The organism is Pontibacter indicus, from assembly GCF_900156345.1.
GTDB lineage: Bacteria > Bacteroidota > Bacteroidia > Cytophagales > Hymenobacteraceae > Pontibacter > Pontibacter indicus.
Genome location: NZ_FTPP01000004.1, coordinates 173014 through 288356, shown reverse-complemented (window position 1 = coordinate 288356; position 115343 = coordinate 173014). Strand labels below are relative to the sequence as shown.

Annotated in this window: 93 protein-coding genes and 1 pseudogene (2 of these 94 only partly in view); 29 read left to right on the top strand and 65 right to left on the bottom strand. The window is 52.7% G+C overall.

The window, feature by feature from the left end; all coding sequences use genetic code 11:
- From B0B12_RS18150 to B0B12_RS18125, 6 genes are all read left to right on the top strand, one after another.
- Window positions 1-772, top strand: partial view of a BamA/TamA family outer membrane protein gene (locus B0B12_RS18150; RefSeq protein WP_244554763.1) — the end only. 1118 nt of this gene lie to the left of the window's left edge; 772 of the gene's 1890 nt are visible here — the last part of the coding sequence; its start codon lies off the left edge, out of view; the stop codon is at window positions 770-772.
- A 63-nt stretch (window positions 773-835) separates the two neighbouring features.
- Window positions 836-1450 (top strand): Dps family protein, encoded by a 615-nt coding sequence (locus tag B0B12_RS18145; RefSeq protein WP_076671850.1) that lies wholly within the window; start codon window positions 836-838, stop codon window positions 1448-1450.
- Window positions 1451-1678: 228 nt separating this feature from the next.
- Window positions 1679-2530, top strand: a complete 852-nt coding sequence (locus tag B0B12_RS18140; RefSeq protein WP_076671848.1) for a CvfB family protein — start codon at window positions 1679-1681, stop codon at window positions 2528-2530.
- A gap of 143 nt (window positions 2531-2673) precedes the next feature.
- The gene (locus B0B12_RS18135) at window positions 2674-3339 is read left to right on the top strand and encodes an oxidoreductase (protein WP_076672154.1); all 666 of its coding nucleotides are present in this window, start codon (window positions 2674-2676) and stop codon (window positions 3337-3339) included.
- 53 nt (window positions 3340-3392) lie between these two features.
- Window positions 3393-4172, top strand: a complete 780-nt coding sequence (locus B0B12_RS18130) for an SAM-dependent methyltransferase (RefSeq protein WP_076671846.1) — start codon at window positions 3393-3395, stop codon at window positions 4170-4172.
- Between the two features lie 113 nt (window positions 4173-4285).
- Window positions 4286-4786: a hypothetical protein gene (locus B0B12_RS18125; RefSeq protein ID WP_076671844.1), complete on the top strand. Its 501-nt coding sequence runs from the start codon at window positions 4286-4288 to the stop codon at window positions 4784-4786.
- A gap of 70 nt (window positions 4787-4856) precedes the next feature.
- Here B0B12_RS18125 and B0B12_RS18120 read toward each other — a convergent pair whose 3' ends face one another.
- The 8 genes from B0B12_RS18120 to B0B12_RS20445 form a co-directional block, all read right to left on the bottom strand.
- Window positions 4857-5798 carry a succinylglutamate desuccinylase/aspartoacylase family protein gene (locus B0B12_RS18120; RefSeq protein WP_076671842.1) on the bottom strand — a complete coding sequence of 314 codons (942 nt, stop codon included), beginning with the start codon at window positions 5796-5798 and terminating at the stop codon, window positions 4857-4859.
- A gap of 1 nt (window position 5799) precedes the next feature.
- On the bottom strand, window positions 5800-6702 hold the full coding sequence (gene rimK, locus B0B12_RS18115; protein WP_076671840.1) for a 30S ribosomal protein S6--L-glutamate ligase: 903 nt from the start codon (window positions 6700-6702) through the stop codon (window positions 5800-5802).
- A gap of 5 nt (window positions 6703-6707) precedes the next feature.
- Window positions 6708-7193 (bottom strand): ATP-dependent zinc protease family protein, encoded by a 486-nt coding sequence (locus tag B0B12_RS18110; protein ID WP_076671838.1) that lies wholly within the window; start codon window positions 7191-7193, stop codon window positions 6708-6710.
- Window positions 7194-8023: 830 nt separating this feature from the next.
- Window positions 8024-8848 carry an alpha/beta fold hydrolase gene (locus B0B12_RS18100; RefSeq protein WP_076671835.1) on the bottom strand — a complete coding sequence of 275 codons (825 nt, stop codon included), beginning with the start codon at window positions 8846-8848 and terminating at the stop codon, window positions 8024-8026.
- A 129-nt stretch (window positions 8849-8977) separates the two neighbouring features.
- Window positions 8978-9520, bottom strand: a complete 543-nt coding sequence (locus B0B12_RS18095) for a DUF502 domain-containing protein (protein WP_076671833.1) — start codon at window positions 9518-9520, stop codon at window positions 8978-8980.
- A gap of 86 nt (window positions 9521-9606) precedes the next feature.
- The gene (locus B0B12_RS18090) at window positions 9607-10491 is read right to left on the bottom strand and encodes a 4-hydroxy-3-methylbut-2-enyl diphosphate reductase (protein WP_076671831.1); all 885 of its coding nucleotides are present in this window, start codon (window positions 10489-10491) and stop codon (window positions 9607-9609) included.
- Between the two features lie 12 nt (window positions 10492-10503).
- Entirely contained in the window at window positions 10504-11205 is a 702-nt protein-coding gene (gene cmk, locus B0B12_RS18085) for a (d)CMP kinase (protein ID WP_076671829.1), read from the bottom strand.
- Between the two features lie 16 nt (window positions 11206-11221).
- Window positions 11222-11377: a hypothetical protein gene (locus B0B12_RS20445; protein ID WP_170871909.1), complete on the bottom strand. Its 156-nt coding sequence runs from the start codon at window positions 11375-11377 to the stop codon at window positions 11222-11224.
- A gap of 87 nt (window positions 11378-11464) precedes the next feature.
- On the opposite strand from B0B12_RS20445, the gene ade reads away from it, so the two are divergent.
- Together ade and B0B12_RS18075 are read left to right on the top strand one after the other, a co-directional pair.
- Window positions 11465-13099 carry an adenine deaminase gene (gene ade / locus B0B12_RS18080; protein WP_076671827.1) on the top strand — a complete coding sequence of 545 codons (1635 nt, stop codon included), beginning with the start codon at window positions 11465-11467 and terminating at the stop codon, window positions 13097-13099.
- Window positions 13100-13149: 50 nt separating this feature from the next.
- Entirely contained in the window at window positions 13150-13995 is an 846-nt protein-coding gene (locus B0B12_RS18075) for a sulfite exporter TauE/SafE family protein (protein ID WP_076671825.1), read from the top strand.
- Between the two features lie 180 nt (window positions 13996-14175).
- Here the strand turns inward: B0B12_RS18075 and B0B12_RS18070 are convergent, their stop codons facing one another.
- Together B0B12_RS18070 and B0B12_RS18065 are read right to left on the bottom strand one after the other, a co-directional pair.
- Window positions 14176-14613, bottom strand: a complete 438-nt coding sequence (locus B0B12_RS18070; protein ID WP_076671823.1) for a response regulator — start codon at window positions 14611-14613, stop codon at window positions 14176-14178.
- A 169-nt stretch (window positions 14614-14782) separates the two neighbouring features.
- Window positions 14783-15766: pseudogene (locus tag B0B12_RS18065) on the bottom strand (PLP-dependent cysteine synthase family protein); the annotation flags it as partial.
- A 225-nt stretch (window positions 15767-15991) separates the two neighbouring features.
- Here B0B12_RS18065 and sucD point away from each other — a divergent pair.
- Entirely contained in the window at window positions 15992-16885 is an 894-nt protein-coding gene (gene sucD, locus B0B12_RS18060) for a succinate--CoA ligase subunit alpha (protein WP_076671821.1), read from the top strand.
- Window positions 16886-17704: 819 nt separating this feature from the next.
- Here the strand turns inward: sucD and B0B12_RS18055 are convergent.
- Complete coding sequence (locus tag B0B12_RS18055) at window positions 17705-18649, bottom strand: hydrogen peroxide-inducible genes activator (protein WP_076671819.1); 945 nt, start codon at window positions 18647-18649, stop codon at window positions 17705-17707.
- A 198-nt stretch (window positions 18650-18847) separates the two neighbouring features.
- Between B0B12_RS18055 and B0B12_RS18050 the strand changes: the two genes are divergently transcribed.
- Window positions 18848-19321 (top strand): Dps family protein, encoded by a 474-nt coding sequence (locus tag B0B12_RS18050; RefSeq protein WP_076671817.1) that lies wholly within the window; start codon window positions 18848-18850, stop codon window positions 19319-19321.
- 97 nt (window positions 19322-19418) lie between these two features.
- Here B0B12_RS18050 and rny read toward each other — a convergent pair whose 3' ends face one another.
- From rny to B0B12_RS18020, 6 genes are all read right to left on the bottom strand, one after another.
- Window positions 19419-20984, bottom strand: a complete 1566-nt coding sequence (gene rny / locus B0B12_RS18045; RefSeq protein WP_076671815.1) for a ribonuclease Y — start codon at window positions 20982-20984, stop codon at window positions 19419-19421.
- A gap of 115 nt (window positions 20985-21099) precedes the next feature.
- Window positions 21100-21384, bottom strand: a complete 285-nt coding sequence (locus B0B12_RS18040; protein WP_076671813.1) for a cell division protein ZapA — start codon at window positions 21382-21384, stop codon at window positions 21100-21102.
- A gap of 90 nt (window positions 21385-21474) precedes the next feature.
- Window positions 21475-21771 (bottom strand): hypothetical protein, encoded by a 297-nt coding sequence (locus B0B12_RS18035; protein WP_076671811.1) that lies wholly within the window; start codon window positions 21769-21771, stop codon window positions 21475-21477.
- 2 nt (window positions 21772-21773) lie between these two features.
- On the bottom strand, window positions 21774-24191 hold the full coding sequence (gene pheT, locus B0B12_RS18030; protein ID WP_076671809.1) for a phenylalanine--tRNA ligase subunit beta: 2418 nt from the start codon (window positions 24189-24191) through the stop codon (window positions 21774-21776).
- Between the two features lie 242 nt (window positions 24192-24433).
- Window positions 24434-25066: a DUF1684 domain-containing protein gene (locus tag B0B12_RS18025; protein ID WP_076671807.1), complete on the bottom strand. Its 633-nt coding sequence runs from the start codon at window positions 25064-25066 to the stop codon at window positions 24434-24436.
- Window positions 25067-25105: 39 nt separating this feature from the next.
- Window positions 25106-26728, bottom strand: coding sequence for a glycerol-3-phosphate dehydrogenase/oxidase (locus B0B12_RS18020; protein ID WP_083704294.1), 1623 nt, complete (start codon window positions 26726-26728; stop codon window positions 25106-25108).
- A gap of 347 nt (window positions 26729-27075) precedes the next feature.
- On the opposite strand from B0B12_RS18020, the gene B0B12_RS18015 reads away from it, so the two are divergent.
- The 7 genes from B0B12_RS18015 (at window position 27076) to B0B12_RS17990 (ending at window position 33359) form a co-directional block, all read left to right on the top strand.
- Window positions 27076-28020: a polysaccharide deacetylase family protein gene (locus tag B0B12_RS18015; RefSeq protein ID WP_076671805.1), complete on the top strand. Its 945-nt coding sequence runs from the start codon at window positions 27076-27078 to the stop codon at window positions 28018-28020.
- Window positions 28021-28114: 94 nt separating this feature from the next.
- Complete coding sequence (locus tag B0B12_RS18010) at window positions 28115-29992, top strand: pyruvate kinase (protein WP_076671803.1); 1878 nt, start codon at window positions 28115-28117, stop codon at window positions 29990-29992.
- Between the two features lie 45 nt (window positions 29993-30037).
- Entirely contained in the window at window positions 30038-31711 is a 1674-nt protein-coding gene (locus B0B12_RS18005) for a right-handed parallel beta-helix repeat-containing protein (protein WP_076671801.1), read from the top strand.
- A 166-nt stretch (window positions 31712-31877) separates the two neighbouring features.
- Window positions 31878-32051 (top strand): hypothetical protein, encoded by a 174-nt coding sequence (locus B0B12_RS20440; RefSeq protein WP_170871908.1) that lies wholly within the window; start codon window positions 31878-31880, stop codon window positions 32049-32051.
- Between the two features lie 90 nt (window positions 32052-32141).
- Window positions 32142-32588 (top strand): hypothetical protein, encoded by a 447-nt coding sequence (locus B0B12_RS18000; protein ID WP_076671799.1) that lies wholly within the window; start codon window positions 32142-32144, stop codon window positions 32586-32588.
- Window positions 32589-32634: 46 nt separating this feature from the next.
- Window positions 32635-33153 (top strand): TonB-dependent receptor plug domain-containing protein, encoded by a 519-nt coding sequence (locus tag B0B12_RS17995; RefSeq protein WP_076672148.1) that lies wholly within the window; start codon window positions 32635-32637, stop codon window positions 33151-33153.
- 5 nt (window positions 33154-33158) lie between these two features.
- Window positions 33159-33359, top strand: a complete 201-nt coding sequence (locus B0B12_RS17990; RefSeq protein WP_076671797.1) for a YwbE family protein — start codon at window positions 33159-33161, stop codon at window positions 33357-33359.
- 111 nt (window positions 33360-33470) lie between these two features.
- Here the strand turns inward: B0B12_RS17990 and radC are convergent, their stop codons facing one another.
- The gene (gene radC / locus B0B12_RS17985) at window positions 33471-34196 is read right to left on the bottom strand and encodes a RadC family protein (RefSeq protein WP_083704293.1); all 726 of its coding nucleotides are present in this window, start codon (window positions 34194-34196) and stop codon (window positions 33471-33473) included.
- Between the two features lie 162 nt (window positions 34197-34358).
- Here radC and B0B12_RS17980 point away from each other — a divergent pair, with 162 nt between their 5' ends.
- The 4 genes from B0B12_RS17980 to uvsE all read left to right on the top strand — a co-directional run bounded on the left by B0B12_RS17980 (window position 34359) and on the right by uvsE (window position 38562).
- Entirely contained in the window at window positions 34359-35594 is a 1236-nt protein-coding gene (locus tag B0B12_RS17980) for a metallophosphoesterase (RefSeq protein ID WP_076672144.1), read from the top strand.
- 367 nt (window positions 35595-35961) lie between these two features.
- Window positions 35962-36735, top strand: a complete 774-nt coding sequence (locus B0B12_RS17975; protein WP_076671795.1) for a hypothetical protein — start codon at window positions 35962-35964, stop codon at window positions 36733-36735.
- A 207-nt stretch (window positions 36736-36942) separates the two neighbouring features.
- Window positions 36943-37590: a carboxypeptidase-like regulatory domain-containing protein gene (locus B0B12_RS17970; protein WP_076671793.1), complete on the top strand. Its 648-nt coding sequence runs from the start codon at window positions 36943-36945 to the stop codon at window positions 37588-37590.
- Window positions 37591-37668: 78 nt separating this feature from the next.
- Window positions 37669-38562 carry a UV DNA damage repair endonuclease UvsE gene (uvsE, locus tag B0B12_RS17965; protein ID WP_076671791.1) on the top strand — a complete coding sequence of 298 codons (894 nt, stop codon included), beginning with the start codon at window positions 37669-37671 and terminating at the stop codon, window positions 38560-38562.
- Window positions 38563-38568: 6 nt separating this feature from the next.
- Here the strand turns inward: uvsE and B0B12_RS17960 are convergent, their stop codons facing one another.
- The 3 genes from B0B12_RS17960 to B0B12_RS17950 form a co-directional block, all read right to left on the bottom strand.
- Window positions 38569-39066 carry a DUF4112 domain-containing protein gene (locus B0B12_RS17960; RefSeq protein WP_076671789.1) on the bottom strand — a complete coding sequence of 166 codons (498 nt, stop codon included), beginning with the start codon at window positions 39064-39066 and terminating at the stop codon, window positions 38569-38571.
- 61 nt (window positions 39067-39127) lie between these two features.
- On the bottom strand, window positions 39128-39355 hold the full coding sequence (locus B0B12_RS17955; RefSeq protein WP_076671787.1) for a hypothetical protein: 228 nt from the start codon (window positions 39353-39355) through the stop codon (window positions 39128-39130).
- A 555-nt stretch (window positions 39356-39910) separates the two neighbouring features.
- The gene (locus tag B0B12_RS17950; RefSeq protein ID WP_076671784.1) at window positions 39911-40315 is read right to left on the bottom strand and encodes a hypothetical protein; all 405 of its coding nucleotides are present in this window, start codon (window positions 40313-40315) and stop codon (window positions 39911-39913) included.
- 242 nt (window positions 40316-40557) lie between these two features.
- On the opposite strand from B0B12_RS17950, the gene B0B12_RS20435 reads away from it, so the two are divergent.
- On the top strand, window positions 40558-40710 hold the full coding sequence (locus B0B12_RS20435; RefSeq protein WP_170871907.1) for a hypothetical protein: 153 nt from the start codon (window positions 40558-40560) through the stop codon (window positions 40708-40710).
- A gap of 122 nt (window positions 40711-40832) precedes the next feature.
- Here the strand turns inward: B0B12_RS20435 and B0B12_RS17945 are convergent, their stop codons facing one another.
- The 11 genes from B0B12_RS17945 to B0B12_RS17895 all read right to left on the bottom strand — a co-directional run bounded on the left by B0B12_RS17945 (window position 40833) and on the right by B0B12_RS17895 (window position 55931).
- Window positions 40833-42128, bottom strand: a complete 1296-nt coding sequence (locus tag B0B12_RS17945; protein WP_076671781.1) for a sugar MFS transporter — start codon at window positions 42126-42128, stop codon at window positions 40833-40835.
- 125 nt (window positions 42129-42253) lie between these two features.
- Window positions 42254-44599, bottom strand: a complete 2346-nt coding sequence (locus B0B12_RS17940; RefSeq protein WP_076671778.1) for a family 20 glycosylhydrolase — start codon at window positions 44597-44599, stop codon at window positions 42254-42256.
- A 176-nt stretch (window positions 44600-44775) separates the two neighbouring features.
- Window positions 44776-45069, bottom strand: a complete 294-nt coding sequence (locus tag B0B12_RS17935) for a hypothetical protein (RefSeq protein WP_076671775.1) — start codon at window positions 45067-45069, stop codon at window positions 44776-44778.
- 172 nt (window positions 45070-45241) lie between these two features.
- On the bottom strand, window positions 45242-47206 hold the full coding sequence (gene nagB / locus B0B12_RS17930; protein WP_280173759.1) for a glucosamine-6-phosphate deaminase: 1965 nt from the start codon (window positions 47204-47206) through the stop codon (window positions 45242-45244).
- Window positions 47203-48456: an ROK family protein gene (locus B0B12_RS17925; protein ID WP_076671771.1), complete on the bottom strand. Its 1254-nt coding sequence runs from the start codon at window positions 48454-48456 to the stop codon at window positions 47203-47205. The genes nagB and B0B12_RS17925 overlap by 4 nt, the downstream gene beginning before the upstream one ends.
- 233 nt (window positions 48457-48689) lie before the next feature.
- Window positions 48690-49898: a C40 family peptidase gene (locus B0B12_RS17920; protein WP_076672142.1), complete on the bottom strand. Its 1209-nt coding sequence runs from the start codon at window positions 49896-49898 to the stop codon at window positions 48690-48692.
- 83 nt (window positions 49899-49981) lie between these two features.
- Window positions 49982-51247, bottom strand: coding sequence for a DUF819 family protein (locus B0B12_RS17915; protein ID WP_076671769.1), 1266 nt, complete (start codon window positions 51245-51247; stop codon window positions 49982-49984).
- Between the two features lie 106 nt (window positions 51248-51353).
- A complete protein-coding gene (locus B0B12_RS17910; RefSeq protein WP_076671767.1) occupies window positions 51354-52421 on the bottom strand; it encodes an aminotransferase class I/II-fold pyridoxal phosphate-dependent enzyme in 1068 nt (355 codons plus the stop codon).
- The gene (locus B0B12_RS17905; RefSeq protein WP_076671765.1) at window positions 52421-53437 is read right to left on the bottom strand and encodes a dipeptide epimerase; all 1017 of its coding nucleotides are present in this window, start codon (window positions 53435-53437) and stop codon (window positions 52421-52423) included. Before B0B12_RS17905 ends, B0B12_RS17910 begins: the two co-directional genes overlap by 1 nt.
- A 200-nt stretch (window positions 53438-53637) precedes the next feature.
- Window positions 53638-54987, bottom strand: a complete 1350-nt coding sequence (locus B0B12_RS17900) for a D-alanyl-D-alanine carboxypeptidase/D-alanyl-D-alanine-endopeptidase (RefSeq protein WP_076671763.1) — start codon at window positions 54985-54987, stop codon at window positions 53638-53640.
- Window positions 54988-55016: 29 nt separating this feature from the next.
- The gene (locus tag B0B12_RS17895) at window positions 55017-55931 is read right to left on the bottom strand and encodes an N-acetylmuramoyl-L-alanine amidase (RefSeq protein ID WP_076671761.1); all 915 of its coding nucleotides are present in this window, start codon (window positions 55929-55931) and stop codon (window positions 55017-55019) included.
- Window positions 55932-56696: 765 nt separating this feature from the next.
- Here B0B12_RS17895 and B0B12_RS17890 point away from each other — a divergent pair.
- The 4 genes from B0B12_RS17890 (at window position 56697) to B0B12_RS17875 (ending at window position 62531) form a co-directional block, all read left to right on the top strand.
- Window positions 56697-59747: a serine hydrolase domain-containing protein gene (locus tag B0B12_RS17890; RefSeq protein ID WP_076671759.1), complete on the top strand. Its 3051-nt coding sequence runs from the start codon at window positions 56697-56699 to the stop codon at window positions 59745-59747.
- 89 nt (window positions 59748-59836) lie between these two features.
- Complete coding sequence (locus B0B12_RS17885; RefSeq protein WP_076671757.1) at window positions 59837-61009, top strand: acyltransferase family protein; 1173 nt, start codon at window positions 59837-59839, stop codon at window positions 61007-61009.
- A gap of 349 nt (window positions 61010-61358) precedes the next feature.
- Window positions 61359-62102: a DeoR/GlpR family DNA-binding transcription regulator gene (locus B0B12_RS17880; RefSeq protein WP_076671754.1), complete on the top strand. Its 744-nt coding sequence runs from the start codon at window positions 61359-61361 to the stop codon at window positions 62100-62102.
- An 18-nt stretch (window positions 62103-62120) separates the two neighbouring features.
- The gene (locus B0B12_RS17875) at window positions 62121-62531 is read left to right on the top strand and encodes a hypothetical protein (RefSeq protein ID WP_076671752.1); all 411 of its coding nucleotides are present in this window, start codon (window positions 62121-62123) and stop codon (window positions 62529-62531) included.
- A gap of 96 nt (window positions 62532-62627) precedes the next feature.
- Here B0B12_RS17875 and B0B12_RS17870 read toward each other — a convergent pair whose 3' ends face one another.
- The 6 genes from B0B12_RS17870 to B0B12_RS20630 form a co-directional block, all read right to left on the bottom strand.
- Window positions 62628-65453, bottom strand: coding sequence for an FAD-binding and (Fe-S)-binding domain-containing protein (locus B0B12_RS17870; RefSeq protein WP_076671749.1), 2826 nt, complete (start codon window positions 65451-65453; stop codon window positions 62628-62630).
- Between the two features lie 13 nt (window positions 65454-65466).
- Window positions 65467-66993 (bottom strand): sodium:solute symporter, encoded by a 1527-nt coding sequence (locus tag B0B12_RS17865; protein WP_076671746.1) that lies wholly within the window; start codon window positions 66991-66993, stop codon window positions 65467-65469.
- 795 nt (window positions 66994-67788) lie between these two features.
- Window positions 67789-68601, bottom strand: a complete 813-nt coding sequence (gene murQ / locus B0B12_RS17860; RefSeq protein WP_076671743.1) for an N-acetylmuramic acid 6-phosphate etherase — start codon at window positions 68599-68601, stop codon at window positions 67789-67791.
- A 54-nt stretch (window positions 68602-68655) separates the two neighbouring features.
- Window positions 68656-70518, bottom strand: coding sequence for an outer membrane protein assembly factor BamB family protein (locus B0B12_RS17855; protein WP_076671740.1), 1863 nt, complete (start codon window positions 70516-70518; stop codon window positions 68656-68658).
- 298 nt (window positions 70519-70816) lie between these two features.
- Window positions 70817-71434 (bottom strand): peptidoglycan recognition protein family protein, encoded by a 618-nt coding sequence (locus B0B12_RS17850; RefSeq protein ID WP_076671737.1) that lies wholly within the window; start codon window positions 71432-71434, stop codon window positions 70817-70819.
- A 44-nt stretch (window positions 71435-71478) separates the two neighbouring features.
- Entirely contained in the window at window positions 71479-72081 is a 603-nt protein-coding gene (locus B0B12_RS20630; RefSeq protein WP_244554773.1) for a polysaccharide deacetylase family protein, read from the bottom strand.
- Here B0B12_RS20630 and B0B12_RS20625 point away from each other — a divergent pair.
- Entirely contained in the window at window positions 71980-72207 is a 228-nt protein-coding gene (locus tag B0B12_RS20625; protein ID WP_244554762.1) for a hypothetical protein, read from the top strand. The two genes, B0B12_RS20630 and B0B12_RS20625, sit on opposite strands and share 102 nt — an antisense overlap.
- Here the strand turns inward: B0B12_RS20625 and B0B12_RS17840 are convergent.
- The 6 genes from B0B12_RS17840 to B0B12_RS17815 form a co-directional block, all read right to left on the bottom strand.
- On the bottom strand, window positions 72192-74048 hold the full coding sequence (locus B0B12_RS17840) for a glycoside hydrolase family 9 protein (protein ID WP_083704291.1): 1857 nt from the start codon (window positions 74046-74048) through the stop codon (window positions 72192-72194). The genes B0B12_RS20625 and B0B12_RS17840 overlap by 16 nt on opposite strands.
- A gap of 48 nt (window positions 74049-74096) precedes the next feature.
- Window positions 74097-75641: a glycoside hydrolase family 10-like protein gene (locus B0B12_RS17835; protein WP_076671731.1), complete on the bottom strand. Its 1545-nt coding sequence runs from the start codon at window positions 75639-75641 to the stop codon at window positions 74097-74099.
- A gap of 201 nt (window positions 75642-75842) precedes the next feature.
- A complete protein-coding gene (locus B0B12_RS17830; RefSeq protein ID WP_076671728.1) occupies window positions 75843-76652 on the bottom strand; it encodes a DUF4397 domain-containing protein in 810 nt (269 codons plus the stop codon).
- A gap of 12 nt (window positions 76653-76664) precedes the next feature.
- A complete protein-coding gene (locus tag B0B12_RS17825) occupies window positions 76665-78254 on the bottom strand; it encodes a SusD/RagB family nutrient-binding outer membrane lipoprotein (protein WP_076671726.1) in 1590 nt (529 codons plus the stop codon).
- Window positions 78255-78265: 11 nt separating this feature from the next.
- Window positions 78266-81373 (bottom strand): SusC/RagA family TonB-linked outer membrane protein, encoded by a 3108-nt coding sequence (locus tag B0B12_RS17820; RefSeq protein WP_076671723.1) that lies wholly within the window; start codon window positions 81371-81373, stop codon window positions 78266-78268.
- Between the two features lie 598 nt (window positions 81374-81971).
- Window positions 81972-83240, bottom strand: coding sequence for an exo-beta-N-acetylmuramidase NamZ family protein (locus B0B12_RS17815; RefSeq protein ID WP_076671720.1), 1269 nt, complete (start codon window positions 83238-83240; stop codon window positions 81972-81974).
- Between the two features lie 655 nt (window positions 83241-83895).
- On the opposite strand from B0B12_RS17815, the gene B0B12_RS17810 reads away from it, so the two are divergent.
- Window positions 83896-85479, top strand: a complete 1584-nt coding sequence (locus B0B12_RS17810) for a hypothetical protein (protein WP_076671718.1) — start codon at window positions 83896-83898, stop codon at window positions 85477-85479.
- Window positions 85480-86405: 926 nt separating this feature from the next.
- Here the strand turns inward: B0B12_RS17810 and B0B12_RS17805 are convergent.
- The 3 genes from B0B12_RS17805 to B0B12_RS17795 form a co-directional block, all read right to left on the bottom strand.
- A complete protein-coding gene (locus B0B12_RS17805) occupies window positions 86406-87029 on the bottom strand; it encodes an alpha/beta hydrolase (protein ID WP_076671715.1) in 624 nt (207 codons plus the stop codon).
- 34 nt (window positions 87030-87063) lie between these two features.
- Window positions 87064-87999, bottom strand: a complete 936-nt coding sequence (locus tag B0B12_RS17800) for a ring-cleaving dioxygenase (RefSeq protein ID WP_076671713.1) — start codon at window positions 87997-87999, stop codon at window positions 87064-87066.
- Between the two features lie 131 nt (window positions 88000-88130).
- A complete protein-coding gene (locus B0B12_RS17795) occupies window positions 88131-88667 on the bottom strand; it encodes a YceI family protein (protein WP_076671711.1) in 537 nt (178 codons plus the stop codon).
- A 483-nt stretch (window positions 88668-89150) separates the two neighbouring features.
- Between B0B12_RS17795 and B0B12_RS17785 the strand changes: the two genes are divergently transcribed.
- Entirely contained in the window at window positions 89151-90797 is a 1647-nt protein-coding gene (locus B0B12_RS17785) for a UxaA family hydrolase (RefSeq protein ID WP_076671705.1), read from the top strand.
- Window positions 90798-90907: 110 nt separating this feature from the next.
- On the opposite strand, the gene B0B12_RS17780 is transcribed toward B0B12_RS17785, so the two are convergent.
- The 18 genes from B0B12_RS17780 to B0B12_RS17695 all read right to left on the bottom strand — a co-directional run.
- Window positions 90908-91594 (bottom strand): LamG-like jellyroll fold domain-containing protein, encoded by a 687-nt coding sequence (locus B0B12_RS17780; protein ID WP_244554761.1) that lies wholly within the window; start codon window positions 91592-91594, stop codon window positions 90908-90910.
- Between the two features lie 43 nt (window positions 91595-91637).
- The gene (locus tag B0B12_RS17775) at window positions 91638-92342 is read right to left on the bottom strand and encodes a rhamnogalacturonan acetylesterase (protein ID WP_244554760.1); all 705 of its coding nucleotides are present in this window, start codon (window positions 92340-92342) and stop codon (window positions 91638-91640) included.
- Window positions 92343-92495: 153 nt separating this feature from the next.
- Window positions 92496-93920 (bottom strand): glycoside hydrolase family 28 protein, encoded by a 1425-nt coding sequence (locus B0B12_RS17770; protein WP_076671701.1) that lies wholly within the window; start codon window positions 93918-93920, stop codon window positions 92496-92498.
- Between the two features lie 51 nt (window positions 93921-93971).
- Complete coding sequence (locus tag B0B12_RS17765; RefSeq protein ID WP_076671699.1) at window positions 93972-94376, bottom strand: VOC family protein; 405 nt, start codon at window positions 94374-94376, stop codon at window positions 93972-93974.
- A gap of 19 nt (window positions 94377-94395) precedes the next feature.
- Window positions 94396-95628 (bottom strand): dienelactone hydrolase family protein, encoded by a 1233-nt coding sequence (locus B0B12_RS17760; protein WP_076671697.1) that lies wholly within the window; start codon window positions 95626-95628, stop codon window positions 94396-94398.
- Between the two features lie 48 nt (window positions 95629-95676).
- Window positions 95677-98160: a glycoside hydrolase family 95 protein gene (locus tag B0B12_RS17755; RefSeq protein ID WP_076671695.1), complete on the bottom strand. Its 2484-nt coding sequence runs from the start codon at window positions 98158-98160 to the stop codon at window positions 95677-95679.
- An 80-nt stretch (window positions 98161-98240) separates the two neighbouring features.
- Window positions 98241-99059, bottom strand: a complete 819-nt coding sequence (locus B0B12_RS17750) for a rhamnogalacturonan acetylesterase (protein WP_076671693.1) — start codon at window positions 99057-99059, stop codon at window positions 98241-98243.
- Window positions 99060-99154: 95 nt separating this feature from the next.
- A complete protein-coding gene (locus B0B12_RS17745; protein ID WP_076671691.1) occupies window positions 99155-100909 on the bottom strand; it encodes a glycoside hydrolase family 28 protein in 1755 nt (584 codons plus the stop codon).
- 10 nt (window positions 100910-100919) lie between these two features.
- Entirely contained in the window at window positions 100920-102626 is a 1707-nt protein-coding gene (locus B0B12_RS17740) for a glycoside hydrolase family 43 protein (RefSeq protein ID WP_076671689.1), read from the bottom strand.
- A gap of 28 nt (window positions 102627-102654) precedes the next feature.
- On the bottom strand, window positions 102655-103647 hold the full coding sequence (locus B0B12_RS17735) for a pectinesterase family protein (protein WP_076671686.1): 993 nt from the start codon (window positions 103645-103647) through the stop codon (window positions 102655-102657).
- Window positions 103648-103657: 10 nt separating this feature from the next.
- Window positions 103658-104896 carry a glycoside hydrolase family 88/105 protein gene (locus B0B12_RS17730; RefSeq protein WP_076671683.1) on the bottom strand — a complete coding sequence of 413 codons (1239 nt, stop codon included), beginning with the start codon at window positions 104894-104896 and terminating at the stop codon, window positions 103658-103660.
- A gap of 89 nt (window positions 104897-104985) precedes the next feature.
- Entirely contained in the window at window positions 104986-106683 is a 1698-nt protein-coding gene (locus B0B12_RS17725; protein ID WP_076671680.1) for a RagB/SusD family nutrient uptake outer membrane protein, read from the bottom strand.
- 29 nt (window positions 106684-106712) lie between these two features.
- On the bottom strand, window positions 106713-109715 hold the full coding sequence (locus tag B0B12_RS17720) for a SusC/RagA family TonB-linked outer membrane protein (protein ID WP_076671677.1): 3003 nt from the start codon (window positions 109713-109715) through the stop codon (window positions 106713-106715).
- Between the two features lie 220 nt (window positions 109716-109935).
- The gene (locus B0B12_RS17715) at window positions 109936-110877 is read right to left on the bottom strand and encodes a pectinesterase family protein (RefSeq protein WP_076671674.1); all 942 of its coding nucleotides are present in this window, start codon (window positions 110875-110877) and stop codon (window positions 109936-109938) included.
- A complete protein-coding gene (locus tag B0B12_RS17710; protein ID WP_076671671.1) occupies window positions 110877-112310 on the bottom strand; it encodes a pectate lyase family protein in 1434 nt (477 codons plus the stop codon). Before B0B12_RS17710 ends, B0B12_RS17715 begins: the two co-directional genes overlap by 1 nt.
- 64 nt (window positions 112311-112374) lie before the next feature.
- Window positions 112375-113652, bottom strand: a complete 1278-nt coding sequence (locus B0B12_RS17705; protein ID WP_076672136.1) for a DUF4861 domain-containing protein — start codon at window positions 113650-113652, stop codon at window positions 112375-112377.
- 17 nt (window positions 113653-113669) lie between these two features.
- Window positions 113670-115148 (bottom strand): pectate lyase, encoded by a 1479-nt coding sequence (locus B0B12_RS17700; protein ID WP_076671668.1) that lies wholly within the window; start codon window positions 115146-115148, stop codon window positions 113670-113672.
- Between the two features lie 64 nt (window positions 115149-115212).
- Window positions 115213-115343, bottom strand: the end of a protein-coding gene (locus B0B12_RS17695; protein WP_076671665.1) for a DUF4957 domain-containing protein. It continues 1519 nt past the right edge of the window; the window shows 131 of its 1650 coding nt (coding positions 1520-1650); its start codon lies beyond the right edge, outside the window — the gene reads right to left on this strand; the stop codon is at window positions 115213-115215.

Here is a 115343-nt window from a genome sequence, read left to right as displayed (position 1 = left end):
CATTCTGGGCATTGCCAGTGTGGGCTACAGCGTGCGCCGCTACTACAAAGACCGCTACCTCTATGGCTTCGGGCGAACGGAGGACGTACCCGCCGGCACGCTGGCTTCGATCTCGTACGGCTATGAACGCGGTGACCTTTTCTACCGCCGCTATTTCGGCCTCGACCTCTCCTTTGCCCGCTACAACAAAGAATTTGGCTACCTGTATGGCAGGGCCGGGTATGGCTCCTTTATCAGGGGTGGCACTTGGGAGCAGGGTTTGCTGGAGCTGGAGTCGCTGTACTTTACGCGGCTGTATGAAAACGGCAACTGGAAGCTGCGCCACTTTATTCTGGGTCGTGGCACCATTGGTGTTAACCGTAACCCGGAGGAGCTGCTCTCGATTAACAACGAAGAAGGCCTGCGCGGTTTTCGATCCGGTCTGCTGCGCGGTAACCGCCGCGTGGTCATCAACTACGAAGCCAACCTTTACACTCCCTTCTCGCTATTCGGCTTCCGGCTGGCCACGCTTGCCTTTGCGGATGTGGCCTGGCTCTCGTACGGCAACAAGACGTCTCCTTTTAAGAGCACACCCTACCCGGGCTTTGGGGTAGGTATACGTTTCCGCAACGAGTACCTGTCTTTCAGCACGATACAGATTCTGGTGGGCTATTACCCGAAAATTCCGGCAAACGAGAACTTCAACAACCTCCGCATTTATGAGTCGTCGCGCTCGTACTTCGAATTCGAGGACTTCCGCTTTAAGCAGCCCGGCATACCTGAATTCAGGTAAAATTCCTGTATCCTTTTAAGCTGATCGGGGTAAAAAGAAAGCATATTACTATAAACCCTGAACATGGAAAAGCTTAGAGAAAAATCAGAATATGAAGGCAACCCGGTTGGGCTGTCGAAAACCACGGCAACGGCGATGGCCAACGAGCTGGACCGCCACCTATCATCTTTCATCACGCTCTATAACCAATACCACAAGCACCACTGGATGGTGGAAGGACCGCAGTTCCGCGACCTGCACTTGTTCTTCGAGGAGCACTATACCCAGATCCACGAACAGTACGACGCCATCGCCGAGCGCCTCACCGTGATGGGCTACTGCCCTACCTGTCACCCGGCCAAACAGCTGGAAATCTCCTACATCCAGCATGAGGAAGAGGGCGTGTTCCGCATCCGCGAGATGCTCAAAAAAGACATGGAGGACGAAAAGACGATTGCCGTGGAGCTGCGCAAGTCGATCAAGAAAGCCTTTGAATTGGAGGACTTCGCGACCAAGGCCCTGCTGGAGGGCATCCTGCTCAAGACCGAGGACCGCTGCCACCACATCGAGCACTTCCTGGGTGAAGACGGCCTGTCCATCGGCCTGATCGCGAGCCCGGATGATATTATGGAGGAGGATGATCAGCCAGCCAAAGGGCAGAACGGCAAAGCCAGAACCACCAAAAAGGCAAAAGCCTAAACTCAATCCGCTATACCTGAAAGAATTCTTCAGCTATACCTTATCATACAGGCAGCCCTACAAGGCTGCCTGTATTGTTACATCCAAAGCTATACCTATACCTGCTAAATTCATTTTGTATCCTTTTGCTATACCTGACAGGTATAAGGGGAATGACTGGAACCGGAGGGCTATACCTGAAATGGTTTCACTATATTTGCAGCATTCTATACTTAGCACAACAATACCATGGTAGACCTTGGCAATTACAACGAACTGGAGATAGCGCGAGAAGTGGACTTCGGCGTATACCTGACCTCTGAGGACGGCGACATTCTGTTGCCCCGCAAATACATTCCGGAGGGGGCCAAGGTCGGCGACAAGGTGCGCGTGTTTGTGTACCGCGACTCCGAAGACCGTGTGATTGCCACCAACCTGACTCCTTACGCCACCGTGCGCGAGTTCGCCTGCCTGATGTGCAAAGACAGCACCGATTTCGGCGCCTTCCTGGACTGGGGTCTGGAGAAAGACCTGCTCATACCACTGCACAACCAGAAAGACAAAATGCGCCCCGGACGCAAGTATTGTGTCTACGTATACCTCGACGAGACTTCTGACCGCATTGTGGGCACGACCAAACTGGGCAAGTACCTGCACAACGACGAGGCACACCGGGAAATGACCGAAAACCAGGAAGTGGACCTGTTGGTAGCCGGCTTCTCGGAGATCGGCATCAAAGTGATCATCAACAACCGCTACATGGGCATGCTCTACAAAAACGAGGTGTTCCGGGACTTGGGCATGGGCGACAAACTAAAAGGCTACATCAAAACCATCCGCCCGGATGCCAAGATTGACGTGACGCTCCGCAAGCCGGGCACCACAGGCCTGAGCGAATCCAACGAGGCGGCAGACAAAGTAATGGAGGTATTGGAGGCTGCTAAAGGCTATTTACCTCTCTCTGACAAAAGCAGCCCCGACGAGGTATACCGTATGCTGGGCATGAGCAAAAAAGTGTTCAAGAAGGCGATCGGTGGTTTGTACAAAGAAGGCAAGATCGAGATCGACACGGACCACATCCGGTTGAAGAGCGACGAATAGGCTGCTGTAGATTGTACTGTAGCGCTGCAAGACAGGCCAATTTCAAAATATAAACGGCTGCAACAGGATTATTTGCAGGAAAGCAACGCATTTGTTAACCTATGTGGCGGGCATTCACGTAATTGAGCGAAACGCAAACCTCCATGCACCGAACCCGAACCGCACTGATTGCCGGCGCCAGCGGCCTGGTAGGCAGTCACTTGCTGCGAATGCTCCTGCAGAGCGACCGCTACAGCCAGGTGATTTCCGTGGGCCGCCGCGAGCTCGCCATCATCCATCCCAAGCTCGACCAGCAGATCGTCGACTTCGACAACCTCAAAAAAAGCGCCTCCGAACTGGCTGCTGACGATGTGTTCTGTTGCCTGGGCACCACTATCAAAAAGGCGGGCACCAAAGAGGCTTTCTACAAAGTAGACCATACCTACGTCACGCAGCTGGCCGAGATCACGCTGCGCCGCAATGCCTCGCAGTTTTTGGTGGTCTCGTCGATGGGGGCTGATGCCAAGTCGCGCATGTTCTACAACCGCGTGAAGGGCGAGATGGAGCGAGACGTGCGGGCATTGGGTTTTCAGTCGCTGCATATTTTCAGGCCATCGCTTTTGCTGGGTGAGCGCGACGAGCACCGCACCGGAGAGGAGATCGGCGCCAGAGTAATGAAACCGCTTTCCAAAATCATGTTCGGACCGCTGCGCAAGTACCGGCCCATTCAGGCTGAAACCGTGGCCAGCGCCATGCTGCGGGTGGCAGCGCAGGACCTGAAAACCGATAAGGTATACCTGTCTGATGAAATAGAGCGGTTGGGCCACTAACCCTCCCTATACCTGACGCGTAAGTTGCAAGGCACTCTATACCTGCTATACCTATGCCGAATAAAAGCCTGCGCCGCGCCTTCCCCAAAGCCTCTCAATACGACCCGAAGTGGGTGCGCAAGCACTCCATGGGCGAGAATGTGCTCTTCAACCTCGAAAGCCTCACCAAGTCCCTGGACCTGAAACCCGGCATGCGCGTACTCGACCTGGGATGCGGCAAAGCCATCAGCTCCATTTTTCTGGCCAAAGAGTTCGGGGTCACCGTTTGGGCGGTGGACGAGGCCGTGTCGGCCAGCGACAATTACGAGCGTGTCCTAAGCGAGGGCTGCGAAGACAAGGTGTTTCCGCTCGAGATGGAAGCCCGCTCCCTCCCCTTCCCCGAAGAGTATTTTGATGCCGTGATCGTGGTCGACTCCTATACCTATTTCGGCACTGACGAGAAATACCTCCCTTATATTGCCCGCTTCATCAAACCAGAGGGGCACATTGCCATCGTGGACGTGTGTTTCACACAGGAGATCGAAAATCACCAACAGGTACCTGAGTTTCTGCAAGAGGATTATCAGAACTATTGGTACTTTATTCATACCATCGACTGGTGGCGAAGACTTTGGGAGAAAACAGGACTTGTCGAGATAGAAGCGGCTGCTGAGTTAACGGAGGCCGGACTGGTGCGCGAGCAGTATGTAAAAGATTACCAGAACTCAGAGGAGGAAGATGCCTTTGCCAGAGCGCTGGAGCTCGATAAAGAGAAATTTATCACGTTTTTCAAGTTGATCGGGCGGCGTACTTCCAAGACGGCCTACCTGCAGTCGTACAAGCAGTCGAGTTAAAGTTTGCGAAAAAAGCAGATATTTTTTTTTCAATCGGAAGAAGTTCTATTTTTGCAGCCTGCCAGCTGGACGTACCTGTCTGGCAAGCTGGATATAACTTTTTCAATAGAACAATGAAAACAATTCTCCGCGTCGGTTTTACCCTAGCTTTGGTAATGACGCTTGCTTCTGGTGCCAATGCACAAGAGTACAAAACAGGTATAGGATTTAGAGGCGGTGTAGCTTCCGGCCTTACAATCAAGCATTTTATTAAAAGCGATGCCGCTATTGAGGGTATCCTGAGCACAGGCTTCCGCCACAGAGGTGCCGTTGTAACCGTGCTTTACGAGAAACACGCGCCTGCTTTCAACGCTAAAGGCCTGCAGTGGTACTATGGCCTGGGTGGCCACATCGGTTTCTACGAAGGTCGCTACTACTACTATTACGACAAGCACAGACGCGACCGTTACTATGATGACAACATCGTAGGTTTCGGTATTGACGGTGTGCTGGGTCTGGAGTACTACATCCGCGACATTCCGTTCACGATCGGTGCTGACATCAAGCCTTACATCAACATACCACACGGCCGCGGCTTCTGGGATTCTGCCCTGCACGTGCGCTACGTATTCTAAGAGCTGAAAACGCAACAAGAAAAAGCCCGCTACCATTCAGTAGCGGGCTTTTTCTTTGCTATACCTTACCTTAAAAGGCGATGTGCATCAGGGCATCGCCTTGGTTTACCACGGGCATGTTGTTGAGGCCTACCACATAGCCAGCGGCCGGGGCATTCAGGCGCACTTCCATTTCGCCATAGGGGTCGGTGATAGTGCCTACTACCTGGCCTTTTTTCACGTAGCCTCCCTCCTGCACCAAGCTGCGGAACAGGCCCGCGTTTTTAGCGCGTACCCAGATATCCTTCATGCAGATAGTAGTTGGCTCAGAAGCAACAGGCGCACTGGCCGCCATACCTAAGTGGTGCATCAGGCGACAGGTGCCTTCTATTCCTAGTTTGATGCCGCGCTCGTCGAAGCGCAGCGACTCCCCTGTTTCGTACACCAGGATGTGCTTGCCGAGTTTGGCAGCCTCCTTGCGCAACGAACCCTGGCGGTAAGAGGCGTTCATCGTGAACGGTGCGGCAAAGGCATCGGCCAGTTCCTGGTTCTTCGGCTCGGCCAGCACACAACGTATCTGCGGGTAGTTGCCCCGGCTCGAACCGCCTGTATGGAAGTCCACGCCGTAGTCGATGTAGGGCATCACCTCTTTCATAAAGCGGTGCGCCACGCGGCTGGCCAGCGAACCTTCCTTGTTGCCCGGAAAGCTCCGGTTTACGTCCTTGCCATCGGGCACGTCGCGCGAAAAGTTCAGGAAGCCGTAGATGTTCAGGATAGGTACCGCAATGATGGTCCCCTTCAGTGGGTACAGCATCTTTTTGGTGATCATGCGGCGGATGATCTCTGTGCCGTTCACTTCGTCGCCGTGCATGCCGGCCATGAGCAAAAGCACCGGGCCGTCGTGCACCGAGCGGAACACATAAACAGGAATGTCGATGACGGTACCGCTGGGTAGTTTGGAGATAACGAGGCGGGTGAGCACCTTTTCTCCACGGTCTATGCTGACACCGTTGATCTTAATGGTTTCGGGCATGCTATTCTTTCACTCTCTTGGCGGCCTTTTTCTGCACCAGGCCTTCCACGTACTCTATTATTTTCGCGGCGATGTCTTTGTTCGTCGCCTTCTCTATACCTTGCAAACCTGGCGAAGAGTTCACCTCCAGGATAAGTGGTCCGCGCTTGGACTGCAGCATGTCCACGCCGGCTATACCTAAACCCAACGACTTGGCAGCCAGCAAAGCGGCTGCCTTCTCCTGGCGGCTCAGTTTGATGAGGCTGGCATTGCCGCCACGGTGCAGGTTGGAGCGGAACTCGCCCTCCTTGCCCTGTCGCTTCATGGCACCTACCACTTCGCCGTTCACCACAAAGGCACGGATGTCGGCGCCTGCCGCCTCTGCTATAAATTCCTGCACAATGATACGCGCCTTCAGGTTATGAAACGCCTCAATCACCGATTCAGCCGCTTTCTTGGTTTCGGCCAGCACCACGCCCAGTCCCTGCGTTCCTTCGAGCAGCTTGATCACCAGTGGCGCACCGCCCACTTCCTTCACCAGCATGGAGGTCTCCTTTGAGTAGTTGGTAAAAGCAGTCTTGGGCATGCCTAGTCCAGCTCGGGAGAGAATCTGACTGCTGCGCAGTTTGTCGCGGGAGCGCACGATGCTTTGGGAGTCCACAGCGCTCTTTACTTTCATCATCTCGAACTGGCGCACCACGGCCGTGCCGTAGAAGGTAACCGAGGCCCCAATGCGCGGAATGACAGCGTCGATGTCGGTGAGTCGCTCTCCTTTGTAGAGGATGTGCGGGTCGCCCTGCTCAATGACAAGGTCGCAACGCAGGTGGTCGAGCACCACGGCTTCGTGGCCGCGTTGCTGTGCCGCTTCCACCAGGCGGCGGGTAGAGTATAACTTGGGGTTGCGAGAGAGGATCGCTATTTTCATACAGACTATTTATTCTTCTTTTGTTTGTTGTTGTATTTGAGGGAGACGTTTTTACGGGAAACGTCGACAATAAACCGGCCTTTGAGCAATTTTCGTCCGATCAGCACCGGGTATTTCATGTCGCTGCGGTCCGAGAGCGAGAACTCTGCCTCGATCAGTTCGTCGAACACCTTGATACGTGTTTTGATGACATAGCGCTCCTGCACATCGCCAAACGAGTTACGTATATCGCGCAAACTATAGTCGGCAAAAGTCAGTTTTTTGTGATTGTACTGCGGGTGCGATGGGTCTAATAAGTCCAGCGAAATGACTTTAGTTCCGTCGGCGAGGGTTTCCTCATGAATATCCGAGCAGTGAATGGCGGAGGTATAGGCACCGGTATCAATCTTGGCCTCGATCTCATCGATATCAAGCTCCGGAAAGGCCACCATCTCGCGCCGGCCGATGATCTTTTTCTCTGCTTTGGGCTTTTTTAGTTTCTCCTCTTTCATCAAAGGCCAATTTAAGCATTCTGCTTTAGGTATAAAGCATTGGGGAAATGATTTTCAGGATTTAAAAGTGAGCGACGCCCGTGCGGATTGGCAGATTTAATAAAGCTGTAAGTTAATCTATAAGACTCGCCGCGTCTCCCGGACTGGCGAGTGTCTGGTAAGTTACGCAGGTATAGCTTGTCTGAATCTGTATATAGGGCCCCTACCCCAAGGATTTACAGGATTTTCATGAATGATTTACACACCCCTGACCCTCTCAAGAGGGGAATCCCCTATCCTCTCCTAAAAACAGGAGGAGAGTTTGTGAACAATTAACATCCCCCTACCCCCTTCTTTATCGAGGGCCCCTACCCCCAAGGTGGATTTTCTATAGCTATTACTCTTGAGTTATCGGCTCTGTAGTTCATGTTTTGCTATATTGGGCCCAACCTCCCCTGTCCCCTCCTTGTCTAAGGCGGGGAATTTTCTGCTATTGCCATTCCAAGGTATAAGCTTTGTCGCAAAGTCCACTGACAGGTATAACAAGACTAACTTGCACGCTTGCAATGCAACAAGTAACATTGCCAGGTGCGCTTTTTGACACTCCACTGTTCGAGCGGTCAACGAGTTTGGAGGGTCTTGACTTTTTTGCTTCCTTTTTGTGTCAAGACAAAAAGGAAGTGCCCGCCGCACAGGCGAAACAGCAGCCCGCCTGGCCAAGGCAAGCTATGAAACAAGACAGTAGCTATACCTCACACTAGGCCCGAGACCCCACTATACTGTTCGCGCCATGAAACAACCCCAACGCTCGCAGGCTACGCCAGATAAAGGTATAGGTATAGGTATAAACCTCAATCCATTGCCGGAGGCGAGACGCCCATCCGCTTCCGGTGCAACAACTCCGCTACTTCCTGCAACAAGTGCGAGTGCCCGGCTTTGAGCACAACAAGCTCCCCTTTCTGCAATGCCTTAATAAACACACTTACTCGTTTAGGAGAAATAATCTGGTCGAACTCGCCAAGGAACATCGTGACCGGTACCTGCTTGTGGTTGAGGAGCCGCACGATCTCGCGGATGTCGAAATTGAGTTCGCGGAAGCCGATCCAGCTGCGGTATACCCGCAGGCGCTTCTCGGTGCTGTCCATCTGGAAACGGGCAAAGCGGATCAGACTCTTGTGGATCATGTTATACCGGTTGAGCACGTTGAGCAACCGGAAGAAGGGCTCCGGCTTGAGCACGGTGCGTTTGAAGAGCTGCTGCAGCCAGCCCGGGTAAGTGGCAATGTTGTACCAGAAGCTGGTTTTGATGCCGTCCGGTGCAATCAGGAACAACTCATCGATGCGTTCGGGGAAGCGTTCTACCAGCGTGAGCGCAAACTTACCGCCCATGCTGAAGCCCATCAATGAAAAATGTTCCACCTTCTCCTTTTCAAGAAACAGCCCGATCAGCTCCTGCAGGAAATCTTTGTCGAGCGGCATGTTCTCTTTGTGCAGACTGCTGTGCCCATGGAAGAAAAGATCGAAGGCATAGATGGTGTAGTCTCCACCCAGGGCCTGGCCCATAGGCTGGTAATACGCACTGCTCTGCCCGTAGCCATGAAAGGCCAGCAAAGGCTGTGTGCCCTGCCCCAGCACCCTGTAGTGCAGCTTTGTACCGTTATGTATGATGTAAGGCATTTGGATTTGATTGAACCCTCTTACTTATTCGGCATGCATACAAATAAGATACACGAAAGGGGCAGAAATTTAAAGTTAGTTCAGCTGCCAACACGTAGTCAGATGCTACAAGGTATAGCTGCTGCTCTCCTACAGTCTTGACACGCCTCCCGACACAACGAACTTCATTACGTCGCTGCTTGGCAGATCCAGGTATATGACGTTGCGCTTGGGCACCACAAAGAGCTCTCCGGAAAAGTTGTAGGAGTGCGGGAAGTACACGGCTACGCGGTCTTCCACATCCACAGAGCTGAAGGCATCCTGCGTCACGAAACCGAACTTAAGGTTATCCGAATCCTCCGACATCTTCACCATCACCGGCTTGTTGAATTTCTGGTTATCGCCCACGAACGCATTAAAGAGGTCTTTGATGCTCGAATAAACAATCCCAATCAGCGGGGTTTTGTGGATGAGGCGCTCTGTTATAACCAGAAGGGGTTTGACAAAGAAGGAAGAGCTGATAAAGCCCACCAGCGTAAGCAACACGAACATGATCAGAATGCCTAAGCCAGGTATACCCAGGTCGAGCATCGAGTTGAGCCAGTCAACAATGGCCACCACAATCCACACTGTGATGGAGATGGGAGCAATGATCAGAAGTCCGTTTAAGAAATAGCGTAAGATGCGTCTCATGCGGGTTGTTACATAAAAAAATAGGCTTTGCCAATGCAAAGCCTAAATTAGCTAAAAAGCCACTATTTTGTAGTATAGGGTTTTAACTATACTATTTCGAGGTCAAATTTTTTGATGCCGTCGGCCACCTGCTGCATCAGCCACATGGGCGTAGAAGTGGCACCGCATATACCTACACTCTGGGCACTGGCAAACCACTCCTTCTCCAACTCCTGCTCGTTTTCCACAAAGTAGCTGTTGGGGTTGTGCTGCTTGCACACGCTGTAAAGGGCCTTGCCATTAGAGCTTTTCTTGCCGCTCACAAAGATGATCACATCATGCTCAGTAGAGAACTTGGCTAGTTGCGGCTCGCGGTTCGACACCTGACGGCAAATGCTGTCGTTGGCGTTGAAAGCGGTACTGTCCTGGTTGGCCTGCTTGATACGCTCTTCGATCAGCGACTTGATGTGGTAGAAGCCTTTGGTGCTTTTGGTGGTCTGGCTGAAAAGCGTAACCGGACGCGAGAAGTCGATCTTATCCAAATCCTCCTCCGTGGTGATGATGATGGCTTCGTCGCCCGTCTGGCCTGCCAGCCCGATCACCTCGGCGTGGCCCACCTGACCGTAGATCACGATCTGGCCGCCCTTTGTTTTATCTGAATCGAAAGCGTGCTTCACGCGGTTCTGCAGCTTGAGCACCACCGGGCAGGAGGCATCGATCAATTCAATATTGTTTTCTAAGGCCGTCTTGTAGGTCTCCGGTGGCTCACCGTGCGCCCTGATCAGCACTTTGGTGTCGCGAAGTTCTTTGAGTTGTTCCCGGTCGATGATACGCAAGCCCTTTTTGTACAGGCGCTGCACTTCCATGCTGTTGTGCACGATATCGCCCAGGCAGTAGAGCTCTTCGCTATGCTCCATCTCGTCCTCCGCCATCTGGATGGCGAACTCCACACCGAAGCAGTAACCGGAATTCTTGTCTATCGTTACGTTCATTTCTTCTTTCCTCTATTCCTGTAAGGCATAGTCACCGTTGAAGATACGGGAAGTCACCTTGTTAAGTACAAACTCTACTTGCTCATCGATGGTCATGTGCGAGGTATCCAGCAAAAAGGCGTCGTCGGCGCGGCGCAGCGGGCTCTCGGCTCTGGTCGAGTCGATCAGGTCGCGCTTCTGCAAGTTGGCCTTGATCTCGTCGAGGTTGATCAGCTGTTTTTTGGCCAGCAACTCATCCTGACGGCGCCGGGCGCGGGTGTCCACATCGGCGGTCATGAAGATCTTCACCTCGGCATCCGGAAACACAGCTGTGCCGATATCGCGGCCGTCCATCACCACACCGCGCTTCCTGCCCATTTTCTGCTGCTGAGCCACCATCGCGCGACGCACCTCCTTCACCACGCTCACTTCGCTCACCTGGTTGGAGATGTACATTTTGCGGATCTCATCCTCCACGTTCAGCCCGTTTAAGAATACTTCGTTTCGTTTGGCCTTTGGGTTGTAATGAAACGAGATATCAATCTTATCCAGCGCGTCCTTCACTTCCTTGGGGTTGGTAAGGCTCACGTGATGTTCCAGAAAATAAAGCGTAACCGCCCGGTACATGGCACCGGTATCGATGTAAGCGTAGCCTAGTTCGGCAGCCACCAGTTTAGCTGTGGTACTTTTACCGCACGAGGAGTAGCCGTCTATGGCGATTACAATTTTTTTCATGGTAAGCTGTCAGGAATTAGTTCGAGTCGCAAGGGCAGGGCACGTTGCCTTTCTTGCTTTTTTTCATGTAGGAGGCCGTCTTTTTCTGTTGCGGGGTTTTGGTCGTGCAGCTTGCCAAAGGGCCGGCTGCCAAAAATCCTGCCAGTACGATGTATGAAATTATCTTTCTCAAAACGACTTATTTTAACGCAAATATAAGGTAATTTACGGGTTCAATCCGCATCAGCGGGCATTTTATATCAACAAGACAGTCCTATCCATGCATAGCTCCTATACCGTCAGCGGACGCATCATCGACCTGCACCAGCAAGCCATTTTTGAAGGAACGGTCCATGTGTCAAACGGCCGCATTTCTAAATTAGTTCGTGAGCGCGTCTCCTCCACCAGTTATATTTTGCCGGGCTTTGTGGATGCCCACGTGCACGTGGAGAGCTCGATGCTCGTGCCCTCCGAATTTGCCCGCCTGGCCGTGCCGCATGGTACTGTGGCCACCGTATCGGACCCACACGAGATAGGTAATGTACTAGGTATAGCGGGCGTGGAGTACATGATTGAAAACGGGAAAAAGGTGCCTTTCAAGTTCTATTTCGGAGCCCCCTCCTGCGTGCCAGCCACCCCGTTTGAGACAGCGGGCGCCGAGATTACGGCCACCGACATCGAGACCCTGTTTCAGCGCGACGAGATCAAGTACCTGGCCGAGATGATGAACTGGCCCGGCGTGCTGCACCGCGACCCGGTGGTGATGGAGAAAATCGAACTGGCCAAGAAATATGGCAAGGCCGTGGACGGGCACGCCCCCGGTCTGCGCGGCGAACAGGCGGCCCTGTATGCCTCCGCCGGCATCACCACCGACCACGAATGCTTCACGGCCGAGGAGGCGCTCGACAAGCTGGCCGTGGGCATGAAAATCCTGATCCGGGAAGGCAGCGCCGCCAAGAATTTCGAGGCGCTTATACCTTTGCTCGCCTCCCACCCGGAGAGCATCATGTTCTGCTCCGACGACAAGCACCCCGACAATCTGGTGGAAGGCCACCTGAACCTGCTCGTGAAACGAGCCCTTGCCAAAGGCCACGACCTGTTCCATGTGCTACGCGCCGCCTGCCTCAACCCAGTGGAGCACTACAAGCTAGAAGTTGGCCTACTTCGCGAAGGCGATCCGGCTGATTTTATCGTGGTGGATGACTTGGAAAACTTCGCCATCGAAGCGACCTACATCAACGGAGAGTTGGTAGCTGAGAAGGGTCAATCAAGAATCGCCTTCACGCCGAGTGAGGAGATCAATAATTTCAACACCGAACCCAAAGCGCCGGAGCAATTCCGACTCCCGGCAGACAGTGCCAGCAAGATTCGGGTGATCGAGGCGTTTGACGGACAGCTGATCACGCACCAGGTATGGGCTGAGCCGAAAATAGAGAATGGCTTCATCCAATCGGATGTGGCGCAGGATGTACTCAAGATCACTGTCGTGAACCGATATGCAAATGCCGAGCCGGCGGTGGCCTTCATCAAAAACGTAGGTATACAGCGCGGTGCCATTGCCTCCTCTGTAGGCCACGACTCGCACAACATCATTGCGGTGGGGGTGGACGACGAAAGCATTGCCCGGGCCGTGAACCTGATCATCAGCGCAAAAGGCGGTGTGGCCGCTGTAGATGGCGGGCAAGAGCAATTACTGCCTTTGCCGGTGGCGGGCATTATGTCAGCGGCTCACGGCTACGAAGTGGCCCAGGCTTATTCTGCCATCGACCGCATGAGCAAGCAGATGGGCAGCAAACTGGCCTCCCCTTTCATGACGCTCTCGTTCATGGCGCTACTCGTTATACCTTCGCTCAAGCTCAGCGACAAAGGATTGTTTAACGGTGATGACTTTAAATTCGTACCTGTAGCTGAATAGTGTACCTTGCACAAAAAGGTATAAGACCACGGCCCTGCGGGGCTTAGCAAATGGAGGAATTTATCATTTTTGTTGTGGGTGCACTCGTAAGCGGGTTTGGCACCATTATCGGTTTCGGGGGAGGCGTGTTCATGGTGCCGATCCTGATCATCTTCTTCGGATACAACATCGAGATCGCCATCGGTGCGACCATGTCGGCTTTGGTGCCGTCCTCTATCATCGCCTCCGTTTTCAACCTCCGCGACCGCAGCATCGATTACCTGGTGGGCTCGCTTATTCAGTTCCCGGCGGTGGCCGGCACGGTGCTGGGGGCCTTTCTGGTGGCTTTCCTGCCGGTCTCAGAGCTGCAGGTAATCTTTGCGCTCTTTGTGCTAACGGTGGGCTTTTTTATGGTGAAACCCCAGAAGAAAGAAAAGATGCAGCGGCATTCCGGCATGATGTACCGCATCCGGCGGGTCCCCACCTCATTTATCCGGAAAAACAGGGCAAAGCACATTGCCTATCGCTTGAACGGGGGGCTGGTGTCGGTCTTTGGTTTTGCTTCAGGTATTATTGCGGGCCTATTCGGTATAGGCGGCGGCTTTCTACAGACCCCTATGATGATCAAACTGTTCCGGATACCGCCACAGATCGCTACTTCCACCTCTCTTTTCATTTTGGTGATTACGAGCTTCACCGGGTTTATCAGCCACTACCTGCTCGGCAACGTAATCTGGAGCCGCAGCCTGCCTTTAATGGCAGCCTTTGCCATCGGGGCGATTGGCGGTAACATGCTCAAAAAACGACAGGGCAAAATGCAGGACCTCGAAACGCTGATCGGAGTCGGGCTGCTGCTGGCCGGCGCGGGCGTGATCCTCAACCTGCTGATCAAATCAAACTTTGGTTTCTCGTTCTAGGTATAGCGCAGCTTAATAATCCGGGGGATTGTTCTTATCCCACTCCAAGCATTTGCGAGACAATGCAATTGGTAAGCACAAGCGGTATTTCTTACTTCCCAACCGGATAAAATAAGAAGAGCCGACGTGCGGCTCTATATTGAGGCAGCGCGTCGGCTCTTCCACTAACCCTGAAGCGATTTAAGCTTCCTGGTCTGCGGAGCTAAAGTGCTTGTTGATCAGGCTATGTACTTTCTCAGCCGTTAGCGGTTTGGTCAGGTATTCTGCCGAGTACTTCTGCGCAGCGTCCGTATCCTGCGGATGCGTAGAAGTTGTCAGCACGGCCAGCACAATGTTTTTGCGGAACTCCGGATTGAGTCGCTCGTACAGGTCCAGCATCTCAAATCCATCCATCACAGGCATGCTGATATCGAGGAAGATCAGTTCTGGCTGAAAATAGTTTCCATCTGTCTGCTCGTAGTTGTTATTGCTCACATTGTACAAGTAGTCGAATGCCTGTTTGCCGTTCACAAACGTGCGTATGTTGTCTGTCACCTGCATCCGCTCAAGCAGACGCTGGTTCAGGAAATTTGTCGTGTCGTCGTCGTCAATAAGAAGAACGCCTGATATCTTTTTCATAGCCAAACTATCCCCGGCCTGTTTACGCAAGCCGTATATTTCAAGCTAACGTTTCCGAAATTAATGATTATGCTTTTAAACCTAGGTGTTTACCACAAAGCCAAGGTACACAAGTTAGACGCCTCAAGCAAATTACAGGCATCCAATTTAATTAGCGGCAGGCAGGCTAGTCGATGTAGCCCTGCGCGCGCATCCAGTCGTCGTTGTAGATTTTGCCCAGGTAGCGGGTGCCGTGGTCTGGCAGCAACACAACGATGACGTCGTTTTCAGTTAAGTTGTTTTCGCGGGCGTATTCCAAAGCTCCGTGCACAGCCGTTCCGCAAGACCAGCCAACAAACAGGCCTTCTTCCTTAGCCAAACGGCGCGTCATCACGGCGCCGTCCTTGTCGGTCACCTTCAAAAACAGGTCGATTGTTTCGAAGTCCACGTTCTTGGGCAGGATGTCCTCGCCTATACCTTCTGTGGCGTAGGAGTAGATTTCGTTCTCGTCGAAAATACCGGTTTCTTTATATTTCTTGAACACAGAGCCGTAGGTGTCAATGCCTACCGTCACGAGCTCTGGTTTCTGCTCTTTCAGGTAGCGCGAAATGCCCGTTACCGTGCCGCCAGTGCCCACGCCTGTCACGAAGTGCGTCACCTTACCCGCCGTCTGCTCCCAGATCTCCGGGCCGGTGCTCTCGTAGTGCGCTCTCCAGTTAGACAGGTTGTCGTACTGGTTCGGGTAGAAAGAGTTCGGAATTTCTTCGTTCAGGCGTTTGGCCACCGAGTAGTAGGAATCCGGATGATCGGGCGCCACATTGGTCGGGCATACCACCACTTCGGCGCCTACGGCACGCAGAATGTCCATTTTCTCCTTGCTTTGCTTGTCGGCCAGCGTGAAGATGCACTTGTAGCCCTTGGCGATAGCGGCCAACGCCAGGCCCATACCGGTGTTACCGGAAGTGCCTTCTATAATCGTTCCACCCGGCTTCAGAATACCCGCTTTCTCGGCGTCTTCGATCATCCGGATCGCCATGCGGTCCTTCACCGAGTTACCCGGATTCATGTATTCTACTTTGGCCAGCACCGTTGCTTTGATGCCTTTGGTTACATTGTTGAGCTTTACTAAAGGGGTGTTACCGATCGCCTCGGTTATATGATTCAGGTAGTTCATCTGCGTGCTTTTTTTGAGATACGGGTGCAAAGGTACGTAATAAAAATTATACTTAACAGGCATAGCGCCATGCCTTCGGTATAACAGAAGGTATACCTGTTCCCGTTCCGCCGGGCTGATTTAGCGCCTATATTAGCTTTAACTATTTTTTGGAAGCGCCGCAAAAAAGCCTATTTTTGCACTACCTTTTTTTAGACCATCATTCATCAACTTAATAAGATACACATGAGTGTTTTAGTAAATAAAGATTCGAAAGTGATCGTACAGGGCTTCACAGGCTCCGAAGGTTCCTTCCACGCCTCTCAGATGATCGAGTACGGCACCAACGTAGTGGGTGGTGTTACACCAGGCAAAGGTGGCAACAACCACCTCGACCTGCCGGTTTTCAACACGGTAGAAGACGCCGTGAAAAAGACGGGTGCGGATGTATCTATCATTTTCGTGCCACCGGCATTTGCTGCCGACGCGATCATGGAAGCTGCTGACGCGGGCATCAAAGTGATTGTGGCGATTACGGAAGGCATTCCTGTGAAAGACATGGTGGTGGCCAAAAACTACCTGAAAGGCAAAGACGTGACCCTTATCGGCCCGAACTGCCCGGGTGTGATCACGCCAGGCGAAGCGAAAGTTGGTATCATGCCAGGTTTTGTGTTCAAGCCAGGTCGTATCGGCATCGTGTCGAAGTCTGGTACCTTGACCTACGAAGCTGCTGACCAGATCGTGAAGGCTGGCCTGGGTATCTCTACTGCCATCGGCATCGGTGGTGACCCGATCATTGGTACGCCAACCAAAGACGCGGTACAGCTGCTGATGGAAGACCCTGAGACAGACGCGATCGTGATGATTGGTGAGATTGGTGGCAACTACGAGGCGATGGCTGCGAAATACATCAGCGAAACTGGCAACAAGAAGCCAGTAGTTGGTTTCATCGCCGGACAGACTGCTCCAGCCGGTCGCCGCATGGGCCACGCCGGTGCGATCGTGGGTGGCGCTGACGATACTGCTGCCGCTAAAATGAAGATCATGCGCGAGAACGGCATCCACGTAGTAGATTCTCCTGCTGAGATTGGCGCTACGATGGTAGACGTGCTGACAAAAGCCGGCATGATCAACGCTTAATTTGGATTGCTATACCTGATTTCAGGTATAATTATAGAAACAGGCTGCTTCGGAAGAGGCAGCCTGTTTTGTTTTCAGCTGGCGACCTCATGGTGTGCAGAGCTTCCCCGAATGCCTCAACCAACGGCTGTACCTATACCTATACCTATACCTATACCTATACCTGGCGTAGCTAAAGACTTCCTATACCTTAAGCGAAATAGTTCTATGGCTTCGCCTGTGCGGCGGGCACTCACTTTTTTCCTTGATGAAAAAAGTAAGCAAAAAAATCAAGACGCTCCAAACTCGCTGACCGCTCAAACAGTGGAGCGCCGAAAAGCGCACCGGGCCAAAGCTATTTATTTCATAGTACAAGGGACAAGGATGTCTATCGATGCGTGCTAGTGGTTTTGCGACAATGCTTATACCTCTGAATTGGTATCTCCAAGTTCCCCGCCTTAGACAAGGAGGGGTTAGGAGTGGTTGGACCCAAAATTGGGAAACAGAAGCCACAAAGCTTATACCTAAGGTATAGCAGCTACTGAAAAGTCCCCCTTCGAAGGGGGTAGGGGGATGACAGTAATTAACAGGTATACCTCTGCTACAGAACGTATACCTGAGAATTAGTAACAACCAGATTCCCCTCTCGGGAGGGGCAGGGGTGTGTCAATCGTGCATGAAAATCCTGTCAATCCTAGGGGTAGGGGCCCTCTTTAAAATCCTGTAAATCCTGATTCAGACAAAATAACTAATGCACGATTCGGACAGGTCGTGACCTGTCCCTACAATATCATCCTTTTCTAATTTCCCTAACCCCTCAACTTTCTAATTCCCAAACTCCTAAACTTCCCTCACTCCCACCACCTTTTCCTTTTTCCGGTTACGAATGTGCGCAGGTATAGCAGCAACAATCTCCTGTTGCAAGGCTTCGATCAGGCGCTTTTTTAGGTAGCTACGGTGTACGACCAGGCTCACCTCGCGCTGGGGCTGCGGCTCCCGGAAGGTATGAACAAGCGACTGCTTCTCCTCGGGCATGTCCAGCACCGACAGTTCGGGCAATAGTGTGAGTCCGCGCTGTGTTTCCACGATGCGTTTGAGGGTCTCGAGGGAGCCGCTTTTGTAGTCGAAAAGGCCAGTCGGGGTAGCGCTTCCGCCCCTGTTGCAGATGTTGAGCACCTGGCTCCGGAAGCAGTGTCCCTCGCTGAGCACCCAAAGCTCGTCGAGGTCAAGTTGCTCCGGGCCAATGGTTTCGCTGCTGGCCAGCGGGTGCTGCGGATTAATGTATGCCACGAAAGCCTCGTAAAACAAGGGCAGTTCCTTAATCGATTTATCGTCGAGGGGCGTCACCAGCAGGCCGACGTCCAGCAGTTCGTAGTTTAGTTTCTGCACGATTTCCTCGGTCAGCAACTCCTGCACCACCAGGCGCACATCCGGGTACTTCGCCATAAAGCTTGTCACAAAAAGCGGAATCAGGTAGGGTGCCAGGGTCGGAATGATGCCGATGCGAAGCTCGCCGCTCAGTTCCTGGCGTTGGCTCTGCACGATCTCTTTGATCTTTTTGGCCTCGGCCACCACGATGCGGGCTTGGGCAATCACTTCCTTTCCTACTTCGGTCGGCCGCACCGGCACTCTGCTCCTGTCAAATACCTGTACCCCCAACTCCTCTTCCAGCTTTTGCAGCTGCATGCTCAAGGTGGGTTGCGTCACAAAGCAATGTTCCGCCGCCGTGGCAAAGTGACGGTGTGTATCCACCGCCAATAAATATTCTAATTGTACCAGCGTCATAATATTAAACGTATAGTTCTAATAGGGCACTGCAGAACAGGAGCCCTGCCTTTAACAGCTTCGCCGCCCTCTGTGCGCATCGCCCTGCCAAGCTATAGAATATACCTATATAAGCATAACTATAATTGATTTGATTGATAACCAAATTTACAGTATATTTGTATATACAAACAATAAATCTAAAACATTGAAGAGACTATGAATAAGCTAACGAATATCGGATTGGAAAAACAAGACTCTGTAGAGATTGCCGACAAGCTGAACGAGCTGCTGGCCAACTACCATATTTATTACCAGAACCTCCGCGGTTTCCATTGGAACATCAAGGGTATACACTTCTTCCAGCTGCATGCCAAGTACGAGGAGCTTTACAACAGCGCCCTCACCCGCATTGACGCGCTGGCAGAGCGTATCCTGACCATCGGGCAGAAGCCGCTGCATACCTTCTCAGACTACCTGCGCGTCTCCAGCATACAGGAGGCATCGAACCTGAGCGGCGACCGCGAGACAGTAGAGGCCACGCACCAGAACCTATCGGTGATCGTAAGCCTCGAGCGAGACATCCTGGCGCTGGCAGCCGAGCGTGAAGACGAGGGTACGGTAGCCTTGGTAAGTGAGGACATCAACGAAAATGAAAAGACGCTCTGGATGCTGAAGGCCTTCCTGAGCTAACAATAGTGAGTGACGATTGGTTTTAGTTGAATGCAAAAGCCGCCTGCTACACAATGGTAACAGGCGACTTTTTGTATGTATCAGGTATAGCTATACCTTATTTAGCGTAGCTGATGGCGCGCATTTCGCGGATTACCGTGATCTTGATCTGGCCCGGGTACTGCATCTCTTTCTCGATCTTCTGAGAGATGTCGAAAGAAAGCTGTGCCGCCTTTTCGTCGCTCACGTTGTCGGCGTCTACCATGATGCGGAGCTCACGGCCGGCCTGAATGGCGTAGCACTGGTTTACCCCGTCAAATGATACGGCAGCTGCCTCCAGGTCTTTCAGACGCTTGATGTACGACTCCATGATCTCGCGGCGGGCGCCCGGTCTTGAACCGGAAATGGCGTCGCAAGCCTGGATCAGCGGAGAAATCATCGCGGTCATCTCGATTTCGTCGTGGTGGGCACCGATGGCGTTACAGATGTCCGGATGCTCCTTGTATTTCTTGGCCAGCTCCATACCTATTATCGCGTGTGGCAGTTCTGGTTCGTCCGGCGTTACTTTGCCGATGTCGTGCAACAGACCGGCGCGCTTGGCGTGCTTCACGTTCAGGCCGAGCTCTGCCGCCATGGTGGCGCACAGGTTGGCTACTTCGCGGGAGTGCTGCAGCAGGTTTTGTCCGTAAGACGAACGGAAACGCATGCGGCCCACCATCTTGATCAGCTCCGGATGCAAACCGTGTATACCTAAGTCGATGGCCGTACGCTCACCGATCTCCACGATCTCTTCTTCAATGTTTTTGCGGGTTTTGGTCACCACTTCCTCAATACGGGCCGGGTGAATACGACCGTCGGCCACCAGGCGGTGCAGCGACAGACGCGCAATCTCGCGGCGAACCGGATCAAAACCAGAAATGATTATCGCCTCTGGGGTGTCGTCTACGATGATCTCCACACCAGTAGCAGCTTCGAGGGCGCGGATGTTGCGGCCTTCACGACCGATGATCTTGCCTTTGATGTCGTCGCTTTCGATGTTGAAGACAGACACGCAGTTCTCGATGGCGTGCTCTGCGGCGGTGCGCTGGATGGTCTCCACCACAATTTTCTTGGCTTCTTTCGTAGCGGTGAGTTTGGCCTGGGCCACAATGTCCTTCACGTAAGAAGAAGCGTGCGACTGGGCTTCGCTCTTGAGCGCCTCTACCATCTGCTCGCGGGCTTCGGCGGCGGTCAGTCCGGCGATTTTCTCGAGCTGGGCTACTACTTCGCTGTGCTGCTGCTCCACGTCTTCTTTGCGTTTTTTAAGCAGTTCCAACTGGTGGTCGAGGGCTTCTTTCTCTTTGTCGAGTTCGGTTTCGCGGCGCTTGGTTTGTTCCAGTTGCTTGGCTACGTGCTGTTCGCGCTGCTTTACCTTGTTCTCGTTCTGGATGATGATGTTCTTCTTCTTGTTCGATTCTTCCTCGAACTCAGACTTCAGCTTCAGGAACTTCTCCTTGGCCTCGAGCATGCGGTCTTTCTTAATGCTCTCGGCATTGATCTCAGCTTCGCGGATGATGGATTTTGCCTTTTGGCGGGCGGCTTCTTCCTGCTGCTTGTATACCTTCTGCAGCAGTACGCGCCCAATGTACACGCCAACTCCGAGCGCGACAATGGCGGTGATTAAAATGACTAAAATATCGGACATACTATACGCTTTTATGGTTTATAAAAACAATAGCAGTACCTGCAGCAAGACAGTGAAGTGGCTTTAAAACCACACTGTAGTTAAAGAGGCCGCATAGGGAGCAGCCTCGGGTTGGTTACTTGTTTGTTGATAAGAGCTCGTCCAGCACGCTCAGTTGCGCGCCCACTTTGTCCAGGTGGTTGTTTTTGTCATCCTCCAGCTTCAGCTTGTCTACCATGGTCTCAAATGCCACCATGGCCAGCAAGTCCTGCTTGTCCTGTATGCCAAACTGGTCTTTGAAAAAGCGCAGGCGCTCGTTCAAAAGTTTGCCCACCACCCGGAGCCTTTCCTCCTCTTCTTCCTTCACCCGCATCGGATACTCGCGTTCTGCGATGCGAATCTTAATAGCTAATTCACCCATCCGTTGCGTTCTTAAGGTATAGGGCTACTGCGTTTCCATGCTTTCTGACAATGGCCTGCCGTTTGTACGGCTCCAGCTCAATGCCTCCCGCTAGTCGCGCAAGTAGGCGATACACTTATCAATTTCCCTTATATATTCGTTTAACTTCAGCTTTAACTCCGTCGAATTTGCAGTGTTTCCTGCTATCGCATCTACAATCTTAACAATATTCTCTTGATTTTGAAAATTTTTTATTTGCTGTTCCCGCTCTTCCAGCCGCGACTCCAGCATTTTAATTTCCTCCTGAGCGGCGACAAGCTTCTGTTGGGCCTCGGCGTGCCGGTTCAGGAGCTGGCGCACCTTGCTCTCAATTGACTGAAGCTGTTGCAGTTGTTTTTCCTTTGGCATAACTATTTGCGGATAATGGCTCCCAGCTGTTTCTCAAATTGCTGCATCAGGCGTGTCATCACGCCATCGATCACTTTGTCGGTCAAAGTTTGCTGGCGGTCCAGCAAGGTGAAGCTCAAAGCATAGGCTTTCTTGCCCGCCTCTATTTTGTCGCCTTCGTACACGTCGAACACGTTTACACCCTGCAATAGTTTACGCTCGGTGCGCAGGGCCACCTGCTTGAGCTGCTCGAAGGTAACAGCGCGGTCAACTACCAGCGACAGGTCGCGGCGCACTTCCGGGAATTTCGGCAGCTCCTCGGCTACGAGTTTGTCTTTGTATTTCTTGGTGAGGTAATCCCAGTTGAGTTCGGCGTACCATACCTGCTCCTTCACATCCATGGCTTTGGTCACGGCGGCGTCCAGCAAACCTACCTGCGCAATCACAGTGCCGTTCTTTACATAGGCGATGCCCTGGCGCATGTAGCGGCTTGGCTCTAGTGCCTGCACTTCGTAGTCGGCGGCGTTGAGTTTCTGCAGCACGTTCTGCACCAGTCCGGCCAGGTCGTGGAAAGCCATTTTCTGGGCAGGCTGCTTCCAGCTTTCGGCTGTGGTGTTGCCTGCCATGTACAGGGCGAGTTTGCGGCTCTCCTTGTAGCCCTCCTCCAGCTGCTCGTATACCTTGCCCAGCTCGTATAGCTTCAGGTCGCGCTGGCGGCGGTTGATGTTGTAGCGCAGCACCTCCAGGCCGGAGAACACCATGCTCTTGCGCAGCACGTCGAGGTCTTCGCTGTTATAGTTGAGCACCTTCACCAGCCCGGCCGTCTCCTCGTCTCCGCCGGCGGCGTAGTAGTTGGAGTTGGTGATGGAGTTGGTGATGATCTCGTGGAAGCCATTAGCCGAGATGTAATCGAGTATAGTTTTGTTGATGTCTTCCGGGTATGGTTTCGGGAAGCTGGCCATGTAGGTCGTAGCCATGTGTTCGCTCACTTCAATGTTGTTGAAGCCATAGATGCGCAAGATCTCCTCCACCAGGTCTGCTTCGCGGGTCACGTCTACCTTGAAGGGCGGCACCGAAACCTGTAGATGCGTGTTGGTCTCGCCGGTCACTTCTATCCCCAGGTCAGTAAGGATCTCCTTCATGCGCTCAGCCCCGATGTGCTGACCAATTAAGGTATGAGCACGTTCAATATCCAGCGTCAGTTCCAGGTTTTGGATCGGCTGCGGGTATACGTCTACAATGTCAGAGCTCACTTCGCCGCCTGCTACTTCCTGCACCAACAGGGCGGCGCGCTTCAAAGCGGTGATCACCATATTGGGGTCCGTGCCACGCTCGAAACGGAACGACGCATCCGTCTTCAGGCCATGCGCCATACCTGTGCGGCGGATAAAATCTGGCGAGAAATAAGCACTTTCGATGAAAATGCTCGTCGTTTCGTCTGACACACCTGACTCTTTGCCACCAAACACACCTCCGATCGCCATCGGCTCTTCGACGTTGCAGATCATCAGGTCGTTGGCCTTGAGTTTGCGCTCCACACCGTCCAGCGTCACGAAAGTGCTACCGGCTTCGGCAGTTTTCACGACGATCTTGTTGCCTTTTATTTTGTCGGCATCAAAGGCGTGCAGGGGTTGGCCCAGCTCGTGCAGCACGTAATTGGTCACGTCCACAATGTTGTTGATCGGCGCCAGGTCGATGGCACGCAGGCGCTTCTGCAGCCACTCCGGCGAAGGACCCACCTTTACGCCGCTCACCGTTACACCGGCATATCTTGGGCAAGCCTCTAAATTCTCTATTTCCACCTCAACCGGGCGGGATGAATTATTTACTTTGAAATTCTCAACCGATGGCAAGGTATAAGGCACGCGCAGCAGGGCTTTCAGGTCGCGTGCCACACCCAGGTGAGAGGCGGCATCGGCACGGTTTGGCGTCAGGCCGATCTCGAATACTTTGTCAGATCCCAAACCGAAATACTCTGCGGCGGGTGTCCCATTGGGCAGGTCGGTGTCGAGCACCATGATGCCGGCATGCGAGTTACCAATTCCGATTTCATCCTCAGCGCAAATCATCCCCTCCGAAGCGGCGCCGCGTATCTTCGACTTCTTAATTTTGAAAGGCTCTCCTTCTGTTGGGTAAAGCGTACTGTTCACAGTCGCCACCACCACTTTCTGACCGGCCGCCACGTTGGGCGCACCGCACACGATCTGACTGGGCTCGCCGGTGCCAATATCAACAGTAGTCATGCTCAGGCGGTCAGCATCCGGATGGCGCTCACAGGTCAGCACCTCGCCTATTACGATACCCTCCAGACCGCCCTTTACCTGGTCGAAATTGTGAATGGCCTCCACTTCCAGGCCTGAGCTGGTGAGCAAAGCACCCGTTTCTTCAGCGGTAATATCAATATTGATGAGTTGTTTCAGCCAGTCGAATGAAATCAGCATGTTGTTTCGGTTATTCTGTAAGGTGTAGCCCCGCTCATGGGAGCCAATTCCCAAAATTAAGGATTATTTTTATCGTATCACGTAGCTCGTATCAGGTAGCATTACTTTTTAAACTGACAAAAGACTGACCACTCTTTCGGATCTGCAATCAGTAACAGCACCAAAAGCCGTTTGTCCTTTGTCGAGTTCTATCTGCGGACCTCGTGCGACGTGATAGGTGTGTTGTTATGTTTGTAATGCCCCTACTCCACCACAGGGTGGGCGTTTTCGTAGTTTCTCTCGCCAGCCTCCACAGCTACAGTCAGGCGATTTTCTTTGGGTGGCACGGGGCACACGTAATCGGGGTTATAGGCACAGAATGGGCTGTAGGCGCGGTTAAAGTCGAGCGTAACCATTCTGGCACCTTCCTGAAACGGTACATCCAGGTAGCGGCCGCCGCCATAGGTGTCGAAGCCGTTGGTTTTGTCTGTGAAAGGCACGAACAGCTCCTCCTTCTCCTCTTTTATTTTTTTGTAAAGCGTCAGGCGCTGCGGCTCTCCCTTCAGCTCAAAATTAGCCAGGGCGTAACGTAGGTAGGCCTCTGTGCTGCCGTTCGTCATGGGCATGTGCACGGTGTCTTTTGGTTCGATGTCTTCCAGCTTCACCCGCACGCGGTAGTCGAGGTTGGGCTCGTAGTAGACCAGGTTTTTAAAGGCGCGACGCTCGGCCTCCTCAAATGGGCTATTGGTGCGGCCCCGGAACGAGAGGTCTTTCTCTTCCCGCTCCTTTTTCAGCGGAATCAGGTAATTGTCGTCGCTCAGGAACGATTCGCGGACAAAGTAAAAGAGCACCAGCGCGATGCCGGCCATTATGATGAATTTGATGGGTCGTTGCATGAGGTAGGGTAATTTTCCTGCAATTTCGGAAAATTTTCGTCAAAGTGCCCGCATGATCGGCTTTTCGATAGCCTGCGGCAGGTAGTTCCTGGCAATGGTCTCGAAAGCCAAAACCTGCTCCTGCTGCCACCCCTCGTCCCGATTAAGCTCTCTAGCCATCACTGCAGCTACGATAGGCGTCATTTCCAGCGCGGCGCGGGCATTCAGGAACAACACCCGCAGGCGACGGGCCAGCACATCCTCCACCGTGCGGGCCATTTCATGGCGAACCGCCCAAATTACTGCTGCTAAGGTATAGTCGAAGTCAGTGTGCAGCTTTTGGTTTAGTTCCGGCTCAGACTTTTGCAAAGCCTGTAGCGCGGCTGCGTCGCATCCGTAGCCTGCAAGTTCATCACGGCCGCCCGGCATAGGTATAGCTGCTGCAGGTATGGCCCCGTGGATGGGGAGCTTTTTTGTGCGGCAAGGTATAGCAGGCAGCCCCGCCACCCGGATAGCCGCATTTACGGTGTCTTCAGCCATCTGCCGATAGGTGGTCCATTTGCCTCCGGTGATGGTGACCAGTCCGGATGGTGCCACCAACAGTTTGTGACTGCGGGAAATCTCTTTTGTTTTTTCTGTTTCGCTGTCGGGGGCAGCCAGGGGGCGTAGGCCTGCAAATACACTCAGCACATCCTGTCGGGTCGGAGGTTTCCGCAAGTACTGTCCTGCGGTTTGCAGGATAAAATCAATCTCAGCATCCAGCGCCACAGGCTCCAGACTCAGTTGCTGCAGCGGCGTGTCGGTGGTACCAACCAGCACATGGCCTTGCCAGGGGATGGCAAAGAGCACGCGACCATCGGGCGTTTCGGGAATCATCAGGGCCACCTCGCCAGGCAGAAAGGATTCATCAAGCACCACATGCACGCCCTGACTGGGCATCACGAACGGTTTTTGGGTGGGCTGATCGAGTTGCAATACTTCATCCACGTAAACGCCCGTAGCGTTGACTACCGCCTTGGCCCGCAAGGTATAGTGTTGGCCGCTTTCCAGGTCCAGCACTTCCACGCCATTCACTTTTCCTTCCGCATCTTTTGTGAGACCAGTTACGCGGGTATAATTCAGCACCGTGCCGCCTTGCTCGGCACAGGTCTGGGCCAGGTTCAGGGCCAGGCGGGCGTCGTCAAACTGTCCGTCGTAGTACACAATGCCACCTTTTAGGTTCTCGGGTTTGGCACTGGGGAGGTGCTCCAGCACTTTTTTGCGGCTCCACCAGGTGGTGCGGCCCAGGCTATACCTGCCCGCCAGCAGATCGTAGAGCGTGAGTCCGGCGCCATAAAAGAAACGCTGCCACCAGGTATAGCAAAGGATCACGAAGGGCTGCACTTTTACTACATGGGGGGCGTTTCGCAACAGGAGGCCCCGCTCCCGCAGCGCCTCGAACACCAGCCGGATGTCTCCCTGCGCCAGGTAACGTACCCCGCCATGCACCAGCTTGGTACTGCGACTCGAGGTGCCTTTGGCAAAATCGGACTGTTCCAGCAACAGCGTTTTATACCCGCGGGAGGCGGCATCCAACGCTGTACCCAAACCGGTGGAGCCACCGCCAATCACGAGCACATCCCACTCGGGCACTTCGGAAAGCTGGCGCAGCATGGCCTTGCGGGTAAACGGAATGGCTGGCATAGGTGGTTTCAGGTATAGGTTGTGTTTTACAGGAATGGCTTGCAAACGATAGCTTAAGGTAGCATTTTTTACTTACAAATGCCTGCCAGATTTTGACCTCCCTTACTGGGAAAGCAGGTAAAAAATGGCTATTATTATTGCGTTTACGAAACCTTCCGGTCTTGGCAGAAAAATCCTGAATAAAAGAACTTCAGTCATAGAGCAAAGGACTATCTGACAAAAGAGCTCTTGACGAACGGAACTTTGGTGAAGTGCAAATGAACGCCGGCAGGAGTAGCGAAACGTAACGCTGGTCGAGAAGGAGGCCACAATGTCCGGCGTCAAATGATTGCTAACCTACACTTACCATGAAATACCCTTACACCCGCTTGCGCTTACCTTTTTTCGCGTTATTTTCCGCTTTGTCGATCAGTTTCTCCGCCTGCATACGGGAAGGAAAGACTGCTGAAACCACTTCCCCTGTCGAGGCGGCTATACCTGCAACTTCATATCCAGCAGAAGTTACTATACCTGCACCTGACAGCCTCAGTCTGCAGGCCGCTATACCTGCTGAGTCGGCTCAACCTGTCACGGCTATAGCCAACTCCATAGCCGACGCCGAAACTATCATCGCCCGCAAGCAGGTACCGATCTTGTGCTACCACCAGGTGCGTGACTGGCGCGAGAAAGACTCCAAGCAGGCCAAAGACTACATTATACCCGAGGATCGCTTCAAAGACCACATCAAAATGCTGGCCGATAGCGGCTACCAGACCGTGCTGCCCGACCAGTTGCTAACCTACCTCACCACAGGCGCTCCGCTTCCCGAAAAACCTGTGATGCTCACCTTCGACGACACCAGCCTGGGGCAATACACGGTGGCCGCGCCGGAGCTCGAGAAGTACGGTTTCAAAGGCGTGTTCTTTATCATGACCGTATCGCTTGGCCGGCCCAACTACATGACCAGGGCGCAGGTGAAGGAGCTGTCGGACAGGGGGCACCTGATCGGATCCCATACCTGGGACCATCAGAACGTAAAGAAATACCAAGGACAGGACTGGATAACGCAGGTCGAAAAACCCTCGCGGCAGCTGACCGAGATCACGGGCAAGCCAACCGAGTTTTTCGCCTACCCCTTCGGGCTCTGGAACCCCGAGGCCATTCCTGAACTGAAGCAGCGTGGCATGGTGGCGGCTTTCCAGCTGGCCGGCAAGCGTGACCCGCAGGACCCGCTGCACAGCATCCGCCGGATAATTGCGAGCGGCTACTGGAGCCCTGGTTCGCTGCACAGAGCCATGGAAAACAGCTTTTGAAAAACCCTGCGCTCAAGTCTGCAGTTTGATAGTATGCCAGTGAGTTGGATAAATATGAACCACCTTTGGCCTGTTGCTTATACCTTTTAACACCATGCATACAGACGAGAAACACCTTCGCGAGATGATTTCGCAGCTGGACGTGCTACACGAGGATGCGCTTAAACTCGAAAAGAAGTTTGCCCATGCCATCAAGGACGTGCATCCTTCTTTCCGCACCAGCGCCCGCAACCTGCTGCACTACCTGGCCCTGCGGCAGCACGACATCCGCAAGCTGCAGGAAAACCTGGCCCGTCTGGGGCTCTCCTCGCTGGGTCGTTCCGAGGGGCATGTACTGGCCAGTCTGCAATCAGTCCACAACATGCTCTGTCACCTGCTCGACTGCAAACCCACACATAAGCCTACGCCTGTATCGCATGCCGAAAGCGTGGAGTTGCTTGAAAAGCATACGAGCGAACTGCTGGGAGCACGGCCTAAGGATCGCAGCACCCGCATCATGGTCACCTTTTCCACCGAGCTGGCCCAGGACTACGAACTGGTCAAGCGCATGCTGCTGGCAGGTATGGACTGCGCCCGCATCAACTGCGCCCACGACGACGAGCAGGTATGGGGAGCCATGGTGCAATCCATCCGGAAGGCGGAGAAGGAAACGGGCCGCAGCTGCAAGATTCTGATGGACCTGATGGGGCCCAAACTGCGCACAGGTCCGCTCAAACCCGGTCCTGCCCTGCTGCCCATCCGCCCGATCCAGAACGAGCTGGGCCAGCTGGTGTCGCCCGCCAAGGTATGGCTTGCCCCTGCCGGCGTGGAGAGCGATGTACCCACAGACGCCAGCCTGCCCGTCGATGAGGCCTGGGTGGCCCAGTTGCAGGAAGGCGACGTGCTCAAGTTCCGGGATACGCGTGGCCGCAAGCGCTCTTTCACGGTAATGCAGCGCAAGGAGAAAGGCGTGATCGCGCACCTTTTCAAGACCTCATACCTCGGCACGGGCACCAAGCTCACCATCAATAAAAAGAGCGCCCTCAAGCGCAGCACCGAAGTAGGCGACTTGCCTTCCAGTGTGGCGCCCATCTACCTGCGCAAGGACAATTTGCTGATCCTTACCAAAGCCGAGGAAGCCGGTGAGCCCGCCCTCTACGATGCCGAAGGCCACATCGTGAAACCCGCGCACATTGCCTGCACCTTGCCCGAGGTGTTCAGCCGGGCGAAGGCCGGTCAGCCGATTCTGTTCGACGACGGCAAAATAGCGGGCGTGATCATGAACGTGAGCGATGATAATCTGCTCGTGAAAATCACGGAAGCCAAAGAATCGGGAAGCCGCCTGATGCACGACAAGGGCATCAACCTGCCCGAAAGCGACCTGCAACTGAACGGACTCTCGGAGCAGGACCGCGAGCACCTGGCCTTTGTGGTAAAGCATGCCGATATTGTCAGTCTTTCGTTTGTGAACCACCCCGAGATGATTGAGGCGCTGCACAAGGAACTGAAACGGCTCAAAGCACCGCCCCGCCTGGGCATCATCCTCAAAATCGAGACGAAAGAAGGCTTCCGCCACCTGCCCCATTTGCTCCTGACCGTGATGAAGAACCACCCCGTGGGTGTGATGATCGCCCGCGGCGACCTGGCCGTGGAGTGCGGCTGGCAGCGACTGGCCGAAGTGCAAGAGGAGATCCTGTGGATAACGGAGGCCGCACACATACCGGTGGTGTGGGCCACGCAGGTGCTCGAGTCGCTGGCCAAGAAGGGGCGTCCGTCCAGGGCCGAGATCACGGACGCTGCCATGTCGCAGCGGGCAGACTGCGTGATGCTCAACAAAGGGCCTTTTGTGCTGCGGGCCGTGGAGTTGCTCGACGACATCCTGAAACGAATGCAGGAGCACCAGCACAAGAAAACATCCATGCTGCGCCCCTTACACGTATCGGAACTGGCCATGCCCGGCAGCGAGGCCACAGACCAAGCCGTACAGGTATAGCTACCACCACCAACCGGCTATACCTGTACCTGAACACTCTTGACTATGAAACTGGCCCTGGCGCTTCTTTTTTATACCTGCCTATACCTCAGCACAGCACCCTATACCTTGGCGCACACCTATTACATCAGCCCCAAAGGTGATGACGCCAACTTGGGCACCTCACCCGCTTCCGCCTGGCGCAGCCTTGAACGGGCGAACAGCCACCGGTACAGCCCGGGCGACACACTCCTGCTCGAGGGCGGCTATACCTTTGCAGGCGGCCTTTACTTTCATCAGGACAATCTTTCAGGAGACGGGGCTCCGCTTGTTCTCAGCTCTTATGGTGATGGTCGCGCCACCGTCGATGCTGGCATAGGCTATGGCTTCTATGCGCACAACGTGGCAGGTATAGAAATCCGGAACCTCAACTTTAGGGGCAGCGGCTATACCCGCAACACGAACCACGGCATTCTGTTCTATAACGACCTGCCTGGCGATGTCCAGCTGCAGCACATTGTGATAGACCAGGTGGAGGTGAGCGGTTTCCGGAAATCAGGTATAACCTTGGGTGCCTGGAAGGGCAACAGCGGCTTTCGCGACGCCCGCATCACGCAGGCCATGGTGCACGACATCGACTCGGTGGGCATCAACGTTTTTGGAGAATTCGACCATACCAAGACCGGCTACGCGCACCGCAACATTTATGTCGGGCACTGCCATGTGTATAAAGTATACGGACTGATTCTGCCCGACAAGCATAGCGGCAGTGGCATTGTGCTGTCGGACGTGGACGGCGGCACCATCGAGCACAGCGTGGTCCATACCTCGGGCATGCAGAACAAAAACTGCGGCGGGCCGATCGGTATTTGGGCCTGGGACGCCAACAACATCGCCATCCAGTACAACGAAGCCTACAACATGAGCGCGGGCAGCGGCTGCGACGGCGGAGGTTTTGACCTGGATGGCGGCGTGACCAACTCCGTGATGCAATACAACTACTCGCACGACAACGACGGGGCCGGTTTTCTGATCGCGCAGTTTGAGTGGGCACGGCCGATGCGCAACAACATCATCCGGTACAATATTTCGGAAAACGACGGTCGCAAAAACGACTACAAGGGCATTACGCTGTGGGTGGAGAACCACAAACGGAGTGGAAACCTGGATTTGCTCGTGTACAACAACACCATCTTTGCCGACAGCGCGGTGGCCCCTTCCGGCGGCGGCGTGTTCTTCAAAAGCGGCGGCCACCACAACGTCCGGTTTTTCAACAACATTTTCTACAGCCGCAACGGCGCTCCTATGGTTGTTGCCCCCGATACGGTTGCGCTCGATGTCGTATTTCAGCAGAACGCCTGGTTCAGTGAAAACGGGAATTATACCTTTGAGTGGGGCGAAAACAGGTATAGCTCCTTACAGGACTTCAGCAAAGGCACGGGCCAGGAGCACCTGATCGGCCGCTTGACAGGTATAGCCGCCGATCCCAGACTCACAGCGCCCGGCAAGGCAGGCACCCTCGGTTACCCAATTGATCTGCAAAAACTTGCCGACAGGTATAGCCTGCAGAGAAAATCCCCGCTGATCTACCAAGGTATAGCCTTGCCTATGCCTGCTTCATTTGCTAAAGTCACAAAAGACATCATCGGCAATCAAATTGAATCAGCCGCTGCACCCGATATGGGCGCCGTTGCCTATACCCGCCCTAAGTTTTTTCAATGGCTGAAGGAGCTGTTTTGAGTTGGAGAGTTGAGGGGTTAGAGAGTTAAAAAGTTGGAAGGTTCGGAAACGAGGCAACCAATACAGGGAAAATTATGGTAGACTTGGAAGAACATATAGGAAATTCTATGTAACTTACTCTGGCAATACATGTGCCCTTGCTCATACCTATACCTGTAGTAAGCCTATGAAATCATTCAACCTAGTCGGATTTGTCGCGGTGCTGTTAGCTGTGACGGGTGCTGTTATCAGCATCGGGCATTTTTTTGAAAACAAATACATCGGTTGGGCCTTTATCGGAGCTGGCCTGGCGCTGGCTATTTTCAACACGTGGTGGAATATTCGGAGGCATGGGCGATAGGGTTCTGTGAATAATTGTTATACCTAAGAGGGATGCATTCCTATAATCCCGATTATACTTTGGTAAACATTCCCATTTTAATCTAGCAACATGCTTAAATCCACAGCCACCTACTTCATCACACTCCTCCTCCTGCTCCTCACTTTCACCCAATGCACCACCAGCAGGCAGCGAATGCTCAAGCAGCAGTACAAGGAAATTTACGTACACCAGTTCAAACTCACGTATCTCAAAAAGCTGCTTCAGGCTGGTTTTAACAACTCCGAAGAAGTGAACAGCCTGATAGCATTTGATAACAGCGGTTTCACAGAGCCTGTCCTCACCATGGACGATTATCGGCTAATTGAGCACCTGGTGCAGGCGGACCAGCAGCAAATGAGAGCCGACTCTGTAGCGACGATAGGTAGAGTAGCTGAAGGCGCAGAGGGCAAGCATGTGTTTAGCCACATTCTCCGTAAGTTAGAAGGCAAGTGGCTGGACAGCCTGGCAATAGAACGCTACAAACTCTCCGACTTTCGCCATACGCCTCTAAATTAAAATGACTAGCAAGCGCAAACTGACGTTATACCTAAAAAACATTCTCATGAAAAAACTACTCTTCGCACTCTTACTCGCTGTTTGCAGCCTGCAAGCCTTTGCGCAGCAAGAACTCATTCATCCCAAAGATCAGCGAAAGCAGGGGCTGGTGTCGCAGCCTCAGCCTTACATCCAGATAAACGGACAGCAGATCGCGCAGCCTAGCCTGGCGCTGATAAAACCCGACAACATCGAAAGTATCGACGTGCTGAAAGACGAAAATGCTACAGGCATGTTCGGCGACAAAGCCAAGGACGGCGCCATTCTCATCAAGGCTAAACCCACAGCAGAATGGTCCACGTTGCAGGATATCTATACCCACTACCGTATACCTGCAGCTCAGCAAAACCTGAAAGTGGTCATCAATAACCGGGTCGTAAAAGACACCAGTCAGATATTGGCCAACCTGGAGCAGATCGAAAAAGTGGAAGTTGTAAAGCAGGACATCACAGCTCCTGTGCGTTGGAGCCTGAGCGACGAAGAAGAGTTCCTGCACATCACCTCCAAGCCTCAACCCAAACAGTAACCCCCATGGACGGCACCAAACGCAGCAACATCAAAATCGGCTCCCACGTCAACATCGTGCTCAAAGAAGACCAGCGCAGCGGCGATCTGACCGAAGGGTACGTAGAAGCCATTCTCACCAAATCGCCCAACCACCCACACGGCATTAAGGTAAGGTTGGAGACGGGCGAAGTCGGTCGTGTGAAAGAGATATTGGAGGAAGATTAATCCTCTATGTCATTTCGATCTATAGCGAGAAATCTGCAGTATAAACACTATAAACCCAGATTTCTCACTTCGTTCGAAATGACAGGTATAGCAAACTACCCCCTTTCTAACTTACAACATTCCCTCATCCGCAAAACTGTAGTAGTCGTTATCGGTGAAGATAATATGATCGAGTATCGGTAAGTCCAGAAACTGGCCGGCTTCTTTCATTTTTTTGGTGAGGGCGATGTCGGCGGCGCTGGGCTTTGTATTGCCACTGGGGTGGTTGTGCACCAGTATAATGGAGCTTGCCAGCTGCTCAATCGCCTTTTTGAAGATCATTTTTGGGTCGGCCACCGTACCGGCCACTCCCCCGCTGCTGATGCTCTCCTTCTTCATCACCACGTTGGCGCGGTTCAGTAATATCACCCAGAACTCTTCGTGCGGTAGGTCCAGCAACTGGGGTTTGATGTAGTTGTAGATGTCGGTGGAGCAGGTGATGCGGGTTTTGACGGCGGTGGCAGTTTCCTTTCTGCGTCGGCCCAACTCCAGCGCACTCACTATCGAGATGGCCTTGGCCTCGCCTATACCTTTGATTTTCATCAAATCCTTCACTGTCAGTTTGGCCAGTTCGTTCAGGTCGTTGCCTACAGCTGCCAGTATAAGTTTGGCTACGTCCACAGCGGTTAGTTTTGGCGTACCGGAGCCAATCAGGATGGCAATCAGTTCGGCATCGCTCAGCGCGGACTTGCCTTTGAGCAGGAGCTTTTCGCGCGGACGGTCCTCTTCGGCCCAGGTCTTGATGTTGAGGTTGGCGGTGTCGTATGCCAAAAGTGCAGACGTAGCTTCTTCTTTCACTGCGGTACAGATTTTGTTAGATAAAAGATTGTTAAGTGAATCTGTTTGGACTAGAAATAGTTCATAAACAGGGCCATGAACCTGGCTTTCTTAGCTGAACATACAATTTTTAAAAACCTGAAGCTGCTGTCGGCTGTTCTGACGCAGCACCAATCCTATACCATGCAACGACTTTTTTCGATCGGAATAGTAGTTTTCATCCTGTTCCTGGTGGACCTTTATGTCTTCCAGGCAATCAAGACCGTTACCCAAAACCTCTCTGCCAGCGCCCAGCGCATCATCTACATCCTGCACTGGGCTGTATTTGCCATCACGGCAGCCACGTTTACGGTTGCCTCATTCACGCGCGGCACCCCTCCCGACACCTTCAAAACATACCTGGCCAGCACGCTTTTCATCATTTTCGCTTCCAAGTTGGTGGTAGTGCTTTTCCTGTTTGTGGATGACACCCTGCGCCTCGGCAAAGTGGTGTTCAATCAAGTGAATAGCGGCGAGACGACCTTTGACCCTTCGCGCAGTAAGTTTTTGAGCCAAATGGGCCTTTTGGTGGCAGCAGTGCCGTTCTCGGCCTTTATTTATGGCATGATGAAGGGCGCCTATGAGTATCGTGTCAAGCGGGTGACACTCCGCTTCCCGAATCTACCGGATGCTTTTGACGGATTTAAAATGCTGCAGATCTCTGACCTGCACACAGGTAGCTTTACCTCTACAGAACCCCTTAAAGAGGCTGTGAAACTCATCAACCAACAGGAGGCTGATTTGGTGTTCTTCACCGGCGATATGGTAAACAACGTGGCCACAGAGCTATTGCCGCACGCTGATACCCTGAAGGAAATCCGAGCGAAGCAGGGTGTGTTTTCGGTGCTTGGCAACCACGACTACGGCGATTATGTGAGTTGGGAAAGCCGCGAGGCAAAAAACCAAAACCTGCAGACGCTGATCGAAACCCAGCGCCGCATGGGCTGGGATGTGTTGCTGAACGAGAACCGCCGCATCGAGAAAGACGGTGCCCACATTGCTGTGCTGGGTGTGGAGAACTGGGGTAACCGGGCAGGTTTCCCGAAATACGGCAACCTGAGCAAAGCCTACACTGGTTCAGAGAACAGCCCATTCAAGGTGCTGCTGTCGCACGACCCTTCGCATTGGGACGGCGAGATCAACCAGAAGTATGACGACATTGACCTTACACTGTCTGGCCATACCCATGGCATGCAGTTCGGCGTGAACGTGCCTGGCCTGAAGTGGAGCCCGGTGCAGTATGTATACGAGCAGTGGGCGGGCCTCTACAAACGCGGCCGTCAGCACCTGTACGTCAACACAGGCCTTGGTTTCATAGGCTACCCGGGTCGGGTGGGCTTCCTTCCCGAAATCACCGTGTTTGAGTTGAAAAAGGCTTAAGCGCCTATACCTTAGCTGGTCCGAGATCTTAATCTAATTTGTCCTTGATACAGAAAGCCGGCCAGGTGGCCGGCTTTCTGTATTTTCAAGCTACACCTTTCCATCTATTTTATTATATTCTATCTTTTCAGCATACCTGATTACCATAGGTATAGCAAACTAATTTCAAAAGCAACTTTATTGCTCTACAATCTCCCTTAAAGCACAATAAAAGCAATTCAGGGACAATTACCACCTATCTGGTGCCATCAACCACACGAACCTATCATTTCTTTCGCCGTAAAACATTAGGGCGAGCCATATTTGTTTTATACTATTTTTAACAAACGGGCTGCCGTTAAAATGTTCCATTTAGAGTATTTGAAAGATGAAAAAGGTATTTTATTCCATAGCTATAGTTAGTGCCATGTTGTTTGCTTCCTGTTCTGAAGACAGGGGCAGAACGTACGAAACAGCCGACGCCAATAACGACGAGAATGTAAACCAAAGCCATATCCGAGGAAGTGAGTCTGCCATGAGCAGCACAACAGACATGTCAAACTCAGGCGACATGGCTAACTCCGATGCAACCTGGCGTAGTAACGCAACGCGTATAGCCGGACAAATGGCAACCGACATGCGCCTCGACACCGCTACCCAAAACCGCGTGGAGCAGGTGCTCTATGAACGTGAGCGTCGCCTGAGCCAGCTGGAGTTCAACTACAACGAAACAAACCTCATGGGTGGACAGGTAGCAGAAGAGGTGGACAACATGGCCACGACCGAGAAGGACCGTTACGACAAGGATGGCGGCACCATGACGGATACACGTGGCAACATGAACACCAACACACAGAACAACACCACAGCTGCCTCTAACATGGACACACAGCGCGAAAAGATCATGGAGGACACAGACCGCGAACTGCAGTCGATCTTATCGCAGCAGCAGTACAAGCAGTACCAGGAGAAACGCGCCAACTACTGGGGCATGAGCGATGACGGCACCAACCAACTCGACAACCAGAACGGTACTAACCAAGGTACCATGCAAAATCAAAATCAGCAGAATAATAATAACCAGCGAAACAACTCGGGCACCAATTCGAACCAGTCCGGCACTAATAATGGCGCTGGAAATAACATGAACAAAAACCAGTAACTTTTAAATACGTATAATCAATTTGAAAGCCTGTAGCGCCCGTAGCTACAGGCTTTCGCTATTTTAGTCCGCTTTTCCACTAATTTTTAGTAATTTAGCATCATGCTGCACCTCCGTAATTTATTTTGGAGGCTGCATACTTTTTAAGCCTTAACCGGCGTATTGACATTAACCCGTTGCCACCGCCAAGGTGGCCTCAGCTGAAACATGCCCCTAAACCTGCTGCGACTGCTACTTCTTTCTGCCCTGATCCTGGTGAGCACACTGCCGGCACTGGCGCAGCGCAATATTCGCGTGAGCGGTACCGTGTTCGAGGCCGACAAGACCACGCCTATACCTGGAGCGGGCATCATCCGTTATGGCACTATCCAAGGCGTTATTTCCGACGAAGAAGGTAAATTCCTGATCGACATCGACCAGAACGACACGCTGCTGATCCGGGCTGTTGGCTTTAAGCCCCTGCTATACCTGCCCCGTAACCTGCCGGTTTCTGAGCTCCGCGTCAACATCGTGCTGCAGCCCGACAACGTGATGCTGGGCGAGGTAGAGATCACCAGCCGTCCGTCGGAAGAAATGATACAGCGAGCACTGCGCAACATGAAGAAAGAAGAGCCAGAGTATGTGAAGCGCAAAGGCTACCGCCCAGAGTTGGAGCCCGGTCCACCGCCGCCCCCCATGGCCCCTACCCCGCTCAGCCCTATCTCATTTCTGTACGACATGTTCTCTAAAGAAGGAAAGCAGAACCAGAAGCTGCAGCAGCTGCTCATGATCGAGGAACTGAAGCGTCGCATAGAGGAGAAAGAAAACTATAACCGCTTCTTCAAGGACAACACCGGCTACGAAATAGAGCGCTAGGACAGTCTTCTGAAGGCTGAATCCGGCAAAACATTCCGCTTGTGCGTAGGTTAAGGTACAGCTATACCTGTATACCTTATGAAAATCGGATACCCTTGCATCAACGAAACACTGGACTGTTCCTCTTCCCGCACTTTTCGCCTGGCCTCCTATTCTGAAGAGCGCCTTATCCAAACAGTAGAGCAGAACCTGAGCTGCCTGCGCCGCATCCTGGAGTTTAACGTGGAGAATGACCTGCGCTTTTTCAGGCTCACCTCCGGTCTGGTGCCGTTCGCATCGCACCCCATTAACACCTACAACTGGCAGGAGCATTTCAAGCTGACCCTGCGCCGGCTCGGCGATTATATCAAGCGCCATAACCTGCGCATTTCCATGCACCCCGATCAGTTCGTGGTGCTCAACTCTCCCAACCCGCAGACGGTGCAAAACAGCATTGCCGAACTGGTGTACCAGGGCAGCATCCTCGACCTGATGGGCCTCGACACGACGGCGAAACTGCAGATTCACGGCGGCGGCGCCTACGGCGACAAGGAAACAGCGCTCAACCGATTTGCGGAGGTATACCATACCCAACTGCCCGATGCCGTGAAAGCACGCCTGTGTGTTGAGAACGACGACCGCACCTACAGCCTCACCGACTGCCTGGTGCTGCACGAGCTCACAGGCATGCCCATTATTTTCGACAACCTGCACCACGAGTGCGTGAACAACGGCGAGCCCATGCGGGAAGCGGTCATGCTGGCGGCACAAACCTGGCAGCCCGAGCGCGACGGCATCCTGATGGTGGATTACAGTGCCCAATCGCCGGGGGAGCGGAAAGGCAAGCATGTGCAGAGCATTGGCGAGCAGGCCTTCCACGATTTCCTGGTGGAGACCGAAGGCATCGACATGGACATTATGCTGGAGATAAAAGACAAGGAAGCCAGCGCCCACAAGGCAGTGGCTGTGGCCAAAGAGCTTGGCAGGATATAAGCCGCGCTAGAACCAGCTCTGCACCAGCTGAAAGGCAAAAGTTACCAGTTCCCACAGCGCCCAGATCAGTAGAACACCAATCACGATAATGCCGATGATGACTCCGATGATGATGTTTTTGCCGCTTCCCTGGTACTTGCCCTCTGCGTAGTGTGCCCGCAGCATGCGCACGTTGCGCTCGTTGGCTTTAAAGGCGAAGTCAAAAATATTGCCGATGATGGGAATACTGCCAAACAGGGTGTCCAGCGCCACGTTGAGCAGCATGAGCGTCACCATTTTGCCGCTGGCTCCATAGCGGGCCATGGTCAGGATGAGCATAGCCGACACACTAAACGAAGCCAGATCGCCCACCACCGGGAAAAGGCCCAGTATAGGGTCCATGCCGAACCGCCAGTTGGTGCCCGGAAGACGAAACTGGTTATCCATCAGGTGGGTAACCCGGTCTACCCATTTCAGGTTTTCGGTGCGGGGAGTGCGCGTGTAGTGTGTTCTTGCCGTTTCCATAGCTGCCTATACGCAAGCTGCAGACAAAAGTAGCAAAGCCCTTTCCCTGCAGGGCGAAGAGCTACCAGTCAGCAGTTCTGCGTTTTGCCACCTTGTTATTTCTAGGGGTGTAGGACGATTTGGCCTTCCATTTTTTGTGTACTCTGTCCGGCTTTCCTTTCACATAGCGCATGCTGCTGTAGTCGTCCACCACAATGGCGTTGCTGCTACGGCTGAAAGAAGAGCATGATGCAAGAGATACTAAAGAGCCAACCAATAAAATTAGGAGTGTAGATCTTAAAAGGGCCATAAGATTCTGAGTGTTTGGTGAGTATCTAGTATTAAATATAATATATATACCTATATACTTACAAAATTGTTCAGTTTATACATCGATTTATACCAAAAAAACCAAGGCTATCTTTCACAGCGCTTGTCTAGTGAAAGATAGCCTTGGTTTTTACTCAATACAGGTAATTGTATTGGCTATGCCGGTACCGTTACCTGGATGTGGCAGTTGACCTTTGGTGCCACTTACGACCTCTGTTGCTTTTAACCCCAAAGCGTGGAGCGGCTTACATAAGTGAAGGCTTTCGCTATGAGGGCTTCTAATTTATAGTTTGTATTTCATCGCCTGGAAACGGCATACGCAGAAACATCCGGCACAACTCTGTCATAGGATGTAGCCTAAACTTAGGCATTTTAATCATATAACACAGGATATTTATACCTGGCCGGACTTTCTGTATACAAACCGTACTATTCTCACGACCAATCTTCTACAGGCATCTCCGTAATAAAAATAGACAGGTCCTGCGGAGAACCTGCCTATACCTGGTGCTATACCTTGATGGAAGTGCCCAGCTTATTTCTTGCCGCCCTTGCCGTTTCCGTGCTTGCCGTTGTTACCATTTCCTTGGTTACCTTTTCCCTTGCCTCCGTTGTGGTGGTGGCCATTTCCGGGTTTGCCCTTGGGTGCCGCCTTCTTCACGGAAGCATTGTTGTTATTGACGATGATCACGGTGTTGCCGCCCTTCCCCTGCTTGTGCTTGGTATGACCTGGGTTGGTTGTGCGCGGGTGATGCGGGTTGTTCGGGTTCTTGGTCCAGCCTTTTTTGTAGCCAGAGTGCTTGCCAGCTTTGCTGACACCTTTGCTGTCTTTAATGATGATGACCTGACCGGTGTTGGTGTTCTTCTTGCGGGAGGTAGTGCAGGAAGCCATTGTGGCGACAGACAGCACAAGCAGGAGTAAGAGTCTAAGGCGTTGCATTCGAAATTTATTTTATAATGGTGAGTGATAGAGCCGTTTGGATTCGCAAATGTATGTATTCACCCGCATACCTTGATAGGCTGGCGACTTTATTTAGTGCAATTATTTTAAAATCTTAAAATCCATGAATTCCGTCCTATAAAAAATATTTTACCTCTTCGGTGGCTGAGCCTCAACTATGCTGAACATGCTTGCGTAATTATCCAAGTGCCAACCTCCTGGCACGCTAAACTTGAGAAGCCATGCTGAACAGACTATACGGGGTGCTGCTGCTGACCCTGCTCATTCTTGCCTTGGTATCATCCTGCGAAAAGAACAACGCACAGGCTGTAAAAACCACAGCACCGACTCAAACTGTTGCTGCAGAAACAACAACCTTGCCAAATACTATATAGCAGCTTGCTATACTCATGCTATACCTATACCCTGCCTGCCCGGCGAGGTATCCTATACCTATAAAACAGCGACAGGAGCCTCTTTCGGGGCTCCTGTCGCTGTTTGAGGAAGTTCGATTATTTTACTTTGTTCTGATCTTATGCCCCGCCATGGCATAGTAAAGGATGAACAGGTAGCAAGGCACCATGATCCAATACGCCTGCTGTGCGTTAATAGCGTCGGCCAGGGCACCGTAGATAAGCGGCAGGATAGCGCCACCGGCTATACCCATGATGATGAGTGAAGAACCGATCTTGGTAAAACGACCGAGGTCGGCGATAGCCAGCGGGAAAATGGCTGGCCACATGAGCGCATTAGCCAGACCCAGCAAAGCGATAAAAGTTACCGACACGATACCGCTCGTCATGATGGCGGCTACGGTAAACAAGATGCCAAGTATAGCGGATATTTGCAGAGCTTTGTCCTGGCGGATGTATTTCGGGATAGTGGCTACCCCCACAAAGTAGGCTACCACCATGGCGCCCAGCGTGAATGAGGTAAAGAACTTGGCTGTTTTGAAAGAAATGTCCTGGGCTGCACCGTAACTTACGATCGTATCACCGGCCATCACCTCAACACCAACATACAGGAACATCGTGACAGCGCCCAGCAAAAGGTGTGGAAACTGCAGGATACTTGTCTTGTTCACATTGGCAGCGGCAACCGTTTCGTCTTCCTGATCCGTGTCCACTTCTGGTAGCGAGGACAGGTAAATCACAACGGCCAGCACAATCAGCGCAGCCATGATCACCAGGTATGGCATGATCACTTTCGAAGCCATTGTATCCAGCTCCACGACTTTCTCAGCCGCGCTCATGAGTTCCAGCTTGGCCACCACCTCATCGGCATTGGAAAGCACGATGGCACCCAAGATGATAGAGCCCAGTATACCGCCGATTTTGTTGCTCACGCCCATTATGCTGATACGCTTGGCAGCACTTTCGATCGGCCCCAGAATGGTAATGTAAGGGTTGGAAGCCGTCTGCAGCATGGCCAGTCCCGTGCCCTGCACAAACAGTCCGATCAAAAACAGCTCGAGCGTGCGGGTTAGCGCGGCAGGCACAAACAAGAGGGCCCCGGCTGCCATCACAAGCAAGCCCACCGACATACCTTTCTTAAAGCCGGTTGCCTTCAGCACCCAGGCCGAAGGTATAGCCATCACGAAATAGGAGATGTAGAAAGCAAAAGCCACCAGATACGACTGGAAGTTATTCAGCTCCAGGGCGATTTTGAAATACGGAATCAGGATGGCGTTGAGCCAGGTAACGAAACCGAAGATAAAGAACAGCGCCCCGATGATGAGGATCGAGCGCATGTACCCACCAGAAGCGTTCTCCTGCCCGGTCTTGCTGTTTGAGGAAGTGGCTACTTTAGTCATGTTAAAATTTTAGGTATAGATAAGGTGCAAAACTGTATCCGGCAGAAAGGCGCAGGAATAGGAGTACAATATAGAATTTATCTCGCTTATATCAGGTGTTATAACCTTAAAATTTGACCGATAACTTACTCCACCACAATCTCGTCTAGCATCAGCCAGGTCTTCTGTCCGGCAGATGGGTATTTGTCAGGGCTCACGCCTACGCTTCGGACCTTCACTTTCACGAAGCGGGCGCGGGTCAGCGGAATGGTGGCGGCAACTTCGTGGGTCGTGATGCCCTCCGCACCCAGCGGGTTAGGGTCTTCAATCGTGTCCACGGTCACATACCGAATGCCATCCACCGACAGCGCATACTCTACCTGCACCGGCAGGAAGATGCGGTAACCGATGTGCTGCATAAAGTTAGTGCTCAAGCGCTGAATCGGCTGCACCTTGCCCAGGTCGATGATCGCCTCCACGTCGGTCCCCAAAAATCCGACCCAATGGCCATCGTACTGATCGGTGGAGCCTTTCAGGCCATCCACCAATTTGGACTTGTTGGCAAAGCTTGCGCTAGCCGGGTTGGTAAGCGTGATGCTTTTGTTCAAACCTTTATGTGCCTCGAACGTGCGGGTGCTTACTTTGCCTACCCGTTTGCCGTTCACAAAGGAGCTGGCTTTGATCGTGGCAGTTTTGTTCAGTGTGAAAGGCGCTTTGTACACCTGCGACCGGGTGCTTGGGTCCGATCCGTCCAGGGTATAGTGGATGGTCACATCGGCGGCATCCGTATCGAAGGCGACGGTGGCTCTGTTGCTTACCGTGTCTACCTGCAACTGCTGATTCACGTTGAAGGCGCTGCGAGCGTAGTTAACACCCAGGGCGTCGTAGCGCTTGTATTGCTCCGTCATGCGGTTCTGGAAGCTCTTCCAGTCTTTCAACTTGGCTGGCGTCCACAGCACTTCGCTCAGGGCGGCTATTCGCGGGAACACCATGTACTCAACGTGCTCTTCCGTAGAGATGTACTCGGTCCACATGTTGGCTTGTGCGCCCAGTATGTACTTTTTCTCGTCGGCCGACAGCTCGCTGGGCGTTGGGTCGTAGGCGTATACCTTGGAGAGGGGGTTATACCCGTGAATGGTAACAGGCTCCAACTCGCGCTCGCCCTGGTAATAGTCCAAGTATAAAGGCGTGCCAGGCGACATCACCACATAGTGCTTTTCTTTAGCGGCTGCTATACCTCCTTTGGTGCCGCGCCACGACATCACATAGGCATTCGGTGCCAAACCGCCTTCCAGAATCTCGTCCCAACCGATGATGATGCGACCGTTCTTGTTGGCGAACTTCTCCATGCGCTGCACAAAATAGCTCTGCAGTTCGTGCTCGTCCTTAAGGCCCTCATCCTTGATGCGCTTCTGGCATTTCGGGCATACCTTCCAGCGGGTCTTCGGCGCTTCGTCCCCCCCTATGTGAATCACTTTGCTCGGGAAAAGCGCCATTACCTCGGTCAGCACATCTTCCAAGAAAGCGAAGGTCTGCTCGTTGCCTGCGCAGAAAATATCCGGGAAAATCCCCCACTTCGACTCTACTTTGTGCGGTCCGCCGGTGCACGAAAGCTCTGGATAAGCAGCCAAAGCGGCCAGTGCGTGGCCCGGCATTTCAATCTCAGGCACTACATTGATAAAGCGGTCCTGGGCATATTTTACTACTTCTTTGATCTCTTCCTGGGTATAATAGCCACCGTGACGCTGTTTGCGGTAGGTCTGCGGCAGGTCCCAGTAGTGGCCGATCAGGGTGCTGTCGCGCCAGGCGCCAACCTCGGTCAATTTCGGGTACTTCTTGATCTCGATGCGCCAGCCCTGGTCGTCGGTCAGGTGCCAGTGAAAGCTGTTGAGCTTGTGCATGGCCAGGTAATCGATGTACTGCTTCACAAACTCCACCGGAAAGAAATGGCGCGTTACATCCAGGTGCAAGCCGCGCCAGGTATAGCGGGGCTTGTCCACGATCTCAAGCGCAGGTATAAGCGTCGACTCGGATGTTTTTTGAGCAGGCAGGAGCTGACGCACCGTCTGTATTCCCCAAAAAGTGCCGTGCGTTTCTTTGGCAGCCAGTGTTATGCGCTGCTGGTTCACACGCAGGTTATAGCCCTCAGCGCCCAACGTATCGTTGTCCGTCTTCAGCGTCAGGTAGATCAGGTTTGTATCTTTTTTTTTCGGTTTCTTCTGGATCACCTCGGGTTTGTGACCGATGGCTGTTTCAATGTGCTGGGCCAGAAACTCGCCCACGCGCAGTAGATCGGCATTTTTTGGGTCCACGTATACCTTAGTGGAAGGCTGCACCAGAAAGTTTCCTTTTTGAGTGGTCAACTTTACAGGTTGCGGTATCAGCGACAGTGACTCAGGTTTAACCTGCGCCTGCACTGGCGAGAGAGTGGCTATACCTGCCGTGCAAACAAAAGAGAGCAAAAGGGTAAGAATACTTTTCCTGAAAATCATATCAGAAACGGGTGTTATGTGGGTGTTGGTTATGCTAAAAAGCGATGTAATGTTTAGTTGGTCGAGAAGGGCCTTTACTTTAAGAAAACATGCCTGGGCTAGCCGTTAACAGCTAAGATAGAAGGCGAACGAGTCGTAATCGAAAAACACCTTATATGCCTGTTAACAGAAAATATTTATACATCTTTCCTTAAAATCCCCAATACAAACTCACTATCAAAGGTTTGTAAACATTTCTCTAGCTCATTTAGAGTCCGTATTTCAACCTGTCTACCTTGATATTTTATAATTATGAATGCGTTTTTATTAAAGTAATCAATTATTGCCTGTGTTCTTGATTTAAAGTATTCTTGTCCAGAGGCTATTTGAAAGGCATAAAAAATATCTTTCAAATACTCAGATTCAATAATCCCATTATTCTTTTCAAGAATTTCATAGATTTCCTGATAATTAGCCCTTATGTATTTCATCGAAAAGATATATGTTCATTACTGGCTACAAGATCCTTACAGGATGACAAAACGAATTGTAACAAATCCTGGCTTTGGTTAAATCAGGGTCAATTTTACTAACCCAGGCAAATAAGAAAACAGCTAAAACAAAGCTAAGCATTTTGCTTTGTTTTAGCTGTCATCGTTTATACTAGAATTTCCACTTCACGAAAGCCTCCATGGCCTCGTAGTTGGCCAGCCCCAGGTCGTCGTAGCTCTTGGCGGTCTCGCGGTTGCGCTCCTCGGCACGCACCCAGAATTCGCGGGCATCATCTCCCGGGAACACCGGGTAGTCTTTCTGCGACTGGTGCTTGAAGATGGCGTTTCGCTTGCGCTGTACCTCCTGCGGCGAGAGCGGCACGGCCATTTCGATTTCGTGGGTGGCGAACTCGTGCCAGGCGCCGCGGTACATCCACAGCCAGCAATCCTGGGCCCACTCTTCGGTTTCGCGCAGGCGGTTGAGTGCGGCCAGCACAATGTTGAAGCACACGATGTGCGTACCGTGCGGATCGGCAAAGTCGCCGGCGGCAAACACCTGGTGCGGCTTCACTTTCTGCAGCAGCTCAATGGTTAGCTCCACGTCGATGTCAGTCACCGGCTTCTTCACGGTTTTACCTGTCTCGTAGAACGGCAGGGCCATGAAGTGGATATGGTCGTCGTCCAGACCAGCGTAACGGGCGCCGGCAATGGCCTCGCTCTTGCGGATAAAGCCTTTCACATCGCGGATTTCCTGGGTGTCGAGCTGGTTCGGCTGCTTGTTCTCCAGGAAGCTGCGCATATCGTCGTAGATGCCCTCCAAGTGGTCGGTCTCCTGCCCGATGCTCTTGTTGAAGTCGATGGCGAACTCCATGTAGCGCAGCACGTCATCATCCCACACGGCGGTGTTGCCCGAAGTCTGGTACGCCACGTGCACATCGTGTCCCTGGTCCACCAGTCGGATAAAGGTACCACCCATCGAGATCACGTCATCGTCCGGGTGTGGCGAGAAGATCACCACGCGTTTGCGGGCAGGCTCGGCACGCTCCGGACGGCGTCTGTCGTCGGCGTTTGGTTTACCACCTGGCCAGCCGGTAATGGTGCTCTGCAGTTTGTTGAAGATGTCGATGTTGATCTCGTAAGCTGTGCCTTTCTCGGTGATCAGTTGGGCCATGCCGTGGTTGTTGTAGTCTTCCTCGGTCAGCTTCAGGATCGGCTTCTTCACGGTCTGCGACAGCCAGATCACCGCTTTCTTGATCTGGGCATCGTCCCAAACACAGTCCTTTACCAGCCATGGTGTGTCGAAGCGGGTCAGTTCCGATGCCGCATCCTGATCTAGGACAAACTCCACATTGTCAGACAGCTGCAGGTAAGTAGCCGGTACATCGCCGGAAATTTCGCCTTCCACCGCTTTCTTGATGATCGGCGCCTTTTTGCCGCTCCAGGCCATCAGGATGATCTCACGGGCTTTGAAGATAGTGCCAATACCCATCGTGATGGCTTTGCGCGGCACATTCTCCTTGCCACCGAAGTCGCGCGAGGCGTCGCGGCGGGTCAGGTCGTCGAGCGTAACCAGGCGCGTACCGGAGTTTGGCGCTGAGCCCGGCTCGTTGAAACCGATGTGACCCGTACGACCGATACCTAGCAGCTGCAGATCCAGCCCGCCCACAGACTCGATTTTGCGCTCGTACTCCAGGCAGTAGTCGTGTATTCTCTCCTGTGGTAGCGTACCGTCCGGTATGTGGATGTTGTTTTTGTTGATGTCGATGTGATCGAACAGGTGCTCGTTCATGAACGTCACGTAGCTCTGCACGGCAGTCGGCTGCATCGGGTAGTACTCGTCCAGGTTGAACGTGATCACATTGCGGAAGCTCAGTCCCTCTTCGCGGTGCAGGCGTACCAGCTCGGCATATACCTTTACGGGTGTGGCACCAGTGGCCAGGCCGAGCACAGCCTTCTCGTTGCGCCCCTGCTTATATCTGATCAACTCCGCAATACGCTGCGCCACTTTCACGGAGGCAACATGTTGGTCGGGGTAAACGGTTACCGGAAGCTTTTCAAAACGGGTTTCTTCCAGAAGATTTAATCGTGCCATTTTCGTTGTGCTATAATATGGTGTTGTGTTTCGTTGTCTTTCTATTTCGTTGATTCGATGCGGTGCTCAAAAATGCGCTCCATCACCGTGGCCACTGGCCCCAGTATACCTGCCTGCGTTCCCAGCTTCGATAAGGCAATTTCGGTGCGCTCGCGCAGCTGCGTCATGCAGTAGGTGTTGATCGACTGCTGGATCGGGGTAGTCAGGTATTGCCGGGCCTCCGCCATTTTGCCGCCGATGATGATCAGCTCCGGGTTGAAAAGCTGGATCAGCATGGCAATGCCTTTGCCCAGGTTGCGGCCTGTTTCAGCGAGTATGTTAATGGCATACTGGTCGCCTTCGTGAGCTGCTTGTATGATAGCCTTTGGCTCAATCTTTTCCGGATTCTCACCCGAGAGGGCCTTCAGCAAGGTGTCCTGCCCGGCCTGCAGTCCTTCGCGGGCCATACGGGCCAGGGCGCTTCCCGAGGCCACTGTTTCCAGGCAGCCCCGCTTGCCGCAGTGGCAAAGCACGCCATTTTCTATAAACGGGATGTGACCGAACTCGCCTGCAAATCCGGAGGTGCCCAGCCGCAGTTTGCCGTCCATGATGATGCCCAGACCAATACCCCAGTCGAGCGTGAGCACGAGCGCGTCGCGTTTGCCCTGCGCTGCCCCGAAGCGGTACTCGGCCAGGGCGATGCTCTTCACGTCGTTCTGGATGTAAACCGGTTTGTTGAATTTGAGCGAGAGCAAGTCCTGGAGCGGCGTTTCGTCCTGACCAGTCAGCAGGTAGGTATAGCTGTCGCCTTCTCTGGACGACACAAGTCCAGGCATACTCAAGCCAATGCCCATCAGTTTATCGGCGTCTATACCTGCCGAGAGCACCAGACTGCTGGCATGCTGGTATAGCTCATCCACAGCGGCAAGGTCTCTGGAAAGCTGCAAAGGGAAGGTATGGATGCCGGTGATGTTGTTGTTCGTGCCGTCGAAAATGGCCATGCGGGTACTGAACTTATCCATTTGGATGCTCAGCACGAAGAGTGAGTTATTGCGCAGACCGTATAGTTCCGGCTTGCGCCCTCCCACCGATTCGCCACGGCCTTGTTTTTCGATCAGGCCATCGGTCATCAACTCGTTGAGCAGCGCCATAGAAGTGGGCGAACTGATGTTGAAGCGGTTGCAAATGTCAGCGTTGGATCGGGCGCCTTTTACATACAAGTGCCTCACGATCTTTATTTTCTGAAGATGCTTCTTCCTTTCCACATGGTTGAGCTTCTCCAGATACCCTTCTTCCATTGCCAGAAATGCGCCCATATGTCAGTTTGGTGTTATACTATAAAGGTGAGGAAGTTTTGAGGTATTTGCAAATACTTTTATCAAATTTTTAGTAAAGTTAATTATGATTACGTTAAATTTTACTCAAATGATGTATAGTTATAGCAACTTTTGCAAAAACATAATCAGTTCTTCTTATGATAAAGCATAAAAAAAGGCAGTAACTCCCGCTACTGCCTTTTTTAATTATCAAACTCAAAAGTGCTTATACCTTATTCGTACAGCGACTTTTCGCGCAAATCTACCAGCGTGGCCTCCGGCGATACACGCTTAGCGCGCAGGAAGCGGCCGAGTTCAAAGGCATCGTGATTTGCAGCCGAAGGGTTCATGCTGTTGATGCGTACACGACCAGCAGAGTGGATGAACTCCTGGTTGCCGCCAATCCACATGCCTACGTGCACCACGCGCTCCGGCTTACCGTCTTTGGCAGGCGAGCCGAAGAACAACAGGTCGCCCGGACGCATGTTGTCCCATCCACTCTTAGTGTCTACCAACTCCCCAATGTGCACCTGCTGCGAAGCGTCACGCGGCAACACCAGTCCGTTCATAAAGAAGATCGTTTTGGTAAAGCCACTGCAGTCCATACCTTTCACGGATGTGCCGCCCCACAGGTAGGGCATGCCGAGCATTTCCTTGCTTGAAGCCACCAGGTTCTCCTCAGTTGGTTTGCGGCTGGCTACCCATTCTTTATAATCAATGGCTTCGGCAGCGGAGATAAAGCCTGTGCGGCCATCCGGAAAGCTCACTTCATAAAAGTCCTTCGTTTTGTTTTTCTGTACCAACACGTCGCCGTACACCATGTCCGATACCGTAGTGGCTGCTTTATCAGCTTTGGCATAGGCAAAGCCATAGGTCTTGGTATAGATCAGCTTTTTGCCCTGCTGCCAGCTGTTGAAGGCCGTCTGATCCATCAGCGCCACACCGCCATAATCTACCCACGACAGGTACTGGTCCGGCGTCTGCACCAGGTACCAGCCGTCTTTCTTCTTCCATACCTTCAGCGGGGTGCCCATGGTCGCCTGCGTCGCCAGTTCAGCGGAGTGCTTTGGCTGTGAGCGCAGATTGGCCACAGAAATGGTGACAATCGCCTGGTGCTTGCCTTCGAGCGAGGCCTCCGGCAATACCTGTACACTGTCAACAAAGCTTACTCCCGCCGCCTGCAGGCGTTTCACCAGGTCAGCCTTGGCTTCCGGCATGTTGGTTTCGCCACGCAGCACGTTTCCGTTAGCCTCTACATCAAACAGTGCTACCCGCTTGTCAGGAGCAAACTGCTGACGCACCGCATCGATGTGCGTTTTGGCCGGCGAAACGGCAGCTTCAGCTTTAACCGCTGCGCTGGACTCGGTAGTGGTGCTTTGTGTGCCGGCGCAGGAAGCAAGCACTAGCAAAAACAACAGCACGAAAGAATTCTTTTTAATCATAGTATCGGTTTTTAATCGTTTGCCGGCAAAAGAGGCCGGCAACAGCATTATTCACTAAACATTTATCTTTCTATAATAATTCGTTACTGAGGCGCCACCATCTGCATGAGTATACCGGAGATATAGGCCCCGTAGGTACCCACGGCATAGCCCAGTATCGCGAGCAGTACCCCTACCGGAGCCAGTGCCGGATGAAAGGCAGCAGCCACAATCGGAGCCGAGGCAGCACCACCCACATTGGCCTGACTGCCCACTGCCAGGAAGAAGAATGGCGCCTTCACGAGCTTGCCCACAATGAAAAGCACCAGCATGTGGATAGAAATCCAGATGATGCCGACCAGGAACAGACCCGGCTGACTCACAATGGCGGTCACGTCCATCTGCATGCCAATGGTCGCCACCAGGATGTAGAGGAAAATGCTGGCTATACGCGATGCCCCCGCTCCTTCCAGATTACGAGCCTTGGTAGTGGACAGCAGCATACCGAATGTAGTAGCCAACACCACCAGCCAGAAGAAGCCGGAGGTTAAGCTGAACTGCTCCAGGTATGGCGCATTCTCAGCGATCCAGGGTGCAATGATATCGGCAAAGAAGTGCGCCACACCCGTCAGACCGAAGCCTATACCTGCGATCAGCATCAGGTCGGGCATAGTTGGCACGCGCATGATGCTCTTGCGGTAGCGCTCAATCTTGTCTTTCAGTTCATTCACAGCAGAGCTGTCAGCCTTAAAGAAAGCGTCGATCTTTTCTGACCTGCCCGCCCCATACAGTAGCACCGCCATCCAGATATTAGCCACAATCACGTCTACGGCGATCACGGCCGAGAATAAGTTCGGACTAGGCTGGAAAACTTCGTACATCGCCAATTGGTTGGCACCGCCACCAATCCAGCTGCCTGCAATGGTCGTCAGTCCACGCCACACAGCGTCAGGCCCCGCTCCCCCTACAATATCAGGGGCAAACGTGGAGACGATGAGGATAGCCAGCGGACCGCCAATAATAATACCGACCGTGCCTGTGATGAACATAAGTCCCGCTTTGTGGCGCAGTTTCCAGATCTCCTTCAGGTCGAGGCTGATGGTGAACAGCACCAAACTTGCCGGCAGCAGGTAGCGCGAGGCCATGCCATACAAGGCGGAGGTTTCGCCGGAGATGATGTTGAGCGAGTTGAGCAAACTCGGGATGAGGTAACACAGCAAGAGCGAGGGTACCACCGAGTAGAACTTCTTGAAGACAGTGCGTTCGCTGGATGATGTTTTGAAAATAATAGCCAGGATGACGATAAGTATACCCAGCACGACGGCGTCGTTGGTGATGAGGGGTGTTGTAGCGGTGGTGGTTTCTTCCATGAAATGCAGGTTTCCCTGTTAAAGGGTATCTAGGTTTAGTTGAATATGGTTAGGTCGAAATCATGCTGGTGCTGTTCAAGCTTTCGATTACCAGCTAATTTCAAGATTAAGGTCTGTCAAAGTGATTAATCAGCTCTGTTAATCGCCGGATATCCTGCTCCGTGTGCGCGCTGTTGAGGATAACCCGTGTTATCGGGTCATCGGCAGGCGTTGGGTAGCGGAAGCTGGAGATGATCACGCCATGCTCCTGCAGGTACGCCGCTAAGCGGTGTTCACGCACCCCAAAAACCGGATACCTTTCAAAGTAACTGAATTGCCCGGGCCTCTCCAAATGCGCCAGAAAATAAGCGATGTTGGCATACAGCTTCTCCCGGGCTTCCTGGAACACGGACTCACATTTTAAAAAGGCATACAGGTAGGCCGGTATAGCCGGGGACGCTCCGCCAAAATAATGGCTATGCCGCAGCTTGTCGACCAGTTCCTTATCCCCCAGCACGACGCCGGCAGGTATACCCAGCGCTTTGCCCATGGAGCTGGCCACGACCAGCCGCACGTTGGGTTGTAGCCGGGCTTTGAGCTGTGTGTATACCCCGTTGCCGTCCTCTCCCGTCACCCCGAAGCCATGCGAATCGTCTACGATCAGCGTAATCTGCTTATTGGCAGGCAAAGCGCTGAGCCAGCTAAAACCGTGGTTCCGGGCCTTGAGCGGATCGAGGGAATTGCAAACCAGGATGACATGCTCCTCCTGCAAGCCCTGTAATTTTTGCAGCATGGGTCCAACCCAGGCGTCGTAATCGCCGGTGACTTCGTCGGCGGTGCTGCGCCAGAGGGCCGGGTGCGTGTTGGGAGCGTAGATGAAATGTCCGCTCCCCTGCAGCGCCTGCACCAGCGCCTGCCCCGCCAGGTAACCCGACGACATGGTAAAGGCCGCCTCTGCGCCGGTATACCTGGCCAGATACTCCTCCGTCTCCTCAAACACCCGCAGCTGCAGGTTGGAGTTGCGGGAGCTGGAGTAGTTGGTCCCATAGCGGGCCATCCCTTCCAGCACGCAGTTTCGGAAAGCCTCGTTGACAGGTATACCCAGGTAGGAGGTCCCGCTGAAAAACAGGAACTCCTCTCCTTCCACCACCAGGGTGCGGCCCGGCAATTGGTCCGTGTATACCTTGCTGGCCATTAGGCTGTCAGGACAACACCTGTACCGTTCACGTTTTCGCTGTAGCTCACTTTGCCGTAGTCGATGGTGACGCCGGCGGCAATGTCTTTGCTTAGCAGCAGGGCACCGTCCATGTCCACGTAGTCGAGCATCGGCAGCAGCTGCGCGATGGCCGATATACCCACGCTGGACTCCGTCATGCAACCTACCATCACTTTCATGCCCAGACTCTTGGCTTCGGCAATCATGCGGCGGGCAGGCGTCAGGCCGCCGCATTTGGTGAGCTTGATGTTCACGCCATGGAACAAGCCGTGGCACTTGGCCACGTCACTCTCGGTGATGCAGCTCTCGTCTGCGATCAGGGGCAGCTCGGAGCGCTTGTATACCTCTTTCATACCTTCCAGATCATCGGCCTTCATGGGCTGCTCAATAAACTGCACACCCAGTTCCTTCAATTGCTTCGAGTTTTCGATCGTCTCTTCCACACCCCAGGCGCAGTTAGCATCCACACGGAAAATGGCATCGGTATGCTTGCGCAGCTCCTTGATGATGGCTACGTCTTCTTTGGTGCCCAGCTTGATCTTGTAAAGCGGCCAGGGCATTTCCTGCAGCTTTTTCACCATGTTATCGATAGAGGCGATGCCGATGGTATAGTTGGTGAGCGGCATGTTCTTGGCCTCCAGTCCCCAGATTTTGTAGAGCGGCTGGCCTTTCATTTTGCCGAACAGGTCGTTGGCCGCCAGGTCGAGTGCGCAGAGGGCAAAAGGCTGGTCCGCCAGATGGGGCTGCATTTGTGCCCAGAACTCCTCCGGCGAAGTCAGCTCCGTGGACTCGATTTTCTCGCGGATGCTTTCGAGCGCTGCGGTCATGCTCTCAATGGTGAAGCCGTAGTAGGGATTGCTGGTCGCCTCGCCGTAGCCTTTGTGCTCGCCGTGCTGCAGCTCCACAATCATGGTTGGCTGCACATCGCGGGAGTCGTAGGAGATGGTGAAGGTGTGCCGCAGCGGCAGGTCAAAAGAGCGTATCGTTAGTTTCATGGTTGATTGTTTATTGCTGATTGGTGATTGGTAATAGTTGATTAAGCTAATCTACTGCCCTCGCTCGCGTCCCGCGAGTGTGAGCTATTTCAGCGGCGTCCCGCCGCGTGTGTTTAAAGGTATATAGCTGAGGTATCTGGCAAACCTTAATGCTTATTTTATACATGGCGCGAGCCTCCTCGCTTGCGCTATAAAGGTTCTTAATACTTCTCGTGCACCTCGGTCATGATGCGCTCCATGGCATTTCTGATTTCTGACGAAGATGTCTTGAAGTTGTTATTCATAAAACTGTACATCAACAATTTACCACTTTTGGTCATGATGTAGCCACTTTGGTTGTGTACGTGTGCCAGCGTGCCGGATTTGCCGAACACAAAGGGCACGTCTGCTTTATAGATGTTCCGGAAGGTACCTGGTCTTCCGCCCACGGCCAGCATCGGCAGGAGCCTCTCTTTCGGGCGCTCGGCATACATTTTCTGCAGGAGCACGATGATGCTGCGCGGGGTGAACATGTTCATGCTTGAGAGGCCGGAGCCGTCTATCCATACCGGCGCATCCGGCAGGTCCGACAGGTAGTTTTTCACGGCGTAGCGGATGGCCCGCTCTACCGACAAGGTATCAGAAAGAGTGCCATAACCCAGGATCATCAACTGCTCTGCCATCAGGTTGTCGCTTACCTGCAGCATGCGCTTGAAAACGGTGTCGGCCGGCAGACCATAGAGCACCTTTCCGCCCGCAGGTATAGGACGCTTCACCAGTTTTACGGGGCGCTTCAGGGTATCTGCCAGTAGTTGTACCGTCAGCTCAGGCGAGGTGATAAAAGGCACTTCCTGCGAGAAGGCAACGGCAGCACGTTTCGGGTTATAGGCAATGTCGTTGGTTCGCCATGCCCTCCGGAAGGTGTCGCGGTGGGCGTTCCTGGTAGTATCCGGCATCACGTTCTTGTTGAAGAAGGCGGGTGTTGTGGTATAGGCGGAGGCACTGTCTTTTTTGAACTTCACGATGTTGCCGTGGATCGGGAAAGCGCTTCGCTCCGGTTGGTAGTAATAATTGTAATCGTCCCAGCCCCAGTTCGTGGCGAAGGCCGTGCTAGTCATGGGCGCTTCTATGTAGTAGAGTTTTTCCTTTCGGTTCTTCAGGAAGTCGTAGGCGATATTGTTTTTCAGGTCCATGTGCGTGAAAGTCGGATCGCCGGTGCCCCAGAAGATCAGCGAGTCGCCTTTGGCCACGTACTTGAGCGCAGGGATGGAGTCGCCCAGCATTTTGGAAGCCGCATAAAACGTGAACAACTTGGTGTTGGAAGCCGGCACGAAATACTTGTCGGCGTTGTGTTCGACCACTGCCTTGCCCAATTCCGGATCGTAGAGCACGAAGCCTACAAAGCTCTGCTGCTGCGCCTCCACTTCCAGCACCCGCTGCTGTATCACAGTCGGTCCGTAAGGCGCAGGCGCTTCGGCCACAGGTTTAGCCGCGCTACAGCCCAGCAAAAAGAGCAGGCCGAGGCAGGAGAAGAGTTTTAAGGTATAGCGGGTGAGTAGCGGTTTGATCATACGAGTGGAATGTGAATTGACACTTCAATTTACAAATACTTCTGATACAGGTTATAAAGAATCAGCTTCTCATCCTCCGTCAGCGGACTGTTTATATCATTCTGTATAAAATGGATCTTAAAAGCCCGCACGGCTGCCTCGGGGTTACGCACATCGTAGCCAATAATGCGCAGGGCATCCATTGGGTTAAAATTTTCAGGAAGGGTATATTTCGGTACTGTCTCCAGCACGAGTAAAGGCGTTTGGTCTCCTTCACCGCCTACAGCCACTTCGCGCAGCACCTGTTCTTTTTCCAGCACATCCTCGTCATACCACAACCCAAAGCCATTGTCGGCCAGCGTCTTCCATGGGAATAGTGGACTTGGATCGACCTTACGTGCTGGGGCAATGTCAGCGTGACCGATAAAGTTCTCGGCAGGAATGCCGTGCTCTTTCTTGAGCTTGCCCAACACCGCGATCAGGCTGTTGATCATCGGTTCCGGGAAGGGCTCCGAGCCGTTGTTATCCAATTCTATACCTATCGAAGAAGAATTAAGATCGGTGTTGCTGCCCCACCTGCTGTTACCGCCATGCCAGGCTCGCATGTGGTCGTGTAACATCTGGTATACCTTGCCGTCGCGCCCGATCACGTAGTGCGAACTCACCTTGGTAGAGGGCATCGTGAAGGTCTTCAAGGTATGCTCCGTGGAGTTCTGCGCCGTGTGGTGGATGATCACAAAGTTCGGCTTGCGCAGGTTGAAATTGGTCGTACCGACCCAGTAATCACCTTGCGGATAGGTATGCTCTCCGGTCGGGGCCGCAGGTATAGCCAGCAGCGATTTGGCATAGGCTTTGGCCTGTTTCTTATGCGATTTGTTTGTCGCGGCGTAGGGGTTTGTGGCGCAGCTTGCTAGCAGGCCGCAACCGAGCAGTAGTGTAAATGCTTGCGTAAAAATTCGTTTCATTATGTGCTTACTTGTTCAGTAAATATATCAAAATCAATTGTCTATGCTTGCCGGCTTGTTATACCGCAAGTTTAGCATTAGTGCCACTTGTGAATGTGGCCAGTTTGCAACTGGCGTAGCTACTTTGCAGGTATTGCAACGTGCTTTGTTTCATAGCTTCGCCTATGCGGCGGGCACCTTCTTTTGTCTTGACACAAAAAGAAGGCAAAAAAGTCAAGACGCTCCAAATCGAGGGCCCCTACCCCCAGTCACTAAACGCTCTTGACAGGGGGATCCCTTCACCCCCAACAGTGAAGCGTCGTAAGGCGCACTTGGTACCGCTACTTTTTCATCGTGAGCGTGCAAGTTAGTCTTCCGATGCGTGCCAGTGTTTTATGACAGAAACAACGAAGCCATACCTATTGGGTAGCAGTTACAAAAAGTCTCGCTTTGACGGGGGCAGGGGGATGTCAATCGTGCACCGCTCCTTCCTCTTTTTTTAGGGGAAGGTTGGGATGGGGTCACACGGCATCCGCCAACATCCTGTAAATCCGTGGGGTAGGGGCCTTATATAAAGATTCAGACACATGAACTGCATCACCCCTCCCGCACCACTAGGTATACCCGCCGCAACATCGTATATTTGGGTACTGATTACTTACTCACTCCACGCCCCTAATATTGCTTTTATTTGCAGGAATTTAAAAAATTACCGCAAATAAAAATACTTATACCTGAAAACTATTAAATTGCAGTGTATCTGATATTACCAAAACCTATATCATCTTGAAACCATCCTATTACTTCTCGATGGCCCTTGCTTTGTTGCTCTTTTTGGGCACAAACAACCTGCAAGGCCAGTCAAACAAAGCAAAAAAAAGCAAGGCAGCCGCCGCTAAGAAAGCTCCGGCTGCCACCTTCACGCCGGGCCGCGACGCCGATTTCCTGCAGTACACCAACAGCCGTTGGGTCGACTCGGTGATGAAGACCCTCACACCGGAAGAACGCATCGCGCAGCTAATCATGATCCCGGTGTACTCTAACAGAGACCAGGCACACATTGACGAAATCAGCAAGCTGATCACTACTTACAAAGTAGGTGGCCTTATTTTCTTCCAGGGCGGCCCGGTGCGCCAAGCCAAGATGACCAACCGCTACCAGCAGGAGAGCAAAGTGCCGCTGATGGTATCCATCGACGGTGAATGGGGTCTGGCCATGCGCCTCGACAGCACCATCCGCTTTCCTTACCAAATGGCCATCGGCGGCATCGAAAACGAGAGACTCATCTATGAGATGGGTGCCGAAATCGCCCGTCAGTGCCAGCGTTTGGGCGTGCATGTAAATTTCGCCCCGACCATCGACATCAACAACAACGCCAACAACCCGGTGATCGGCTTCCGCTCTTTCGGTGAGGACAAATACAACGTGGCCAGCAAGTCTATCGCCTACATGAAGGGCATGCAGGACAACCACGTACTGGCCAGCGCCAAGCACTTCCCTGGCCACGGCGATACCAACGTGGACTCGCACTACGGCCTGCCGCTGATCAACTTCTCCCGCATCCGCCTCGACTCGGTGGAACTGCACCCTTTCCGCGCTCTGATGGAAAAAGGCCTGGGCAGCGTGATGGTGGCACACATGAACATCCCGGTGCTCGACAACACACCAAACCTGGCTTCTACCCTTTCAAAACCGATTGTAACCGGCTTGCTTAAAGACGAGCTAAAGTATAAAGGACTTGTGTTTACCGACGCCCTCAACATGGAAGGGGTAGCCAAATTCTTCCCTCCGGGGGTGGTGGACGTGAAAGCCCTGTTGGCAGGTAACGACGTGATGCTGAACACAATGGATGTAAAAACCACCATTCAGGAAGTGAAGAAAGCCATCGCCAACAAAGAGATCACACAGGAAGAGATTGACGCCCGCGTTCGCAAGGTGCTGGCCGCCAAGCAATGGGTAGGCTTAGACAAGTGGGAGCCGATTGAGACGAAAAACCTGGTCGCCGACCTCAACAACCCACACGCCCAGTACCTGAACCGTCAGCTGACGGAGGCTTCGCTCACCCTGCTGCGCAACAAAAACAACATCCTGCCAATCCAGACCCTCGACACGCTCAAAGTAGCTGCCCTTGCGATTGGCACTACAAAGGAAACTGCTTTCCAGCGCGACCTGGCCCGATATACCCAGGTCGACACCTTCTTCCTGAAGCCGACCAACTCTATCGAAGAGCTGCAGGCTATGAAGGAGAAACTGAAAGATTACAACCTGATCATTGCCGGTGTGCATGCGCTGCAACTGAAGGCAGGCAGCAGCAATTTTGGCATCACCGCTGAGATGAACCTGTTCCTCAAAGAGCTGATCCGCAATAAGAAAACCATCGTGAGCGTGTTCGGCAACGTGTACAGCCTCGCCGAAATGGAGAGCCTTGCCAAAGCTGACGCCGTGATTGCCGCTTACCAGGAGAACGATGTGACGCAGGACCTGACTTCGCAGTTGATCTTCGGAGGTATAGGTGCGCAGGGCAAACTGCCGGTAACGGTGAGCAATGCCTTTAAGATTGGCGATGGCCTGTTGACGCACGGCGGCGTTCGTCTGGCTTACTCCATGCCGGAGGCGGTAGGCATCAAATCAAAAGATCTGGCAGGTATAGACTCGCTCGTGTACCAGGCCATTCGTGAGGAAGCGGCTCCGGGTGCACAAGTACTCGTAGCCAAAGACGGCAAGGTGATCTACCACAAAGCCTTCGGCTACCATACCTACGAGAAAGAACAAGCAGTAAAGGTTGATGACCTGTACGACCTGGCTTCTGTGACTAAAATCAGTACTTCGATGGCTGCGCTGATGCGCCTAAAAGGAGAAGGCCGTTTTGACGAGAACCAGACACTGGGCCATTACCTGCCAATGGCTGCCGGCACCAACAAAGCCGACCTCAACTACCGCGACATCCTCACGCACCAGGCCCGTCTCAAGTCCTGGATTCCGTTCTGGAAAGAGACTGTGAAGAAAAACGGCAACTTCAAGTGGCGCACGTTCAAAGCAGATTCTTCGGCCCGTTTCCCAATCAGAGTAGCAGACAACCTGTACATCCACCGCAAATACTCCGACAAGATTTACAAGGAGATCATGGAGTCGCCACTGAACGAGAAACCGGGTTATGTGTACAGCGACCTGTCCTTCATCCTGGCGCCGAAAGTGGTGGAGAACATCACCGGCGTTGGTTTCGAGACATACCTGCAGAACTCTATTTACAAGCCACTGGGCGCGACTACTTTGACGTTCAACCCATACAAGCATTTCTCAGCCACACGCGTTGTGCCAACTGAGTTTGAGCCGCACTTCCGCAAGCAGCTGCTGCACACCACGGTGCACGACGAAGGCGCTGCCATGCTGGGTGGTGTGAGCGGCCACGCTGGTCTGTTCGGCAACTCCAACGACGTAGCCAAACTGATGCAGCTATACCTGAACGACGGGGAGTATGCCAACAAGCGCTACATTGCCGAGAACGTGGTGAAGGAATACAGCAAGTGCCAGTTCTGCGAGCAGGGCAACTACCGCGCCCTCGGCTTCGACCGTCCGGCCAAGCCGGGCGCACAGAACAGCAACGCCGCTCCTGGCGCGCCGGCAGAAAGCTTCGGTCATTCTGGCTTCACAGGCACTTACGCCTGGGTGGATCCGGTGAACAACCTTGTGTATGTGTTCCTGAGCAACCGTGTGAACCCAACCCGCGAGAACAGTAAGTTGGGCAAGCTCAACACCCGCACCAATGTGCTGCAAGTGGTGTACGACGCCATGGGCAAAAGCAAAGAAAAACAGCCTGCAGAAGCTTCGGCACAGTAACTCATAAAGGTATAGCCGTCCCGCCTAAACTGCGGGGCGGCTATCTTTTTATACCTCCCACACTTTCTAGACCTTAACCGCCTTATACCATGACTAAACTTTCTACAGCCCCTCCCTTAACTGGCTCTGGTTTACTCAGACCGCAAACGTATGAGCGTTACCTTTCCCTTGACGTGCTCCGTGGCCTCACTATTGCGCTGATGGTGGTGGTGAACAACCCCGGCAGTTGGGGCAGCATTTACGCGCCTTTCAAGCACGCGGCCTGGCACGGCTTCACGGTCACCGACCTGGTGTTCCCTTCCTTCCTCTTTGTGGTGGGCAATGCCATGAGCTTCAGCATGCGCAAGTTCGAAAGGCAACCCGACAGCGTATTCCTGCGCAAGGTCCTGAAGCGTACGGCCCTTATTTTCCTGATCGGCCTGTTTCTTAACCTCTTCCCATTTGTTACCCGCACAGAAGGGGTTATAGTGATGAAAGACTTCACCGCGGTGCGTATTATGGGCGTGCTGCAGCGCATTGCACTGTGCTACTTCATCGCCTCGCTGGCCGTGCATTACCTCAAGTTCAAAGGAGCCGCTATTTTCAGTGTGGTGGTACTGTTTGGCTATTGGGCGGTGATGTACTTCTTCGGCGACGCTGCCGACCCGTATAGCCTCGCCGGCAATGCCGCCCGCAAATTTGATGACCTGATTATACCTGAAACCAACCTCTACAAAGGCTTCGGCATACCGTTCGATCCGGAAGGATTGCTGAGCACGCTGCCTGCCACGGTGAACGTAATTGCCGGTTACTTTGCCGGTCTGTTCATCCAGAAGAGCGGCAACAATCTGTCAACTGTATTTAAGCTGATGGTAGCCGGTGCCGCACTGGTGGCCATGGCCTTGGTGTGGGACATCTACTTCCCGATCAATAAGCCAATCTGGACGAGCTCTTACGTGCTGCACTCGGTAGGTCTGAGCGTAATGCTGATCGCTGGGCTGATGCTGGTGATAGAGGTGCTGGGCTTTGTGAAGTGGTCTTACTTTTTTGAGGCCTTCGGCAAGAACCCGCTCTTCATCTTCGCCTTCGCCACGCTGGTGATCAAGCTCCTCAACTTCATTCGCATAGGCGACATGAGCTTGCAGAAGTGGCTTTATACAAAACTCTTCCTGAGCTGGTCCGAAGGAGAAGCCGCTTCCCTAATGTTCGCCCTCGCCTATATGCTTACCATGTGGGTGATCGGCTTCTGGATGGATAAGAAGAAGATTTATGTGAAGGTATAAGTATACCTTATACCTGTGTTCAAAAGCCTGTTCCTTCGTTGGGACAGGCTTTTTTTGTACCCAGCCCCAATGTCGTCGACTTAGGTACTTATCTGTCATTTCGAACAAAGTGAGAAATCTGAAATATTGCCACTACTTTAAATTGATCCAGATTTCTCCATTCTGTCGAGATGACAATTGAGACAGATTATTTCTTAATTTGACTGCACGGGTCAAGCATTATTCCAGAAATCTCATCAACCTTAGCAGTGAGTGCTCCCTTTTTGATCCTGAAAATCCCGGTTCTGACAGTTCTCAATATTTCAAAAAATAATATATATTTGGCTTTTAGCTATCAAAAACAAACGAAATGCTTAAGGAGGAACGGCAGGCTTTTATCATCAAGCAGATTAACTTGCACAACAAAGTGCTTTCATCAGATTTGAGTTTAAAACTCAATGTATCAGAGGATACGGTTAGAAGGGATTTAAACGAGCTGGCAGAAAGTGGCCAGATTTTGAAAGTACACGGTGGCGCTCTGTCCAAGTCCTTCCATTACCCATTCGGGCAGTCAGAGGTATACGCCAAGGAATCGAAGAAAGAAGTGGCCCGCAAGGTTATTAACCTGCTGAAAGACGGCATGAGCGTATTGGTCGGCGGTGGCACGACCATGATCGAAGTGGCCCGCATGATTCCCGATACCCTGCGCTGCACCTTCTTTACCGTAAGTCCGCTGGTGGCGCTGGAGCTAGCCGAACGTCCGAACATCAACGTGATTCTGCTGGGCGGACAGCTCTCCAAGAACTCTCATATCATGATCGGCGCGCAGGTGGTGAACCAGCTTTCCGAGATCAAGGTAGATCTTTGCATCCTCGGCACGAACTCCCTTTCCATAGAAGACGGCCTCACCGATTCCGACTGGGAGGTAGTGCAGGTGAAGAAAGCCATGATTCGCTCGGCCAAGAAAACGGTCATCATGAGCATCGCTGAAAAGCTTGGATCCGACCAGAACATGAAAATCTGCGACCTCAACTCCATTCATTATCTAGTGACGGATTTGAGACCGGAAGATGCGAGTCTGAGAGAGTATGCTGCGGTAGTTGAGGCAATTTAAAAATAATAGTCATTTCATATGAAACTGATCCAATTGACCATCCTACTGTCTGGTGTTCTGTTCTTCGCCTCTTGTAAGGACGACGCTGCCGAACCTATTGATTTAACCGGTGACTGGCAATCGACGAGTATTCATGTAAAAGGGAAATTACAGGAGGACATCAGTAACTCGACTTGGTTGCTTTTGAAAAAAGATAACCTATTTCAGAGGAACTATGTCGTAGGCAGATGGTCTTTAAACGAGAAAAACCTCGCGCTTTCTCCCAATGCAGATTTATCAATTCAGCCAATGTACTACAAGGTTGTAAACTTTTCAGGCGCATCCATGACTTTGGAGATCACCTTGACCGAGCAAGCGTATGGCTGGGACTTTGAAGACGTTGAGCCCAATGAATTGATTACTGTCACCGAAGTATATAGCAGGAGGTAGTATCTGTTGGCAAAATAAAGCCTGAAGAAGGTATAGAAAATAGAGGGGCCCGTTCTTGCGAGAACGGGCCCCTCTATTTTTATGGCTAGGTTATACCTACAAACACTCATCCAGCAGGTACACGATCGACTCATAATTACGGCCGACAGCCTCCGTCATGGCCATTTCGCAGGTCTTTCCTGAAGAGTAATAGCCGTCGTACTCGCGCTGTTTTACTTCGGCAGCTTCGGGTGCAGTGGCAGAAGCCGTGAGCTCCGGTACCAGGAAGCCCCGGTCGCCAGCCATACCGCAGCAACCCGCATGCATCGGCACAGTCACCTCTTCGGCCAGTTGCCTGGCTATACCTACAAAGCGGGCTTCGAGCCCCATCTTTTGAAGCGAGCAAACCGGGTGCAGCACCACATTGGCTTTCTTGCGCTGCACAGTGGCCTGCGGTAAGATGAAGTCGGCGATGTAGTCGATGCTGTCGATGATCCTGATCGCATCAAACTTGGCCTTGTTCTCAGCGGTGAGTACCGGGCGGCAGTTCTGTAGCGTCTGTGTACAGGATGTGATATCCAGCACGAGCGGCAGACGGCCTTTATCGGTCCACTGCCATACCTTCTCTATCGTTTCGTTAGCGGTGTAAGCGTAGGCCTGGCTATACCCTTTCGAAGAGAAGATCTGTCCGCAGCAGGCGCCTTGCACATTCTCCGGAATCGTAAACTTGAGCCCTACCTTATCCGAAACGCTCTTGAACGTGTCGATGATGTTTTTCTTGCCTGGCTCGGCAGCACCCATGGTGCGCGAAATGCAGGTCGGAAAGTAGACGACGGCAGCCTCTGCTACAGGCGTTGTGGCGTTGGCCATCGATTTGGCTATACCTGGCGCAGGGGCCAATTGCTTGGTCCAGAGCGGGAAAGACGGAATCATGTCCTTCACTTCTTCTGTCAGTCTGGAGAGTGTATTAGCGCCCAACAGTTTGTTAACACCCGCCCCTGCCTGCAAACCAAACTTCACGCTCGCGGCAACAGGTTTAAAGTTCTTGGCTACCATCAGCGCCACCTGGTTGGCCATTTCGCTGTGGTTCTCGCGGCGCAGGCGCTTAATTAGATCACCAGTGTTGATATCGACCGGGCAGGCCGTGGCGCAAAGGCCGTCTACGGCGCAGGTGTCCAGGCCATCGTACTGGTATTGCTTGAGCAGTTCCTTATGCTCTTTTCGTTTTCCTTTGCGTTGTAGGTTGAGCAGCTCGCGACGCACCACAATGCGCTGACGTGGCGTAAGCGTGAGGTTGCGGCTTGGGCATTTGTGCTCACAGAAACCACATTCCATGCAGCGATCCACTTCCTCCTCCACCTTTGGCAGGTCTTTCAGGTTCCGGATGTGCGCGTTTTGGTCGTGGTTAATGATGACACCCGGATTAAGCAGGTTCTCAGGATCAACGACCTGCTTGAGCGTCTTCATGATGCGGTATACCTCCGGTCCCCATTCCGTCTCCACAAAAGGCGCCATGTTACGACCCGTGCCGTGCTCGGCTTTCAGGGCGCCCTGGTATTTCTTCACCACCAGCTTCACTACCTCTTTCAGAAAGCGGTCGTAGCGGGTGACTTCGGCCGGCGTATCAAAGGCCTGGGTCACCACAAAGTGGATGTTGCCGTCTTTGGCGTGACCGAAAATGATCGCGTTGTGGTATTCGTGCTTGCGGAAAAGCTCCTGCAGATCCAGGATAGCGTCGCCAAGCTGGGCAACCGGCACGGCAATGTCTTCGAGCAATACGGTGCTGCCGCTGGCGCGCACCGCACCCACGGCCGGGAACATGCCTTTGCGAACTTTCCACAGCAAGGCCTGCTCGATCGGATCGGTGGTGAAGACGGGTTGCTCCAGCAAAGCCAGCTCCGGTGCCAGCGCCATGAAGTTCAGAATCTTCTCCTGAACCTCTTCCGGCGTATTCGCCTGAAACTCTACCAGTAAGGCAGCGGCTGTTTCGGGCAAGGTTTTGATCACAGCCGGCACCCCCTCCATGTGCTCGATAGAGCGCAGTGAGGCCCGGTCCATCAGTTCCACCGCTTCGGCGCCAGACTCCGTGAGCGGCACGATGGCCTGGCAGGCGGCGTAGATGTCGGGGAAGTAAAGCAGGGCTGTTGATTTGGCTGGATAATCGGGCACGGTTTGCAGCACGGCTTCGGCAATGAAGCCCAGCGTGCCTTCCGCCCCGATCAGCAGATGCGCCATGATGTCGAGCGGGTGCTCGTAATCGATGAAGGCGTTGACCGAATAGCCAACCGTGTTCTTGGTCTTATACTTGTGCCGGATCAGGTAGTGCAGCTCCGGGTTGTTGCGAATCTGCTGCTTCAGTCGCTGCAGTGTCAGGTATAGCTCCGGGCATTCCTCACTGAAGCGCAGGTAATCGATCTGCTTTTCGGTAGTATAGCACTGGCCGTTTGGCAGGACAAAGCTGATATACCGGGTCGTGTGGTAAGAGTTCTTGCTCACGCCGCAGCACATGCCACTGGCGTTGTTGGAGAGGATACCGCCCATCATGGCCGAGTTGATGCTGGCCGGGTCGGGCCCGATCTTGCGCTTGTACGGTCGCAGGTGCGCATTCACAATCGCACCAATCACGCCGGGCTGGACCCTTACCTGAGCTCCCTCCTGCTCTACCTGCACCTTGTTCCAGTATTGGCTTAGGTCTACCAGTATACCGTCTGTGATAGACTGCCCCGAAAGGCTGGTGCCGGCCGTGCGGAAAGTAAGCGGCACCTTATGTTGGTGCGAAAAGGCAAATAACTGTTTGATCTCCTCTACCGACACCGGCTGCACCACGGCCTTAGGCCTCAGGTAATAAAAGCCCGCGTCAGAAGCGTAGGACACGACATCGATCTGGCGTGCCCGTATGCGCGCTTTTGGCAAAATGCTCTCCAAAAGCAATGCTATATCCATAGAAGATAGAATCTTAATAAGTAGTCTGTTTTACTTTGGTGCCACGCTCGGCCTCTTCCAGGGCGTCCATCATCAAACCGCCGCCTGGCTTACTTGTTGCCAGCAGCATGATGAAGGTAAGGGCCGCGTTGATCACGATCAGCTCAAAGCCCATGGCGTAACCGGTCCAGCTAAGCGAATTTGTATCCAGTACATACGTCAGGATTGGGGAGATAATGCAGATGTAAGGCACCAGCTTGTCGGCCACGGCACGTTTGTTGGCCATACCGAAGGCGAACAAGCCCAGCAGCGGACCATAGGTATAGCCGGCCGCTTTGAAGATGGCGTTTACCACCGAGTCGTCGTTGATGATCTTGAACACAAGGATCACCAGCAGCATTACCACCGAGAAACCAATGTGCACCAGGTGACGGGTACGTACCAGCTTCACATCGTCGTGATTAGCCTTTTTGGTGAAGTTCAGGAAGTCTACGCAGAAAGAGGTTGTAAGCGCCGTAAGGGCCGAGTCCGTTGTAGCGAAAGTAGCCGCCGTCAGGCCTAGCATGAAGATAATGGCCGGAATCATGGCCATGTGGTTCAGGGCGATTTCCGGGAAGAGGTGGTCAGGTGTTGCCAGCGCCGTAACGTCGATGCCATTGGCCTCTGCATACATGTAGAGCAGGGCGCCCACACTCAGGAAGAAAATGTTGATTGACACGAAAACAGCCGTAAAAGAGAGCATGTTCTTCTGCGCCTCTCCGATGTTCTTACAGCTCAGGTTTTTCTGCATCAGGTCCTGGTCGAGGCCCGTCATGGCAATGGTCACGAAAATACCGCCGATGAAGTGCTTCAGGAAGTGGCTTTTCGAACCCAGTAAATCTTCCCAGAAGAACATTTTGGAGTAAGAGCTGTCTTTCACCGCCTCAAAGGTCTGCACTACGTTTAGGTCGAGGCTATTGGCGATGAAGATGATGGAAAAGATAACAGAGCCGATGATGAACACAGTCTGCAGCGTGTCGGTGATCACGATGGTTTTCAGACCGCCTTTGTGAGTATAGAGCCAGATCAGGACAAGGCAGATCGCCACCGTGGCCACAAAAGGCACGTTCCAGGCGTCGAAAATAAAGCGCTGCAGCACGATGGCCACCAGGTATAGGCGGAAAGCTGAGCCAATGGTGCGCGACACCAAAAAGATCATCGCACCGGTTTTATAGCTCCAATAGCCAAACCGTTTCTCCAGGTAGGTATAGATCGAGATCAGGTTCATGCGGTAGTAGAGCGGCAGGAGCACGAAGGCGATCAGGATAAAGCCAACCGTGTTGCCGAGCACAAACTGGAAATAGCCGAAACTACTGTTGACTACCGCTCCCGGCACCGATATGAAGGTCACACCTGAAAGTGCGGTACCGATCATACCGAAGGCCACGAAGTACCACTTCGAGTTGCGGTTGGCGATAAAAAAGCTGGAGTTGTCTGACGCCCCTCTCGAAGTGTAGTAGGATATACCTATCAGTACCGCGAAGTAGCCGATCAGGAACGATAATAGAATGGCTGGAGACATATTATAATTTTTTAATCATTCGCGAAAAGCGTACAAAGCGGTGAGACTTATGCCTGCTCGTCTGCATAGGATTGTAAGTTAATAAAGTTTTGCCTAATTGGCGGTACTGTTGGTTCGTTTACCTCTAATCGGCCCTTCAGGCTTTTCAGCCACGCGATGTCTGATGCTATACCTAGTTTCCTTCTCCCAAAAAGGCCGGAAGCTTGCTGTTACCATTGAGCAGGTATAGACACTGGAGCATCGGTATACCTGTGCAAGATTGACACGTCCCTGCCCTTCTCTTCATCGAGGGTCCCTACCCCAAGGGGGATTTTTGGGTAGCTCCTATACCGAAGGTATAAGCCTTGTAATTTCTGTTCTGCAATACCGCCCCCCTTACCCCTCCTTGCCTAAAGTGGGGAATTTGGTGCTGCCAGTTCAGAGGCATAGGCGCTTTAGCACAGACCACTGGCAGGTATAGCAAGACTAACTTGCACGGAGTCAACGCAGCAACGAGGGGTGCCAGGTGCACCAAATGACGCTCCACTGTTCGAGCGGTCAGCGAGTGGGGGCAGGGGCCCTCTATACAAAATCGTCTTGACTTTTTTGCTTACTGGGGGTAGGGGCCCTCGATTTTTGTGTCAAGACAAAAAGTAGGTCCCCGCCGCACAAGCGAAACAGTAGCCCGCCCGGCCAGGGCAAGCTACAAGGCAGAAAAGCATAGGTATAGCCATACTACCAGCCCATATCTGACACTGACCCAGAGGCTACACGATAGCAGACCCGAGCGTTGATGCGCGCGCCATCAAGCCTACCTTACTTCGAAACAACCACACTCGCGACCGCCTTACGTACACTGCCGTGCTTCTCGAGCAGAGCAGCAGCCGTTGACTCATCGGTTCCGGTCTCAGCCATCACCATGCGCACACCGCGGTTGTAAAGCTTGTGGTTGGTCAGCTGCATATCCACCATCTTGTTGCCACGCACGCGGCCAAGTTGGATCATCACTGCCGTGCTGAGCATATTGAGCACCAACTTCTGGGCAGTGCCGGCTTTCATGCGGGTACTGCCTGTTACGAACTCAGGACCCACCACTACCTCTACCGGGAACTGCGCCTCTGCCGCTACCGGGCTACCGGAGTTGCACACGATACAGCCTGTTGCCAGACCATATTCGTTGGCTGTGCGCAAACCACCGATTACGTAAGGTGTTGTGCCAGAAGCTGCTATACCTACGATCACGTCATTTTCGCCAAGTCCGTATTCTTTCAGGTCTTCCCAAGCCTGGTCAAAGTCATCTTCAGCAAATTCCACCGCTTTGCGAATGGCTGAGTCGCCACCGGCGATGAGGCCTACTACCATGTCAAAGGGAACGCCAAAGGTTGGAGGGCATTCGGATGCGTCCACCACGCCCAATCGGCCGCTGGTACCGGCACCGATGTAGAACAGTCGGCCGCCTTTTTTCATGCGCTCGGCTACTACTGTGGCCAGCTTTTCGATCTGTGGCAGGGCCTTTTCTACGGCTAGGGGTACTGTTTTGTCTTCCCGGTTGATGTTCTCCAGCACTTCTCTCACTGACATCTTTTCCAGGTTGTTATACCTCGAGTCTTTCTCGGTTGTAATTTCCATTATGTGTAAGTATAAATCCTTCAAAATTGACCGCTATACCTGTGGGGCTATACCTTATTTGGCAGGCACATACTCCAGGCAGGCGATCTTCCCATCCATTGTGCTCACGATCACACGGTTCTTGCCAAGCGGCATCACCGGGTTCATAAGACTGTTTGAACTCTTGTATCTCCAAAGCACCTCCCCGTTCTGGCGGTCGAGCGCGCTCACCAAACCAGAGTGTGAAGGTACCAATACGACCTTATTATGCTCGACGATTGCCGATGGAGCCAGCTCGTAAGGTAGCTGCAGCGTCGATTTCCAGTCTACCTGCAGGGCGTTGGCCGAAGTGGAGACGCCGTATACCTGTCCATCCATGGTCTTCACGTAGACCAGCTTGCCGTCGGCCGAGATGCCCATCGACTCCCGCACACGGCCTTCCTTCATTTGCTCACGCCAGACCACTTCGCCTGTGCTGGCGTCCAGAGCAGTCATAAAACGGTCGGGAGCCACGATGAAGATGCGACCATTGGCGGCAACCGGATAGCAGGCGGCCGGTGAGAACATGCGGTTGCTGGAACCGTTGCTCCATTTCCAGGCCAGCTGACCTGTTTCGGCGTCAAGGGCATAAAACTCGTTGCCCCAGCTGCCGAAGTATACCTTGCCCTGGTACAAAAGGGGCTTGGTCACCACAAAGTTATTCACCTGGTCGAAATCCCAGCGCAATTTACCGGTTTTCAAGTCAAGTGCACGGAAATGCCCGTCAGAAGCACCGATATAGACTACGCCTTTTTCAATCAGCGGAGAGCCCAGTACGGGTCTGTTGGCAGCAAATTTCCAGACCAGTTTGCCCGTGGCGGCCGAGAGGCAGTAAATGTTGTCATCAGAAGAGCCCACCACCACTAAGCCGTTGGCCACGGCTGGCGTGGAGTAGATTTTACCCTTTGTATGGTAGGCCCATTTGCGCTTTCCGGTTTTGCTATCCAGCGCATATACCTGACCGGTGGTGTTGGTGGCGATCACCAGGTTTTTGTACGTAGCCGTTCCTGCGCCCACGTCGCTATCGTCATGGTACTCCCAGACCAGCTTCACGTTCGGAAATAGTGTGTTTACAACAAAAGAAGGCCGGTGGTGCCTGGTTGGGTCATTTGCGAAATCATGCTTCACGAGCGGCACTTCCAGCCACTTCGGTAGCGTCTCTATACCTGGCTTGCGTACCTCGAAACTGGCTTTGCCGTCGGCAAAAGTCACGATATTATACCCGCCAACCGGGTCTTTGGCCCGCAGGTTAGAGCGGCCCATCACGGCAGGTATGCCGTCGTAGCTAAACTTGCGGTTACCGTGCCCGTGCCCATGCAGGATCAGTTGTGTATTGCGGGCGCGCAGCTTGTCGGTTACATCGTACCAGTTGTTGAGGGAAGAGTCCTGCGGGTAGTGGTTCAGGAAGATGACCGGAGTTTCAAGATCAGGCAGGCGGTTGAGCACCGAATCGAGCCACACAATATCCTCGCGTGGTATCTGGCCAGGCCCCATGCGCAGGTTCGGTCCGGAACCGGTGCCGACAAAGAGGTAGCCATTGTGCGTGAAGGCAAATTTCTCGGCCCCGAAAATCACCCGGAAGCTGTTGCTGCCACTCTCCGACCAATTGGTGTCGTGGTTGCCGGGTAGAATGTACCAAGGTTTTTTGATGGTATCGAAAATTTGCTTGGCCAGTTTCAGTTCCTCGTCAGAACCAAACTCGGTGATATCGCCTGTGATGACCACAAACTCAAGATTGGGGTTGGCGTTGATGTCGGAGATGGTGCGCTCGAGGTCTTCCTGCGCGGTTGGGTTGCCGATGTGGGTGTCGGATACGAAGGCGAACTGAAAGGACTGTGCCTGGCAAAGACTGGAAACGAGAAGGAAAGCGATGAACGCTACATACCTTTGTATTTTCATTGATTCAAGGTATTGGTAAAACAAAAGGACCCAGCCATACAAACCAAAAATGTACCCATCCTGCCCATGCTGCTCTTGATTGGATAACTAGCGCAGAAAACCGCACAAAAGCGCATGGGCAAAACGAATACTGTCCCTTTATTTATGTTAAAAATAAGACGCATAATTTGTTAGTCCAAATTTTTTCGCAAGTTTTTTTCTAAAACCGGCAAGAACATGCAAAAACGATGCTTTTTTAGTGTTTCCTATTGGCTGTTATACCTGCACAAACCTGCAACATAACCACGAAGTCCTGCATCTAGTTCGCTTTTATAAGCTGCCTGTAACGCGGCAGTTCTTCATACAGCCCTTTGCCCGGGCAAGTCGTCTGGGCAAAATCCTTATGCCCGCCCAAGCTGTCGGCAGGTATAGCAAAGCGCTTCGCCAAAGCCGGCACCAGTTTTTCGAGCGTTTCTAGCTGAGCCGGTGTGATGGCCTCCTTCTCAAAGTTGCCCTCTACCACCACCAGCAGGTGGCCCGCCGGGTCGTAACTCGTATTCGAGTCGCCGGCATAGTTCAGGTCCCGCGCCTCCCCTACAGCTCCGTGCACGTCCACATAGAGGTGATAAGGCACATCGGCCCAAGCCGGTTTCATGCGGCCATCCGCCAAGGGATTCTCGCCCTGCGAGAATTTCTGCAGGTTGCGCAGTTTTTCAGCCAGGCTACGGTCGAACAACTGCGGCACGCCGGTATGGTGTATCGTTAGTCGTGTAAGCTTATGCGGCCGCATCGGCAGCACCGGGTCATTGGCTCCCCACTCCTCCCGCGACAGGAACGTGATGCCTTCCGGGATCAGCGGCGTGTTGGAGGTGGCAACCGGCTTTTGGCAACCCATCAGCCCGGCCAGGGCACACACCAGTATCAGTATCTTTTTCATTTGGTTCTTTTCTTTTTCAAGGCACAGGTATAGCGCCCTAGTTGTTATTTCTTCTTTTGCTCCAGCAGCTCGTCCAGCCTGACAAACTGATAGCCTTTCTGCTCCAGTAGCGTCATCATCTCATCGAGACGATGATAGAACTTGTCCTCCCGCCTGGGGTCAGTGCCGATGTGCAGAAGCAGCATGAAGCCATTCAACCCGTTCCGGTCTTTCGTCTCGTAAGCCAGAATAGACTGCAGCACCGTCTCGGAGTCCACATACCGGTTGCCCATTTCGGGGTAGGTATAGTCTGCGGCCGAGCGGGTGCCAGGAGAAAAATTCACCAGCTGCAAGCCTTCCGCCTCGGTCCAGTTAGCGATGCTGCGATTATACCATTCGTAAGGCGGCAGAAAGTAAGGCGCGTCTGACACCTTCACCCCAAAGGCTTCCATGCGCTTGTAATTCATCCACAGGTCCTCGCTGAACTGCTCCCTCGTGACCAGCAGACTGTCGCGTTTGGTCCAGCCGCAGTAGAGCAGGTGCTCATCGGAGTGCGCCCCCAGGTAATGTCCCTCTTTTTTCAGCCCCCGGATCAGAAGTTTGAAAGCAGGATTCCGGTAAAAGCGGCCCGTGAGGAAAAAGGAGGCTTTGGCCTGGTGCTTCTTCAGCGTTTGCCTGATTATCTCCCCTCCGTCCGCAAATTCATCACCCGTAAAGATGAGCGCGATTTGCCGAAGCGTCGTGTCGCCCCGGATGATGGCGCCGTGGCGGTCAATGATTACTTTTTTGCCTGACTCCCCTCCCGCGAGCTATACTCTTTGGAGGCCAGCAGGTAGATCAGCGAGGCAGTCCCGTCCATGGTCGGTTCGTTGGTGCTGTAGTCGCCGAAGTCGTCGTGGTAGACGGCCAATTTAGACTGGAACTCGGCGTAGGCGTCCTCATTGTAGAGCTTCAGGTGCTGCAGGTTGTTAAAGATGCTGCCATACACCGGTCCGTCTACTAAGCCACCATCAATAGGGTACTTGTTCAGTCGGGTGAAGGCCGAGTGTGGGTCTATAGGCGTGTCGCCGTGGGCGGGCAAGCCATACACCATGCTCGTGCCCCAGGGGTTCACGCCGAACAGCCAATCGAAGTTTGCCTGCTCCAGCTCCGCGTAAGTCTGATCGCCTGACAGCTGGCGATACAAAAAGCTTTGGATGGCGAAAGAAGTCGTCAGGTTATTAGAGCACCAGATAAAGGGCACCCCACGGTAAAAGGCGTTCTTCTTGGCCTTGGCGTATACCTTCTCTATACCTTCCTTGTAGAAACCGATCAGCTCTGCCTTTGTCTTGTCGTCTGACTTCTTGGCCAGCTCAAAGTGCCCGAAGTTGTGGAACGGATACCACTGGTAATGGCGGGCCGTGTCCGCGCCCATCCACGGTGTCACCTTTTCCTGAAGTCCGTAGGTATAGGCCTGCTTGAAAAACTCCTGCTTGCCGGTCAGCTGGTAAAGCGCCGCTGCGCCCAGTTGCATATCGTCTACCCAGTTATCCTCTTCATAGAAATAAGGCGCCCTGTTGGGAGCAGTCTGGGCTACACCCGGCTTAGCAAGACCGAGTTTGTAGGCCGATTGTGCCTTCTGCGTAAACAGGGTGGACAAGTTCTGGTCTTTGGAGCTATAGATCTGCGCAGCCAGACCAAAGGCACTCGTAAATTTGCCTGCAATCGAGGCTACGCCTGTTGCCCGGTTCTTGTACTTGCCCAGGCCCTGCGGTTCCCCGGAGGCAAAGTATACCGGACGCGGACCTCCACCACCCATGCCATAGTCAACCGGATCATTGGTAGGCAGGCGCATGCCCTGGTGATCTCTATCGTCGGCCAATTGGTTGAACAGCCAATCTTCGCGCGGGTGCATTTTCAGGAGCCAGTCCAGTCCCCACTTTGCCTCGTCGAGTACGTCGGCTACGCCGTTGGTGCCTTCCAGCCCGTTGGCCTGGTGCTTGTCCGTAAACACGCTCGGGAAATCGCGGTAAGCGGCCAGCAGGTGGTAGGTAGCATTGGCCGAGGTAGTAGCATACTGCAAATAGTCAGAAGCATCATGCCAGCCACCCGACACGTCGATGATCGTGCTGTCGGGCATCGGGCCATACATGGTATAGCCGTCATGAACATGGCAAGAGTCTTTCAGGTAAGGGTTGAAACCGCTGCGTTGCTGGCGCATGTAACGGAGCGCGAAGTCGGCCGTGCCTTCGTACACATCCGCACCAATCCTAAACTCCGGCGACTTGGCAGCCCCGGCCTGTAGGTAGTAAGTACCAGGTTTGTTGAACGACGTAAAATTCAGACGGTAAGACTCTTCAAAGGGACCATAGGTACCAAAATCATCACCCGCCTTGCCCTTGAACACCACTTTATTGGTAGTGACATCAACGAGCTGGAAGCGCTTGAGCTTTCCTTTCGACTTGCTTCCCCATACGGCCACCTTGATACCTTCCGGAGTATAGCCCAGTTGGTTGATGCGGATCCAGGCTGGCCCTGCTGCGGCGATTGCCTGCTCCTCAAAATCCGGGGTGGCCTTGTTGGAAAAAGCGATGGCATTGGCTGCCAAAACGAGGGCCGCCAGCACCAGCCCCACTACTGTCTTTTTTTTGTTCATGTCTTACGTTTTTTCCGGAGGTTTCTGATTTTATGATGTCTGCTATACCTAGCGAACTTTTTTCAGGTACACATTAGAAGGCGCACTCTCATTCTTGAGTCGGTCAATGGAGGTCACCACGTATTTGTAAGTCTTCCCGCGCTCGGCCGTCTCGTCAAAGAAGCCCAGTTCGTAATCGTTAAACTGAATGCGGCGTATGTTGCGGGCGTGCTCCAGGTTGATCGGTTCGTTCTCGTCGAAGCGGTACACCACAAAGCCATACACGTCCTCCTCCTGGTCCGGGTAGTCCCACCGGATAATTGCCTTACGCAGACGCGGGAAAACGAGCAGGAACTTGTCTTCACGTACGCTTTCTGGTTGGGCGGGCTTGGCCATACCTAGCCAGGGCATAACGGGCTGCAGGGCCGGGTATCGGTAAAGGTCATGCTGCAGCGAGTCGCGGAAACCAGCCAGGTTGTTGGTGAGTGAGCGGGAGCTGAAGTACACGCTGCCCTGCACACGCGGATTGGCGCTCAGGTAGCGTACCTGGTTGGGCAGTTGCTGCCGGTCGCGCCAGCCCTCGCGGTCTTCCATGGCGCGGTAAACACCCTGACCGATGTACACGTGCTTACCATAAGAGTTGGCGGCCCACCAGTCGAGCAGCTTCTCATAAGGTGCCGGGGTGTAGCCAAATGGGAAGTACAGCTGCGGGTTGATGTAATCCAGCCAGCCTTCCTGCATCCACTTGCGGGCATCGGCATAGAGGGCGCTATACCCTGACAGCCCCCCGCTGCTTTCCGAGCCATTCGGGTCCTGCACCTTGTTGCGCCAGATGGCGAAGGGGCTGATACCGAACTTTACATGTTTCTTTTCTTTCTTGATGGCCTCCGACAGGTCTTTGATCAGCTGGTCCACGTTGTTGCGGCGCCAGTCTTCCACGTTGGCTATACCTTGTTTGTGCAACATGTAGGTGATCGAGTCGGGCAGGGCAGCTTTGCCCGGATATGGGTAGAAGTAGTCGTCGAAGTGAATGCCGTCGATGTCGTAGTTGCGCACCACGTCCATGATCACGTCCACCAGGTAGTGGCGCACCTCAGGCAGACCGGGGTTAAAGTATTTTTTGTCGCCGTAGGTAAAGAACCAGTCGGGCTGAATGCGGGAGATGTGCTCGGTGCTCACCAGGGAGTCGACCAGGCTGGTAGAGGCGCGGTAAGGGTTGATCCAGGCGTGCAGTTCCATGCCACGTTTGTGGGCCTCTTCGATGGCGAACTCCAGCGGATCGTAAAATGGCTCGGGCAATGTGCCCTGCTTGCCGGTCAGAAACATGCTCCACTGCTCACGTCCTTTGGCATAAAAGGCATCGGCTGATGGGCGCACCTGCAGCATCACGGCGTTTATACCTGTTTTCTGGTGGGCGTCGAAGATGTCGACCAGCTCCTGCATTTGCTGCTGGGAGTCCACGCCCTGCTTGGGCTTGGAGGGCCAGTCAATGTTCTGGACCGTGGCGATCCAGACGCCCCTGAACTCGCGCTTGGGGGGGTGCTTTGATACCTGGGCAAAAAGGCTGATCGAACTGAGCAGCAGGGTGGCTAAAAGTGTAAAGTTTCTAATCATTGTTCCGGTTGGGTATGAGGGTGGCTAAAAAAAAGCCCTCCGATAGGTTTAGTAAAGGAGGGACTCTTTCATGGTATAAAACTATTCGTAAGCTAATCTTTCACTGTTGTACTGTTAGGTGAGAATATCCCGATCGGACTAATGTCTATCCGGAGCAAGGAGGAAAATAACCCGGGGCCAGCACACCCCGGGTTTACCACCTTATCTCTCTCTCCAATAATCTATCTGAGCAGCCTTCGGCGTTTCGGCGTAAGCACCACGGATTTGTGTAGTATACACGCGACCCAATGTTGTTACCGAGAAGGACTGCTGAATGTAGGACTTAGAAGTAGCCGGATCGTATTCTGTTCCAGCAGGGAACACCTTGTAGGTATAAGTTCCAGGCTTCAGCTCGACGTAAGGACCATGCTGTTTAAAGGCGAGGCCTTTGCCCAGCTCGTATACTTGAACTGGCTCGGCTGGCTTTGTCTCAGTAGCTGCTACAGCAGAACGAACCGCGTAGGCATCCACAGCGAAAGGCATGTCGGCCATCGTGTTCATAAAGCGCCACCAGATCTTGGTGTAGTCAGCTGGCGGCAGGTTGTCCTCTACCATGAACACTTCATAGCTGGTTGGCGTACCCGCCAGGTAAGCTGAGTAGTGCTTGTTAGCAGCCAGGTTCACAGAAGTGCTAGCCAGTACATCGGCTGTGCCTTTTCCTGCCACGGTGTCAATCGCACTCATGTTGAAAGTACCAGAAGGAACCATCGCGTAGGCGTTACTTGGATATACTGATCCATAAGCGTTGCCCAGCACGATGTTGCTTGTGGTAGTTGGTGCTACAGCGGTCACTTTCTTGCTGTCCAGGTAAAAGTTAGCACGTGGTGCTCCCTCCACCTGGAAGAAGAATTTTACATAGGCGCCGCCTTCCTGCACGGGCTCTGTCACCTCAGGGATGGCGTTTTTCTCGCAGGCTCCTAACATGAGGCCCGCTGCCAAAAACAGGAATGCTCTTTTAAATATCTTCATCATTTCTTTATCGGATTATTCGTGTTTGCTGAACCAAGTTTCATAAGTGTGGTAGTTCTCGTCGTTGCCGCCCAAAGCACGCAGCGCCTCCTGGTTCCACATATACTCTGAGTTGTATCTCGGACGCGCTCTGTAAGCAGGCACTCCCTGGTTAGCAACGTTCAGTGGGCTAGGCAATACAAAGTTTGTATACACTTCACCATCCTGATTGTAGTGGTATCTTCTCATATCTGACCAGGTTTCGAGGAAGCCCCAGCCCCAGGTTGCGATATACTTCTGCAGCATGATCTTAGAAAGCGTCAGGCCGGCAGTAGTCTTAGGCATGATCTCCTCGCTGGCCAGGTAAGCAGCCTTGCGCTGATCGAACATCGCCGGATCCGGTGCATAGGCGCGTGAGAAATCGATGTGTGCTGTTACACCTTTGGTATAGGCATCCAGCGCCACATCATGCTTGCCAGCTATCCAGGCAGCTTCGGCTTTGATGAACTGCAGCTGTGAATAAGTCATCAGCGGGAAAGGAGCTGCGTTACCGAAAATGTAGATCTGGCGCGGCTGTGCAGTAGACGTACCCACAGAACCCCACAGGTTGTTCGGAACCTCCGCAGCAGGTATACCGACTATACCTTTACCTGCACGAATGCCTCTGTACTGACCGTCTGGCGAAGGAGCCAGCATTGCTGTCAGACGAGGGTCTTTCAGGTGCTGACCAGTAAACACAGGATCAGCCTCAGCCAGAGCACCGTCGCGCAGCGTTGGGTTGGTACCATCCAGCAGGCCTACGATGTAGTCAGTCTGGCGGTTAGAAGCGATGTTGTTACGGATCGGTCCGAAGAAGTTTGTATTGGCACTTACTTCTCCCTGGAAGCGGATCATGGCGTTGTCAGCGTTGCTGGCCAACGACAGGTCCACATACTCGATCACTTTGTTCGGGTCGTAAGAGTTCTTGTTTGTCAGGCGATGTGCGTTGATGGCCATCAGACCGTATGCAAACTTCTTCCAGCGGTCACGGTTACCTGCATAGATCAGGTCACCTTTGTTCAGGCCAGAAGTGGCGGCATCCAGCCCGTCGGTACGCTCCAGGTTCCTGATGCCTTCTTCTAACAGGCGCTTTACCTCTGGATAAACAACATTCTGCTCATCAAAGTTGAACACACGCTTGTCAGTATTGAAGGCCTCTGTCATGATGATTGGACCATGGTAGTCTGTGAGAGACTGCCAGCCGTATGCACGCATGATGTGGCCTACGCCTACGAAGTCATACTTCTTGCTGCGCTCACCGCTCTCGATCATGTCCGACAGGTTATAGCCCATGCTCCAGTACACGGCTCTCCAGAGCTGTGCATAGGTGTCAGACAGCGGGTTGCCGTGCAGGTCAATGGCGTTGTCAGCGGCTGTAGAAGCCCAGTTCTGCACATACTGACCGGCAAAGCGTCCGTCCCACTGTACGGCTACTGCCATTTCAGACTGTATTTGCGGGAGGAACAGCTCCGGCTGCAGCAGGGCATCCGGACCGTTCGGGTTTGTATTTACGTCGAGGTAATCTTTACAGCCAGATGCCGAAAACACGCTGGCCGCTATAAGAGAAGCAACTAATATCTTTCTCATTTTCGTCTTAATTAAAATCCTGCTCTAATACCAAAGTTAATTCCTCTTGGCAACGGGAAGTTACCGTAATCGAGGCCGCCACCACCGGCACCACCTACTGCAGCAGAGTTACCGTTCGCAACCGGGTCCAGACCAGAGTAGTTTGTGATCAGGAACAGGTCGGTGCCTGTTACAAACACGTTCAGGTCTTCGATGAACTTAACGCGCTCCATAACGCTGGAAGGCAGGCGGTAATTCAGCGTCACGTCGCGCATACGCACCCAGTTCACGTCCTTCTCGATGAAGCTCTGGTGTGGGTAGATAGAGGCCCAGTAAGTTGAGTTTCTGTACAGGTCGATCGGAATGTTGTTCTGAGTTGGAGTGCCTGTGTTTTCCAGACCGTCTTTCAACACACCTGTCACGATGCGTGGCTCTTCTCTGTTCAGCGTGCGCTTGCTCAGACCATTTACTGTCAGGAAGTGCTCTGTAGCGTTGTACACGTCACCACCCTTGCGGATGTCGAGCAGGAAGTTAAGCGACAGGTTCTTGTAAGTGAAGGTGTTGGTCAGACCGATATTGAAGTCCGGGTTACGGTCACCTACAATCACCCACTCACTGGTGTTCAGGATTGGCAAACCAGTAGAAGGGTTGATTAGCACGTCGCCATTGTCGTTACGCTGGTAGTCATAACCAGTGAAAGTAGTCAACGGACCGCCTACACGTGAACCTACACGCACGTTGCCGTACAGCCAGGTGTCAGAGTTGTAGAACTCCTGCACGTCGCCAGGCAGTTTTGTCAGCTTGCTGTTGTTCTTCGTGAAGTTCATCAGGATGTCCCAAGTGAAGTTGCTGTTCTGAACTGGCGTACCGTTCAGCTGAAGCTCTATACCTGAGTTCTCCATCTCACCGGCGTTGAAGGTCATCAGTACGAAACCAGTTGCGTAGCTCAGACGCAGGTTCTGCACGATCTGGTCAACAGACTTCTTCTTGAAGTAGGTCGCATCGATGCCGAAGCGGTCGTTGAAGAACTTCAACTCTGTACCGAACTCGTAAGAAGTCGTCATTTCCGGACGCAGGTCCAGGCTTGGGCCAGTGAAGCCGTAGCGGAAACCACCACCAGTCGTCATAGCCGTTTCGTAGAACGGACGGATGCTGTACGGACGGGCATCTTTACCTACCTGGGCAATAGAGGCTCTCAACTTACCGAATGACAACACATTCTTGAGACCCTGGAATGGCTCCAGCTCAGTGAACACCAAGCTCATACCGGCAGATGGGTAGAAGAAAGAGTTATTCTGCACGGGCAGCGTAGAGCTCCAGTCGTTACGGCCTGTCAATGTCAGGAAGAGTACGTCGTTGTAGCTGGCGTTGAAGCTACCCCAGGCACCTACCAAGCGGCGCTGCGTGAGGTTGTTGTAAGCACGCTGTGTTGTAAGAGTCGTGTTGTTGATCGAGTACAGGTCTGGCGCCATGAACTGCTCGCCGGTAGCGGCTGCACTGAACGTGTTCCAGTCGTACACGGTGCTACCCAGTTTCAGGTCGGTGCGCAGTTTGTCGTTGAACAGCGTTGGGGCTGTGAACTGAGCATAGTACTGGAACGTCAGGTTGCGGTTCGTGATCACGGCCTGGTCGAAGATACCACCGAATGAACGGCCTGTGTTTGACTCTGGGTGACGCACAATCGTGTTTTTCTCTGTGTAGTAGTCAACACCTGCCTGGCCTACGAGTTTCATCCAGTCTGTCACGTCAGCTGTTAAGCTGGCATTCAGACGATAGCGGTCGGTCAGGGAGTTGAAGATGTTTTTGTTCACGTTGAAGAACGGGTTCTCGATCGCGATAGAATAAGGACCGAAGTCTCTTCTGTTACCGGTTGGCGTCAGGTAATTGCTGGCATCGTCGGTAGATGGCCAGCGCAGCAGCTGCAGCAATGGACCACCGGCACCTCTGAAAGCCTGGTCGTTGTCAGAACGGGTATAGTCGAACGTTACGTCTGTAGAAAGGCGCTTGCTCAACTTAGCCGTGATCGCAGAAGAAAGCGTGATACGCTCCAGTCCCGTGTTCGGGATGAAACCCTTTGCATCGGTGTAAGAACCAGAGATGCGGTACTGAGCCGCCTCGTTGCCGCCCGTGAAGGCCAGGTTGTGCTTGTGTGTGAAGGCGTCATCAAAGAAGTTCTTCACGTTGTCGTAGAACTGCACTTCAGATGAGTAAGGAGCACCGAAGTAAGCAAGGCTCTCGTCACCTTCAGTGGTATAACCGTTGGCACCTCTGTCGTACTTCTGCTGAATTTCAGGGTAACGCACGATGCGATCGATACGGAAGCTGTTGCTGTAGTTGATACGCGGCTTGCCTGCCTGACCACGCTTGGTGGTGATTACGATGGCACCAGAAGCAGCCTCAATACCATAAAGAGCAGCCGCTTCAGGACCTTTCAGTACGGTGATGGACTCAATGTCCTCTGGGTTGATGTCGGCTGCACGGTTGGTAAAGTCAACGCCTCTGTTCTCGAAAGACTTGGAGCTGGCACCGATAGAAGAAGCAAACACACCTGTAGAAGTAGTGTTGTTGCTGATCGGAAGACCGTCTACCACGAACAGTGGCTGGTTGTTGCCGCTCAGGGAGCTGATACCACGGATTACGATAGAAGAAGAAGAACCTGGCAGACCAGAAGAAGCGTTAACTTCTACACCCGCTACACGGCCGGCAAGGCCGTTCACGAAGTTCTCGCGCTGCGTCTGGGCGATGGTAGCACCTTTAACCTCTGTTACGGCATAACCCAAGGCCTTCTTTTCAGCCTTGATACCGAGAGCGGTCACTACTACTTCGTTCAGGCTCTGCTCGTTTGCCTGCAGTGCCACGTTGATCACCGTGTTGGTACCTACTGGTTTCTCAACACCCTTCATACCAATGAAGCTGAACACCAGCACATCGGAAGGCGTCACTGAAATAGAGAATTTGCCATCGGCGTCGGTGTTTGTACCGCGCGGCTGGCCTTTAACAGCTACCGTAACACCGGGCAGCGGGGAATTGTCGGAAGCGGCTGTTACCGTGCCGGTTACAGTTGTGCTTTGGGCACTGGCTGTAAAGTGAAACAGAAGGAAACATATCCCCCATAGGTAACACTGTAATTTTTTCATCATAACTACGTGGCTATTGGTTAAGATTATTGTGGGTAGATTGGTTAATAGGTTATTAAGTAAAACATAAAAATAAATTCTCTTCCGGTTGCCGGACCTTCTGCACTGCAGGAAAACCCTGCAAAATACAATTCATCCGACAGCATGCGATCCTCACCCTTTAGGCATACATTAAACTCACATTAAAGCTAGTAAAAAAGGGCAATAGCACACAGGTTATTGCAATCATATTAGCTAAAAAAGAAAAAAGCAGCAACACTATCCTATACGCAAAAACGCAAATTCATGCATATAAAATTAAACTTATTTTATATAATTTTAAATAATTATTTTAATGTATTGCGTTCTAAGATCATAATCCGCCTTTACTGTCTCTAAAGCTGCATTCATGCTAAAAACTGCTGTTTAGACACTGAATAAAACCTGCATAATTCGGCAAACACTGTTTCGGCAAATAAGCAGACATCCGTACGTGCAAACTGTGTTACCTTGCCGGTTTGAGGCAAACGCCCAACTTATAACACCTTGTGCATGCCTCTGAACTTTTACGAATGCTAAGCCTTCCGTTCCCGAAAATTTTCAATCCGGGACTGTGTTAGCATCAAGGGTATAGCAGGTAGTTCTTGCGCATCTGCTTGTACTCGCTCAGCCCCGGCTCCCAGCTCTTCCGAATCTCCTCTTCAGAAACACCGGCAATGATCTGCTCCTTAAACTTCTTGGTACCGGCCAGCTTGTCGATGTTACCGATCTGGTTGCTCTGCTTGTAATCGAAGAAGCGCGCTTTGTCCGGATAAGCCTGGTACAGCTCGATCATCCAGCTCAGGTTAATTCTGCCGGTCTCCCGGAATTTGTTGATATCGTAGTTACGCAGGTCCAGCCCGTAACATACCTTGTCCTGGTGTAGGGGCGTCTCGGCCATCCCTTTTATACCTATCGGGGTGTAGCTGAAGGTATACTTGTCTTTCATATCCGGATGTCCCATTACAGTGAAGGGGAACATCGTGCCGCGACCGTGGTTAAAAATAGTGCCTTCAAAAAGGCAGGTAGATGGGTATAGCAGGATGGCCTGCTGTGTGTTCAGGTTAGGAGAAGGCGCCACGGGCAAGGTATAGGGCATGTCATGGGTGTAGTTTTTCACCTTCACAACTTTGAGCTTGCACTGAATGCCGTTTGCCAGCCACTTCTCTCCGTTAATCATCTGGGCAAACTCCCCTACCGTCAATCCGTGGGAAATAGGAATAGGATGGATTCCGATGCCTGACTTATTCTCCGGCTCCAGGATAGGGCCGTCTATCAGGAACCCGTTCGGGTTGGGTCTGTCCAGCACCATAAGCTCTACCCCGTTTTCGGCGCAGGCTTCCATCACGCGGTGCAGCGTAATCGTGTAGGTATAGAAGCGGGTGCCCACGTCCTGAATATCGAAGATTATCAGATCGATGTCAGCCAGGTCTTCTTTGGTTGGTTTGTTCTTGGCACCGTAGAGCGAGGCCACCTGAATGCCTGTCTTCGGATCTACGCTATCGGATACTTTAATACCGGCGGGCGCATCGCCCCGGAAGCCATGTTCCGGCCCGAACACCCGAACGATGTTCACGCCAAGGGCATGCAGGCTGTCCACGCTTGGTGTGTTGCCGATGATGGAGGTTTGGTTCACCACCATACCGATGCGCTTGCCTTTCAGGTAGGGCAGGTAGGCTTCGAGCTGGTCGGCACCCGTTACTATCGGAGTTTGTGCAGCTTCAGGTTTTGTTACAGTGCTCTGTGCAACCGGCGCAGTCTCCTGCTGCTGCGGTGTTTTGCATGAAGTTGTTGTCAGCAACAGTGCCAGCGCAGCGCTTGCCAGCAATCTCACATGGTAGAAAGTATACATAGTAGCTTTGTTTCTCTGGTGCCCTTCTGTTTCGTGGAATCGGCAGGAAGCAGAATTTGCAACTTTTTGCGACCCACTCAGACAACCAGCCTTTTTCCTACACTAATTAAGGCATTAATATTTCTATATACCAAATTTTATGCACATTTTTTTAGTAAATCCGCAAAAACATGCAGCTAAACCAATTCTCTATTGAAAGTTTGACAATCCAGAAAGCCTTTTGGCAGATCAGCGTCCGTTATACCTGTTCTGGCAAGGTCATATCGAGCACCTGCGTTTTAGGAATTTGTCAAGATCATGGTCAGTAAGTAAGCACTCATAATATAGAGTGGACCCTAACACCAGGTATAATACAACTAGGTATAGCATTTTTACCTACCGGCCTCTGGAAATAGTCTGCCGGAAATTTTAGCCTTGGACCTGCTTTGATAAACGCAGAAGTCTTTGCTAACTTAGTGGCTTCTAAAAGAGCATGTTGAAACTTTGTCTTATATATGGCCCTCACTTTGCAGCGGAAACCTGCATTTGCCACCTCAGGACGCCCGCTGGTGTCAGGCGGTTTTAGTACCGTTCTAGAGCCACTCGCCTGCACCTTCTCAGGAGCGCCTCAAAGTTTAACTATACACTAAGCACCCTATTGCACTATTCACCCTATATGAAAAAGAGTCTACTTCTTTTTTCTTTTCTGGTACTCCTAATCGGCCAGGCAATTGCCCAAGACGCGCCTTCCGGCAAAGCTTCGAAGCCTGCTGCCATTAAACTGCAATTCCCGACCGAGCCGGGCTGGAACGTGCTCAAAGAAGGGCAGCAGCTCGAGTTTGACCTGCAGGCCAGTGGTGGCTCCGGCACAGAATTCAGGTATAGCATCAAGCAAGGGAAGGTCGATGGCATGATCTTCGATTCGCTAGGCTATTTCTCCTGGACGCCCAACTACGATTTTGTGGACCGCCTGAGCAACGGGCGCGTGTTGCAGGTGATTTTTGAGGTCCGCAACGAGAAGGACGAGAGCGCCAGTCAGGTGGTAGACTTTAAGGTAGAGCATGTGAACCGTCCGCCAGTGGTAGGCGAACTGAAGCCGCTTTATGTGCGCTACAACGCCCAGAACACCTACACCATCGAGTCGGCGGCCGTGCAGGACGAGGATGAGGACCCGATCGTGTTTGTCGCTATTGCGGACGGCATGCCCGAGGGAGCCAAACTTTCGGCACAGGGAGAATTTACCTGGAAGCCTTCGCTCACGCAGTTCAACCGGCTGCGCAACAAGCCCCTGATGGTAGAGTTTTATGTAGAAGACCAGCCGACCAAGGCGCGTACCAAGGGTGCTTTTAAGGTAGAGGTAACGCAGCAGGACCTGCCCCCTACCCTGCAGATGATTCCTTCGCAGAAGCGCTTCGTGTACAAAGAGGATGCCACCCTGAACATCAAGTTTCAGATCTACGACCCGAACGGCGAACCCGACATCGCCTCGTTCAATTTTATTTCGACGAACACGAATGTGCCGGCCACTGCGCTGGTCAAAAACACGCCGTCGCAGTACGAATTTATTTGGCGCCCGGGCTACGACTTCGTGCGCGACCCACTTGACTCAGTAGCCTTCGAGATGACCTTTTTCGTGCTGGACAAATCGAACAAGCGCGACGAACGCACTGTGTCGTTTACCATACTCAACGCCGTGAACGAAGGTGAGAAGGACCAGAAACTCTACAACGAGTACCGCGCCTCGCTGGTGCGCGCCTGGGACCTGATGGAGCAACTGAAGGAAACCGAAAAAGACCTGAAGAAGAAGTATAACCGCGCCCGCAAAGGCAAAAAAGGCCGCTCTCTGGCTAATGCTTCGATGGGTGCCGTGACCGGTATAGCTCCTGTTGTGATAGATGAACCCGCCACGAGCAAGAAGATCACGACCATTGGCGGCACCACGGTGATGACCATCGGCACGCTGGAAGCAACGGAAGTGATTGGTCGCTCAACCAAAGACCTGGTGGAACGCCTGAACTATATCATCGAAAAGCGAAACGAGCTGCAGACCAAAGGCGATGTGTTTGCCCGTAAGTACGCACTCAAATCGTCGCGCCGCCGACCGGAGTTTTTGAAAGATGTAGATGACTTTGTGGCGGTGATGAACCTTAAAGGACTAGTCGCGTTGGAGTTGGATGCCAGTTGGAATAATAAGAGCAAAGCGAGTGATGAGAACATCGCCAAGACGTTTAAGGATTTCGGTTACGAGAGTCAGAATTAAGGGGTAAACTGTATTAGATTCTAGCTGCTATTTATAAAGTGATTTTTTGAGATTGGAAGCTCTGCTGGTGTATTACCAGCAGGGCTTTTTTGTTGCTGGTATAGCAGAAGGAGGTATGGCGCGAGCATTCGCGCTCGTGTCTGCTATCGTGGGGCCTCTTGCTTAGTGTAAGGTATAGCTATACCTAGCGTAGCTGCTGGCTAGCTATACCTTAAGCTGATTTGTTTTATAGCTTGCCCTGGCCGGGCGGGCCTTACTTTTTGTCTTGACACAAAAAGTAAGCAAAAAAGTCAAGACCCTCCAAACTCGCTGAACGCTCAAACAGTGGAGTGTCAAAAAGTGCACCTGGCACCGCTATGTGTTTCATCGTAAGCGTGAAAGTTAGTCTTCTTATACTTTTACCAGTGGTAGTTTGCTACAAAGTTTATATCTAGCACTGGTAATGGCAGAAAGTCCCCCTTCGAAGGGGGCAGGGGGATGACAATCGTTCCCAAACATATAGCTAGCTACAGCGCTTATACTTTGGAATGACAGTTACGGAAAGTTCCCCGCCTTAGACTTTTTAGAGGGCCCCTTCCCCCAGGAGGGATTAGGGATGGTTGGATCCGGTATAGTTATACCTTTGCTACACCGCATATTTCTTAGGAATAAGAGCTGCTGAAAAGACCACCTTTGAGAGCGATAACTCTATATAATAAGCATACCTTCTTGACGCACTCATTCTTTGCAATAGACAATCTTATCCATACTTCTATTCTAGGAAGATAAATCCCAAAAGCAACAAGAATAGCTTCTCAAAAAGCACTCTCGAAAACCGCTACAGTACCATACCTACACCAACTTCCCCCCACTCCCCTAAAAACAAAAAAAGCTGTAGGCGACCGTCACGGTGCTTCCAGCTTTTTGCTTTAGCCAAACTTTATATCTTAAGAAGCCAGGATCTTTTTGCCTAGCTCTATTTCTTCATCTAATATGGTATGCGGACGGCCAGGGTATACCTTGCGGGTCACTTTGGCACCCATACTTTCCAGTTGCTTTACAGTTTCGTCCACCCTGCTCACCGGCACATGCGAATCCGGGTCGCCGATGGTGATGAGGACGGGGGTGCCTTCGAAGTTGCCTTTGTAATTGGCTGCGTTCAGCTCCTCCCCTATCAGGCCGCCCGTGAAGATCAGCAGCCCGCCGTAGCGCCGTGCATGCCGACTTGCGTACTCGGACGTGAGGCAAGCGCCTTGCGAAAAGCCCGCCAGGTAAATTTCCTTACTCGCTATACCTTGGGCCAGTATACCCTGCACAGTTTCGTCGATCAGTTCCAGGGCCGAGTCCAAAGCGGGTTGGTTCTGGTCTGCCGGGGCCATGAAGCTGTAGGGATACCAGGTGTTGTTGGTGGCTTGCGGTGCAAAACGCGTGAAACCGTCCGCTCCCAGTTCCTGTGCCAGCGGCAATATGCTGGCCGCCGTGGCCCCTCTCCCATGAATCAGGATCAGCGCCTTGCCGGTTTCTGACAAGGGTTTGCCCTGCGTGCGTATGTCCTTCTCGTGTGTGTACATGCTATACCTTTCGTTTGTGTTTCAGAATATCGCTTTAGTCGAGACGCGGCAAAACAGCCTCTATTTTGGCCCTGTGCGGCTCGTACTGTGGTGGCAACAACAGCTTTTTGCCCAGGTCTTCTACAGACTCGTCTATCGCAAAGCCCGGGTTGTCGGTGGCGATCTCGAAGAGCACGCCGCCCGGCTCGCGGAAGTAGAGGGAGTAAAAGTAGTTGCGGTCTATCTTCTCGGTGATGTTAAAGCCTTTTCCGGCAATGATCTCCCGGAAATGCATGAGCACCTCCTCGTCCTTCACCCGGAAAGCGATGTGGTGATTGGTGCCTGCGCCGCCTTCGCCCCGCCCGATATTCGGGTTCTCTACGATATCGATGATGTTGGCGCTTTCTACCGCGTCGGTGCTATACCTGTAGCTGTTTCCTGTCTGGTCCTGCAAGGTATAGCCCAGAATATCGGTCAGGATGGCTGCCGTTTTCTCTGCCTTTTGCAAGGTCAGCGTTACGCTGTGGAAGCCTTTCGTTGCCACTGCCGCTTTTACTTCGTCGGTTTCCCAAGGCCTGCGGTTGTCAGCATTTTTAGGAATCACCAGTTCCAGCAGCAGGCCGTCCGGGTCCTGAAAAGGCAGGTACTGCTCCCCGAATTTCTCCGAAGGGCGACCGTAGCTCACTTTGTGCTCGTCGAAGCGCTTCATCCAGAAGCCGAAACTGCCTTCGGGCACAGCGTAGCCAATGTGCGTGGCCATACCTGCGCCGGCCTTTCCGCGGCGCGCGCCCTTGTAAGGGAAGAAGGTCAGGATGGTGCCCGGGCTTCCTGCTTCATCGCCATAATAAAGGTGATAAGTACCGGGATCATCGAAATTGACCGTCTTTTTGAGCAGCCGCAGCCCCAGCGTTTTGGTGTAAAAATCCAGATTGCTCTTGGCCGAATCTGCGATGGCTGTGATATGGTGGAGTCCTAAGATGCTGTCTGCCATGGTACTGACTAATAAATAACTGGTGTTTAGGTATACGTTGGGCCAGGTGTTCTATGTCATTCCGAATGTGTGTGAGAAATCAGAAGACTATTGCTTCCGGTTCTCACACATTCGAAACAACACTTAAAACCTTAAGCCTGCTTTACAAGCTGTATTTCAGCCTGTAATCTGATATCGTCGCTCACTACCACGCTGCCCGCTTCGGTTACGGCGTTCCAGGTAAGGCCAAACTCTTTGCGGCTGATCTTGCCGGTTACTGTGAAGCCTGCCTTGTGCTGTCCGTAAGGATCTACCACTGTACCGCCAAATTCCACGTCCACGGTTACAGGCTTGGTGTTGTTACGGATGGTCAGGTCGCCGTGCAGTTTGTAGTCGTTGCCGCCCACGTGCTCGTAGCGTGTGCCCACAAAGCGCACTTCACTGTGGTTGTCGGCGTCAAAAAAGTCGGCTGACTTTAGGTGCGTGTCGCGCTGCTCGTTGTTGGTGCTGATCGAGTTCACATCGGCCGTGAACACAATGTTGCTGGCGCCGTTGAAATTCTCGTCTTCGCTCTCCGCCTCTACGCTGAACTTCTCGAAATAACCTGTCACGGTCGTGATCATCAGGTGCTTTACTTTGAACTGTACTTCGCTGTGTGTTGGGTCAACTGACCATTTTACTTGTGCCATGATTTTAATCTTATCGTTTTAGTGTGAATGTTTCTCTGCTGCAAATCTACAACAAATGTATAGACTTTAAATGTATATACATTAATTATTTTAAAAAGGTTTCCTTTCTCCCGGAAAAACAGCCCTACGCCTACGGTGTTGCCTGAATAAATTCCCTGCAGAAGAATGAGGCATCCCGAGGCATCAGGTCTAATTTGTTTTACCTGCACTTTAGTCCTTTGCAATGATGGGTTACAGAAGCTTTATTTAGATAGATGATCGGTTAGACCTGCTATTGACCCAACTGCCCCGTTTGGAGTAAGCGTTGTCCTCAACATGAAGCCGTTCTGCAAAAGATTTAAAAGTTACAGGCAAAATCTGGAGCTGTGCAATCAAATATTGCATTTACTCCCAATCTTAAGCCCTCAAAACTTTCATTTTCAAAAAATCTTCTGTATACTTGCTTTATGTGCAATCGATTGCGCACATTTCGAAAACATAATTATGGCACACAATACTTTAAAGGTTCATCCACAGGATAACGTAATCGTTGCATTGACTGACCTGCAGGCAGGTGATGTGGTAGAATTCAATGGCAGACAGATTGGGATCGTTACCAACATACCTGCTAAGCACAAGTTTGCCGAGCAGCAGCTTGCACCGGGCCAGGAAATCATCATGTACGGCTCCCTGGTGGGCAAAGCCGTGGAGGCCATACCTGCCGGCGGCATCCTGACCACAGGCAATGTGAAGCACCAGGTGTCGGGCTTTACAGGCAAGACCAAAACCATTGGCTGGCAGGCGCCCGACGTGTCTAAATGGGTGGACAAGACTTTCCTGGGCTACCACCGCGAAGACGGACAGGTAGGCACAGGCAACTATTGGCTGGTGATTCCGCTGGTGTTTTGCGAAAACCGGAATGTGGACACCATCAAGCAGGCTTTCATGGAGACGCTCGGCTTTGGGCACCAGGACCTGTACAAATCCTACGTGCAGCAGATGGTGGAGCTGTACCAGGCGGGCAAAACAGAGCAAATTGCTCAACTGCCGCTCAGCTCGACCCCCTCTAACGGACAGCACCGCATTTTTGAAAACATCGACGGCATTAAGTTCCTGACTCACGAAGGCGGCTGCGGCGGCATTCGCCAGGACTCAGACATGCTGTGCGCTTTGCTGGCCGGTTACATCCACAACCCCAATGTGGCAGGCGCCACTATCCTGAGCCTGGGCTGCCAGAACGCGCAAGTGCCTATTCTTGAAGAGCGCATCAAAGCGCTTAATCCGAATTTCTCCAAGCCGCTCATCATACTGGAACAGCAAAAAGAGGGCACAGAGCAGGAGTTGCTCACATTGGCCATCCGACGCACATTCCTGGGTCTGGTAGAGGCCAATAAACAAAAACGTGCGCCTGCACCGCTGAGCAAACTGGTGATCGGGCTGGAGTGTGGAGGCTCTGATGGCTTCTCTGGCATTTCGGCCAACCCGGCTGTAGGTCATGTATCAGACCTGGTGGTTGCGCTGGGCGGCAAGTCCATGCTGTCGGAGTTTCCGGAGCTGTGCGGTGTGGAACAGGAGCTTATCAACCGCTGCGTAGATGATAAGTCGGCTGACCGTTTTGTGGAGCTGATGCGTGCCTATGAAAGTGCGGCTATAGCATCTGGCTCTGGTTTCGACATGAACCCTAGCCCGGGCAACATCAAAGACGGCCTGATTACGGATGCCATCAAGTCGGCGGGGGCGGCCAAGAAAGGCGGTACTTCCCCTGTGGTAGACGTCCTGGACTATGGTGAGTATGCCACAAAGCCAGGCTTGAACCTGCTCTGCACGCCGGGCAACGACGTGGAAAGCACGACGGCCATGGCTGGCTCAGGCGCGAACATTATCCTTTTCACGACAGGCCTCGGCACGCCAACCGGTAACCCAATAGCTCCAGTAATTAAAGTATCGTCCAACACGAAGCTGGCCCTGCGTATGCCGGACATCATTGACGTGGACACAGGCCCGGTAATAGCCGGCGAGAAAACCATAGAGGAGATGGGAGAGGCAATGCTGGACTTTATTATCGAAGTAGCCAGCGGCAACATCCAATCCAAAGCACAGCTCTTGGGTCAGGATGACTTCATACCTTGGAAACGTGGCGTGTCATTGTAATACGCCTGACCGATAAATAAATAGTTTTTGCGTTTGTTAAATAGGGGTGAAGGCCGGCTCTTCTTAGGAGGAGCCGGTTTTTTTAATACCTGAGTTTAACTGTGAGCTGCTTACTTTGTACTGAAACGTACTGCTTTGATCGCACCTTTGAACCAGGAGCGCTTATCCATGCGGGTGCCAATGGAGGTGCTGGCAGTAGGACTAATGGGCAGGTAGGTGATCTTTCCTGATACCTCTTCCACTCCATTTACAAAGCCTGTCATTTGCCCCTGCCTGTAATGTAGCTTGATGGTAGCCCATTCATTAACAGGATGTGTTCTCGTAGAGTCGATCAGGGTGAGGGCTGCGTTTTCAGTTCGCATGAAGAAGTCGGCATACCACTGTTGTCGGCTGTTGAGCCGAAGCTCGATCAGGATTCTTCGATCTGGATTGCCAGGGTGCTGTATGTGCAGAAAGCGCTGCTCAATGTTGTCGGGATAACCAGCATAAGGCATAAACTCCACCTCTATTTCAAACTCCTCTGCTCCGGCAATGGGGTTCGAGTTGATCAACAACCCATCCTCTATACCATCAAACGCAATTGCCTTTTCCCCTGCCCCCACATCAATCAACCGCGGGTTACCCCATACGGTTGGCTGATGTGCCGCAATAGATACCAGGGAGTTTAAGGTCCATACCTTCTCATCAGGCTGTGGTGACTGTGTTCTGGGTTTAGAGCAGCTTATACCTGACAGGCATGTAACGCCAAGCATCACTCCTACTGCAGCGCTTATCCACCACGTCCGTTTGTTTTTCATTTCGTTTATACCTGCTAAGCACATCTTTTGCAGTACCGACACCCTACTTTTTAACAACTCTATCCGCCAGTTCCAGCTTCTGATCCCTTATGCCGGCCAGCACCAGCTGGGCCATCTTGCGGGCGCCTAGTTCGCTGAAATGGGTGTTATCGTCTTTGCCTTCGGGATAATTTGGATGTTCGCCCGCTTCTAATTGCAGGAAGAGGTGCTTAGAACCTTCCACTCCGAATTGCTGCAGCAGCTCCTGGCTTTTCCGGTCCAGGTCAATCAGAGCCACTTTCCGCTGTTTGGCTACTTCCCGTACAATGGCTGCGTACTCCTCGTGCGTTCCCACTATTTTACCGGCCTCATCAAACTGGCGGCGGGCAGCGGGTGTGAGCAACACAGGTATAGCTTTTTTCTTTTGCGCCTCCGTGATAAAGCGATTCAGATTGGCACGGTACTGGTCTTTCGGGGTATAGCTTTTCTTTGTTTCTACCTCATCGTTATGGCCGAACTGGATGAACACATAGTCACCGGCCTGCAAGTGATCTGACACGGGTTGCCACAGCCCCTCCTCTATAAAAGTGCGGGTACTGCGACCATTCTTAGCGCGGTTGTCTACCGTCACACTGGAGTCAAAGAAATGCACAAAGGGCATTCCCCAGCCCGTCTCCGGATAGGCCTTGGTTTCCTTAATGGAGATGGTGGAATCCCCGATCAGGTATACTTTGATGGGTTTCTTCTGCTGGGCAGGAAATAAAGACATCAGAAATGCGGTGGTTAAAAGAAGGAATATTTTCATACTAGTTCTTTGTGATTGTTCATTATGTATAGCTACTTACCTATGTTACACAGGTATAAGGTATAAACTGGAGCATTTAATTAAAGCTTCTCCTCTGTTTACCTCAGTATCTCAGTTTCAATTTGCAGGCAAGACTACTTTTTCCCCATTGATGGTGACGTTTTCAAGTTGGATGTTCTTCACATTAGAAAATTTGTAAGGTTCCTCCACCCCATTTATCTCCACATCCACCAGGCGCAAGTTCTCTACCGGCGATTGTTCATACCCTTCCAGCAGCACGCCTACCTTGCCTCCGTTGCGTACCTTCATGTTGAGCACCTCAACGTTTCGTACAGTCGGCATAAACGAGCCGGAGTCTTCGTAAAACATGTTCACGCGAATCACTTGCTGTGCCACCTGCCCCACCTCGATGTTGCGCAGGTATACGTTCTCCACAACACCGCCCCGCATGGAGCTCGTCTTGATGCGCAGCGCCCTGTCCAGGAGCGGGCTGTTCATCCTGCAGTTCTCCGCGAACACGTTGCGCACGCCTCCCGATATCTCGCTTCCGATCACGACTCCCCCATGCCCATTTTCCATCGTGCAGTTCTGTATAACGATGTTCTCACTGGGCACATTGATGCGTCGGCCATCGGCGTTTCTGCCCGACTTGATAGCGATGCAGTCGTCCCCGGTATTGAAGTGGCAGTCCTTTATCAGCACGTTCCGGCTCGACTCCGGGTCGCAGCCATCCGAATTCGGGCCTTGACTTTCGACAGTCACTCCCTGAATGGTCACGTTGGTGCAAAGCACAGGGTTCAGAATCCACATCGGTGAATTGATGATCGTCACACCCTCAATCAGCACATTTTCGCAACGGTAAGGCTGTACAAATTGCGGCCGCAGATATGAGCCTTCCCCAAACTTCCGCTCACTTACCGGCACACCGTCCTCTGCCATCTGAAACAGCGCAGCTCGCGGCTCCGTCTGATTTGGCGTACCTTCTATCCAGCCATGTTTTTTCTGTCCTTTCCAGGGCCACCAGTTGGTTTCGTTGGCCTGTCCGTCCAGGATACCCTCTCCGGTTATGGCAATATTCTTTTGTTCGAAGGCGTAAATCAGAGGCGAATAGCCCATCAACTCCACGCCTTCCCAGCGGGTATGCACCAGAGGTAGGTAATCAGCGGGGTCAGTTGAGAAAAGTATAGTGGCCCCTTTTACCACATGCAGGTTTACGTTGCTCTTTAAATGGATAGGCCCTGTCAGGAACCTGCCCTCTGGTACCACAACCCTTCCGCCTCCGGCCTCGACACAGGCCATGACTGCCTTCCGGAATGCCTCGGTACAATCAACGGTCCCATCCCCAACGGCCCCATACGCAGTAACCAGGAAATCTCTGTCCGGAAAAGACGGTGGAGATATTTGGCGCAGAATGTCCTCTACTTTATCCCAGGCATCGGTCTGCGTGCTTGCCTGCTCCCGATTCTCCTGAAGAGGCTGGTAGCATGAACCTAGAAGCTGCAAACAGCAGGTTAAAAAAGCCAATAAATGATACTTTCCCATAATCAGTAATTTGCGATGAATGTTCAGATGTAGCCAGAGGGCTGTTCTTTACTAGCTGTCCTGCTCTTTCTCGGTCAGCATGCTCGTGCCTCTTTTGCAGAGTTGCACCGCCAGGCCCCAGGGGTCGCGCAGCATCACTAGATGGGAGCCATCTTCCAGGTGCTGCTCTGTTACCAGCGTGGCACCAGCTTTCACCAGACGGTCTTTGTCCGCAGTCGGGTTTTGTGACACAAAGGCCAGGTGCACCAACAGGGGGTTCATTTCCCGGTAGGGCGGTACTTTATCTGCCGGGTTCAGGTATATCTCCACCATAATGCGGCCACTGTCATCGGCCAGAAAAGTCATAAAGGGCGCCTGCTCCATCTGCCGCACTATTGTCATGCCCAAATGCTCCACATACCATGCCGCCATGGCTACCGGGTCTTCTACATTCAGGGCAAAGTGTTCTAATTTCATATGGGTAATCTCTGTTCATTTATTTCAGCCACTTATCCAGCCAGGCAAAGGCATCTTCCTGCATGGCGATGGTCATGGAGTGGGGCACGTCGTAGTAGTTGCACCTGAATTTATCTCTTGCTTTCATCTTATCATAGATGGCCGCAAGTTTATGCTCCGCAGCTTCCATACCTGCCGGATTGAAGAGTTTGTCCTGCTTGCAGTTAAGCACCAGCAAAGGCCGGGGTGCGTTCAGCGAGGCTACGTCCGGGATATCCAGGTATAAGTTTTGTCGGGGCACGTACATCATCCAGGTATGGCGGGTGTGGTTGCGCAGCATGTGCTCAAAAGTGGTGGAGAAAGCGGCCACTATACCTGTCTTGATCCGGGAATCCATCCCGAAGAGGTACGTACTGCGCAGCCCGCCCAGTGACAGGCCGATGCAGCCGATCCGCTCCGGGTCCACCTCCGGCCGCGACAGCAAATAGTCAATCGCTACACGGTCGCTTTGCACGATCATGCCCAGCCAGGTAGTGCCCGCCGCCAGCACCGTTTTGTTAATAGCCGCCTCGTGTCCGTTGGCAAACTTATTAAAGGCCACGATATCGGTATCGCTGTCACCGGTCAGCTGCTTGCGGTAGTTTTTGGTCAGGTCATCGTTTACCTGTTCCGGATCCAGCCTTTGAGAACCGAAGTAGGGAGCATCCGGTGAGAGCACGATAAACCCCTTTTTGGCCAGCTCGTCGGCATAGGTTCTGCCTTCGTACAGGTTCTGGATATATGTCCTGAGCACCTCCGGCTGATCATCCGTCAGGTTATGTTTTTCTTTGCCAAAAAAGTAAAAACCGCCGTGGTCGTGCAGGGCGATCACAGCAGGAGCTGGCTTGCTCAGATTGTCCGGTATAAGCAGGTAGGCCTCTGTTTGCTGATGCGCACTCACGTTGTAGCGCACCAGGTGTTGGGTATAGCCGTCGCGTTTGGTGGTGCTGACGACCTGACTCTCCAGTGGCACAGGCGCCGGATTATAAGCCAGCAGTTCCTGCAGCTTTCCCTTTGCCTCCCGCCGCCACTTTTCTGTATTGCGATGTTTGCTGTTCAGGAACGAAAGGCTACTGTTCCGTTCAGCGGCGTGCGATTGGAGCAGCGGATAAAAATTCCCCACATCCGACTTCTGTGCATCGGCAGTGGCAGCAACCAGCATCAGCCATACCCATAAGTATACCGTCGTTGCTAGTTGGCTCCTCTTGCTCCACCCCTGTTTGATCACCTTCACAATTTATACTTAAGCAGGTATACCTGTTCCCAAAGTTGGGGCTATACCTTAGTTTAACTTCAACAAATAAGTTTTTCCTTTTTCAGTTTCCAGGTCCATCTCCAGCACATCGGCTATACCTGTCGTCTGCACTTGTGCTTTGTCTGATACCAATGGCTCTTTGATGGCCGCTTGCTGGTAAAAGAAGTTCGTGTTCTCACCAGTCGCTTCTTTCAGGTTACCCTTGCCGGCAAGTTGCAAAAGGTCGCTTGTTCTGATGCGGCAATTACCGCCCAGTTTGGAGTGGATTTTCAGGGTTTTGACCTTTCCTGCCTCCCAGGCCATGTCTATCACAAAGCCGCCTCTCGCTACCAGTCCTTTTACCTCACCGCTTTGCCACACATCGGGCAGCGCCGGAAGCACATGCAGCGCCCCGTCGTGGCTCTGTAGCAACATCTCGGCTATACCTGCCGTGCAGCCAAAATTACCATCGATCTGGAAAGGTGGGTGCGCGTCGAACAGGTTTGGATAGGTGCCGCCGCTCTCGCCTTTGCCTTCCGTTCCGGCAGGTGTCAGTTGGTCCTGTATCAGTTTGTAGGCGCGGTTGCCATCGAGCAGCCTGGCCCACAGGTTCACTTTCCAGCCCATCGACCAGCCCGTGGATTTGTCGCCACGGTAAACGAGTGAGTTTTTGGCGGCCTCGAACAGTTGGGGATGGCGGTAAGGCGAAACCTGGTTGCTCGGGAATAAGCCGTAAAGATGGGAAACGTGACGGTGTTTGTCATCCTTTCTGTCCATGTCCTGCAGCCACTCCTGCAACTGGTTGTGCTGCCCGATCTGCATCGGCGGCAGCTGGTCGCGCATAATGCGTAGCGAGTCGGCAAAGGCTTTGTCCAAATTCAGCACTTCAGACGTCCTGATCACATTGCTGAAAAGATCAAAGATAAGCTGGTTGTCCATGGTGGTGCCGGCGGCAATGGAGACACCGCTCTGGTGTTTGTTCTCCGGCGACATAGACGGGCTCACCACCAGCCATTTGTTTGTGGGCTCCTCCTGCAGCACATCCGCATAAAACATAGCCGATCCTTTCAGCACAGGGTATACCTCTTTCAAGAAAGCCTGATCGCCGGTATAGAGGTAATGCTGCCACAAATGCTGCGTCAGCCAGGCGCCTCCCATTGGCCACATGCCATAAAAGGCACCGTCTATCGGGCCGGTTATCCGCCAGATGTCCGTGTTGTGGTGCATCATCCAGCCCCGGGCGCCATACATTTTAGAAGCGCTCTCCCTACCCGATTCCGACAGGTCTTTCAGCATGCTGAACAAGGGGCTGTGCATTTCCGAGAGGTTGGTTACTTCCGCGGGCCAGTAATTCATTTCGGTGTTGATGTTGACGGTATACTTGCTGTCCCAGGGCGGTGCGATTTTGTCGTTCCAGATGCCCTGCAGGTTGGCAGGCTGTGTACCCGGCTGAGAACTGGAGATAAGCAAATACCGGCCGAACTGAAAATACAGTGCCGCCAGATGCGGATCGTTCGAACGGGCAAAGGCAGCTAGCCGTTCATCGGTCGGTTTCTGCAGATCCGCTGTTGTGCCCAAGTCAAGGGAAGCCCGGTCGTAGTAGTTTCTGTAGAAAGCTGTATGCTCCGCTTTTGCTTTCTTATACTTCTTTTTAAGCGCACCAGCCAGTAAACTGGCAGCTTTTGCCTCGCCGTCGCCACTCAGGTCGCTGTAGCTTTTGAAGTTTGTGCCGATGGAGATATAAAGTGTGGCGGCATTGGCTCCGCTTACCTGTATACCTTCCGGGGTGCTGGTGATCTTGCCTCCCTCTGTTTCAGGCTGCACCAGCGTCTGGAATTTCACCTTGCCCTTCTTGTTGTCCACGTCACCGGAAACACCGCTCAATATCAGCTGATTGCCCTGTGTTCTGACCGTGTAATTTTTGTGGGGACTATCAGCCGAAAGGGTAAAGTTCAGGCTCCTGGGCTTGTCGGCTGTCAGGCGCACGATCACCACGTCATCGGTAAAGGACGAGAACATTTCGCGTCTGTACGTAACGCCGTTTACTTTATAAGATACCGTTGCAATGGCCTGCTGAATGTCCAGGTCGCGGTAATAGTCTGTGGCCTGCTCGTGGCCCGGGAAGGAAATAAACAGGTTGCCAACCGGCTGGTAGGGCATGCCATAATTGTTATCGGCGGTAGGTTGGCGGGGAAGTTTCTCCATGGCCAGGTCCTGCGCTTCTTTGTGCTTCCCTGCGATAATAAGCGCTCTGATTTCGAGCAGGGCGCTGTTCAGGGCAGGCAACACATTGTTACCCGGTTCCCCGGCCCAAACCGTTTCCTCGTTTAGCTGCAACTGCTCCCGTGCCGGCTGGCCGAACACCATGGCACCCAGACGACCGTTCCCCAGTGGCAGTGCTTCGTTCCAGTTGGCGGCAGGCTGTTTGTACCAGAGCTTGTAGTATATGCTGGCTGTATTCTGGGCTGAAGCGCTGCTTACACTAAACCAAAGAGAGAGAAAAAACCATAGAAAGGGTTGTCTGATGTTCATATTATCCAGTCGGGTGATAGGTGAACGATCCCATACTGTATAGCACAGGTAATTGATTTCTTAGCTGTAGCTCAACTATGTTATTTCTTAGCTGCCGCTTTTGCCTCTCCCAAATTCTGCATACCTCTGAAAACCAACTGCGCAACTGCAGTCGCCCCTTCCGGCTGAAAGTGCGTGTTATCCTTCAGCCCTTCCGGGTAAGCGGTATACTTGCCGGCAGGCAGGTTCATGAAATAGTTATCCGTTACGTAGTCTTGACCTCTGGCCGTGAAGGCCTCAATGGAAAGCTGGGTCAGGTCGACCAGCTGCACGTTCAGCTCCCTAGCCACATCTTTTACAGCTTGTGGATAATCGCCGTGCACGTTACTCAACTTGCCGTCCTCCCAGGGGTAGTTGCGGTTCACGGGTGTCAGCAGAATAGGTATAGCGCCCTTCTCGCGGGTTTGGTGCACGAACAGGCGGAGGTACTCTTTGTAGGCAGTCACATTGGTATAGCGTTCCGGTTTGTTTTCAGCGGCGTCGTTATGGCCAAACTGCATCAGCACCAGGTCGTTTTTCTGCAGCGAACGGTAGACCTCTGCCCAGCGCCCTTCCTCAAAAAAGGTGCGGGTGCTACGCCCGCCCCTGGCTTTGTCAGCCACTATCACGCTATCAGCTTTAATCAGGTGCCGGAGCTTGCTCAGGCTATCCGGACGCATAAAGGGCTGGAACATTTGTCCCCAGCCGGCAATTGGATAACGGGTGGTCATGTAGTCCTTCTCGTCATAGTCGCCGGTATAGTCGGCCACGGTGGAGTCACCGATCAGGTATACAGTGACAGGTTTCTTTTTGAAAGGTACAAATGCCACTAGCACGAGGCTCAATGCTAGTGCGGCAATTCCGAAAGCTAGCTTCTGCATAATATTGTTCTATTAGGTAAAGGCTATTGGTGAGAGAAGATAAAAAAGCATGGCCCTAGGGTGACCATGCTTAGTGTTTCAAATGAAAGTTCTTACTACTCGATGTTGAGTGCCGTACCAGTCAGGTCTTTTCCTTTGGATACCTGCTTGGCAGCGTCTTTAAAGTCTTTTTTCTCCAGGCGCACCTTCTCGGTTTTCGGTCCCAGCACGCGCACGGCTGGCTCCTTGCTCTCGTTGAAGCTAAAGCCCGTGATATCGATGTTCTTGCTATTGTAGATGGTTAAGGCAGGACCTTGCTCCGTTTCCACCCTCACGTTTTTAAGCACAATGCCGTCGGAGTCTACAGCAGTTATACCTTTCTTCGCCTTCAGCACGGCATTTTCGATGTTCACATTCTGCAGGTTCATCTCTGGCAAGCCTTGCAGGGCCAGCGCCTCGTCAGCGCCTGCCACCCGGATGTTCTTCATGTAGATGTTGCGGAAAGACGGGGTCTCTTCTGTTACCGGCATCAGGCGCTCGTCACGCTTTTCTGTTTCTGCCTTCTGGGTAGCTTCCAGCACAGGAGAATTGCCACCGTAGAACAGGTTAAAGCTGATGGCCTGGGTCGGGATGTTGATCATGTCGATGTTGGAGATGTAGATGTTCTCGACCACCCCACCACGACCGCGTGTACTCTTGAAGCGCAGACCAATGTCGGTGCCGATGAAGGTACAGTTGGAAACATGCACATTTTTCACCCCGCTCGACATCTCGCTACCCACTACAAAACCACCATGTCCGTGGTATACCACGTTGTTCTTCACGATCACGTTTTCGGTAGGTATACCGCGCTCACGTCCGTCTTTGTCTTTGCCGGACTTGATGCATATGGCATCATCGCCCACGTCGAACGTGTTGTTGTAAATGACAGAGTTCTTGCATGACTCCAGGTCCAGACCGTCGCCGTTCTGCGAATACCAAGGGTTGCGCACGGTCAGGTTACGGATCGTCACGTCCTCGCACATAAGCGGATGAATGTTCCAGGCCGGGGAGTTCTGGAAGGTAGGCCCGTCAAGCAGGACCTTCTTGCAGTTTACCAGGCTAACCATGACAGGTCGCATGAAGTCCTTTATCGGCTCAAACTGATGTTTCTCCGTCAGGTCAAGCGGCACGTTGAAGTTACCGGTCACCGCTCCGCGCTTAGAACTTTCCGTCGGATACCAGACCTTGCCGTCATCACGCAGCACGCCTCCTGAATTTACCAGTTTTTTCCACTGCCCTTCAGTCATTTTATCTTTCTTCACCGGTCTCCAGGCATCGCCGTTTCCATCGATCACACCTTTGCCGGTAATGGCTACGTTCTCCAGGTCACGACCTGAAATCGGCGACTGGCAACGGAAGGTGTTCAGGCCTTCGAAGCTGGTTTTCACAAGCGGATAGTCGTCAAAATCCTTGCTGAACAGCACCAGGGCACCTTCCTCTACGTGCAGGTTGATGTTGCTTTTGAGCACAATGGGCCCTGTCAGCCACATACCACGCGGCACGATCACTTTGCCTCCTCCTTTGGCTACTACATCGGCTATGGCTTTCTCAAAGGCTGCCGTGTTTTTTGTCAGGCCGTCGCTTACGGCCCCGAAATCTGTAATGCTGACGCTGTAGTTGCCAAATGTTGGCTCCTGCACACGCGGCATATTGAACTCAATGCCTTCGTATACCCAATCGGTATTGGCAGTGCTGTTTACTGCTGCGACAGGTGCACTGGTATTGGCTGTAGTTGTGGCGGCTGGTTGTTGCTGACAACCGAACTGCAGCGCACCGGCTATACCTGCCAAAAGGAACATGCGGTTTTTAAAGAACTTCTTCGTAATCATATCTTCAGCTTTAGTCTCTTACAGAAATTTTAGTTGGGTTTGGGGTGATGCGGAACCAGTCGACATCAGCGAAACCGGAGTCGTTCGTTTTGCCGGGACGTGTTGCAAACAGGCCCACCTTGGCGCCAATCCAGCGACCGGGCACCGCCGTGAAAGGAGCTCCCACATTTTTAAAAGTCGTACCGTCTTCGCTGTAACTGAACTGGCACTTCGCGTCTTTGTCCACACTCACCCGGAAATGCACCTCGTTACCATTTAGCTTGCCCAGCACCTCTTCATTTTCAGGTGTACCTTTGTCTGCTTTGGTAGCGGTATTGTAAGTCAGGTATAGCCCATCGGGTTTGCTCACCAATGAAACGTAAGCATAGTTCTCGCCCATCACGATCAGGCCGCTGCGTTCGTCCTGCAGTTTTGGGTTGGGTGTGAATTTGAGCTTGGTGGTGGTTGTAAAGGTCTCGGCCGGAAACTTCTGCAGCAGGAGGTTCGGCACATCCCAGTAGTTTTTGAAATCTTCCGGCAACTGCTCCGTAAACAGGCGCAGCTGTCCTTTGGTACCTGTCGGGAAGGCCCAGGTGGCTTTCGGGTTGGCATGCCACTGCCACTGCAGCCCCAGGGTATGGCCGTCAAACTCGTCTGACTCTGGTGGAGTAGCTACCGGGTATACCTTGCCGACGTTTGGTTTCTGGTAAGTCAGCACGGGTTCGCCTTTGCCATCGCCGTCTTTGTCCTCCCCAATCACCGGCCAGTCGTTCACCCACTTCACTGGGTTGAGGTGCACCACCCGGCCATAAGCTTCTATGTCCTGAAAATGGATAAACCAGTCCTCGCCGGTGGTGGTCTCTACCCAGGCGCCCTGGTGCGGACCGTTGATCGGTGTATTACCCTGGTCCATCACGATCTTCTCTTCGTAAGGGCCATATACATTTTTAGAACGCAGCACCAATTGCCAGCCCGTGGCCACACCTCCTGCCGGTGCAAAAATGTAGTAATAGCCGTTACGCTTGTAGAACTTCGGTCCTTCCACGGTCGGGTGCGCGTCGTGCCCATCAAATATCATCATGCCTTCGTCCAGTACACTGGTGCCATCCGGGCTCATTTTGTTGAGGGTCAGGATGCTCTTTATACCTGCCCGGCTTCCGGCCCAGCCATGCACCAGATAGGCCTTGCCGTCTTCATCCCAAAACGGACAAGCGTCGATCAGGCCTTTGCCTTCCTTCACCAGTACCGGCTTCTCCCAAGGACCTGCCGGATTTTTGGTCTTCACCATGTAGATGCCGAAATCCGGATCGCCCCAATAAATGTAGAACTCACCGTTCTGGTGGCGTATGGCAGGCGCCCATACCCCGTTGCCGTGCTGTGGCTTGGAGAAATGGTCATAAGGCTGGTTGCGGTCCAGCGCGTAGCCAATAATCTTCCAGTTCACGAGATCGTTGGAGTGCAGAATCTGCAGACCAGGTATAGCATTGAAGCTGGAGGAGGTCATGTAATAGTCTTCGCCCACCTGCACCACATCGGGGTCGGAGTAGTCGGCATGCAGGATGGGGTTCTTATACCTGCCATCTCCCAAATCGGCCACCCATACCTCCGAAACAGGGGCTGGAGTTGGCTGAATCGTCTCTGCAGTTGCGTTTTTACTACCCTGCTGCGCCAGACCTGAGCAGGAACTGAGCAGAAAAGAAAAACAAACGGCAGCGTAAAGTACAGGTTTCTGAGTCATGGCAATCGTGTTTCATTAATGTAAGGGTCTATTTACTGGCTGTGTCGAATTTTTCTCCCGGTATCCAGCCATCGAATATTTTCTCTAAGGTATAATCCGCCAACTGCTTTTTGCTGAGCTGGTGCGACCACTTCACCCGCTTGCCTGCTTTGGCACCCGGCCCTTTGGATTTGTACTCGGCGTAGAATGTTGTCTGCTCGGCCTCCGGTTTGTTCCAGTTGTGCCAGCCTTCTGGCTTGATATGCGGCCCGAGGTAGCTGTTGATGAATACCGTTTTGGCGTGTGGCCTCCAGGGACGGCCGAGGTAGTAAGAGTCTTTCGGAGCGTCGCCGGTAAGCCGGCAGTTGAGGAACACGAACCCGTAAGGTGCGCCCTCCAGTGTAGAGGCAGCCGTCACGTAACTCCCCCCCTTTTTGCTGAAAATCTCGCAGTTCTCAAACACAGCCGTGGACCAGCCAAAGATAAAATCGGTCGTACCTTCGATGTAACAATTCTTGTAATACTGCCGGCTTTTTTCGCCGTGCGGGTATAGGGTGTCTTGGTTACCCAGAAAACGGCAGTTGGTGAACATCACCCGGTCGCCGTCGATGCGCACCGCCACCGCCTGTCCTACCGGACCAGCCGAGTTCTCAAACGTGATGTTCTCTGCTGAGAAATCATCCCCGAACACAAAAAAGCTGGTAGAGCCAGTAGTGCCCATCTCCTCGCCGAAGCGGTTCTTTTTGGAGGCGTAATCGTCGTAGGTCAGGATGGTATGCTGCACATTCTCCCCCACCAGTTTCACCATGGTTTTGGAAGTAGGAAGCACCAGCTTCTCCTTGTACACCCCGTTTTTGATGTAGATGGTGGTAGTGTTTTTGCGAAAATCCGGCACGGCATGAAGGGCTTCCTGCACTGTCTTAAAATCACCGCTACCGTCCTTCGCCACTACAAAGTCATACTGCTTCTGTGCCTGCACCTGCACCAGGAAAAGACAGAACAGCAGCGTAAGAAGGGCGGTATACCTGGCAGATGTCAACATGGCTATCGGGTTACTTCGTGGATACTTTCGATTGGTTCAGCTCTTCAAACACGAGCGAAGCCATGATAAAAGGTGCTACCGCTTTGGGGTCATTATCCCGGCGCTCCTCGTTGATGTAGTACTCATAGGTGCCATCGCGGTAAGGCGTACCACCCAGCCCAGCCACAGCACATACATTCGTGATGCTGATGGTGCCATCCTCGTTCTTCTTGATCAGGTTATTGAGTATACCATCATACCCTTTCTGCGCCACCTGCATATACTTCTGATCAATAAGGCCGTTTTTAGCCGCTTTCACCAGGAAGTAAGTGTACATGCTGGATGCCGAGCCTTCCAGATAATTGCCATCTCTGCTTCCCTGGTCTACCACCTGATACCAAAGTCCGGTGTTCTTGTCCTGGTACTGCTCCAGGGCTCCAGCCATCTTCTGGGTTATCTGAAGTATCTCGTCTCTTCTTGGGTGGTCTTTCGGGAAGAAGTCCAGCACATCTACCAGCGCCATGGCATACCAGCCCATGGCGCGTCCCCAAACATGCGGCGACTTGCCTGTTTCAGGGTCAGCCCACTTTTGCTCACGGCTCTCATCCCAGCCATGATGCCAGAGGCCTTTCTCACTGTTCCAGGTATACTTGTCTACCAAAACGATTTGATTGGCCACGTCGTCAAAAATGGCAGGCTCGTTGAACTCCACAGCGTATTGCGCCAGAAATGGAGAGGCCATGTACAGGCCATCGAGCCACATCTGGTGCGGGTAAATTTTCTTGTGCCAGAAGCCTCCCTCTTTGGTGCGGGGATGGGTGCGCATCTGGTCGCGTAGTTCCTCTATCGCCAGTTTATACTTGTTGTCACCGGTTTCCTTGTGGAGCTCCATCAGGAACTTGCCCGGGTTCACACGGTCGATGTTGTAATCAGCCTTCTTGTAGGTCATGATCGTGCCGTTCTCACTGATCATGGTGTCGGCAAAAGCCTTGATATAGTTCAGGTACTTCTCTTCGCCTGTTTTCTCCCATACCTGCTCAATGGCACTGGCAAACAAGCCCTGGGTATAATCCCACTTTGGCTTGTCTTTGAAATCAATCATCCACCCCTCCGGGTTTCGTTTGATGTCAGAGTCAGCCATCCACACGGACCACGGCTTTTCAGCGGCCACGGTCTGGGTCTGGGCAGTGTTTTCTGTTGCCGATTCTCCCGAGCTACAGGCAGTGGCTACAGCCAGCAGTACAGGCAAGGTATATTTTGCAATCTTCATAGGTTTTGTAAAAAGGTGTTTCCTTCGTTTAGCTTCATCCTGTGTAGCTGATTTGAGGGGGAGGATTACTAACTCCCCCTCAGAACCGGCTAGTTGTATCCCTCGTTCTGCTCGAACTCGCCCGGGTTAGAAACCGCATCGAGCTGAGCCTGCGGAATTGGCCGGAGCACATGGAAAGGCTGTATGTTCGGCGCAGCATCCGGATTAAACTTCTTCACCCGCTCTATCAGTTTGTCGGTGCGCTTCAGGTCGAACCAGCGCTGTTGCTCTCCGGCAAACTCGCGTGCCCTCTCATCCAGAATAAAATCGATGTTCAGTTGGTCTGCCGTCACCTCCATCTCCGCCTGCTTGCCCGGCAATGCGGCCCTTCTGCGAACAGTGTTGATGTAATTTACAGCTTCTCCGGTATTTCCCTGCATCATTTCTGCTTCGGCGGCGATCAGGTATAACTCAGCAAGACGAATTACAAAGGCATCGCGCTGGCCCTGCTGCTGGGAGATGGTCAGGCGGTTAGGCTCCAGAAACTTCTTCAGCGACATATACCTGTCACGCACCACTGGCGCATCACCGGCATTCACATTGTAAGTTCTGCTTCTATCGATGATCGTATACTTTTTGGCATCCTTTCGCGCGTTAGATATCACATTCTTGCTAGCAAAGATAGCCGTATCACCTGCTGCAAAAGTCACATTCACCTCGCTCCCGTTCGACAGCGTCTTTTTATAAGTACCGGGCTTGTTGGCATACCATACCGTTTCGAAAGTCGCATTGAAACGGGCATCCTTGGTCTCATCAAACAGGTCGAGCAAATGGGCTGTCGGCATGAAGCGGGCGAAGGGGCGTCCGTAGCGCATATCACGCTGCATACCTGCCACCTGGTCATAGGTCATCAGGAAGAACAGGTGCGCATTGTTGCCGCCATCGCGCAGCAGGATATCGTCGCTGGTGCTGGCAGTGGGTCCGTCAAACTCCCGGTTCAGGATCAGATCAGCCGTAAAGTTGACATGCCACACGATCTCAGAATTTTTGACATTGCTGATGCTCCAGAGGTTCGCATAGTTGGGCACCAGGCTGAAGCTGTAGTCGCTGATCACCTTCTTGGCCAGGCGCGCCGCTTCCGGATAGTTTTTGCGGTAAAGGTGCATGCGTGCCATAAAGGCCTCTGCCGCAGGTTTTGTCACGCGACCGTACTGCGAGCTGGTGGGCGCCAGGTTATCGGCAGCGAACTGCAGATCCTCAAATATCTGGTTGTAGAAGGCCTCAACCGGAGTCCGGTTAGCAGTTGTTACCAACCCGATAGACTCTTCCGTTGTCAGGTGCACACCGCCCCATGTCTCCACGATGTGCCAGAGGTAAAAGGCCCTCAGAAAGCGGGCTTCTGCCAGCCTCGTTGTCTTCAGGTTCTCGGCCAGGGCAGACTCCGGGATTCTTTTGACAGCGGCGTTGCAGGCATTAACTGCAGAGTAAAAACGGGTCCAGTAAAAGTTGATGGGCGCGTTGGCGCCAGACAGGTCTGAATTGTAGAGCGCCACCGGCGGATTTTCCATACCGTTTCCTCGGGTGAAGATGTCGGTGCCGGTCTCTGTCAGCGCGATACCATTCTCCTTGCCATACCAGAAGCGCATGGGCGTATACAGGGAGTTCACCAGGCTTTCCGCACCCTCTGCTGTTTTGTAGTAGGCTTCAGAGGTAAGACCCGATTTGTTTTCTTCGTCCAGGAAAGACTCGCAGGAAGCTGTGCCCAGGAGAAGAACTGGAATAAGTATGCTATAGAATATCTTTTTCATGATTGCAGATTTTAAATGTTCTTCACTTCTTAGAATGAAACATTGAGGCCAAACACCATTTGTCTTGTCATCGGGAAGCTAAGCGCCCCGCCGCGCTCAGGATCATAAGGCGCTATGTTACTCATCAGAATAAAATAGTTTTTGGCCGTTGCATACACTCTCAGGTTAGATAGTCTTAGCTTATCTGCTATACCTTGTGGGAAATTATAAGCCAGGGTGATGTCCCTTACCTTCACGAAAGAGCCATCCACATACTGCAGCGTTGTGTAGTAGCGTGTACTGGCGCGGCTGGTGCCTGCGTTTGGTCTTGGATAGGCGTTGGTTGGGTTCTCCGGCGTCCAGTAGTCCACCATCGGTCCGTTTTCAAGCGCGTCGATTTTATAGGAACCGGCCGCCTCGCTAATGATCGTATTGCCGATTCGGGCATTCACCATAAAGGAAAGCTCCAGCCCTTTGTAGCCTAAGCGGTTGGTCACGCCCAAAGTCCAGTCAGGATTGGCATTGCCGATCACCACCCTGTCTTCCGGTGTGATGATGCCATCATTGTTCTGGTCTTTTACCTTGATGTCGCCTGGCTGCTGTTGGTTTTTGGCCGCTGCTTCTTCCTCGCCCAATTGCCAGATCCCGATCTTTTCGTAGTCATAGAAAACCCTGATCGGGTGGCCTACAAACAGGCCGTATTCGCCCAGTGTCAGGTCGCGATCCACGCCATCCGCCAGTGCTCTTACTTCTTCCTTGTTTCGGGCGAAGCTGAAGTCGGATGACCATCTAAAGCCGTTGGGCTGGTCAACATTCACCGTACCCAGTTGCAGTTCTACGCCGCGGTTACGGGTCTCGCCCACGTTGTAAATTACTCTCTCAAATCCGGTGGAGGTAGGAAGCGCTCTTGGCAGAAGCAAATCTCTGGTATCCTGCTGGTAAACATCCAGCGTACCTACCACCCGGTTGTTGAACAAGCCAAAATCGAGGCCTACGTTGGTTGTTGCCGTTGTCTCCCATCCCAGAGCGGGGGTAGCCAGTGTGGCTGGGTAAAATCCGAAAGCAGGTGTCTCGGTGCTACCCTGGTCAAAGGCATAGGTGGACTTGCCCAGGCTGCCCAATGTCTGGTAAGGGTTCACTGAGCTGTTGCCGGAAAGTCCGTAGCTAAGGCGCAGCTTCAGGTCAGATATGGCATTCACGTCACGCAGGAAGTTCTCTTCTTTCAGCAACCAACCTACCGACGCAGAGGGGAAGTAATCCCATTTGTTGCCGTTTGCCAGTACAGAGGCTCCGTCGGCGCGCATCACGAAGGTGAACAGGTACTTATTGAGAAGCTTGTAGTTCAGGCGGCCGAAGAAAGATGCCAGGCTCTGCTCCCTTAGATCGCTGCCCAACTGGTAGGCTGACTGAGAAGCGCCCAGGTTGTGAAAGAGAAAGGTGGAAGAAAGCAGGTTACGTCCCTGGGCAGAGAATGCCTCTGTTGTTTCAGACCAGATACTGGTACCGATCATAGCCGACAGCTCATGGTTCTCTGACAGCGTTTTAGTGTAGTTGGCAAAATTCTCCCATGTAAGACGTGAGAAGTTTGTCAGGTCTGCTCTGGCCAAAGACTGACCGTTTGCGCCGGTCTCGATGGTGTTGGTGCCAGCGTATAGCCCGTTGCGGTTGTTGAACTGATCCACCCCGAAACGTGAGGTAAGCACCAGCCCCTGGATAGGAGTGTAATCCACAGAGAGGTTGCCGAAGAAGCGCTTGTTGAGCTCGTTGTTTTCAAAGGCCCCCGATTGTTCATCCACCAGCGGGTTCAATGTGGAGGCGTCTCCTACTGGAAACGTAGTGAAGTTACCTTCGGAATCATACGGTCTGCCCAGTGGGCTCATTTTGTTTGCCTGGTTCAGCGGATCTCTTCTCAGATCCCGGTCACGGTAGGTATACATCAGGTTGGTACTAACCTTCAGTTTCTCCGATACATTGTAGCCTACATTCAGGCGGCCGCTGTATCGTTTCATCTGGTCGTTTCGCAGCAGGCCTTTCTCGTCGAAGTACTCAGTAGACAGGTAATAGCTTAGCTTATCGGCACCGCCGGTTATACCTATCTGGTAGTTCTGCTGGCTTCCGGTTCCCAGAATTTGATCTGCCCAGTTTGTGTAGATGCCGTTCCGGAAATTCTCCAGCTGAGTAGGGTTAAATATTTTGTCGTCATCGGCCGGGCTACTCCACTCGCCTACTGTTCTGCGGGACTCTCTTCTGAGCTCCACCCACTCCGGACCAGACATAATATCGGCATAGCCATTTGCACTTTGAACACCATAGTAGGAGTTAAAAGAAACTTTGGCCTTACCTGATGAGCCGCTTTTGGTAGTGATGAGGATCACCCCGTTGGCACCCAGCGAGCCATAGATAGCCGTGGCTGTTGCGTCTTTCAGAATCTCCATGGAAGCGATGTCGTTCGGGTTCACGTCGAGCGGACCGTCATAGCGGATACCATCTACCAGCACCAACGGTCCGTTACCTGCTCCGATAGACCTGGTACCCCGTACTCTTAGGTCTACACCCGCTCCGGCCTGTCCGCTGCTTCTGGTTAGGTCGAGGCCAGGCACTTTTCCCTGTAATACCTCCAGGCCGCTTGTTACAGGTATAGCCGTCAGGTCCTCGCCCCGTACCGAGGTGACAGAACCTGTCAGATCTGATTTCTTCACCGTTCCGTAGCCGATCACCACCACTTCTTCCAGTGCTTTGGCATCTGTTGTGAGTGTTACATTTACAGCTGTTCTGTTATTGATGGGGACTTCCTGCGATTTGAATCCAATAAAGGAGAAAACCAACGTGCCTGTGCCATTCGGGGCGTTCAGGGTATATTCCCCCATTGCATTGGTAGCGGTACCGTTTGCTGTACCTTTCACGAGCACTGTTACCCCGGGCAAACCTTCCCCTTTGTCGTCAGTAACTTTACCTTGAACCGTAAATCCCTGAGCAATGGCAACCGCCACCGTAGAGAAGAACAGAGGGATCACCAACAGGTACCTCCACTTCTTTAGTAATAATACTTTCATAGGAATGTGATTATATGGTTCTATAAATGAATAGTGTTTATCTGTTCTGTCAACTCATTCAATCATTACTCAGAAGGTGTCGGTACTGCCAACTTCTTCCTCAATCACGTAGGTCGTAAGCTAAAGCTCCAGGGTAAGTGCGCCGTCCAGCGTACACAGGCAGCTCTGGGAAAAGGTGCCGGGTTATCTCTCTTCTTCTCGCATAGGCATTTATAATATTTTATTTTATGGGGTTCCAGTTATCTGCTCCAGCCAGCACAGAAGCCGGGCTATACCTTTTGGCCTCCTTCGCCGTCAACTGCCTCGACCATTTCACCCGCTGCGCAGGTATAGCGCCCGGCCCAGTCGACTGGTATTCGGCGTAAAAAGCCGTCTGCTCCGCCTCCGGTTTGTTCCAGTTGTGCCAGCCTTCCGGACGAATGTGCTTGCCGAGTTGTGTGTTCAAAAAGACCGTTTGGGCGTAAGGGCGCCAGGGTCTGCCCAGGTATACCTGTAGCTTTTCGTCGGATGCTGTTACGGTGCAGTTCAGAAACACAAATCCAAAAGGCTGCCCTTCGGGTGTAGAAGCTGCTGTGATGTATGAGTTCTTCTTGCATTGGATGATGCAGCGCTCAAACACCGATGTGGCCGGGCCGAAAATAAAGTCGGTGGTTCCTTCGATGTAACAATCCACGAAGTACTGCCGGCTACCACTGACGCCCACATAGAGCGTGTCCTGGTCGCCGATGATGCGGCAGTTTTGAAACACCGCCCGGTCGGCCTCCACGTGCAGCGCCACGGCTTGACCGACCGGTCCGGCAGTGTTCTCAAAGGTAATGTTCTCGGCTCTGAAGCCATTGCCCTGCACCAGCACGGTGTAGGAGGTAAAGGTGTTGATGTCACCTTTGCCGGAGTAATCGTCCCAGGAGATGATCGTCTTGTGCTTGTCCTCGCCGATCAGCCGGATGTCGGTTTTCCAGGAAGGGATCACCACCTTTTCCCGGTAAGTACCGTTTTTCACGAACACTTCCACGCCCCAAAGCGGGAAGGCAGGTATAGCATCGATTGCCTCCTGCACACTGCTATAGTCGCCGCTTCCGTCCTGCGCCACCACCAGCTTTTTGTGCTGTGCTTGCAAGGCCGAAAAACTCAGCATAAACCATATGGTCAGGAGGTATCGCATTATAGTTCGTTTGTTGGTTTTACTAAGCTGTTCAGGTATACCTCCACATTGGTGTACTGCTTGTCTAAGGTATAGCCGGCCGCATCCGCACGGTTTGCCGGGTCCAGATTATGCTGCAGTTCCCAGGCATCCGGCATGCCGTCCTGGTCTTGGTCTTCCGCCGCCGGTGCTGACTTTAGCTCTGGCCAGCCGCCCACATCCTGTTGCGAGTCGATGATGCCGTTCTTGTTTTTGCCGCTGGTTGGCTTGCCGGTGCGCACGTCTGCTACCACACGGGCATCCACGGCGTCTCTCTTGTAACTGGCACCTGCATGGGCCAGCACCAGTTCGTAAGCCTGAGCAGCAGTCTGTTCTCTGATGGCTGCTACCTCAAAAGGATTAGCTGTTTTCACAGAATCTACATGGTCAGCCTGCACACCGCCAGCCCAGTTATCCTGGGTGATAACCGGAAATCCGTCCACATAATTGCCGGTCACATAAAATTGGCCGTAAGGCTGCGATGGGTTCACAATGCGGTCTCTCTTTGATGAAATGGTGGCAGGGCCGGCTTTATAGTAGTTGTTCACCATATTATAGCGGCCTCTCTCCCCACCGTATGAACTGTTGTGCACCCAGTTGAAGATGACGTTGTTTCGAAAATCCACCAGCTCATCCGGGCTGTTCGGCGTAGACTTGGAGCCGGAAAAACGGGGCATGCGACTGCTGTGGTTAGCGATCAGGTTATGGTGAAAGCTGGCGCCTTCCCCACCCCATATGCCGCCGTAGCCGTGGTCGCCCTTGGCATGCACCGACTCGTTCAGGCTTTCGGAGATGATGCTCCACTGCAGTGTAAAGTTCTTGTTTCGGTAAAAAGAAGCGCACTCGTCGGTGGCCCAGCTCATGGAGCAGTGGTCGATCATGATGTTGCTGCGGCCCCTGTTGCCACTCAAAGCATCTTCCTGCTGCTGGGACACGTCGCCCAAACGGAAACGCAGGTAGCGCACGATCACATTATCAGCTTTGATGCTCACCGGGTAGTTGCTGATGCAGATGCCGTCGCCAGGCGCTGACTGTCCCGCTATGGTCACATCCCCGTTGTTGATGTCCAGCGGCTCTTTCAGCACAATGGTACCTGACACGGCGAATACAATAATGCGCGGTCCTTTTTTCTGGATGGCCTTGCGCAAACTACCTTCCCCACTGTCTTCGAGGTTAGTCACGTACACGACCTCTCCTCCGCGCCCGCCGGTTGTATGCTTGCCGAAGCCCTCTGCCCCCGGAAAGGCAATAGCTTTGGCATCAGCCGGTGCTTCCTGTTCAACTACTGTTGTCGCAGTCTCCCCAGCAGACCCGACAGGTACACCTGTCGGGTGCGTTGCGCACCCGGCCAGGCATACTACCAATAGCGCCACGCTATTTGATATCAATTTCTTCAGGTCTTTTCGGCTTGTCATGCTATTCAATTTTATGCGACAGGTATAGGCGCACTTTCCAGGGCTATACCTTGTGCTTCTTTATTTAAAACTTTACCTGCACCGGGTTTGCCAACTCACGGGCTGTTTTGTCCAGGTACTGCAGGAAAGTAGCTTCGTCTTTTATACCTTCCGGCTCCAGCTCCCAGGCTGCCAAGTAGTAGTATTCCAGCTTCTGGCCGCTTGGCTTCAGCTTCACCACGTGGCTGTGTTCATCCGTGGTGAACTCCATAAAATCCTGTGGACGGAAGAGCACCGCTATACCCAGGTTGTCGCCTTCGCCATTCAGACTCTGCTTGCCGTAAGTGGCGATATAGCCCCACTCGCCGTTGCCGCCTTTTTTGGTATGCAGCTTGGCTCGCTTGTCTTTGATCAGGCCCGTGGCCAGGTTCTGTGGTTCACCCCCCGCTATACCTACCTGGTGGTGCGTCAGTCGCGTACCGGCGTGTATGTTGATGTTGGAGTTGATGCTGAGGTTCATGCCGGCGATCTTCCAGCCGTAGTAGTTTGTCCGGATGGACGAGTAAACCGGTCCGTTCTCAGTGATCACGCTGATCATGCTATCGGTTTCGGCCATGCGGTTGGCAGCGCCGTCGTGGAAGTGCGCCAGCGTACCCACCCCCAGTGACTTGCCCACTTTCAGCACATCCATACCCCAGTCCTGCAGATTGTGATAAGAGTCGTAACCATCCTGCCCTGCCTGCTGCAGCACCATGTCGCGGGTAGTTTTGCCGAACACATCAGTGCCATTGCGCCAATCAAGGTAAAAACGATAGCCGACCTTATCCGACTCCCAACCCGGACCTTCGTAGCGGATGTAGTACGAGTGGTCGGTCACCTCGTCCGGCACGCGTAGCGAGTCCACATTCTGGAACGTGCCGCCAATGTACTTGCGATCTTTGAACTCACCCCCTACTTTGTGGGATAGCTCGGCCTGCGTACGCTTGGTGTAGTTGCGGCTGGCTTCTCCGTTTTCTTTGTAGTGCACCGTCAGGGTACGGGTCGCTTTAGGTGCCATTTTGTCGAGCACCAGGTATACGCCCGGCTTGTCACCGTCTTTCTGGTTGTACTGGCTTGGCACTTCAGTCTTTCCATCCAGCACCACAAAAGCTTTGGAGTTGAATTTGGGGTACTTTTTCTGCAATTCCTGAGCGCTAAGGTATACCGGGGCACTTTCACGCTCCTGGCCGAGGGGGTTCGTCACTTTCACGGTAAAAGACTTCGGATACTCCTTGCGCAGATCCTGCGCCGAAAGGTTGATGCTGAGCATTGCTGCTGCCAGCACGCACACTCCTTTTTTCCACACCTTCATTCTGTATTTCATCTTCTCTGTCATCATCTTTATTTCACTTGCTCTTTTATGATATCATGCACCAGGCTGTTGATGTACACTTCGATATCGTCGTAAGCTGTGCTTAGATTTCTTTTATCCTGCGGTTTGCCCGGGTCCAGCTTATGGGCTATTTCCCATTCGTCAGGTATACCGTCGCCGTCTGTGTCTTTTGCAGCCGCCTTCGATTTCAGCTCAGGCCAGCCGCCCACATCCTCCTGCGAATCGATGATGCCGTTTGTGCTGCCATTGGAGCCCGGCGCGGTAAATGAGTTAGTGCGCACGTTGTCCACTACCCGCACATCCACGGCATCACGCACCAGTGAGGCGCCGGCATAGGCCAACACCCTTTCGTAAGCGACTTCAGCCGTATGCGTGGTCACATTGTTGTTGATCGGGTGTGGAGACTCCAGGCGCATGGCGGCTTTGTCAGCGGCAGACACGGTGCCGTAGCTGCCATGAAACTGGTTATACACCCCGTAGGTCCAGTTGTCGCTTGTGGCGCGGCTACTTCCCTCCACCACGTTGCCGTTGATGTAGTACTTGCCCCAGATGTCGAATACTTCTGTGCCGGCTATCTTATTTTTATCAATCGAGAAAATGCGTTCTTTTTTGGTCGTGCCAGGCCCTGGTTTGTAGTAGTTGTTCACGATGTTGATGTTCATCGCCTCCCCGCCATAGGCGCTGTTGTTTCCCCAGTTAAAGGTCACGTTGTTGCGCATGTCCACCAGGTTGGTGAGGGCGAATGCTTTTCCGGCCTCCTCGCCAAAGCGCGGGTTGCGGCTGTCGTGGTGGGCTAGCAGGTTATGGTGGAACGAAGCGTTTTTACCGCCCCAGATACCGCCATAGCCATGGGCTCCTTTTGCATGGGCAGAGTTGAGCAGGCTCTCCGAAATAATGCACCACTGCAGCGTGAAGTTCTCGTTGGCATAGAAGGAAACGCACTCGTCGGTCGACCAGCTCATAGAGCAGTGGTCGATGATGATGTTCTTGCGAAAACGTCCTTCCAGCGCATCGGCCTCCTGCCCGGCCGCGTCTCCCATCCGGAAACGCATAAAGCGAATGATCACATTGTCTGCATTCACGACCACCGGGTAGTTTCGAATGGTAATACCGTCGCCCGGAGCTGTCTGACCGGCTATGGTCAGATCGCCGTTGCTGATGGTCAGCCTGGAGTTCAAGGCGATCGTACCGGACACTTCAAACACGATGATCCTCGCACCAGCCGTCGAGATAGCAGTCCGCAGACTACCTGCACCGGAGTCGTTTAGGTTGGTCACTTTGATGACCTTACCACCGCGGCCGCCGGTTGCATCCTTTCCAAAGCCCTCTGCCCCGGGGAAAGCAAGCGCTGTCTCACTGACAGGCGTTGGCCCCTCAGCAACAGGCGTCTCTTTTTCCGGAACTGCTTCTCCGTTTCTGTCCTTGCAGCTTGCGAACGAAACAACCATAACCGAGATGGAAAGCAGCAACAGGCGTTTGAATATCATGTATTGACCAGTTTAAAATGCAATAGCATAGGTGCGGCTTCCGGGGCCACACCTATGGAAAATGTTACCACCATCTTGGGTCTCCAAGCGCACCGCTTGTGGTGCTGCCCGTTCTCACTTCCGAGCCTGATGGCAGGTTAAAGTTGGTCGTGCTACCTGTCCATCCCAGATCTATGGTTGTGTTAGACGACAATT

What these genes read in the sequence shown, in the direction of transcription:
- B0B12_RS18145 (WP_076671850.1), top strand. Translation starts at nt 836, where the DNA reads ATGGAAAAGCTTAGAGAAAAATCAGAATATGAAGGCAACCCGGTTGGG.
- B0B12_RS18140 (WP_076671848.1), top strand. Translation starts at nt 1,679, where the DNA reads ATGGTAGACCTTGGCAATTACAACGAACTGGAGATAGCGCGAGAAGTG.
- B0B12_RS18135 (WP_076672154.1), top strand. Translation starts at nt 2,674, where the DNA reads ATGCACCGAACCCGAACCGCACTGATTGCCGGCGCCAGCGGCCTGGTA.
- B0B12_RS18130 (WP_076671846.1), top strand. Translation starts at nt 3,393, where the DNA reads ATGCCGAATAAAAGCCTGCGCCGCGCCTTCCCCAAAGCCTCTCAATAC.
- B0B12_RS18125 (WP_076671844.1), top strand. Translation starts at nt 4,286, where the DNA reads ATGAAAACAATTCTCCGCGTCGGTTTTACCCTAGCTTTGGTAATGACG.
- B0B12_RS18120 (WP_076671842.1), bottom strand. Translation starts at nt 5,798, where the DNA reads ATGCCCGAAACCATTAAGATCAACGGTGTCAGCATAGACCGTGGAGAA.
- rimK (WP_076671840.1), bottom strand. Translation starts at nt 6,702, where the DNA reads ATGAAAATAGCGATCCTCTCTCGCAACCCCAAGTTATACTCTACCCGC.
- B0B12_RS18110 (WP_076671838.1), bottom strand. Translation starts at nt 7,193, where the DNA reads ATGAAAGAGGAGAAACTAAAAAAGCCCAAAGCAGAGAAAAAGATCATC.
- B0B12_RS18100 (WP_076671835.1), bottom strand. Translation starts at nt 8,848, where the DNA reads ATGCCTTACATCATACATAACGGTACAAAGCTGCACTACAGGGTGCTG.
- B0B12_RS18095 (WP_076671833.1), bottom strand. Translation starts at nt 9,520, where the DNA reads ATGAGACGCATCTTACGCTATTTCTTAAACGGACTTCTGATCATTGCT.
- B0B12_RS18090 (WP_076671831.1), bottom strand. Translation starts at nt 10,491, where the DNA reads ATGAACGTAACGATAGACAAGAATTCCGGTTACTGCTTCGGTGTGGAG.
- cmk (WP_076671829.1), bottom strand. Translation starts at nt 11,205, where the DNA reads ATGAAAAAAATTGTAATCGCCATAGACGGCTACTCCTCGTGCGGTAAA.
- ade (WP_076671827.1), top strand. Translation starts at nt 11,465, where the DNA reads ATGCATAGCTCCTATACCGTCAGCGGACGCATCATCGACCTGCACCAG.
- B0B12_RS18075 (WP_076671825.1), top strand. Translation starts at nt 13,150, where the DNA reads ATGGAGGAATTTATCATTTTTGTTGTGGGTGCACTCGTAAGCGGGTTT.
- B0B12_RS18070 (WP_076671823.1), bottom strand. Translation starts at nt 14,613, where the DNA reads ATGAAAAAGATATCAGGCGTTCTTCTTATTGACGACGACGACACGACA.
- sucD (WP_076671821.1), top strand. Translation starts at nt 15,992, where the DNA reads ATGAGTGTTTTAGTAAATAAAGATTCGAAAGTGATCGTACAGGGCTTC.
- B0B12_RS18055 (WP_076671819.1), bottom strand. Translation starts at nt 18,649, where the DNA reads ATGACGCTGGTACAATTAGAATATTTATTGGCGGTGGATACACACCGT.
- B0B12_RS18050 (WP_076671817.1), top strand. Translation starts at nt 18,848, where the DNA reads ATGAATAAGCTAACGAATATCGGATTGGAAAAACAAGACTCTGTAGAG.
- rny (WP_076671815.1), bottom strand. Translation starts at nt 20,984, where the DNA reads ATGTCCGATATTTTAGTCATTTTAATCACCGCCATTGTCGCGCTCGGA.
- B0B12_RS18040 (WP_076671813.1), bottom strand. Translation starts at nt 21,384, where the DNA reads ATGGGTGAATTAGCTATTAAGATTCGCATCGCAGAACGCGAGTATCCG.
- B0B12_RS18035 (WP_076671811.1), bottom strand. Translation starts at nt 21,771, where the DNA reads ATGCCAAAGGAAAAACAACTGCAACAGCTTCAGTCAATTGAGAGCAAG.
- pheT (WP_076671809.1), bottom strand. Translation starts at nt 24,191, where the DNA reads ATGCTGATTTCATTCGACTGGCTGAAACAACTCATCAATATTGATATT.
- B0B12_RS18025 (WP_076671807.1), bottom strand. Translation starts at nt 25,066, where the DNA reads ATGCAACGACCCATCAAATTCATCATAATGGCCGGCATCGCGCTGGTG.
- B0B12_RS18020 (WP_083704294.1), bottom strand. Translation starts at nt 26,728, where the DNA reads ATGCCAGCCATTCCGTTTACCCGCAAGGCCATGCTGCGCCAGCTTTCC.
- B0B12_RS18015 (WP_076671805.1), top strand. Translation starts at nt 27,076, where the DNA reads ATGAAATACCCTTACACCCGCTTGCGCTTACCTTTTTTCGCGTTATTT.
- B0B12_RS18010 (WP_076671803.1), top strand. Translation starts at nt 28,115, where the DNA reads ATGCATACAGACGAGAAACACCTTCGCGAGATGATTTCGCAGCTGGAC.
- B0B12_RS18005 (WP_076671801.1), top strand. Translation starts at nt 30,038, where the DNA reads ATGAAACTGGCCCTGGCGCTTCTTTTTTATACCTGCCTATACCTCAGC.
- B0B12_RS20440 (WP_170871908.1), top strand. Translation starts at nt 31,878, where the DNA reads ATGAAATCATTCAACCTAGTCGGATTTGTCGCGGTGCTGTTAGCTGTG.
- B0B12_RS18000 (WP_076671799.1), top strand. Translation starts at nt 32,142, where the DNA reads ATGCTTAAATCCACAGCCACCTACTTCATCACACTCCTCCTCCTGCTC.
- B0B12_RS17995 (WP_076672148.1), top strand. Translation starts at nt 32,635, where the DNA reads ATGAAAAAACTACTCTTCGCACTCTTACTCGCTGTTTGCAGCCTGCAA.
- B0B12_RS17990 (WP_076671797.1), top strand. Translation starts at nt 33,159, where the DNA reads ATGGACGGCACCAAACGCAGCAACATCAAAATCGGCTCCCACGTCAAC.
- B0B12_RS17980 (WP_076672144.1), top strand. Translation starts at nt 34,359, where the DNA reads ATGCAACGACTTTTTTCGATCGGAATAGTAGTTTTCATCCTGTTCCTG.
- B0B12_RS17975 (WP_076671795.1), top strand. Translation starts at nt 35,962, where the DNA reads ATGAAAAAGGTATTTTATTCCATAGCTATAGTTAGTGCCATGTTGTTT.
- B0B12_RS17970 (WP_076671793.1), top strand. Translation starts at nt 36,943, where the DNA reads ATGCCCCTAAACCTGCTGCGACTGCTACTTCTTTCTGCCCTGATCCTG.
- uvsE (WP_076671791.1), top strand. Translation starts at nt 37,669, where the DNA reads ATGAAAATCGGATACCCTTGCATCAACGAAACACTGGACTGTTCCTCT.
- B0B12_RS17960 (WP_076671789.1), bottom strand. Translation starts at nt 39,066, where the DNA reads ATGGAAACGGCAAGAACACACTACACGCGCACTCCCCGCACCGAAAAC.
- B0B12_RS17955 (WP_076671787.1), bottom strand. Translation starts at nt 39,355, where the DNA reads ATGGCCCTTTTAAGATCTACACTCCTAATTTTATTGGTTGGCTCTTTA.
- B0B12_RS17950 (WP_076671784.1), bottom strand. Translation starts at nt 40,315, where the DNA reads ATGCAACGCCTTAGACTCTTACTCCTGCTTGTGCTGTCTGTCGCCACA.
- B0B12_RS20435 (WP_170871907.1), top strand. Translation starts at nt 40,558, where the DNA reads ATGCTGAACAGACTATACGGGGTGCTGCTGCTGACCCTGCTCATTCTT.
- B0B12_RS17945 (WP_076671781.1), bottom strand. Translation starts at nt 42,128, where the DNA reads ATGACTAAAGTAGCCACTTCCTCAAACAGCAAGACCGGGCAGGAGAAC.
- B0B12_RS17940 (WP_076671778.1), bottom strand. Translation starts at nt 44,599, where the DNA reads ATGATTTTCAGGAAAAGTATTCTTACCCTTTTGCTCTCTTTTGTTTGC.
- B0B12_RS17935 (WP_076671775.1), bottom strand. Translation starts at nt 45,069, where the DNA reads ATGAAATACATAAGGGCTAATTATCAGGAAATCTATGAAATTCTTGAA.
- B0B12_RS17925 (WP_076671771.1), bottom strand. Translation starts at nt 48,456, where the DNA reads ATGGGCGCATTTCTGGCAATGGAAGAAGGGTATCTGGAGAAGCTCAAC.
- B0B12_RS17920 (WP_076672142.1), bottom strand. Translation starts at nt 49,898, where the DNA reads ATGATTAAAAAGAATTCTTTCGTGCTGTTGTTTTTGCTAGTGCTTGCT.
- B0B12_RS17915 (WP_076671769.1), bottom strand. Translation starts at nt 51,247, where the DNA reads ATGGAAGAAACCACCACCGCTACAACACCCCTCATCACCAACGACGCC.
- B0B12_RS17910 (WP_076671767.1), bottom strand. Translation starts at nt 52,421, where the DNA reads ATGGCCAGCAAGGTATACACGGACCAATTGCCGGGCCGCACCCTGGTG.
- B0B12_RS17905 (WP_076671765.1), bottom strand. Translation starts at nt 53,437, where the DNA reads ATGAAACTAACGATACGCTCTTTTGACCTGCCGCTGCGGCACACCTTC.
- B0B12_RS17900 (WP_076671763.1), bottom strand. Translation starts at nt 54,987, where the DNA reads ATGATCAAACCGCTACTCACCCGCTATACCTTAAAACTCTTCTCCTGC.
- B0B12_RS17895 (WP_076671761.1), bottom strand. Translation starts at nt 55,931, where the DNA reads ATGAAACGAATTTTTACGCAAGCATTTACACTACTGCTCGGTTGCGGC.
- B0B12_RS17885 (WP_076671757.1), top strand. Translation starts at nt 59,837, where the DNA reads ATGACTAAACTTTCTACAGCCCCTCCCTTAACTGGCTCTGGTTTACTC.
- B0B12_RS17880 (WP_076671754.1), top strand. Translation starts at nt 61,359, where the DNA reads ATGCTTAAGGAGGAACGGCAGGCTTTTATCATCAAGCAGATTAACTTG.
- B0B12_RS17875 (WP_076671752.1), top strand. Translation starts at nt 62,121, where the DNA reads ATGAAACTGATCCAATTGACCATCCTACTGTCTGGTGTTCTGTTCTTC.
- B0B12_RS17870 (WP_076671749.1), bottom strand. Translation starts at nt 65,453, where the DNA reads ATGGATATAGCATTGCTTTTGGAGAGCATTTTGCCAAAAGCGCGCATA.
- B0B12_RS17865 (WP_076671746.1), bottom strand. Translation starts at nt 66,993, where the DNA reads ATGTCTCCAGCCATTCTATTATCGTTCCTGATCGGCTACTTCGCGGTA.
- murQ (WP_076671743.1), bottom strand. Translation starts at nt 68,601, where the DNA reads ATGGAAATTACAACCGAGAAAGACTCGAGGTATAACAACCTGGAAAAG.
- B0B12_RS17855 (WP_076671740.1), bottom strand. Translation starts at nt 70,518, where the DNA reads ATGAAAATACAAAGGTATGTAGCGTTCATCGCTTTCCTTCTCGTTTCC.
- B0B12_RS17850 (WP_076671737.1), bottom strand. Translation starts at nt 71,434, where the DNA reads ATGAAAAAGATACTGATACTGGTGTGTGCCCTGGCCGGGCTGATGGGT.
- B0B12_RS20625 (WP_244554762.1), top strand. Translation starts at nt 71,980, where the DNA reads ATGTCCCTCTTTTTTCAGCCCCCGGATCAGAAGTTTGAAAGCAGGATT.
- B0B12_RS17840 (WP_083704291.1), bottom strand. Translation starts at nt 74,048, where the DNA reads ATGAACAAAAAAAAGACAGTAGTGGGGCTGGTGCTGGCGGCCCTCGTT.
- B0B12_RS17835 (WP_076671731.1), bottom strand. Translation starts at nt 75,641, where the DNA reads ATGATTAGAAACTTTACACTTTTAGCCACCCTGCTGCTCAGTTCGATC.
- B0B12_RS17830 (WP_076671728.1), bottom strand. Translation starts at nt 76,652, where the DNA reads ATGATGAAGATATTTAAAAGAGCATTCCTGTTTTTGGCAGCGGGCCTC.
- B0B12_RS17825 (WP_076671726.1), bottom strand. Translation starts at nt 78,254, where the DNA reads ATGAGAAAGATATTAGTTGCTTCTCTTATAGCGGCCAGCGTGTTTTCG.
- B0B12_RS17820 (WP_076671723.1), bottom strand. Translation starts at nt 81,373, where the DNA reads ATGATGAAAAAATTACAGTGTTACCTATGGGGGATATGTTTCCTTCTG.
- B0B12_RS17815 (WP_076671720.1), bottom strand. Translation starts at nt 83,240, where the DNA reads ATGTATACTTTCTACCATGTGAGATTGCTGGCAAGCGCTGCGCTGGCA.
- B0B12_RS17810 (WP_076671718.1), top strand. Translation starts at nt 83,896, where the DNA reads ATGAAAAAGAGTCTACTTCTTTTTTCTTTTCTGGTACTCCTAATCGGC.
- B0B12_RS17805 (WP_076671715.1), bottom strand. Translation starts at nt 87,029, where the DNA reads ATGTACACACACGAGAAGGACATACGCACGCAGGGCAAACCCTTGTCA.
- B0B12_RS17800 (WP_076671713.1), bottom strand. Translation starts at nt 87,999, where the DNA reads ATGGCAGACAGCATCTTAGGACTCCACCATATCACAGCCATCGCAGAT.
- B0B12_RS17795 (WP_076671711.1), bottom strand. Translation starts at nt 88,667, where the DNA reads ATGGCACAAGTAAAATGGTCAGTTGACCCAACACACAGCGAAGTACAG.
- B0B12_RS17785 (WP_076671705.1), top strand. Translation starts at nt 89,151, where the DNA reads ATGGCACACAATACTTTAAAGGTTCATCCACAGGATAACGTAATCGTT.
- B0B12_RS17780 (WP_244554761.1), bottom strand. Translation starts at nt 91,594, where the DNA reads ATGAAAAACAAACGGACGTGGTGGATAAGCGCTGCAGTAGGAGTGATG.
- B0B12_RS17775 (WP_244554760.1), bottom strand. Translation starts at nt 92,342, where the DNA reads ATGTCTTTATTTCCTGCCCAGCAGAAGAAACCCATCAAAGTATACCTG.
- B0B12_RS17770 (WP_076671701.1), bottom strand. Translation starts at nt 93,920, where the DNA reads ATGGGAAAGTATCATTTATTGGCTTTTTTAACCTGCTGTTTGCAGCTT.
- B0B12_RS17765 (WP_076671699.1), bottom strand. Translation starts at nt 94,376, where the DNA reads ATGAAATTAGAACACTTTGCCCTGAATGTAGAAGACCCGGTAGCCATG.
- B0B12_RS17755 (WP_076671695.1), bottom strand. Translation starts at nt 98,160, where the DNA reads ATGAACATCAGACAACCCTTTCTATGGTTTTTTCTCTCTCTTTGGTTT.
- B0B12_RS17750 (WP_076671693.1), bottom strand. Translation starts at nt 99,059, where the DNA reads ATGCAGAAGCTAGCTTTCGGAATTGCCGCACTAGCATTGAGCCTCGTG.
- B0B12_RS17745 (WP_076671691.1), bottom strand. Translation starts at nt 100,909, where the DNA reads ATGATTACGAAGAAGTTCTTTAAAAACCGCATGTTCCTTTTGGCAGGT.
- B0B12_RS17740 (WP_076671689.1), bottom strand. Translation starts at nt 102,626, where the DNA reads ATGACTCAGAAACCTGTACTTTACGCTGCCGTTTGTTTTTCTTTTCTG.
- B0B12_RS17735 (WP_076671686.1), bottom strand. Translation starts at nt 103,647, where the DNA reads ATGTTGACATCTGCCAGGTATACCGCCCTTCTTACGCTGCTGTTCTGT.
- B0B12_RS17730 (WP_076671683.1), bottom strand. Translation starts at nt 104,896, where the DNA reads ATGAAGATTGCAAAATATACCTTGCCTGTACTGCTGGCTGTAGCCACT.
- B0B12_RS17725 (WP_076671680.1), bottom strand. Translation starts at nt 106,683, where the DNA reads ATGAAAAAGATATTCTATAGCATACTTATTCCAGTTCTTCTCCTGGGC.
- B0B12_RS17720 (WP_076671677.1), bottom strand. Translation starts at nt 109,715, where the DNA reads ATGAAAGTATTATTACTAAAGAAGTGGAGGTACCTGTTGGTGATCCCT.
- B0B12_RS17715 (WP_076671674.1), bottom strand. Translation starts at nt 110,877, where the DNA reads ATGCGATACCTCCTGACCATATGGTTTATGCTGAGTTTTTCGGCCTTG.
- B0B12_RS17710 (WP_076671671.1), bottom strand. Translation starts at nt 112,310, where the DNA reads ATGACAAGCCGAAAAGACCTGAAGAAATTGATATCAAATAGCGTGGCG.
- B0B12_RS17705 (WP_076672136.1), bottom strand. Translation starts at nt 113,652, where the DNA reads ATGAAATACAGAATGAAGGTGTGGAAAAAAGGAGTGTGCGTGCTGGCA.
- B0B12_RS17700 (WP_076671668.1), bottom strand. Translation starts at nt 115,148, where the DNA reads ATGATATTCAAACGCCTGTTGCTGCTTTCCATCTCGGTTATGGTTGTT.